At 59.8% G+C, this 114,215-nt stretch carries 104 protein-coding genes, 1 tRNA gene and 1 pseudogene (2 of these 106 only partly in view); 62 read left to right on the top strand and 44 right to left on the bottom strand.

The window, feature by feature from the left end; translation table 11 throughout:
- The 3 genes from H3L91_RS01670 to H3L91_RS01660 all read right to left on the bottom strand — a co-directional run.
- Nucleotides 1-263: the start of a ParA family protein gene (locus H3L91_RS01670; RefSeq protein ID WP_007341697.1), read on the bottom strand. It extends 514 nt beyond the left edge of the window; 263 of the gene's 777 nt are visible here — the first part of the coding sequence; the start codon lies at nt 261-263; its stop codon lies off the left edge, out of view.
- A 162-nt stretch (nt 264-425) separates the two neighbouring features.
- Complete coding sequence (locus H3L91_RS01665) at nt 426-833, bottom strand: bacteriohemerythrin (protein ID WP_040658579.1); 408 nt, start codon at nt 831-833, stop codon at nt 426-428.
- Between the two features lie 121 nt (nt 834-954).
- Nucleotides 955-1,848, bottom strand: coding sequence for an NAD(P)H-hydrate dehydratase (locus H3L91_RS01660; RefSeq protein ID WP_007341695.1), 894 nt, complete (start codon nt 1,846-1,848; stop codon nt 955-957).
- A 370-nt stretch (nt 1,849-2,218) separates the two neighbouring features.
- Here H3L91_RS01660 and H3L91_RS01655 point away from each other — a divergent pair, with 370 nt between their 5' ends.
- A complete protein-coding gene (locus H3L91_RS01655; RefSeq protein ID WP_040659296.1) occupies nt 2,219-3,154 on the top strand; it encodes a LysR family transcriptional regulator in 936 nt (311 codons plus the stop codon).
- Nucleotides 3,155-3,671: 517 nt separating this feature from the next.
- Here H3L91_RS01655 and H3L91_RS01650 read toward each other — a convergent pair.
- From H3L91_RS01650 to H3L91_RS01640, 3 genes are all read right to left on the bottom strand, one after another.
- Complete coding sequence (locus tag H3L91_RS01650; protein WP_007341691.1) at nt 3,672-4,286, bottom strand: thermonuclease family protein; 615 nt, start codon at nt 4,284-4,286, stop codon at nt 3,672-3,674.
- A gap of 172 nt (nt 4,287-4,458) precedes the next feature.
- Nucleotides 4,459-4,533, bottom strand: a tRNA-Arg gene (locus H3L91_RS01645).
- Between the two features lie 17 nt (nt 4,534-4,550).
- Nucleotides 4,551-5,525, bottom strand: a complete 975-nt coding sequence (locus H3L91_RS01640) for a polyprenyl synthetase family protein (RefSeq protein WP_007341690.1) — start codon at nt 5,523-5,525, stop codon at nt 4,551-4,553.
- A 211-nt stretch (nt 5,526-5,736) separates the two neighbouring features.
- Here H3L91_RS01640 and rplU point away from each other — a divergent pair, with 211 nt between their 5' ends.
- Nucleotides 5,737-6,045, top strand: coding sequence for a 50S ribosomal protein L21 (gene rplU, locus H3L91_RS01635; RefSeq protein ID WP_003763980.1), 309 nt, complete (start codon nt 5,737-5,739; stop codon nt 6,043-6,045).
- A 28-nt stretch (nt 6,046-6,073) separates the two neighbouring features.
- Nucleotides 6,074-6,346, top strand: coding sequence for a 50S ribosomal protein L27 (gene rpmA, locus H3L91_RS01630; RefSeq protein WP_007341687.1), 273 nt, complete (start codon nt 6,074-6,076; stop codon nt 6,344-6,346).
- A gap of 824 nt (nt 6,347-7,170) precedes the next feature.
- On the opposite strand, the gene tsf is transcribed toward rpmA, so the two are convergent.
- From tsf to H3L91_RS01615, 3 genes are all read right to left on the bottom strand, one after another.
- Nucleotides 7,171-8,025 (bottom strand): translation elongation factor Ts, encoded by an 855-nt coding sequence (gene tsf, locus H3L91_RS01625; protein ID WP_007341683.1) that lies wholly within the window; start codon nt 8,023-8,025, stop codon nt 7,171-7,173.
- Nucleotides 8,026-8,104: 79 nt separating this feature from the next.
- On the bottom strand, nt 8,105-8,851 hold the full coding sequence (gene rpsB / locus H3L91_RS01620) for a 30S ribosomal protein S2 (RefSeq protein ID WP_040658576.1): 747 nt from the start codon (nt 8,849-8,851) through the stop codon (nt 8,105-8,107).
- A gap of 148 nt (nt 8,852-8,999) precedes the next feature.
- A complete protein-coding gene (locus H3L91_RS01615; RefSeq protein ID WP_007341681.1) occupies nt 9,000-9,197 on the bottom strand; it encodes a hypothetical protein in 198 nt (65 codons plus the stop codon).
- 98 nt (nt 9,198-9,295) lie between these two features.
- On the opposite strand from H3L91_RS01615, the gene H3L91_RS01610 reads away from it, so the two are divergent.
- From H3L91_RS01610 to H3L91_RS01545, 14 genes are all read left to right on the top strand, one after another.
- Nucleotides 9,296-9,826, top strand: a complete 531-nt coding sequence (locus H3L91_RS01610) for an inorganic diphosphatase (RefSeq protein ID WP_007341680.1) — start codon at nt 9,296-9,298, stop codon at nt 9,824-9,826.
- A 96-nt stretch (nt 9,827-9,922) separates the two neighbouring features.
- Complete coding sequence (locus H3L91_RS01605; RefSeq protein WP_007341679.1) at nt 9,923-10,516, top strand: 5-formyltetrahydrofolate cyclo-ligase; 594 nt, start codon at nt 9,923-9,925, stop codon at nt 10,514-10,516.
- Nucleotides 10,517-10,571: 55 nt separating this feature from the next.
- The gene (gene dacB, locus H3L91_RS01600; protein WP_483406982.1) at nt 10,572-12,062 is read left to right on the top strand and encodes a D-alanyl-D-alanine carboxypeptidase/D-alanyl-D-alanine endopeptidase; all 1,491 of its coding nucleotides are present in this window, start codon (nt 10,572-10,574) and stop codon (nt 12,060-12,062) included.
- A 306-nt stretch (nt 12,063-12,368) separates the two neighbouring features.
- Nucleotides 12,369-14,495, top strand: a complete 2,127-nt coding sequence (dinG, locus tag H3L91_RS01595; protein ID WP_007341675.1) for an ATP-dependent DNA helicase DinG — start codon at nt 12,369-12,371, stop codon at nt 14,493-14,495.
- Between the two features lie 270 nt (nt 14,496-14,765).
- Entirely contained in the window at nt 14,766-15,650 is an 885-nt protein-coding gene (gene rsgA / locus H3L91_RS01590; RefSeq protein WP_007341673.1) for a ribosome small subunit-dependent GTPase A, read from the top strand.
- A 211-nt stretch (nt 15,651-15,861) separates the two neighbouring features.
- Nucleotides 15,862-17,685, top strand: coding sequence for a DNA recombination protein RmuC (locus H3L91_RS01585; protein WP_007341672.1), 1,824 nt, complete (start codon nt 15,862-15,864; stop codon nt 17,683-17,685).
- A gap of 270 nt (nt 17,686-17,955) precedes the next feature.
- Nucleotides 17,956-19,998 (top strand): M3 family metallopeptidase, encoded by a 2,043-nt coding sequence (locus tag H3L91_RS01580; RefSeq protein WP_040659294.1) that lies wholly within the window; start codon nt 17,956-17,958, stop codon nt 19,996-19,998.
- A 375-nt stretch (nt 19,999-20,373) separates the two neighbouring features.
- Nucleotides 20,374-21,123: a Nif3-like dinuclear metal center hexameric protein gene (locus H3L91_RS01575; RefSeq protein WP_007341670.1), complete on the top strand. Its 750-nt coding sequence runs from the start codon at nt 20,374-20,376 to the stop codon at nt 21,121-21,123.
- Nucleotides 21,124-21,244: 121 nt separating this feature from the next.
- The gene (petA, locus tag H3L91_RS01570) at nt 21,245-21,829 is read left to right on the top strand and encodes a ubiquinol-cytochrome c reductase iron-sulfur subunit (protein ID WP_040658574.1); all 585 of its coding nucleotides are present in this window, start codon (nt 21,245-21,247) and stop codon (nt 21,827-21,829) included.
- Between the two features lie 18 nt (nt 21,830-21,847).
- Entirely contained in the window at nt 21,848-23,197 is a 1,350-nt protein-coding gene (locus tag H3L91_RS01565) for a cytochrome b (protein ID WP_007341668.1), read from the top strand.
- Between the two features lie 13 nt (nt 23,198-23,210).
- The gene (locus tag H3L91_RS01560; RefSeq protein ID WP_040658573.1) at nt 23,211-23,996 is read left to right on the top strand and encodes a cytochrome c1; all 786 of its coding nucleotides are present in this window, start codon (nt 23,211-23,213) and stop codon (nt 23,994-23,996) included.
- 187 nt (nt 23,997-24,183) lie between these two features.
- On the top strand, nt 24,184-24,789 hold the full coding sequence (locus H3L91_RS01555) for a glutathione S-transferase N-terminal domain-containing protein (protein ID WP_007341666.1): 606 nt from the start codon (nt 24,184-24,186) through the stop codon (nt 24,787-24,789).
- A gap of 9 nt (nt 24,790-24,798) precedes the next feature.
- Entirely contained in the window at nt 24,799-25,248 is a 450-nt protein-coding gene (locus tag H3L91_RS01550; RefSeq protein WP_007341665.1) for a ClpXP protease specificity-enhancing factor, read from the top strand.
- A gap of 118 nt (nt 25,249-25,366) precedes the next feature.
- Nucleotides 25,367-26,344, top strand: coding sequence for a TerC family protein (locus tag H3L91_RS01545; protein ID WP_007341664.1), 978 nt, complete (start codon nt 25,367-25,369; stop codon nt 26,342-26,344).
- Nucleotides 26,345-26,408: 64 nt separating this feature from the next.
- On the opposite strand, the gene H3L91_RS01540 is transcribed toward H3L91_RS01545, so the two are convergent.
- Nucleotides 26,409-26,918: a protein disulfide oxidoreductase gene (locus H3L91_RS01540; protein WP_007341663.1), complete on the bottom strand. Its 510-nt coding sequence runs from the start codon at nt 26,916-26,918 to the stop codon at nt 26,409-26,411.
- Between the two features lie 137 nt (nt 26,919-27,055).
- Here H3L91_RS01540 and H3L91_RS12425 point away from each other — a divergent pair, with 137 nt between their 5' ends.
- Nucleotides 27,056-27,178 carry a hypothetical protein gene (locus H3L91_RS12425; RefSeq protein WP_256998573.1) on the top strand — a complete coding sequence of 41 codons (123 nt, stop codon included), beginning with the start codon at nt 27,056-27,058 and terminating at the stop codon, nt 27,176-27,178.
- A gap of 62 nt (nt 27,179-27,240) precedes the next feature.
- On the opposite strand, the gene H3L91_RS01535 is transcribed toward H3L91_RS12425, so the two are convergent.
- Both H3L91_RS01535 and H3L91_RS01530 read right to left on the bottom strand, forming a co-directional pair.
- Nucleotides 27,241-27,831 carry a DUF4189 domain-containing protein gene (locus H3L91_RS01535; protein WP_007341661.1) on the bottom strand — a complete coding sequence of 197 codons (591 nt, stop codon included), beginning with the start codon at nt 27,829-27,831 and terminating at the stop codon, nt 27,241-27,243.
- A gap of 94 nt (nt 27,832-27,925) precedes the next feature.
- Entirely contained in the window at nt 27,926-28,582 is a 657-nt protein-coding gene (locus H3L91_RS01530; RefSeq protein ID WP_007341660.1) for a DUF4189 domain-containing protein, read from the bottom strand.
- Nucleotides 28,583-28,758: 176 nt separating this feature from the next.
- Here H3L91_RS01530 and H3L91_RS01525 point away from each other — a divergent pair, with 176 nt between their 5' ends.
- Nucleotides 28,759-29,217: a hypothetical protein gene (locus H3L91_RS01525; protein ID WP_040658568.1), complete on the top strand. Its 459-nt coding sequence runs from the start codon at nt 28,759-28,761 to the stop codon at nt 29,215-29,217.
- Between the two features lie 487 nt (nt 29,218-29,704).
- Here the strand turns inward: H3L91_RS01525 and H3L91_RS01520 are convergent, their stop codons facing one another.
- The 6 genes from H3L91_RS01520 to H3L91_RS01495 all read right to left on the bottom strand — a co-directional run bounded on the left by H3L91_RS01520 (nt 29,705) and on the right by H3L91_RS01495 (nt 37,257).
- Complete coding sequence (locus H3L91_RS01520) at nt 29,705-30,697, bottom strand: virulence RhuM family protein (protein WP_007341657.1); 993 nt, start codon at nt 30,695-30,697, stop codon at nt 29,705-29,707.
- A 222-nt stretch (nt 30,698-30,919) separates the two neighbouring features.
- Nucleotides 30,920-31,714, bottom strand: coding sequence for an NYN domain-containing protein (locus H3L91_RS01515; RefSeq protein ID WP_007341656.1), 795 nt, complete (start codon nt 31,712-31,714; stop codon nt 30,920-30,922).
- A 106-nt stretch (nt 31,715-31,820) separates the two neighbouring features.
- Entirely contained in the window at nt 31,821-34,649 is a 2,829-nt protein-coding gene (locus H3L91_RS01510; protein WP_007341655.1) for a valine--tRNA ligase, read from the bottom strand.
- A gap of 139 nt (nt 34,650-34,788) precedes the next feature.
- Nucleotides 34,789-35,082, bottom strand: a complete 294-nt coding sequence (locus tag H3L91_RS01505) for a helix-turn-helix domain-containing protein (RefSeq protein ID WP_007341654.1) — start codon at nt 35,080-35,082, stop codon at nt 34,789-34,791.
- 437 nt (nt 35,083-35,519) lie between these two features.
- Nucleotides 35,520-36,296 carry a type I methionyl aminopeptidase gene (gene map / locus H3L91_RS01500; protein ID WP_040658565.1) on the bottom strand — a complete coding sequence of 259 codons (777 nt, stop codon included), beginning with the start codon at nt 36,294-36,296 and terminating at the stop codon, nt 35,520-35,522.
- Between the two features lie 157 nt (nt 36,297-36,453).
- Nucleotides 36,454-37,257 carry a GNAT family N-acetyltransferase gene (locus H3L91_RS01495; protein WP_007341652.1) on the bottom strand — a complete coding sequence of 268 codons (804 nt, stop codon included), beginning with the start codon at nt 37,255-37,257 and terminating at the stop codon, nt 36,454-36,456.
- Nucleotides 37,258-37,492: 235 nt separating this feature from the next.
- Here H3L91_RS01495 and H3L91_RS01490 point away from each other — a divergent pair, with 235 nt between their 5' ends.
- Complete coding sequence (locus H3L91_RS01490) at nt 37,493-37,660, top strand: hypothetical protein (protein WP_007341650.1); 168 nt, start codon at nt 37,493-37,495, stop codon at nt 37,658-37,660.
- Between the two features lie 52 nt (nt 37,661-37,712).
- On the opposite strand, the gene H3L91_RS01485 is transcribed toward H3L91_RS01490, so the two are convergent.
- Nucleotides 37,713-39,932: a FepA family TonB-dependent siderophore receptor gene (locus H3L91_RS01485; RefSeq protein ID WP_007341649.1), complete on the bottom strand. Its 2,220-nt coding sequence runs from the start codon at nt 39,930-39,932 to the stop codon at nt 37,713-37,715.
- 198 nt (nt 39,933-40,130) lie between these two features.
- Between H3L91_RS01485 and H3L91_RS01480 the strand changes: the two genes are divergently transcribed.
- Together H3L91_RS01480 and ribD are read left to right on the top strand one after the other, a co-directional pair.
- Nucleotides 40,131-40,748, top strand: a complete 618-nt coding sequence (locus H3L91_RS01480; protein ID WP_007341648.1) for a hypothetical protein — start codon at nt 40,131-40,133, stop codon at nt 40,746-40,748.
- 154 nt (nt 40,749-40,902) lie between these two features.
- Nucleotides 40,903-42,027, top strand: a complete 1,125-nt coding sequence (ribD, locus tag H3L91_RS01475) for a bifunctional diaminohydroxyphosphoribosylaminopyrimidine deaminase/5-amino-6-(5-phosphoribosylamino)uracil reductase RibD (RefSeq protein WP_007341647.1) — start codon at nt 40,903-40,905, stop codon at nt 42,025-42,027.
- A 250-nt stretch (nt 42,028-42,277) separates the two neighbouring features.
- On the opposite strand, the gene H3L91_RS01470 is transcribed toward ribD, so the two are convergent.
- On the bottom strand, nt 42,278-43,690 hold the full coding sequence (locus H3L91_RS01470) for an alanine/glycine:cation symporter family protein (protein ID WP_007341644.1): 1,413 nt from the start codon (nt 43,688-43,690) through the stop codon (nt 42,278-42,280).
- Nucleotides 43,691-44,045: 355 nt separating this feature from the next.
- On the opposite strand from H3L91_RS01470, the gene H3L91_RS01465 reads away from it, so the two are divergent.
- From H3L91_RS01465 to nadD, 6 genes are all read left to right on the top strand, one after another.
- Complete coding sequence (locus H3L91_RS01465; RefSeq protein ID WP_007341642.1) at nt 44,046-44,552, top strand: hypothetical protein; 507 nt, start codon at nt 44,046-44,048, stop codon at nt 44,550-44,552.
- 131 nt (nt 44,553-44,683) lie between these two features.
- Nucleotides 44,684-45,349 carry a histidine phosphatase family protein gene (locus H3L91_RS01460; RefSeq protein WP_007341641.1) on the top strand — a complete coding sequence of 222 codons (666 nt, stop codon included), beginning with the start codon at nt 44,684-44,686 and terminating at the stop codon, nt 45,347-45,349.
- 116 nt (nt 45,350-45,465) lie between these two features.
- Nucleotides 45,466-45,912 carry a homoprotocatechuate degradation operon regulator HpaR gene (gene hpaR / locus H3L91_RS01455; protein WP_040658561.1) on the top strand — a complete coding sequence of 149 codons (447 nt, stop codon included), beginning with the start codon at nt 45,466-45,468 and terminating at the stop codon, nt 45,910-45,912.
- A gap of 128 nt (nt 45,913-46,040) precedes the next feature.
- Nucleotides 46,041-46,538 (top strand): 4-hydroxyphenylacetate 3-monooxygenase, reductase component, encoded by a 498-nt coding sequence (hpaC, locus tag H3L91_RS01450; protein ID WP_007341639.1) that lies wholly within the window; start codon nt 46,041-46,043, stop codon nt 46,536-46,538.
- 92 nt (nt 46,539-46,630) lie between these two features.
- Nucleotides 46,631-47,212 (top strand): beta-class carbonic anhydrase, encoded by a 582-nt coding sequence (locus tag H3L91_RS01445; RefSeq protein ID WP_007341638.1) that lies wholly within the window; start codon nt 46,631-46,633, stop codon nt 47,210-47,212.
- On the top strand, nt 47,209-47,835 hold the full coding sequence (gene nadD / locus H3L91_RS01440) for a nicotinate-nucleotide adenylyltransferase (RefSeq protein ID WP_007341637.1): 627 nt from the start codon (nt 47,209-47,211) through the stop codon (nt 47,833-47,835). Before H3L91_RS01445 ends, nadD begins: the two co-directional genes overlap by 4 nt.
- Before the next feature lie 306 nt (nt 47,836-48,141).
- On the opposite strand, the gene H3L91_RS01435 is transcribed toward nadD, so the two are convergent.
- The 5 genes from H3L91_RS01435 to H3L91_RS01415 form a co-directional block, all read right to left on the bottom strand.
- Nucleotides 48,142-48,570 carry a hypothetical protein gene (locus H3L91_RS01435; RefSeq protein ID WP_007341635.1) on the bottom strand — a complete coding sequence of 143 codons (429 nt, stop codon included), beginning with the start codon at nt 48,568-48,570 and terminating at the stop codon, nt 48,142-48,144.
- A 12-nt stretch (nt 48,571-48,582) separates the two neighbouring features.
- Complete coding sequence (locus H3L91_RS01430) at nt 48,583-49,107, bottom strand: outer membrane protein assembly factor BamE (RefSeq protein ID WP_007341634.1); 525 nt, start codon at nt 49,105-49,107, stop codon at nt 48,583-48,585.
- A gap of 73 nt (nt 49,108-49,180) precedes the next feature.
- Nucleotides 49,181-58,207: an ESPR-type extended signal peptide-containing protein gene (locus H3L91_RS01425; RefSeq protein WP_182109855.1), complete on the bottom strand. Its 9,027-nt coding sequence runs from the start codon at nt 58,205-58,207 to the stop codon at nt 49,181-49,183.
- A gap of 492 nt (nt 58,208-58,699) precedes the next feature.
- The gene (locus H3L91_RS01420) at nt 58,700-59,935 is read right to left on the bottom strand and encodes a PilT/PilU family type 4a pilus ATPase (RefSeq protein ID WP_007341629.1); all 1,236 of its coding nucleotides are present in this window, start codon (nt 59,933-59,935) and stop codon (nt 58,700-58,702) included.
- 26 nt (nt 59,936-59,961) lie between these two features.
- Nucleotides 59,962-60,999 (bottom strand): type IV pilus twitching motility protein PilT, encoded by a 1,038-nt coding sequence (locus H3L91_RS01415; RefSeq protein WP_040659291.1) that lies wholly within the window; start codon nt 60,997-60,999, stop codon nt 59,962-59,964.
- A 128-nt stretch (nt 61,000-61,127) separates the two neighbouring features.
- On the opposite strand from H3L91_RS01415, the gene H3L91_RS01410 reads away from it, so the two are divergent.
- The 5 genes from H3L91_RS01410 (at nt 61,128) to H3L91_RS01390 (ending at nt 65,796) form a co-directional block, all read left to right on the top strand.
- Nucleotides 61,128-61,844, top strand: coding sequence for a YggS family pyridoxal phosphate-dependent enzyme (locus tag H3L91_RS01410; protein ID WP_007341627.1), 717 nt, complete (start codon nt 61,128-61,130; stop codon nt 61,842-61,844).
- 3 nt (nt 61,845-61,847) lie between these two features.
- Nucleotides 61,848-62,270, top strand: a complete 423-nt coding sequence (locus tag H3L91_RS01405; RefSeq protein WP_182109853.1) for a hypothetical protein — start codon at nt 61,848-61,850, stop codon at nt 62,268-62,270.
- On the top strand, nt 62,267-63,061 hold the full coding sequence (gene proC / locus H3L91_RS01400) for a pyrroline-5-carboxylate reductase (RefSeq protein ID WP_007341625.1): 795 nt from the start codon (nt 62,267-62,269) through the stop codon (nt 63,059-63,061). The genes H3L91_RS01405 and proC overlap by 4 nt, the downstream gene beginning before the upstream one ends.
- A gap of 190 nt (nt 63,062-63,251) precedes the next feature.
- Nucleotides 63,252-63,668: an RNA polymerase-binding protein DksA gene (gene dksA, locus H3L91_RS01395; protein ID WP_040658554.1), complete on the top strand. Its 417-nt coding sequence runs from the start codon at nt 63,252-63,254 to the stop codon at nt 63,666-63,668.
- A 292-nt stretch (nt 63,669-63,960) separates the two neighbouring features.
- On the top strand, nt 63,961-65,796 hold the full coding sequence (locus H3L91_RS01390) for a ribonuclease catalytic domain-containing protein (protein WP_040658552.1): 1,836 nt from the start codon (nt 63,961-63,963) through the stop codon (nt 65,794-65,796).
- A 363-nt stretch (nt 65,797-66,159) separates the two neighbouring features.
- On the opposite strand, the gene grxB is transcribed toward H3L91_RS01390, so the two are convergent.
- Nucleotides 66,160-66,804 carry a glutaredoxin 2 gene (grxB, locus tag H3L91_RS01385; protein ID WP_007341622.1) on the bottom strand — a complete coding sequence of 215 codons (645 nt, stop codon included), beginning with the start codon at nt 66,802-66,804 and terminating at the stop codon, nt 66,160-66,162.
- Between the two features lie 442 nt (nt 66,805-67,246).
- Here grxB and H3L91_RS01380 point away from each other — a divergent pair, with 442 nt between their 5' ends.
- The 6 genes and pseudogenes from H3L91_RS01380 to H3L91_RS01355 form a co-directional block, all read left to right on the top strand.
- Nucleotides 67,247-67,603, top strand: coding sequence for a hypothetical protein (locus H3L91_RS01380; RefSeq protein ID WP_007341620.1), 357 nt, complete (start codon nt 67,247-67,249; stop codon nt 67,601-67,603).
- Between the two features lie 194 nt (nt 67,604-67,797).
- On the top strand, nt 67,798-70,008 hold the full coding sequence (locus H3L91_RS01375) for a RelA/SpoT family protein (protein WP_007341619.1): 2,211 nt from the start codon (nt 67,798-67,800) through the stop codon (nt 70,006-70,008).
- Nucleotides 70,009-70,397: 389 nt separating this feature from the next.
- Entirely contained in the window at nt 70,398-71,810 is a 1,413-nt protein-coding gene (gene brnQ, locus H3L91_RS01370; RefSeq protein WP_007341617.1) for a branched-chain amino acid transport system II carrier protein, read from the top strand.
- Between the two features lie 449 nt (nt 71,811-72,259).
- Entirely contained in the window at nt 72,260-73,975 is a 1,716-nt protein-coding gene (locus H3L91_RS01365) for a proline--tRNA ligase (RefSeq protein WP_007341615.1), read from the top strand.
- Nucleotides 73,976-74,038: 63 nt separating this feature from the next.
- Nucleotides 74,039-74,701 carry a hypothetical protein gene (locus H3L91_RS01360; protein WP_007341614.1) on the top strand — a complete coding sequence of 221 codons (663 nt, stop codon included), beginning with the start codon at nt 74,039-74,041 and terminating at the stop codon, nt 74,699-74,701.
- A gap of 146 nt (nt 74,702-74,847) precedes the next feature.
- Nucleotides 74,848-75,006, top strand: a pseudogene (locus H3L91_RS01355) (His/Gly/Thr/Pro-type tRNA ligase C-terminal domain-containing protein); the annotation flags it as partial.
- A gap of 215 nt (nt 75,007-75,221) precedes the next feature.
- Here H3L91_RS01355 and H3L91_RS01350 read toward each other — a convergent pair.
- The 4 genes from H3L91_RS01350 to H3L91_RS01335 all read right to left on the bottom strand — a co-directional run bounded on the left by H3L91_RS01350 (nt 75,222) and on the right by H3L91_RS01335 (nt 81,685).
- The gene (locus H3L91_RS01350) at nt 75,222-76,433 is read right to left on the bottom strand and encodes an esterase-like activity of phytase family protein (protein ID WP_007341612.1); all 1,212 of its coding nucleotides are present in this window, start codon (nt 76,431-76,433) and stop codon (nt 75,222-75,224) included.
- Between the two features lie 314 nt (nt 76,434-76,747).
- On the bottom strand, nt 76,748-78,919 hold the full coding sequence (locus tag H3L91_RS01345; protein ID WP_007341611.1) for a TonB-dependent siderophore receptor: 2,172 nt from the start codon (nt 78,917-78,919) through the stop codon (nt 76,748-76,750).
- Between the two features lie 508 nt (nt 78,920-79,427).
- Entirely contained in the window at nt 79,428-79,727 is a 300-nt protein-coding gene (locus H3L91_RS01340; protein ID WP_007341608.1) for a DUF2818 family protein, read from the bottom strand.
- A gap of 170 nt (nt 79,728-79,897) precedes the next feature.
- Nucleotides 79,898-81,685 carry an extracellular solute-binding protein gene (locus H3L91_RS01335; RefSeq protein WP_007341606.1) on the bottom strand — a complete coding sequence of 596 codons (1,788 nt, stop codon included), beginning with the start codon at nt 81,683-81,685 and terminating at the stop codon, nt 79,898-79,900.
- A gap of 198 nt (nt 81,686-81,883) precedes the next feature.
- On the opposite strand from H3L91_RS01335, the gene fabI reads away from it, so the two are divergent.
- The 10 genes from fabI to H3L91_RS01285 all read left to right on the top strand — a co-directional run bounded on the left by fabI (nt 81,884) and on the right by H3L91_RS01285 (nt 90,668).
- Nucleotides 81,884-82,666 carry an enoyl-ACP reductase FabI gene (fabI, locus tag H3L91_RS01330; RefSeq protein ID WP_007341605.1) on the top strand — a complete coding sequence of 261 codons (783 nt, stop codon included), beginning with the start codon at nt 81,884-81,886 and terminating at the stop codon, nt 82,664-82,666.
- A 76-nt stretch (nt 82,667-82,742) separates the two neighbouring features.
- Nucleotides 82,743-83,585, top strand: coding sequence for a 3-deoxy-8-phosphooctulonate synthase (gene kdsA, locus H3L91_RS01325; RefSeq protein ID WP_007341604.1), 843 nt, complete (start codon nt 82,743-82,745; stop codon nt 83,583-83,585).
- 180 nt (nt 83,586-83,765) lie between these two features.
- On the top strand, nt 83,766-84,740 hold the full coding sequence (locus H3L91_RS01320) for a hypothetical protein (RefSeq protein ID WP_007341603.1): 975 nt from the start codon (nt 83,766-83,768) through the stop codon (nt 84,738-84,740).
- Nucleotides 84,737-86,194: a MafB family polymorphic toxin gene (locus H3L91_RS01315; RefSeq protein WP_007341602.1), complete on the top strand. Its 1,458-nt coding sequence runs from the start codon at nt 84,737-84,739 to the stop codon at nt 86,192-86,194. Before H3L91_RS01320 ends, H3L91_RS01315 begins: the two co-directional genes overlap by 4 nt.
- Nucleotides 86,191-86,595 (top strand): hypothetical protein, encoded by a 405-nt coding sequence (locus H3L91_RS01310; protein ID WP_182109851.1) that lies wholly within the window; start codon nt 86,191-86,193, stop codon nt 86,593-86,595. The genes H3L91_RS01315 and H3L91_RS01310 overlap by 4 nt, the downstream gene beginning before the upstream one ends.
- On the top strand, nt 86,592-87,272 hold the full coding sequence (locus H3L91_RS01305) for an IS1595 family transposase (RefSeq protein ID WP_007343968.1): 681 nt from the start codon (nt 86,592-86,594) through the stop codon (nt 87,270-87,272). The genes H3L91_RS01310 and H3L91_RS01305 overlap by 4 nt, the downstream gene beginning before the upstream one ends.
- A 3-nt stretch (nt 87,273-87,275) precedes the next feature.
- A complete protein-coding gene (locus tag H3L91_RS01300) occupies nt 87,276-87,737 on the top strand; it encodes an Imm53 family immunity protein (RefSeq protein WP_182109849.1) in 462 nt (153 codons plus the stop codon).
- A 183-nt stretch (nt 87,738-87,920) separates the two neighbouring features.
- On the top strand, nt 87,921-89,345 hold the full coding sequence (locus H3L91_RS01295; protein ID WP_007341599.1) for a tetratricopeptide repeat protein: 1,425 nt from the start codon (nt 87,921-87,923) through the stop codon (nt 89,343-89,345).
- 150 nt (nt 89,346-89,495) lie between these two features.
- Entirely contained in the window at nt 89,496-90,062 is a 567-nt protein-coding gene (locus tag H3L91_RS01290) for a hypothetical protein (RefSeq protein ID WP_007341598.1), read from the top strand.
- A gap of 90 nt (nt 90,063-90,152) precedes the next feature.
- The gene (locus H3L91_RS01285) at nt 90,153-90,668 is read left to right on the top strand and encodes a hypothetical protein (RefSeq protein WP_049256021.1); all 516 of its coding nucleotides are present in this window, start codon (nt 90,153-90,155) and stop codon (nt 90,666-90,668) included.
- A gap of 318 nt (nt 90,669-90,986) precedes the next feature.
- On the opposite strand, the gene rlmH is transcribed toward H3L91_RS01285, so the two are convergent.
- Both rlmH and rnhB read right to left on the bottom strand, forming a co-directional pair.
- On the bottom strand, nt 90,987-91,457 hold the full coding sequence (gene rlmH / locus H3L91_RS01280) for a 23S rRNA (pseudouridine(1915)-N(3))-methyltransferase RlmH (protein WP_007341596.1): 471 nt from the start codon (nt 91,455-91,457) through the stop codon (nt 90,987-90,989).
- 328 nt (nt 91,458-91,785) lie between these two features.
- Entirely contained in the window at nt 91,786-92,382 is a 597-nt protein-coding gene (rnhB, locus tag H3L91_RS01275; RefSeq protein ID WP_007341594.1) for a ribonuclease HII, read from the bottom strand.
- A 144-nt stretch (nt 92,383-92,526) separates the two neighbouring features.
- On the opposite strand from rnhB, the gene dusB reads away from it, so the two are divergent.
- The 3 genes from dusB (at nt 92,527) to H3L91_RS01260 (ending at nt 94,615) form a co-directional block, all read left to right on the top strand.
- Nucleotides 92,527-93,525, top strand: a complete 999-nt coding sequence (dusB, locus tag H3L91_RS01270) for a tRNA dihydrouridine synthase DusB (protein ID WP_007341593.1) — start codon at nt 92,527-92,529, stop codon at nt 93,523-93,525.
- 94 nt (nt 93,526-93,619) lie between these two features.
- Nucleotides 93,620-93,859, top strand: coding sequence for a Fis family transcriptional regulator (locus H3L91_RS01265; protein ID WP_007341592.1), 240 nt, complete (start codon nt 93,620-93,622; stop codon nt 93,857-93,859).
- A 267-nt stretch (nt 93,860-94,126) separates the two neighbouring features.
- Nucleotides 94,127-94,615 carry a hypothetical protein gene (locus tag H3L91_RS01260; RefSeq protein WP_040658540.1) on the top strand — a complete coding sequence of 163 codons (489 nt, stop codon included), beginning with the start codon at nt 94,127-94,129 and terminating at the stop codon, nt 94,613-94,615.
- 125 nt (nt 94,616-94,740) lie between these two features.
- Here the strand turns inward: H3L91_RS01260 and H3L91_RS01255 are convergent, their stop codons facing one another.
- The gene (locus H3L91_RS01255) at nt 94,741-94,965 is read right to left on the bottom strand and encodes a sulfurtransferase TusA family protein (RefSeq protein ID WP_007341590.1); all 225 of its coding nucleotides are present in this window, start codon (nt 94,963-94,965) and stop codon (nt 94,741-94,743) included.
- Between the two features lie 81 nt (nt 94,966-95,046).
- Between H3L91_RS01255 and H3L91_RS01250 the strand changes: the two genes are divergently transcribed.
- Both H3L91_RS01250 and rpiA read left to right on the top strand, forming a co-directional pair.
- The gene (locus H3L91_RS01250) at nt 95,047-95,652 is read left to right on the top strand and encodes a CNP1-like family protein (RefSeq protein WP_007341589.1); all 606 of its coding nucleotides are present in this window, start codon (nt 95,047-95,049) and stop codon (nt 95,650-95,652) included.
- A 380-nt stretch (nt 95,653-96,032) separates the two neighbouring features.
- The gene (gene rpiA / locus H3L91_RS01245; RefSeq protein WP_007341586.1) at nt 96,033-96,701 is read left to right on the top strand and encodes a ribose-5-phosphate isomerase RpiA; all 669 of its coding nucleotides are present in this window, start codon (nt 96,033-96,035) and stop codon (nt 96,699-96,701) included.
- A 340-nt stretch (nt 96,702-97,041) separates the two neighbouring features.
- On the opposite strand, the gene H3L91_RS01240 is transcribed toward rpiA, so the two are convergent.
- The 7 genes from H3L91_RS01240 to H3L91_RS01210 form a co-directional block, all read right to left on the bottom strand.
- Entirely contained in the window at nt 97,042-97,965 is a 924-nt protein-coding gene (locus H3L91_RS01240; RefSeq protein WP_007341584.1) for a bifunctional riboflavin kinase/FAD synthetase, read from the bottom strand.
- Nucleotides 97,966-98,120: 155 nt separating this feature from the next.
- Nucleotides 98,121-98,714, bottom strand: a complete 594-nt coding sequence (locus H3L91_RS01235; RefSeq protein ID WP_040658537.1) for a LolA family protein — start codon at nt 98,712-98,714, stop codon at nt 98,121-98,123.
- 152 nt (nt 98,715-98,866) lie between these two features.
- Complete coding sequence (locus H3L91_RS01230; RefSeq protein WP_007341582.1) at nt 98,867-99,307, bottom strand: acyl-CoA thioesterase; 441 nt, start codon at nt 99,305-99,307, stop codon at nt 98,867-98,869.
- Nucleotides 99,304-100,242: a lysophospholipid acyltransferase family protein gene (locus H3L91_RS01225; protein ID WP_040658533.1), complete on the bottom strand. Its 939-nt coding sequence runs from the start codon at nt 100,240-100,242 to the stop codon at nt 99,304-99,306. The genes H3L91_RS01230 and H3L91_RS01225 overlap by 4 nt, the downstream gene beginning before the upstream one ends.
- A 248-nt stretch (nt 100,243-100,490) precedes the next feature.
- Entirely contained in the window at nt 100,491-101,201 is a 711-nt protein-coding gene (locus H3L91_RS01220) for a glycosyltransferase family 2 protein (protein WP_007341580.1), read from the bottom strand.
- 17 nt (nt 101,202-101,218) lie between these two features.
- Nucleotides 101,219-102,307 carry a FlxJ family methyltransferase gene (locus H3L91_RS01215; protein WP_007341579.1) on the bottom strand — a complete coding sequence of 363 codons (1,089 nt, stop codon included), beginning with the start codon at nt 102,305-102,307 and terminating at the stop codon, nt 101,219-101,221.
- Nucleotides 102,308-102,496: 189 nt separating this feature from the next.
- Nucleotides 102,497-104,191, bottom strand: a complete 1,695-nt coding sequence (locus H3L91_RS01210) for an ApeI family dehydratase (RefSeq protein WP_007341577.1) — start codon at nt 104,189-104,191, stop codon at nt 102,497-102,499.
- 236 nt (nt 104,192-104,427) lie between these two features.
- On the opposite strand from H3L91_RS01210, the gene H3L91_RS12255 reads away from it, so the two are divergent.
- A complete protein-coding gene (locus H3L91_RS12255; RefSeq protein ID WP_244958474.1) occupies nt 104,428-104,949 on the top strand; it encodes a hypothetical protein in 522 nt (173 codons plus the stop codon).
- 185 nt (nt 104,950-105,134) lie between these two features.
- Nucleotides 105,135-105,758, top strand: coding sequence for a 4'-phosphopantetheinyl transferase family protein (locus tag H3L91_RS01200; protein ID WP_007341575.1), 624 nt, complete (start codon nt 105,135-105,137; stop codon nt 105,756-105,758).
- Nucleotides 105,759-105,820: 62 nt separating this feature from the next.
- Here the strand turns inward: H3L91_RS01200 and H3L91_RS01195 are convergent, their stop codons facing one another.
- From H3L91_RS01195 to H3L91_RS01180, 4 genes are all read right to left on the bottom strand, one after another.
- A complete protein-coding gene (locus H3L91_RS01195; protein WP_007341574.1) occupies nt 105,821-107,056 on the bottom strand; it encodes a beta-ketoacyl-ACP synthase in 1,236 nt (411 codons plus the stop codon).
- Nucleotides 107,056-107,784: a 3-oxoacyl-ACP reductase FabG gene (gene fabG, locus H3L91_RS01190; protein WP_040658531.1), complete on the bottom strand. Its 729-nt coding sequence runs from the start codon at nt 107,782-107,784 to the stop codon at nt 107,056-107,058. The genes H3L91_RS01195 and fabG overlap by 1 nt, the downstream gene beginning before the upstream one ends.
- Before the next feature lie 100 nt (nt 107,785-107,884).
- Complete coding sequence (locus H3L91_RS01185) at nt 107,885-108,640, bottom strand: DUF4145 domain-containing protein (protein WP_007341572.1); 756 nt, start codon at nt 108,638-108,640, stop codon at nt 107,885-107,887.
- A gap of 183 nt (nt 108,641-108,823) precedes the next feature.
- Nucleotides 108,824-109,309, bottom strand: coding sequence for a hotdog family protein (locus H3L91_RS01180; protein ID WP_007341570.1), 486 nt, complete (start codon nt 109,307-109,309; stop codon nt 108,824-108,826).
- Nucleotides 109,310-109,418: 109 nt separating this feature from the next.
- Between H3L91_RS01180 and H3L91_RS01175 the strand changes: the two genes are divergently transcribed.
- The 6 genes from H3L91_RS01175 to gap all read left to right on the top strand — a co-directional run.
- Complete coding sequence (locus H3L91_RS01175; RefSeq protein ID WP_007341569.1) at nt 109,419-110,159, top strand: beta-ketoacyl synthase chain length factor; 741 nt, start codon at nt 109,419-109,421, stop codon at nt 110,157-110,159.
- Complete coding sequence (locus H3L91_RS01170; protein WP_007341568.1) at nt 110,156-110,914, top strand: lysophospholipid acyltransferase family protein; 759 nt, start codon at nt 110,156-110,158, stop codon at nt 110,912-110,914. The genes H3L91_RS01175 and H3L91_RS01170 overlap by 4 nt, the downstream gene beginning before the upstream one ends.
- A complete protein-coding gene (locus H3L91_RS01165; protein ID WP_007341567.1) occupies nt 110,911-111,177 on the top strand; it encodes a phosphopantetheine-binding protein in 267 nt (88 codons plus the stop codon). The genes H3L91_RS01170 and H3L91_RS01165 overlap by 4 nt, the downstream gene beginning before the upstream one ends.
- Before the next feature lie 27 nt (nt 111,178-111,204).
- Entirely contained in the window at nt 111,205-111,471 is a 267-nt protein-coding gene (locus H3L91_RS01160) for an acyl carrier protein (protein WP_154647236.1), read from the top strand.
- A gap of 212 nt (nt 111,472-111,683) precedes the next feature.
- The gene (gene aspA, locus H3L91_RS01155; RefSeq protein ID WP_040658528.1) at nt 111,684-113,099 is read left to right on the top strand and encodes an aspartate ammonia-lyase; all 1,416 of its coding nucleotides are present in this window, start codon (nt 111,684-111,686) and stop codon (nt 113,097-113,099) included.
- Nucleotides 113,100-113,555: 456 nt separating this feature from the next.
- On the top strand, nt 113,556-114,215 hold the 5' portion of the coding sequence (gene gap / locus H3L91_RS01150; RefSeq protein ID WP_007341561.1) for a type I glyceraldehyde-3-phosphate dehydrogenase. Its footprint extends 372 nt past the window's final position; 660 of the gene's 1,032 nt are visible here — the first part of the coding sequence; the start codon lies at nt 113,556-113,558; its stop codon lies off the right edge, out of view.

Genomic DNA, 114,215 nt, shown 5'->3' with positions numbered 1-114,215 from the left:
GCGGCCAGCACGGCATAACCGCCGCTGCGGCTTTCGCACACCGCTTCGCGCACCGCCGCCTCGCCCAGCAAAACGTGGTAAACGCCTTTGGCGATGGCGGTTTTATCCACGCCGCTGCCGGTGGTGGCGTTGCCCTGCGGGTCGAGGTCGACTACCAGCACGCGTTGTTTTGCCGCCGCCAGCGAGGCGGCGAGGTTGACGGCGGTGGTGGTTTTGCCCACGCCGCCTTTTTGGTTGGCTACGGCTGCGATGTACGCGCTCATGACTGGTTTTCCGTTCGGTTCGTTTGGCGGGGCGCGGATTGTACCGTTATTCGCGGCGGTCTGAAAACGGCCTTGCGGCGCGGCCTTGCGGTATCCGGCATCGGCAGGGCAAAAGGCCGTCTGAAAACTTTTCAGACGGCCTTTTGCCTGTTTGGCGGCGGTTTACAGCCCGAGTTTGTCTTTCACATGGCGCACATAGCCGTGGTCGTTGCGGCGGATGTGCATAAAGAGCCAGGTTTCCAGAATGTCCAGCAGTTCCTGGCTGACGTCGTCGCCGTTGTCGAAGCGGCCTTTGTAGGTCTGCACTTTGTTGACGAAGTTTTCGTGCACGCGGTGGTGCGCGTCGAGCAGCGGGTATTCGGCCATTTTCAGCAGGTCTTCTTCGTCGGAGAAGTGCTGCACGGTGTATTCGATGAGATGGTCCAAGGCTTTGCCCACGGCTTCGCGGTCGCCTGCAACATGGGCGTCGTGCATTTCGTTGATGTATTGCACGAGGATTTTGTGCTGCTCGTCCACCTGCTCGATGCCGGTGTCCAAATCGGAAGTCCAATGCAAAAAGGGTTCTGACATTTTTATATTCCCCGGTTGGTGTTGATGAAAGGGCGGATTATAGGATGTTCGGTGTAAAGAAAAGATAACGGAGTCATATACCACCGCGTTATTTTTGCAGAACTTGATTTTTATCAAACAGTTATTTTAATTTGTTATCAATCATCATATTGCGCAGCCAGCGGGCGGCGGGGGCGATTTCGCCGGCCAGCAGTCCGGCCGGGCCGATGGCGGAGGCGGCGAGCACCTGCGCGGCCGCGCCGTGCAGCCACACGCCCGCGCAGGCGGCTGCAAAGGGGGCGCAGCCCTGCGCCAGCAGGCTGCCGATGATGCCGGAGAGCACGTCGCCGCTGCCGGCGGTGGCCAGTCCGGCGTTGCCGCTGTCGTTTTCGTACATTTCCCCGTCGGGGCGGCACACCAGCGTGCGGTGGCCTTTGAGCACCGTTACCGCGCCGAAGCGTTGCGCCAATTCCCGCGCCGCCGCCGCGCGGTTTTCCTGCACTTGGGCGGTGGTGCGGGAGAGCAGCCGCGCGGCTTCGGCGGGATGCGGCGTGATGACGGTGTGTGCGCACTTCGCCGCTGCGGCAGCCAGCGTTTCGTTTTGCGACAACAAGTTGAGCGCGTCGGCATCCAGCAGCAACGGCGTGTCGGAGGCCGTCTGAAACAGGGTGTCGAGCAGCGCGTGCGCCGCTTCGTCCGTGCCCAGCCCGCAGCCGGCCGCGCGGGCGGACACGTCGCCGCGCCGCGCCAGCGTGTCGGCCGTGGCCAGCATGATTTCGGGGAAACCGGCCACAAAGGGCAGCGGCAGGGCGGCCTGATTGAAACCCGCCCACACTTTGCCGCAGCCGGCCATCAGCGCGGCGGAGGCGGCCAGCACCACCGCGCCGCTCATCCCCGCCGCGCCGCCGAACACCGCCAGCGTGCCGAAGGTGCCCTTGTGGCTGTCTTCGGCACGCGGCGCGGCGAGAAAGGGAAACCGCCGCGCGGCTTCGGTAAGGGAAAGGTCTAAGGGCAGATAGTAGGCGGAATGCGCCATGGCGGTTTCCTTTTCATCACAGGTTTTCAGACGGCCTCTATTGTATGTATGCCAAAGGCCGTCTGAAAAGCACGGCGGGCGGACAGCTTTTTGTCCGCGATATGGCGGAGGCGGGTTGGGCTTTATTTCCCCGATATTTTGCCGGGCCGAAGCCCGGCCTGCGGCGGGTCATTTTGTTTGACTGCGCGGCAAACCGGCGCACTCCGGCCTGAAAACGCGTTTGGCGGACAAGCAAAACCGTTTGCGGCGGCTTTTTCAAACGGCCTCTGGTGTACATACATTAGAGGCCGTCTGAAAACGCGTTTGCGCCGCCCGTATGAATTATTTTAATATTGCCCGTCCGCCCAACCCCTGCCCGAAAGCCGAAAACATGGAATCCGTCATCGAACTGCGCCATCTTAAAACCCTGCTCGCGCTGGAAGAAACCGGCAGCGTGTCGCTGGCGGCGCAGCGCATCTTCCTCACCCAGTCCGCCCTGTCGCACCAAATCCGCACGCTGGAAAGCTATTACGACACGCCGCTGTTCGAGCGCAAGTCCGTCCCGCTGCGCTTCACCCACGCCGGCGCGCGGCTGCTGAAACTGGCGCACGAGCTGCTGCCCAAAATCGCCGCCGCCGAACGCGACATGGCGCAGATTATCGAAGGCGGGGCGGGCGAGTTACGGCTGGCGGTGGAATGCCACACCTGTTTCGACTGGCTGATGCCCGCGATGGGCGAGTTCCGCCCGCTGTGGCCGAAGGTGGAATTAGACATTGTGTCCGGTTTCCAAGCCGATCCCGTCGGCCTGCTGCTCAACCACCGCGCCGATTTGGCCATTGTATCCGAAGCCGTGCCGCAGGCGGGCATCGCCTACCGGCCGCTGTTCGCCTACGGCATGGTCGGCATCTGCGCCCCCGACCACCCGCTCGCGGCCAAAGACATCTGGCAGGCGGAAGACTTCGCCGACGAAACGCTGATCACCTACCCCGTGCCCGACGACATGATCGACCTGCTGCGCAAAGTGCTGCTGCCCAAAGGCATCAGCCCCGCCCGCCGCCACAGCGAGCTGACCATCGCCATCGTCCAGCTTGTCGCCAGCCGCCGGGGCATCGCCGCCCTGCCGCATTGGTCGGTGATGCCGTATCTGGAAAAAGGCTACGTCGTGTCGCGCCAAATCACCGACGCCGGCCTGCAAAGCGAGCTCTACGCCGCCATGCGCAGCGAAGACGAACACAACAGCTATCTGGCCGACTTCTGCCAAATCGTGCGCGACCAGGGCTTCAACACCCTAGGCGCGCTGAGCCTGCCGGAAGAACAGGCCGTCTGAAAAGCGGATAAGGGCAAACAGGCCATCTGAAAACGCGCAAACGGGTTTTTCAGACGGCCTCTTCATATAGTGAAACAAAATAGAAACTACCTATCGTAGGCTGGGCTTCAGCCCAGCTAAATCACTATTTTCCTGATATTTTGCTGGGCTGAAGCCCAGCCTACATTGGATACTTTGTTCTGTACCCACTATATTTGTTATCGTACGGCAACGCAAATGCGGGGCGTAAGGTAGGGTGTGTCGCCCCGAGGCGACGCACGCGGTCTTGGCCGCACAACGGTTGAGGCCGTCTAAAAACACAGTTTCGGCGCAGCCAAAACGGGTAGGTCGGTATTCATGCCCGACGCGCAAAACGGCAACGGAAGATGTCGGGCATAAATGCCCGACCTACGCATAAGAGGCCGTCTGAAAAGGCACAAACGCTTTTTCAGACGGCCTCTTTGCAAAACAACCAAGCGTTTGCGGCCGCAGCCGCGCTTTTTTCAGAAACGCCATCCCCGCGTGGGCGGGGACGGCCTCACTGCCCGCGTGTCTGATGGCGGAACTTCCACGGCGCGGTCGGGCTGCGTTCGCGCCACAGGCCGCTGCGGCTGCGGCGGGCTTGGCTTTCGGCTTCGGCATAGGCGGCGTAATCGGCTTTGTCCTGCTGCCTTTTGGCGATGGAAACATAGTGCCACGCCGCGCCGCTTTCGATTTGGCTGCGGTTCACGTCGAGGCCGTCTGAAACCAGATAGGCGACTTCGCGGCCGTATTGGTCGGTGTCGGTTACGCGCACCTGCACGGTTTTGCCGAGTATCAGGCCGCGCAGGCGGTCGCGGCTGGCGAGGCCGTAGGCCTGGTCGGTTTCGGGCGCGTCGATGTAGGCGAGGCGGATTTTGTGCCTGCGCCCGTCGGTGTCGGTGAGGCGGACGGTGTCGCCGTCGTGCACATCCGTTACGCGGCCTTCGTAGCGGCGGCCGGCCTGCGCTGCGGCGGCGTGTTTGGGTGCGCTGCGGCTGTGCGCGGTGCCGCCGGCATGGACGGCCTGTTTGTACATGCCGTGCAGCCAGCGTTGCGCGTCGGCGGCGCGGGGCAGGCCGAACACGCCCAGCACGGCGGCCAGCCACAGGGGCAGCATTTTCAGTCGGAACATGACGGGTTCTCCGTTGCAAAAGGCGGCATTCTAACGCATTGCCGCAGAGGCCGTCTGAAAGCGCAACGCCGCCGGATAAGGTTTGAGGCCGTCTGAACAGTTTTCAGACGGCCTCAATGTTGCCGCAGGCAGGGGAAACGGGCGCACCGTCGCGATGCGCCCGCTTGTCTGATGGCCCCGCCGACAGGAATCGAACCTGTATTTTACGCTTAGGAGGCATACGTTCTATCCGTTGAACTACGGCGAGGCTGGTAAAAAAGGGGATCATGACACCCGCGCCAGTGATTCTTCCGCGAGCTGGCGCATGGCAAGGGTTGTTTCGTTGGCGGGCAGTTTGTCCAAACAGGAAAGGGCGTTGTCCACCGCGATCCGCGCCTGCCGCGCGCAATAGGCCAGCGCGTCGGACGCGGTTACATGGGCGTGGATTTGCTCAAAACGGCTGCGGTCGGCGTGGTGCAGCGCGTCGCGCACGTCGCGCGCGGCTTCGGGCGTGCCTTGGTGCATCAGGTAGATGAGCGGCAGGGTGGGTTTGCCTTCGGCCAGGTCGTCGCCGACGTTTTTGCCGATTTCAGCGGGGTCGCCGCAGTAGTCTAAAATGTCGTCGACAATCTGGAAGGCGGTGCCGACGTACATGCCGTAGTCGCGCAGCGCGGCTTCCTGTTCGGCCGACGCGCCGGCCAGTATCGCGCCTACTTGGGCGGCAGCCTCGAAGAGTTTGGCGGTTTTGTATTGGATGACGCGCAGGTATTCGGTTTCGCTGATGTCGGTGTTGCCGATGTTCATCAGCTGCATCACTTCGCCTTCGGCGATGATGTTGGTGGCATCGGCCATCACTTCGAGGATTTTCATGCTGCCCGAGCCGACCATGAGCTGGAAGGCGCGGGTGTACAGGAAGTCGCCCACCAAAACGGCGGCGGCGTTGCCGAACAGGTTGTTGGCGGTTTCGCGCCCGCGCCGCATGTCGCTTTCGTCCACCACGTCATCGTGCAGCAGGGTGGAGGTGTGGATGAATTCCACCATTGCGGCAAGGGAGTAGAGCGGATCGCCGTCGTAGCCCAGCGATTTACCGGCCAAAATAGTGATGATCGGCCGCAGCCGTTTGCCGCCCGCACCGATGATATAACTGCCGATTTGCGAAATCAGGGCAACTTCCGACTGCACCGCCCGCCCGACCACTTGGTTGACGCGGCCCAGGTCGGTTGCGAGGTTTTTTTGGAAATAGGGCAGGTTTTCAAGCATAGGGCACTCAAAACGGCAGAAGCGGCAGGTTGGCGGGGCGGGTTTCGGAAAAGGGCGCGATTATAGCAACAAAGGCCGTCTGAAAAAAGACGCGGGCGGCGGCGGGGCGCGGTACGGTTTGACAAAACAGGCACTTGCCTATAGAATGCGCCGTTTCGCGCATGGTGCGCGGAATTTTTGTTTAACCGAAATCCCATTTATGGAGTTGAGTATGTACGCGGTCGTAAAAACCGGCGGCAAACAATACAAAGTTGCCGTTGGCGAAAAATTGAAAGTAGAACAGATACCTGCCGAACTCGACAGCCAAATCGAACTGACCGAAGTTTTGATGATTGCTGACGGCGAATCTGTAAAAGTAGGCGCACCCTTTATCGAAGGCGCGAAAGTAACGGCCAAAGTAGTGGCACACGGCCGCGGCGAGAAAGTCCGCATTTTCAAAATGCGCCGCCGCAAACACTACCAGAAGCGCCAGGGCCACCGCCAGAATTTCACCCAAATCGAAATCGTGGCCATCGCCTAATTTCTAATCCAAGTCAGGAGTATCCAACATGGCAAGTAAAAAAGCAGGCGGCAGTACCCGCAACGGCCGCGATTCCGAAGCCAAACGCTTGGGCGTGAAAGCCTACGGCAACGAGCTGATTCCCGCAGGTTCCATCATCGTGCGCCAGCGCGGCACCAAATTCCACGCAGGCGACAACGTCGGCATGGGCAAAGACCACACTCTGTTCGCCAAAGTGGACGGCTATGTGGAATTCGCCGTCAAAGGCCGTCTGAACCGCAAAACCGTGAGCGTGCGCCCCTACACCGGCGAAGAAGCGTAAACGGCAGCAGCTGAACACAAAACCCGCCTTGTCCGCACGGCGGGTTTTTTGGCATCCGATGCAGGCCGGGCTTTATAGCGCGGAAACATATTGAATTGGCCGGTCTGCAACCCGGACTGCGTTACTTTGTCCGCCATATTCCATATTCTTTAAGATGAAACTACGTAATATTTGTTTATTCCTTACGATAATATGTACCGCACTATCTGTCTTATATGCCACTCCTTCCGCATTGAATTTTAATCAGAAAGAAATAATATTCCCCAAAGCCGATATTTCAATTGTTTCGCCTCCCAGGGGAGAAAGGCGAATCAGGTTGGACGGAGAAGGAAGCCAATATTGGATATCCTGCTACGGATTTGACAATCTGTGCACAATGGAAAACATTAACCAAAAAATGAATATTGGGCAGGCAAAGATTATCGTGAATAACAATGATCGGTTTGCCACAAATGGTGTTTTATTTGAATTTTATAAAGACGGAACACATTATTTGAATAGGAAATTTTCCAAGGATAAAGATACGCTTATCTTTATCCTGCTTGACAGCTCCGTGTTCGCCTTAAAGGCCGCAGGTATATTTTTCTTACTCTATATATTATTTTCCATTAAAAAAATTTGAATTTGACCATAACGGCAGGCGGCACTGTTGATTATTCCGCCAATATCGCTGCGTCTGCCAAGTCATGGGATAGAAAAGCAAATCAAATCGCGGCTTGGGCGCAAGCCAAACCCTATTTTCAGACGGCCTCTTGCGTTCGGCGGCAGGCAAAACGAAACCCGCCCAAGCGGGCGGGTTTTGCTGCAACGGGCGGCCGTGCCGTTTACACCTTGGCGGCTGCGGCCACTTCGGCAGCGTAATCGACCACGGCTTTTTCGATGCCGTCGCCCACTTTGTAGCGCACGAAGCTGACCACTTCGCTGCCGTTGTCTTTCAGAAACTGGGCAACAGTCTGGTCGGGGTTCATCACAAACGCTTGGCCGTTGAGGGTAACTTCGGCGAGGAATTTTTTGATGCGGCCTTCGACCATTTTGGCGGCGATGTCGGCGGGTTTGCCGGAGGCTACGGCCTGCTCGGTGTAGATGTGGCGTTCTTTTTCCACGGTTTCGGCGTCCACTTCGGCTTCGGACACGCACTGCGGTTTGGCGGCAACGATGTGCATGCCGACTTTGCGGGCGGCGTCTTCGCTGCCTTTGAATTCGACCAACACGCCTTCGGTGGCCAGCGCGCCGTGGATGTAGGCAACCAGTTTGTTCGGGGTTTCGATCACTTTGAAACGGCGCACGGACATGTTTTCGCCCAGTTTGGCGATGATGGCTTTGCGCTCTTCTTCCACCAGCGCGCTGAGTTCTTCGACGGTGGCCGGTTTTTTGGCGGCGGCGGTTTTAGCCACCAGGTTGGCAAATTCGACGAAGCCCGCGTCTTTGGCGACGAAGTCGGTTTCGCAGTTCACTTCGACCAGCGCGCCGGTGCTGCCTTCGATGGCGTAGGCCAACACGCCTTCGGCGGCGGTGCGGCCGGCCAGTTTGCCGGCTTTCGCGCCGGATTTGATGCGCAGGATTTCTTCGGCTTTTTCAATGTTGCCTTCCGCTTCGACGAGGGCTTTTTTGCATTCCATCATGCCCAGGCCGGTGGCGGCGCGCAGGTCGGCAACCATTTTTGCAGTAATTTCTGCCATGTTGTGTCTCCAAATGATTTTAAGGTTACAGGCCGTCTGAAAAACGTTTTCAGACGGCCTCTCAATAAGCGGGTGCGGCTTATTCCGCAGCGGCGGCAGCTTCGGCTTCGGCGGCCTGCACGGCGGCCAGGGTTTCGGCTACGGCCTGGTTTTTGCCTTCCAGAACGGCGTCGGCAATGCCGCGGCAGTAAAGGCGGATGGCTTTGGCGGAGTCGTCGTTGCCGGGGATGACGTGTTTCACGCCGTCGGGGCTGTTGTTGGTATCCACCACGGCGATCACGGGGATGCCGAGTTTTTCGGCCTCGACCAGCGTGCCTTTCTGGTAGCCGGTGTCAATCACGAAAATCGCGTCGGGCAGGCCCTTCATGTTTTTGATGCCGCCGAGCGAGCGTTCCAGTTTTTCCACTTCGCGGGTCAGATCGAGCAGCTCTTTTTTGCTGTAACCGCTGGTGTCGGCATTGGCCAGCACCGCGCTTTTCTCTTCGAGGCGTTTGATCGACTGTTTGACGGTTTTGTAGTTGGTGAGCATGCCGCCGAGCCAGCGGTGATCGACGAAGGGCATACCGGCGCGGGTGGCTTCTTCGCGGATGATTTCGCGCGCCTGGCGTTTGGTGCCGACAAACAGCACGGTGCCTTTGGCGGCCACGAGGCGGCGGACGGCTTCCTGCGCCTCTTGGAACAGCGGCAGGGTTTTTTCCAGGTTGATGATGTGGATTTTGTTGCGCGCGCCGAAAATGTAGGGAGCCATTTTCGGGTTCCAGAAACGGGTTTGGTGGCCGAAGTGTACGCCGGCTTCGAGCATCTGGCGCATGGTGATTTGAGACATAAATATCCTTGAAAGGGTTAGTGCATACACCCTGCGCACAGAATTTCCTTGGCGGGAAACACCCTTTGGCGCGGGATGCGGGCTTTGGTTGGAAACAAAAAACGCTTTTTGAAACAAAAAGCGGCAGGATTATACGGGCGCGGGCGCGTCAGGGCAAGCGTTTGCCGTTTTCTTCTTCGCGCTTCATGCGCCGGTTGCGCAGGCGGATGTAGGCCGACCACAGCATGAAGGCGGTGGGCAGCACGGTGAAAAAGACGAAATAAATCAGCTTGCGCGCCAGGCCGGGCTGGGCGAGCGAGAACATCAGCGTAACGAAAACATAGCCGATTAAAACGATGTGCCACATGGCGGGAAGGCTCCGGACGGGTTTTCAGACGGCCTCCATTATATAGAGGCTGCTATAATCGCGCCTTTTCCCGTTTTGCAAACCGAAAGGACACCCTCATGGCAGACTTCAACCAAATCCTCGATGCGGGCGACGTGGACGGCGGCATCATCAACGTCGTTGTCGAAATCCCCGCCGGCTCGAACCACAAAATCGAATGGAACCGCAAACTGGCGGTGATGCAGCTTGACCGCGTCGAGCCGCTGGCCTTCGCCAAGCCGACCAACTACGGCTTCATCCCGCAGACGCTGGACGAAGACGGCGACGAATTGGACGCGCTCATCATCACCGACACCCCGCTGCCCACCGGCATCTTTCTTGAAGCGCGCGTTATCGGCGTGATGAAATTCGTGGACGACGGCGAAGTGGACGACAAAATCGTCTGCGTCCCCGCCGACGACCGCCACAACGGCAACGCCTACGCCTCGCTGGCCGACCTGCCGCAGCAGCTTATTAAGCAAATCGAATTCCACTTCAACCACTACAAAGACCTGAAAAAACCGGGCACCACCAAAGTGGAACACTGGGGCGGCATCGACGAAGCCAAAGCCGTCATCCGCGAATCGCAGGAACGCTGGAACAAACGCTGAACCAGCATACAGGCCGTCTGAAAACCGTTTTTGGCTACGCCGAAACTTCGTTTTCAGACGGCCTGCACACATCCGCCTCCCATAACCGAAACCGCCATGACCGACCCCGCCAAACAGCAAAAACGCGCCCTGCGCCGCCGCTTCCGCGCCGCGCGCAACGCCCTCTCCCGCAGCGAACGCCAGCGTGCCGAACGCGAAATCGTCCGCCGCCTCAAACCCCTCGTCAAACGCGGCAAAACCATCGCGCTGTATTTTGCAATGGGCAGCGAAGCCGACCTGAGCATGCTGCTGCGCACCGCCGCCCAACGCCGCGCCCGAATCCGCCTGCCCTACATCGAACCGGGCAGCAAACGCATGTGGTTCACCCCCTGCCGCGCCGGTGCGCAGGCCGAGCGCAAACGCGGCCGCGCCAAACTGAACGTGCCGCAGTTTGCCGGACACAGAATCCGCGCCGACCGCCTCGATGTGATGATTGTGCCCATAGTCGCCATTGACCGCAGCGGATACCGCCTCGGCCAGGCGGGCGGCTACTACGACGCCACGCTGGCCGCCTGCCGTTTCAGACGGCCTCTGGCCGTAGCTGCCGGTTTCGCCTGCCAGCTGGCCGACAGCCTGCCGCGCGAAGCGCACGACATCCCGCTGGACGGTTTCGTTTCCGAGCGGCACAGGCTGCGCTTCACCCGCCGCTGAAACCTGAAACAAGGCAATAGGCCGTCTGAAAATATCGCGCAAGGCGGCAAACGGCTTGCGGCCGCGCCGAAGCCGCGCTTTCAGACGGCCTATCCCTTATAATCCCGCCTTCCGCCAACGCCACCCGCCCTCCGCCATGCCCCGCCGCCTGCTCCCCCTCCTCTGCCTCCTCCTCGCCCTGCCCGCCGCCGCCGCGGATTTGGGGCAGATACGGCCGGACGAAGTGGCGTTTTTCGTGCAAGACCTGCGCAGCGGCAAAGTGCTGGCCGAACACCGCGCCGACGTGCCGCTCAACCCCGCCTCCACCATGAAACTGGTAACCGCCTACGCCGCCCTGCGCGCCCTCGGCGGGGATTTCCGCTGGCAGACCGAGTTCAAATCCGCCGCCCCGCTGCGTGGCAGCCTGCTCGACGGCGATTTGTATTGGACAGGCAGCGGCGACCCCGTGTTCGACATGCCCGAGCTGCTGGAAATGCAGGCGCAGCTGCGCGACAACGGCGTGCGCCACATCGGCGGGCATCTGGTGTTCGACCGCAGCGTCTGGCCGCACGCGGGCACCTCCGCAGGCTTCGCCGACGATGCCAAACGCGCCTTCACCACCGCGCCCGACCCGCAGATGCTCGCCTACAAGGTTGTCCGCCTCACCCCGCAGGTCGGCGCAAACGGCGCGCTCGTGCCGCACACCACCCCGCCGCTGCCGGAAATCCCGCTGCTCAACCGCGCCGCCTTCGCCGCCACGTCCGCGCCCTGCCCCAAAATTGCCCGCTTTCTGCGCGGCAAATACGAAAACGGCGTGCTGGTTTTGGAAGGCAGCGCGCCGAGTGCCTGTGCCGGAAAAGACGTGTACGTCAACATGTTCGACGCGCCCGAATTCGCCCGCCGCAGCTTTGCCAACTACTGGCGGCAGGGCGGCGGCATCCTTTCAGACGGCCTCATGCAGGGCGACACCCCCGCCGCCGCCCGCACCCTCGCCCGCGTGCAGTCGCCGCCGCTGCGCGAAGTGCTGGCCGAAATGAACAAACACTCCAACAACGTCATCGCCCGCACCGTCTTCCTCACCGTCGGCCGCCACGCCGCCGCCGACAAACGCCGCCAAAACCCCGCCGCCGCCGTCCGCGCCCAGCTCCTGCTCTCGGGCATCTCCACCGCCCCGCTGGTGCTGGAAAACGGCTCCGGCCTGTCGCGGCGCGAACGCCTCTCCGCCCGCATGATGGGCGAAATCCTCGCCGCCGCCTATAAAAGCCCGCTGCGCCGCGACTTCGTCGCCAGCCTGCCCGTGGCCGGACACGACGGCACGCTCAAATCGCGCTTCAAAAGCATCGGCGCGCCGCTGCGCCTGAAAACCGGCACGCTGGCCGACGTGCGCGCCCTCGCGGGCTATTACCTCAACGGCAATCAGGCTCTGTCGGTGGTGGTCATCATCAACAGCCCCCGCGCGGGCAGGCTTTTGGGCGAATTGGACAAGCTCACCGAACGCCTGATCTTCCCGCCGCCCGCGCCGCGTGCGGAAGGCACGGCCGCCGCGCCGCAAACGGCCAAACCGTAGGGGGTGCGGCGCAAACCGCGCACGCGGATACGGAATCTGCCGACACAAAAAAACGACGATGTCCGAATAGCCGCGCCGCGCCAAGTTTTCAGACGGCCTCAAACGCATCTGCCGCCGTAGAGGCCGTCTGAAAACGCAGCTTCAACCAAGTTATACGCCGTTTCGCCAAAAAAACGCATTGCGCCGCCCAAACAAACCCGCCGCCCGAACCGCATCCGCGTTTTTCAGACGGCCTCCGTCCGTTTTGCCGACGCAAAAGGCCGTCTGAAAAACATCCGCAGCACGCCCGCCACCCAGTAAAAAACCATGCTCACCGATTTGGAAAAAACCGCCATCCGCGACCACTACCGCGCCATCTCCGAAAACCTGCCGCAGTTCCGCCCCCGCGCGGCGCAGCGGCAGATGATTGCGGCCGTGGCCAACGCCTTCTCGCGCAGCAAAACCCGCGCCGAAGGCGAAGAGCCGCCCAAGCGCGAGGGCGAAAGCATCGCCGTCATCGAAGGCCCCACCGGCGTGGGCAAATCCCTCTCCTACCTGCTCGCGGGCGGCATCATGGCGCAGACGCGCGGCAAACGCCTCATCGTGTCCAGTGCCACCGTCGCCCTGCAAGAACAGCTCGTGCACCGCGACCTGCCCTTTCTGGTGGAAAAAAGCGGCCTGCAACTGAGCTTCGCCCTGGCCAAAGGGCGCGGCCGCTACCTCTGCCCCTACAAACTCTACCAGCTCACGCAAAACAACGCCCAGGGCACACTGGCCGGTTTCGAACGCCCCGTTCTGTGGGAAAGCAAACCCACCTCGTCCGACATCGACACCCTGCGCCAAATCGCCGACGCCTTCGCCGAACGCCGCTTCAACGGTGACCGCGACACCTGGCCGGAAAAAATCCCCGACCCGCTGTGGCAGCAAATCACCAACGACCGCCACGGCTGCCTCAAAGCCGCCTGCCCCAACAGAGCCGAATGCCCGTTCTACCTCGCCCGCGACACGCTGGAAACCGTGGACGTGGTCGTGGCCAACCACGACCTGCTGCTCTCCGACATCGCCATGGGCGGCGGCGTCATCCTGCCCGCGCCGGAAAACAGCTTCTACTGCATCGACGAAGCGCACCACCTGGCCAAAAAAGCCGTCAGCCGCTTCGCCGCCGAACACTCGCTCAACCAGGCCCTGTGGACGCTCGACAAACTGCCGCCGCTGCTGGACAAAATCAGCGGCCTCACCGGCAAGGGCGACATCGCCGCCCTCGCCGACGAAGCCGCCGGCTCCCTGCTCGACAGCCTCAACGAATGGCAGTTCCACCTCAACGGCGAACCCGCGCTCGATCTGCCCGAAGACGGCGGCGACCCCGTCTGGCTGTGGGAAGACGGACAAATCCCTGACGGCCTCGGCCTTTTGGTGTCCAACACCGCCGCCGCCGCCCGCGCCCTGCTGCACAACCTTTCCCGCCTCAACGACGCCCTCTCCGCCGCCCGCCGCGAAAAAGAACAAGACAGCACGCTCATCGACCACACCGCCGCCGACTTCGGCTTCTTCATCGCCCGCGCCGAACAAACCGCCGACGTGTGGGAACTCCTCGCCACCTGCCCGCCCGAAGGCAGCGAACCGCTGGCCAAATGGATAGAACGCCGCCCCAACGACAAAAACGACTACCTCTTCCACGCTAGCCCCATCTCCGGCGCGGCCATGCTGGCCAGCGGCCTGTGGCGGCGCGCGGCGGGCGCGGTGCTCACCTCCGCCACCCTGCGCTCGCTGGGCAGTTTCGACCTGCTGCTGCGCCAAACCGGCCTCGTCTGGCTGCCCGACACCGAAACCCTCGCGCTGGACAGCCCGTTCAACTTCGCCGAACAGGGCGAACTCTACATCCCGCCCCTGTCCGCCAGCCCCAAACAGCCCGCCGAACACACCGACGCCGTCATCGAATGGCTGCCCAAACTCATCTCCGCCACCGAACCCGTCGGCACACTCGTCCTCTTCACCTCGCGCAAACAAATGAACGAAACCGCCATGCGCCTCAACGCCGACTACCTGCCGCTGGTGCTGGTGCAGGGCGAAATCCCCAAAGCCGCCCTGCTCGAACGCCACCGCGACGCCCTCGCCGCCGGACGCGCCAGCATCATCTTCGGGCTGGACAGCTTCGCCGAAGGGCTGGATCTGCCCGGCGAAGCCTGCGTCCACGTCGTCATCGTCAAACTGCCGTTTTCCATGCCCGACAACCCCATCGAAAAAACGCAGAACCGCTGGATCGAAAAACGCGGCGGCAACCCCTTCATCGAAGTAACCGTGCCCGAAGCCGGCATCAAACTCATCCAGGCCGCCGGCCGCCTCATCCGCACCGAAAGCGACTACGGCCGCGTAACCATCCTCGACAACCGCGTCCTCACCCAACGCTACGGCCGCCAACTCCTCGCCTGCCTGCCCCCGTTCAAACGCATCTGAACAGGCCGTCTGAAAACCGAATCCGCCCGCCCCGAGGTAGGGTGTGCGGCGCAAGCCACGCACGCGCTCCCTGCCGCCCCAACCAAGGGCCGTCTGAAAACACAGCTTTGTAGGTCGGGCATTCATGCCCGACATTTTTGAAATTTCCCGCGCCTGTCGGGCATAAATGCCCGACCTACTGAAAGGCCGTCTGAAAAACGGCTCGGCACACCGAACCCGCTTTTCAGACGGCCTCTGCTAAAATCCGCCCTTTCCCCGAGCGCGAAACCCATGACCGACACCGCCCGCATCACCGCCAGTTACGGCCGCCGCTACACCGTGCGCACCGCCGACGGCCGCGCCTACGACGCCACCGCCCGCAAAAAGCGCGTCGGTTTCGCCTGCGGCGACTTCGTGCGCATCCAAATACAAAACGCCGAACAGGCCGTCATCACCGACTGCCTCCCCCGCCAAAGCCTGCTCTACCGCCAAGACGCATGGCGCGCCAAACTCATCGCCGCCAACGTAGACAGAATGTTCGCCGTAACCGCCGCCGTCCCCACCCCGGGCGAAAACCTGCTGCAACGCGCCCTGCTCGCCGCCGAAGCCGCCGGCATCGAAGCCTTCGTCGTCCTCAACAAAACCGACCTGCCCCAAAGCGCGGCCTGGCGCGAAAAACTCGCCTTCTACGCCCGCCTCGGCTACCCCCTTGTCGAAACCTGCGCCGCCGAAAACGCCGCCGCCCTGCTGCCCCATATGCAGGGGCACACCAACATCTTCCTCGGCCAGTCCGGCATGGGCAAATCCACCCTCACCAACGCCCTGCTCGGCCGCGCCGCCGCCCGCACCGGCGAAATCTCCGCCGCCCTCGACGCCGGCCGCCACACCACCACCCACGCGCAAATGTACGAGCTGGGCGACAACACGTTTTTAATCGACTCCCCCGGCTTGCAGGAATTCGGCCTCTGCCACCTCGACCCCGCCGAACTGCCCGCCTGCTTCCCCGACCTGCGCCGCTACCTCGGCCAATGCCGCTTCCACAACTGCACCCACCGCCAAGAACCCGGCTGCGCCGTCAAACAGGCCGCCGAACGCGGCGAAGTTTTCCCCCAGCGCGTCGCCCTTTTGCAGCGCATCACCGACGAGCTGGCTGCCGCCCGCAAACAGGCCGTCTGAAAACACGGCCGCAGGTCGGGCATTGATGCCCGACAGTAAAGCACGCAGCCTTTGTTACACAAACAACGGCAACGGCATTTTCCGACAAACAGCATTTCCCGTTTCCGACTGCGCCAAAACCGCCTTTGCAGAAACGTCATCCCCGCGTTTATGCTCCGCAGGAGTACTGGCGGGAACGACCTCCGACCCACCCCCAACCCGAACCGACACCATGCGCCTCGAAAGCCTCTTCATCATCCTCTCCGCCGCAGCCGCCCTGATTGCCGCCGTCCTTTCCGCCATCATCACCGCCCTCGTCTGCCGCAACCGCCACCAGGCCGACACAGCCGAACTCGCGCGGAGGCATCAGGCCGAACAGGCCGAAAGCGAAAGCCGCTGCGCCGCCCTCGAAGAAAACCGCGCCCATCTGGAAACACTCTGCAACCGCCTCACTGCCGAACAACGCCGCAGCGAAGAAGAGCTGTCGGCGCAAATCCGCCTTTCAGACGGCCTCAGAGGCCGTCTGAATGCCGCAGAAAACGAGCTGGCCGCCGCCAACGTCCACGCCCGCCGCCTGAGCGAGCTGCAAGACGAATTGGCCGCCGGGCGCAGCACCGCCAACGAACTGCACGGGCAAATCCGCGAACTCGACAGCCGCCGCGCCGCCCTCGAAACGCAAGTGCGCCACCTCGCCGTCCAAGCCGACGAATTAGGCCGTCTGAAAACCGAATCCGCCGCCCTGCAAAAAGAGTTGGCCGACGCACGCGTGCAAAACGAACGCCTCGCCACCCAGGCCGAAGAGTCGTCCGCCCTGAAAAACAGCTACGCCGCAGAATTAGGCCGTCTGAAAACCGACTGCGCCGCCCTGCAAAAAGAGCTGGCCGACGCGCGCGTGCAAAACCGGCACCTCGCCACCCGCATCGAACAGGAACAGCAGGCGCAGCAGGAAAAACTCGCCCTGCTCAACGAAGCCCGCGACGCCCTCGGCAGCCGCTTCCAAAACCTCGCCAACCAAATCCTCGAAGAAAAAAGCCGCCGTTTCAGCGAACAAAACCGCGAACAGCTCGGCATCCTGCTCAACCCCCTCAGCGAAAAACTCGGCGGCTTCTCCCAGCTCGTGCAGAACACCTACGAAAAAGAAGCCAAAGAACGCCTCACCCTCGAAAACGAACTCAAACGCCTGCAACAGCTCAACAGCCGCCTGCACGAAGACGCCGCCGCCCTCACCCGCGCCCTCACCGGCAGCCGCAACAAAACCCAGGGCAACTGGGGCGAAATGATCTTGGAGAGCGTGCTCGAACACTCCGGCCTGCAAAAAGGGCGCGAATACACCGTGCAGGCCGCCTCCGTGCAGACGCAGGACGACGGCAGCAAGCGCCGCCTGCAACCCGACGTCCTCGTCAACCTGCCCGACGGCAAACAAATCGTCATCGACAGCAAAGTCTCGCTCACCGACTACGTGCGCTACACCCAGGCGCAAAACGACGACGAAGCCCGCGCCCATCTGGCCGCCCACGTCCAATCCGTGCGCCGCCACATCGCCCAGCTGGCCGAAAAAAAATACAGCGACATCGACGGCCTCAAAACCCTTGATTTCGTCTTCATGTTCATCCCCGTCGAACCCGCCTACCTGCTCGCCCTGCAGCAGGACGAAAGCCTGTTCCAAGAATGCTTCGACAAACGCATCATGCCCGCCGGCCCCTCCACCCTCCTGGCCACCCTGCGCACCGTCGCCAACATCTGGCGCAACGAACAGCAAAACCGCAACGCCCTGGCCATCGCCGAAGAAGGCGGCAGACTCTACGACAAATTCGCCGGCTTCGTCGAAACTCTGCAAAGCGTCGGCAAAAACATCGAACAGGCGCAAACCGCCTACCACAAAGCCCTCGGCCAGCTCAAAGACGGACGCGGCAACCTCATCACCCGCGCCCAGAAACTGCACAAACTCGGCGTGAAAGCCGGCAAACAGATCGACCGCAACCTGCTGGAAGAAGCCGAAGAAAACGAAACCGCCGCCCTGATTGCGGCGGACAAAACGGAAGATACGCAGGAATAGGCAAAAGGCCGTCTGAAAGCGCGGCTTCGGCGCAGCCAAAACCGTTTTGCACATTTTCAGACGGCCTTTAAGCCAATACGGAGCGTGCCGCCGCAGCGGCGCACCCTGCGAAATTCCGTTCCGACCATCCGCCCCCCTGCGGGCTGTAATTTTGCCAACGAAGCCCCATTTGGCGAACTGCACGTTTTTTACTTCGCCGAAGTTTCGTTTTCAGACGGCCTCAGAGGCCGTCTGAAACCCTTTTCCCATTTACAAACAAGCGAGAACCCCATGACCGACAACCCCCTACTCCATCTGGGCGACACCCCCCGTTTCCCCGACATCCGCCCCGAACACATCCGCCCCGCGATGGAAGGCGCGATGGCCGAAGCCCGCGCCGAACTGGCGAAAATCAAGGCCGAGCCGAACCCGACGTGGCAGAACACCGTCGAGCCGCTCACCGACCTCACCGAGCGCGTCGGCCGCATCTGGGGCGTGGTCTCCCACCTCAATTCCGTCGCCGACACCCCCGAGCTGCGCGCCGAATACAACGCGCAGATGCCCGAGGCCACCGAATTTTTCACCGAAATCGGCCAGGACATCGAGCTTTACAACCGCTTCAAAGCCATCAAAGCCGCGCCCGAAGCCGCCGCCCTCAGCGAAGCACAAAAAACCAAGCTGGAACACGATTTGCGCGATTTCGTATTAAGCGGCGCGGAACTGCCGCCCGAAAAACAGGAAACCCTCGCCGCGCTGCAAACCGAAGCCGCCCAGCTCGGGGCGAAGTTTTCGCAAAACGTGCTTGATGCCACCGACGCTTTCGCCCTGTATTTCGACGACGAAGGCCGTCTGAAAGGACTCGATGCCGACGAAAAAGCCATGTTTGCCGCCGCCGCGCAGGCCGAAGGCAAAAGCGGCTGGAAAATCGGCCTGCAAATCCCGCACTATCTGGCCGTAATGAAACACGCCGACAACCGCGAACTGCGCCAAACCATGCACCGCGCCTACCTCACCCGCGCCAGCGAGCTCGACAACGACGGCAAATTCGACAACACCGCCACCATCACCCGCAGCCTCGAAATCGCCCTCGAACAAGCCCGCCTGCTCGGTTTTGCCAACTACGCCGAGCTCTCGCTGGCCACCAAAATGGCCGACTCGCCGCAGCAGGTGCTCGACTTCGTGCGCGACCTCGCCCGCCGCGCCAAACCGCACGGCGAAAAAGACTACGCCGAACTCAAAGCCTACGCCCGCGAACAACTCGGCCTCGACACCCTCGAAGCCTGGGACGTGGCCTACGCCTCGGAAAAACTGCGCGAAGCCAAATACGCCTTCTCCGAAAGCGAAGTCAAACGCTACTTCCCCGCCGGCAAAGTGCTCGCCGGCCTGTTCGGCCAAATCGGCCGCCTCTACGGCGTGCGCCTCAAAGAACGCGAAATACCCGCCTGGCATCCCGACGTGCGCTATTACGAATTGGAAAAAGACGGCCGCACCATCGGCGGCGTGTACATGGATTTGTACGCCCGCGAAGGCAAACGCGGCGGCGCGTGGATGAACGACTACAAAGGCCGCCGCCGCCTTGCAAACGGCGGCATCCAGCTTCCCGCCGCCTATCTCGTCTGCAACTTCACCCCGCCCGTCGGCGGCAAAGAAGCCCGATTAAGCCACGACGAAATCGTTACCCTCTTCCACGAAACCGGCCACTGTCTGCACCACCTGCTCACCGAAGTGGACGAACTGGGCGTGTCCGGCATCAACGGCGTGGAATGGGACGCGGTGGAGCTGCCCAGCCAGTTTATGGAAAACTTCGCCTGGGAATACCCCGTCCTCTGCGCCATGTCCGAACACGAAACAAGCGGCGCGCCCCTGCCCGAAGCGCTGTACCAAAAAATGCTCGCCGCCAAAAACTTCCAAGTCGGCCTCTTCCTCGCCCGCCAAACCGAATTCGCCCTGTTCGACATGCTGATATACAGCGAAAGCGACGCAGGCCGTCTGAAAAACTGGCCGCAGGTTTTGGAAAACGTTCGCGCCGAAGTGGTCGTCATCCCCCAGCCCGCCTACAACCGCTTCGCCAACAGCTTCGGCCACATCTTCGCCGGCGGCTACTCGGCAGGCTATTACAGCTACGCCTGGGCCGAAGTATTGAGCGCGGACGCGTACGCCGCCTTTGAAGAAAGCGGCGACCTCGCCGCCACCGGCGCGCGCTTCCTCGCCGAAATCCTCTCGCGCGGCGGCTCGCGCGGCGCGGCCGAATCCTTCCGCGCCTTCCGCGGCCGCGACGCCACCCCCGACGCCCTGCTGCGCCACCTCGGCCTCACCGGCGGCGAAGCCGCGTAACACAGCGCGTTCTGCAAAGCAAAAGGCCGTCTGAAAACTGCATTTGCGGTTTTCAGACGGCCTCCGCCATTTAGGCAGGGTGTGTGGCGCAGCCACGCACGCAGTTTGAGGTTGGGAAAACAATAAAATTGCCCATCGTAGGCTGGGCTTCAGCCCGGCTAACCCACCATTTCTCCGATATTTTGCCGGGCTGAAGCCCGGCCTACATCGGATACTTTTGATCTGTACCCACTAAAAAACAGGCCGTCTGAAAGCGCAGCTTCAACGAAGTTAAAACGGAGCTTCGGCGCAGCCAAAACCGCAAATGCAGTTTTCAGACGGCCTCCCCGTATTCCGCTACAATGCCGCGCCTTTTAAAACCGACAAGGAACACCCATGCCCGCCCTCCGCGACATCATTGCCTGGTGCGACGACACCCTGCAAACCCGCCTGTTCAAAGACTACGCCCCCAACGGCCTGCAAGTGGAAGGCACGGAACACGTCGGCAAAATCGCCGCCGCCGTAACCGCCAGCCTGGCCGCCATCGAATTTGCCGCCGCCGAGGGCGCACAGCTGCTGCTCGTCCACCACGGCCTCTTCTGGAAAAGCGAACCCGTAACCATCACCGGCTGGAAAAAAACCCGCATCGAAACCCTGCTGCGCCACGGCATCGGCATGGCCGGCTACCACCTGCCGCTGGACGCCCACCCCGAACTGGGCAACAACGCCCGGCTTGCCAAACTGATGGGTTGGCAGACCGAGCACACCTGCGGCGAACAAAACCTGCTGCACATCGGCCACCTGCAACAGCCGCAGACGGCGGCGCAAGTGGCCGCGCAAGTGGCGGCGAAACTCGGCCGCACGCCCACCCTGATCGCCCCGTCCGACACCCCCGCCAAGCGCATCGCCTGGTGCACCGGCGGCGCGCAGGGCTTTTTTCAGACGGCCATAGACGAAGGCGCGCAAATCTACCTCACCGGCGAAATCTCCGAAGCCCAATACCACCTCGCGCACGAAACCGGCACCGCCTTCATCGCCGCCGGCCACCACGCCACCGAGCGCGGCGGCATACGGGCACTGGCCGAAGCCGCCGGCTGCGAATTCGGCATCCCCGTCTGCTTTTTCGACGAACAAAACCCTGCTTAAAGTCAAAAAACACTTCAAAAATTTACCTTATTTTAAATAGTGCTTTAAGTAGGCTCGGCAATTCGGGTAAAATTGCGGAGTTTAATGGCTCGGTATTTTGAATCTCAGGATGACTGAAACAATGGAAAATCAAGAAATCAACCAAGGCCGCCGCCGCTTCCTCGTGCTGGCGACGGCCGGAGCGGGCGGCGTGGCGGCCGCAGGCGTGGCAACGCCCTTCGTCGCCAGCTGGTTCCCCTCGGAAAAAGCCAAGGCCGCCGGCGCGCCGGTGGAAATCGACGTCAGCAAAATCGAAGCGGGACAAATGCTTACCGCCGAATGGCGCGGCAAACCCATCTGGGTGGTCAACCGCACCGACCAGCAGGTCAAAGACCTCAAAAGCCTGGACGGCATGCTCGCCGACCCCAATTCCGACGTGGACCACCAGCCAGAAGACTGCAAGAACGAAACCCGCTCGATCAAACCCAACATTCTGGTCGCCATCGGCATCTGCACCCACTTGGGCTGCTCGCCGACCTACCGCCCCGACATCGCCCCCGCCGATTTGGGCGCGGACTGGAAAGGCGGCTTCTTCTGCCCCTGCCACGGTTCCAAATTCGACATCGCAGGCCGCGTCTATTCCGGCGTTCCCGCACCGACCAACCTGGTTGTCCCCCCGCACAAATATTTGAGCGACACCACCATCCTGGTCGGCGAAGAATCATAAAAAACAAGGGACTTCAACATGGCAAACCAAACCAATAGCAAAGCAAAGGCATTGTTGGACTGGGTGGACGCGCGCTTCCCCCTGTCTAAAATGTGGCGCGAACACCTCTCCGAATACTACGCGCCGAAAAACTTCAACTTCTGGTACTACTTCGGCTCGCTCGCACTCCTGGTGCTGGTGATCCAAATCGTCAGCGGCATCTTCCTCGTGATGAACTTCAAGCCCGACGGCAACCTGAACCAGTACAACCTGCCCGCCGCCTTCACAGCGGTGGAATACATCATGCGCGACGTCTCCGGCGGCTGGATCATCCGCTACATGCACTCCACCGGCGCGTCTTTCTTCTTCATCGTCGTTTATCTCCATATGTTCCGCGGCCTGATTTACGGCTCGTTCAAAAAACCGCGCGAACTGGTGTGGGTGTTCGGCTCGCTGATCTTCCTCGCCCTGATGGCCGAAGCCTTCATGGGCTACCTGCTGCCGTGGGGTCAGATGTCGTTCTGGGGCGCGCAGGTGATCATCAACCTGTTCTCCGCCATCCCCGTCATCGGCCCGGATTTGTCCACTTGGATACGCGGCGACTTCACCATCTCCGACGCCACGCTCAACCGCTTCTTCGCCCTGCACGTCATCGCCGTGCCGCTGGTGCTTTTGGGCTTGGTCGTCGCGCACATCATCGCCCTGCACGAAGTCGGCTCGAACAACCCCGACGGCGTGGAAATCAAAAAACTCAAAGACGAAAACGGCGTCCCGCTCGACGGCATCCCCTTCCACCCCTACTACACCGTCAAAGACATCCTCGGCGTGGTCGTGTTCCTGATCGTGTTCTGCGCGGTCATGTTCTTCGCCCCCGAAGGCGGCGGCTACTTCCTCGAAAGCCCCAACTTCGACCCCGCCGACCCGCTGAAAACCCCCGCGCACATCGCGCCGGTGTGGTACTTCACCCCGTTCTACGCCATCTTGCGCGCCATCCCGTCGTTTGCCGGCACGCAGGTGTGGGGTGTGATCGGCATGGGCGCGGCCGTGGTGCTGATCGGCCTCTTACCGTGGCTCGACCGCTCGCCCGTCAAATCCGTCCGCTACCGCGGCCCGGTTTTCAAAACCGCGCTGGTGCTGTTCGTCATCTCCTTCATCGGGCTGGGCATCCTCGGCGCGATGGTGGCCACCGACACCCGCACCATCGTCGCCCGCATCCTCTCCTGCATCTACTTCGCGTTCTTCCTGGGCATGCCGTTTTACAGCAAGCTGGACAAAACCAAGCCCGTACCCGAACGCGTAACCATGAGCACGGGCAGGCAGAAGGTCATGTTCTTCGTTTACGCCGCCATTACCCTGATCGGCGCGTATCTGTTTGCAACCAATATCTGACGAGGGCGGCAAAATGAAAAACACATTGAAAAAATGGATTGTTGCCTTCGCTTTGGCAACACCCTTCGGCATCGCCGGAGCCAGCGGCCACGCCGCATACGAAAAAGCGGACATCGATTTGGGTAACCAGGTCAGCCTGCAACGCGGCGCGCAGATTTTCACCAACTACTGCCTGTCGTGCCACTCGGCCAGCAATATGCGTTTCAACCGCCTGCGCGACATCGGCCTGACCGAAGACCAGATCAAAAACAACCTGATGTTCACCACCGACAAAGTGGGCGACGTGATGCACTCGGCCATGAGCCCCGCCGACGCCAAAAAATGGTTCGGCGCGGCACCGCCCGATCTGTCGCTGATCGCCCGCTCGCGCGGCGCGGACTACCTCTACGCCTACATGCGCGGCTTCTACAAAGACCCGACCCGCCCGACCGGCTGGAACAACACCGTGTTCGACAAAGTCGGCATGCCGCACCCGCTGTGGCAGCAGCAGGGCGTGCAGGCTGTGGAGCTCGATGCCAAAGGCCAGCCGGTGATGGTGAAAGACGCACACGGCAACTCCGTGCCCAAACTCTACTGGGAATCCACCGGCACCATGACCCGCAAAACGCCCGAAGGCAAAGTCATCGCCAAAGAGTATGACGAATACGCCAAAGACCTCGTCGCCTTCATGGTGTACATGGGCGAACCGGCGCAGGTCGAGCGCAAACAGATCGGCTACATCGTGATGATCTTCCTTCTGGCCGTCATGCTGCCGCTGGCCTATTTCCTGAAAAAAGAATACTGGAAAGACGTGCATTAAACAGCAACGGCAACGAGCAAAGGCGGAATCTGCGGATTCCGCTTTTTTGTTTTAATAAACAGCGCATTAGAGCCTTTTTCTGGATTTTTCAGACGGCATTCTGTATCATTCCCTTATTTTTCAAACACATCAGGCGCGTCCGCTTTACGGCGGCGGCCTGTTTCCAACCGCACAGGAGCAACACGACATGATGATTCTCTACTCCGGCATCACCTGCCCGTTCAGCCACCGCTGCCGCTTCGTCCTCTACGAAAAAGGCATGGATTTTGAAATCAAAGACGTGGACATCTTCAACAAACCCGAAGACCTCGCCATCATGAACCCCTACAACCAAGTCCCCGTTTTGGTTGAGCGCGACCTGATCCTGCACGAATCCAACATCATCAACGAATACATCGACGAACGCTTCCCCCATCCCCAGCTCATGCCCGGCGACCCCGTCCAGCGCGGCCGCGGCCGCCTCGTGCTCTACCGCCTCGAACGCGAGCTGTTCAGCCACGTCCAAATACTCGAAGCCCCCGAATCCACAAGCAAAGAACAAAGCAAAGCCCGTGAAGCCGTCGCCCAGGGGCTGACCATGCTCGCCCCCATGTTCTCGCGCACCAAATACATCATGGGCGACGACTTCTCCATGATCGACGTCGCCCTCGCCCCCCTCTTGTGGCGGCTCGACCACTATGGCATCAAACTCGGCCGCACCGCCGCCCCCCTGCTGAAATACGCCGAACGCATCTTCCAGCGCGAAGCCTTCATCGACGCGCTCACCCCCGCCGAAAAAGCCATGCGCCGCTGAGGAGCCGTCATGAACAGCAGCACCAAACCCTACCTGCTCCGCGCCCTCTACGAATGGTGCAACGACAACGGCCACACTGCCCACATCGCCGCGTGGGTCAACAGCCACACCCGCGTCCCCATGCAGTATGTGCGCGACAACGAAATCGTCCTCAACATCGGCCCCGCCGCCGCCCGCAACCTCACCATCGACAACGAATGGGTCAACTTCTCCGCCCGCTTCTCCGGCGTGGCGCACGACATCTGGATACCCGTCGGCCACATCTCCGGCATCTTCGCCCGCGAAACCGGCGAAGGCATGGGCTTTGAAGTCGAACCCTACGAACCCGGCGAAAACAGCGCGGCGGAACAAAAACAGCCCGAAAAAAGGCCGTCTGAAAACCGCAGCGGCGCAGACGAACCCGACAAAACGCCCCCCGAAAACGGCACACGCAAAAAAGTCCTCAAATTCGTCAAATAAACGCGGCATCCAAGGCAAAGGCCGTCTGAAAACGTTTTCCCGCCGCGAAAAACGTTTTCAGACGGCCTGATTGCCACCACACCAAACACAAACACACACCAAACAGAAAGAAAGCCCCATGAGCGCAGAACCCAACATCGGCTCCCCCCTCTTCTACGGCGTCTTCCTCACCGCCGTCCTCCTCATGATCGCCATCGACATGCTGACTCTCAAAAAAAACGGCAGCCACAAAGTCAGCACCAAAGAAGCCCTCGCCTGGACCGCCGTCTGGATTGCCGCCTCCTGCGCCTTCGCCGGCTGGCTCTACTGGGAAATCGCCACCAACCCCGCCTACGGCCACGAGCTGGCCAAAACCAAAGTCATGGAATACTTCACCGGCTACGTCCTCGAAAAATCGCTGGCCGTGGACAACCTCTTCGTCTTCCTGCTCATCTTCGGCTACTTCAAAATCCCCCCGCAATACCAGCACCGCATCCTGCTCTACGGCGTTTTCGGCGCGATTATCCTGCGCGCCGTCATGATCTTCGTCGGCGCGGTACTCGTCTCCCGCTTCGAATGGATACTCTACCTCTTCGGCGCATTCCTGCTCTACACCGGCATCAAAATGATCCGCCAAAGCGGCGACGAAGACGCAGACCTCTCGCAAAACCCCATCCTGCAATGGCTGCAAAAACACATCCGCGTCAGCCAAACCCTCGACGGCGAAAAATTCTTCACCCGCGAAAACGGCCGCCGCCTCGCCACCCCCCTACTGCTCGTCCTCGTCATGGTCGAATTAAGCGACGTCGTCTTCGCCGTAGACAGCATCCCCGCCGTCTTCGCCGTAACCACCGACCCCTTCATCGTCCTCACCTCCAACATCTTCGCCATCCTCGGCCTGCGCGCCATGTACTTCCTGCTCGCCGACATGGCCGACCGCTTCGTCTTCCTCAACTATGGCCTCGCCTTCGTACTGAGCTTCATCGGCGGCAAAATGCTCCTCCTCCACTGGATACACATCCCCGTCGCCGTCTCCCTCGCCGTCGTCTTCGGCGCACTGGGCGCATCCGTCCTCACCTCGCTGGCATACAGCCGCAAAATAGAAAAAAACAAATAAAGCCAAACACATCAGGCCGTCTGAAAACCGAATTTCCGGTTTTCAGACGGCCTCGAACCTTGCGTCAGCCCAACCGGTCGGCCAGCCACACCCGCGCCGCTAAGCCCCAATAGCTGGCGATGCCCGTGGTGCTGTGGACGATTCTGCCGTTTTTCACCAGCACAATGGTCGGCGTAACTCGCACGCCCCACCACCGCGCGATGTCGCCCTGCGGGTCGTCGGCCGTGGCGAAATCCAGCCCCTGCCGCCGCATATAGCCGCGCACTTCCGCCGCGCTGCCCGAGCGCAAGGCCACGCCGACTACGGGCGTGCCGTTTTCATGCAGCCGCTGCACGGCGGGCGAAGTGTGTTTGCAGATGCCGCACCAGCTTCCCCAAAAATACAGCACGGCGGTTCGCCCCGCGCTGATTTGCGCCAGCGTCGCCGTCTGCCCGTCGGCGGCGGGCACGGCCATCTGCGCCGCATCGGCGGGCACATCGGGACGGCGCAGCCAGTCCGCGCCGAAACCCACCGCCGAAACCACCAGCAGGATTTGCGCGGCTTGTTTGAGCAGCTTGAACAGTTTGGATTTCATCGTTGTTCCTTTAAAAGGCCGTCTGAAAACGCAGTTTCGGCACGGCGAAAATTCGTTTTTCAGACGGCCTCAATCCGAAATACCCGTTTACAACGCCCGTCCTCCTTTTCAGACGGCCTCCGACATTAAGGTAGGGTGTGTTGCCCCAAGGCGACGCACGCGTTCTCTGCCGCATCACCAAATCCGAGTCCTCCCCGAAAACCCTGAAACCGCGTGCGTGGCTGCGCCACACACCCTACATCACGGCAGAGGCCGTCTGAAAACGCCGTTCCGGCGCAGCCGAAACCGGTTTTCAGACGGCCTCCAATCCTTTCAAACCCGCCTAGCGGAAAAACGACGGTATCTTTTTAATTTTCATACCTTTTTCAGGGAAGATGATCCCCGGGTCTTCGTAGCGGCAGGATGTGTTGGTGATGACGTTGCAAGGGACGGCGCAGGAGGGAGTTGCCCCGACGGTGGGGTGGCAGCCCTGGCCGCCCTGGTTTTGGCAGTTGCCCGTTGCCGTTATTTTGGCAAACTCGTGGGTGGGGCCGTAGCCGATGGCGTCAAAGAGTTTGCCGTTGCGCCGTCCCTGCGCCAGAGTAAAGCACAGATTGCTGTAAAGGACGACGGTTTTGCAGTTTTTGCCGCCGGCCTGGCGGCATTGTTTGAGCGCGTCTGCCGAGGCGGCTTCGGGGGTGTCGAAGGCTTTGTCGGTTGTCCACAGCATTTTGATTTCGGGCGAACCGGCATATCCGCCCCATTTGCGCGGGTGCATTTTGCGCGTGGCCAGTTCCGCTTTGGAAGGCAAATCTTTCATTGCTTCCACAACCGGCATCATGGATTCGACTTCCTGCGCGGAAGTGGGGGCGTTGTTGCCCTTGGCAGCCTGCAACAGTTCGTAGGCAAGCGAGCCCTGGCAGCCTGCCAGCAAGGTGCTCAGCGCGGCGGCGGCCAGCAGTGAGACAGCATAATCATTCCTTATTTATGGTGGTTAAAAAATCGATGGGGTTAAAGGACAGGCCGCCTTATTTGCCCGGCTCCGGACGCGTCAGCAGCGCAGGCATTTTGTGCATTCGCTTGCCTTTGCTGGGCACGATATAGGCGGGGTCTTCGTAGCGGCAGGTTTTGTCGGTAACAAGGTTGCAGGGCACGGCGCAGGAGGCGGGCGCGCCGGGGACGGGTTCGCAGTTTTGCGCGCCCTGGTCGCGGCAGTTGGCCACGCCTACGCTTTTGGCGATCTTTTCGGTGGGGCCGTAGCCGAAGGCGGTAAAGGGTTTGCCGCTGCGCTGCCCCTGCGCCACGGCAAAGCACAGATTGCTGTAAATGTTGTAGATTTGGCAGTTGGGGCCGTCTTTGGCGCGGCATTCTTTCAGCGCGTCTGCCGAGGCGGCTTCGGGGGTGTCGTAGGGTTTGTCGGTTGCCCACAGCATTTTTCCATTGGGGTCGGCGGCGTATGCGCCCCATTTGCGCGGACGAATTTTGCGCTTGGCCAGTTCCGCTTTGGAGGGCAGCGCGCCCATTTCCCCGATAACCGGCATCATGGCTTCCACTTCATGCGCGGAAGTGGGCGCGTCGCTCGGCTTGGCAGCCTGAAACAGCTCGTAACCGAGGGTGTTTTGGCAGCCCGCCAGCAGCGTAGCCAGCGCGGCGGCGGCCAGCAGGTGTTTTTTGTGAGACAGCATAATTTTCCTTTATTCGCGGTGGTTAAAACAGATTGCTGTAATGTGGCGCGGATTATACCGTCCCGCCCATGCCGGGCGCATTACTTTGTGTCCCTGCCGCAGCGGCATATGTCATATAATGCACAGTCTGACGATACGGCTTGCCGGTTTTTCTGTTTTTTAGTTTGGAAGAGAAGATGTTTTCACCAAAATTGCGCCTGAAACCCGTTTTGCTGCTTTCTGCCGCCGTGCTGGCCTTGTCCGGCTGCGAAACCGTAGACAAAATCATGACCACCGATATTTCGCCCCACGCCATGATCAACGCCGCACGCAAAGGCGTGGCCGGGTCGCGCTTTCGCGGCAAACACATAGTCGCCGCCTATAAGGAATACGGCAACGCCGACAACATCGAGCACGGCATCATCCAGCAGGGTCGGATGAAAGGGCAGGAAGGCTATGTTTACACCTGGCAGGTGTACAGCGAAAACCGCGCCACGCCCTATTATGTCGGCAGCGGGTATAACAATTACGGCGACCGCACCGACTACTACAAGCAGGGCGTCACCAACTCCACCCGCTTCCGCTATCTGATTACCGACAACAACCACATCATCCGCGACTACCGCGAAAGCGACCATACTTCGTGGGTGCAGTAGTAGGTTTGCCATACTGCATTTGAGGCAGCCTGAAAACAAAGGCCGTCTGAAAAACAAGTTTTTCAGACGGCCTTTGTGCAGCTTGGCGTTCAAAACCGACGTATTGCAATTTTGTAGGTCGGATTCTTGAATCCGACGGCTGTTTGCAAAACAGCGGGGTTTTCCTTGTGGTGATCTGTCGGATTCAAGAATCCGACCTACGCCCTATTTTGGCAAAAGAGGCCGTCTGAAATGCAGCAAACACCGTCATTCCCGCGCAGGCGGGAATCCTGTTTGTTGTTCTGCTTTGTTGTTCGGCAATATTCTGATAAAACAAACCCTTGCTCAAACCCCGCCAAGATTCCCGCCTGCGCGGGAATGACGGCGGCAGGGCGGGTTTGGTTTTCAGGCTGCTTTGGAGGTTTGGCAAAGGTTCAGGCTGCCTTGTATGCAGGCAGCCTGAAAACAGAGAGGCCGTCTGAAAAACGGGTTTTCAGACGGCCTTACATCAGCGTTTTTCCAATGCTTTCTGCCAGCTTTCCAGTTCGCGCAAGTCTTCGGCTTCGTCGGCGGCCAGTTTGGCAGCTTCGCGTGCTTGGTTAAACAGCGCGTATTGTTCTTGGACGAACAGCTCCATTTGGCGGTGCGTGCAGCCGCCTTTGTCTTGCAATACGGGGAAACCGTTGAAACCAATCAGACTATCCACATTGCCGCGCCAGAAATCCAGCGTCAGGTCTTGGCGGTTTTTCACGCGCAGTTCCGCGCTTTCCAAGAAAATCATCACCAAACGGTTGAGCGTGTCCAACTCGTCGGCAGACAGATAGTTTTTCGCCACCACAATATCGCCTTTGCGCACCACTTTGCCTTTCCACGCCGTCAAACCCATATTCGGCAGCGCGGCATCGGCGCGGGTGCAGACCAGTTCAGCCGCCGTTTGGCGGGTAACGGCGAAAATCAGCTTGTTTTGCGTTTCGGCAAAAAACATCTGCGCCGCCTTGTCGGTTTTAGCGTAATCGCTCGATAAGGCGAACAAATCGCGCACCTTCTGATAAAACCGCGCTTCGCTGGCGCGGATTTCGCGGATTTCCGCCAGCAGTTCGTCAAAATGGTCGAAACGCCCCTGCGGATTTTTCAGCCGCTCTTTGTCCAGCACAAAACCCTTGTCCAAATAGGCGCGAAGCTGCGTATTCGCCCAGCGGCGGAACTGCACGCCGCGCGGGCTGCGGACGCGGAAACCGACGGCCAGAATCATATCCAGCGCGTAATGCTTGACCTGATACTGCTTGCCGTCTTGGGCAGTTATCAGGAAATACTTGATAACTGAATTTTCATCTAACTCTTTGTCTGACAATATATTATTTATGTGCTCGGATATATTTTGCACAGAGGTGGCAAAAAGTTCGGCAAGCTGGTTTTGCGTGAGCCAGGCTTCGCCGTCGGACACCAGCAGGGAAACATGGCTTTGGCCGTCGTCGGTGTTGTAGATGATTAGGTTGTCCATAGCAGAATTTCCGTTTGAGGCTACCTGAAAAGTCGGGGTGGTTTCAGGCTGCTCTGGGTTGCGAGATTGTTGGCAGTATTTTAGCCGTATCCCGACGGCAAGGCAGCCTGAAAACAGGGAGGCCGTCTGAAAAACAGGTTTTCAGACGGCCTTTTAGGTAGGTTGGGTTGCAAACCCAACATTTCTTGGGAATTCTAAGAAGCTGTTGGGTCTCGACCCAACCTACGCTTGCTTAAGTTTTACATACATATGTTCTTGGTTACTTTCTATATTTTTTCGTATTTCATATTCAAATATCTCGGGGTGTTTTTTAACCAAAGTTGTGAATTTGGCACAGCCATAATTGCGTGGGTCAAAATCTGCCTGCAACCGCCGCCATGTTGAACCAAATGCAGTCATGGCAACCCATTCGCTGTCAAACTGTTCAAAGATTTTTCTAATCGTATCTATGGGCAAAACCGCCGTTTGATGATTAGCTGTTGGTTGTTCCGTTTGTATTGCCGTATCAGTTTGGACGGAAACGCTGCTTTTGTTATCGTTTTTAATTTCTTCTGATATAAGGTTTTCCACATAGATAAACTGCGTACAGGCATTGATAAAAGCTTTGGGCGTTTGCTTTCTACCAAAGCCGTACACGGGCATTCCCTGTTCTTTCAAACGGATTGCCAAAGCCGTAAAATCGCTGTCGCTGGATACAATACAAAATCCGTCCAATCGGTCGCTGTACAATAAATCCATGGCATCAATAATCATAAAACCATCGGTTGCGTTTTTTCCTGTGGTAAAGGCAAACTGCTGCATCGGTTTGATAGCGTAATCATTGATAACTTGCTTCCATTGCCCATTATCACCGACAAAATTACCGTAAGTCCGCTTAACGGTAGCATCTCCGAATTTGGTAACCTCGTCCAAAATAGCCGCTATATCGCGAGCAGAAGCATTGTCTGCATCAATTAATACAGCCAAACGTACAGCCTTTTCTTCTACTACGTTAAAATTGGTTTTGGTTCTAGACATTTTTTTAGTTCTCCTATTTATCTATAAAATAATTTAGTAGAGAAAGGTAGCCTGAAAACCACTAACCATTTTCAGGCTGCCTTTTCCCACTTAATCAACCAAGCAATCAGTTTTTCAACTTCGCCAACTGCCCTTCCACTTTCCCCATCTTATCCTGCAACTCCGCCAAATCCGCCTTATCTTTCTCCACCAGATGCGCGGGGGCTTTGTCGGTGTAGCCGGGTTTGGTGAGTTTGGCGTTGAGTTTGTCCAACGCCTTTTGCAGTTTTTCGGCTTCTTTGGTCAAACGGGCGGTTTCGGCGGCTTTGTCGATTTCCACTTTGAGCATCAGGCGTGCGCCGTTGCAGACGGCGATGGGGGCGTCGTCGGCTTCGGGCAGTTTGTCCACCAGTTTGGCTTCGGTGAGCCGTGCGAGGGCGGGCAGGTATTTGAGCAGGTCGGCCAGTTCGCTGCCGCCTTCGACAAACAGCGGGGCTTTGACGTTTGGCGCAATGCCCATTTCGCCGCGCAGTTTGCGCACTTCGTCGGCCAAATCTTTCAGGCTGGCCATTTTGTCGAAGGCGGCGGGGACGATTTTGTCCTGGTCGGCCACGGGGTAGGCGGCGAGCATGATGCTGTCGGCGGTTTTGGCGTTGGCCAGCGGGGCGACGGTTTGCCACAGCTCTTCGGTGATGAAGGGCATGATGGGGTGCAAGAGGCGCAGGATGGCTTCGAGTACGCGCACGAGGGTGCGGCGGGTGGTGCGCCGGGTGGTGGGGCAGCCGGTTTGAATTTGCACTTTGGCCAGCTCGATATACCAGTCGCAGTATTCGTTCCACACAAATTCGTAGAGGGTTTGCGCGGCAAGGTCGAAGCGGTAGGTTTCAAAGGCTTCGGCGGCGGCGGCTTCGGTTTGTTGGAGTTTGCCGATAATCCATTGGTCGGCAAAGGTGTATGCCAGCGGCTGGGTTTCGTCTTGGCCGCAATCCTGCCCTTCGGTGTTCATCAGCACGAAGTTGGTGGCGTTCCACAGTTTGTTGCAGAAATTGCGGTAGCCTTCGGCACGCTTAAAATCAAAATTCACGCTGCGCCCTAGGCTGGCGTAGCTTGCCATGGTGAAACGGAGTGCGTCTGCGCCCATGGCAGGTATGCCTTCGGGGAACAGTTTTTCGGTGGCTTTTCTGACGGCGGGGGCGGTTTCGGGCTTGCGTAAGCCTGTGGTGCGTTTGACGAGCAGTTCGTCCAAGCCGATGCCATCGATAAGGTCAACGGGGTCGATGACGTTGCCTTCGGATTTGGACATTTTTTTGCCTTCGTGGTCGCGCACGATGCCGTGGATGTACACGTCTTTAAACGGCACTTTGCCGGTGAAATGCGTGGTCATCATAATCATGCGGGCCACCCAGAAGAAGATGATTTCGTAGCCGGTTACCAATACGTTGCTGGGCAGGAAGGCTTTGAGTTCGTCGGTTTCAGACGGCCAGCCGAGCGTGGAGAACGGCACGAGCGCGGAGGAGAACCATGTGTCCAATACGTCTTCTTCACGGGTCAATCCTGTTTTGTCGGCTTGTTTTTCGGCTTCCGCCTGATTGCGGGCAACGTACACATTGCCTGCTTCGTCGTACCACGCGGGGATTTGATGCCCCCACCAAAGTTGGCGCGAGATGCACCAGTCTTGGATGTTGTTCATCCATTGGTTGTAGGTATTGACCCAGTTTTCGGGGATAAAGCGCACCGCGCCGCTGTCCACCGCGCGTTTGGCTTTGTCGGCGAGGCTCAAGCCTTTGAATTCGGATTCGGGTTCGCCGCCGTTGGGCTTCGCGCTCATGGCGACAAACCATTGGCTGGTGAGCATAGGCTCAATCACGCTGCCGGTGCGGTCGCCTTTGGGGGTCATCAGCGTGTGGGCTTTGATTTCTTTCAGGTAGCCTTGTGCTTGCAGGTCGGCGACGATTTGTTTGCGCGCGGCAAAGCGGTCTAGCCCCGCGTAGGCTTCAGGCAGCCTGAAACCGGCTTGCGCTTCGCCTTTGTAGTTGAACACTTCGGCTTCGGGCAGCACTTTCGCCGTTAAATCAAACACGTTTACCAGCTTGGTGTCGTGGCGTTTGCCCACTTCGTAGTCGTTGAAATCGTGCGCGGGCGTGATTTTCACGCAGCCCGTGCCGAAATCTTTTTCCACGTATTCGTCGGCAATCACGGGAATGGTGCGGCCTGTCAGCGGCAGTACCAGCTCTTTGCCGATGAAGTGCGCGTAGCGTTCGTCTTCGGGATGCACGGCCACCGCCACGTCGCCCAGCATGGTTTCGGGGCGGGTAGTGGCGACGATGAGGCCGTCTGAACCGTCGGCCAGCGGATAGCGGATGTGCCACATCGAGCCTTGTTCTTCCACGCTTTCCACTTCCAAATCCGACACCGCCGTGCCCAGCACGGGATCCCAGTTCACCAGCCGTTTGCCACGGTAAATCAAACCCTGCTCAAACAGGCGCACGAACACTTCGGTAACGGTTTGCGCGCGCGCCTCGTCCATCGTGAAATACTCGCGCTGCCAATCGGCCGAGCAGCCGACGCGGCGCATTTGCTGCGTAATCGTGCCGCCGGAAATGTTTTTCCACGCCCATACTTTTTCCAAAAACGCTTCGCGCCCCAAATCGTGGCGCGACACGCCCTCGGCGGCCAATTGCCGCTCCACCACAATCTGCGTGGCGATGCCTGCGTGGTCGGTACCCGGAATCCAAGCGGTGTTGCAGCCTTTCATGCGGTAATAGCGCGTAAGGCCGTCCATAATCGTCTGGTTGAACGCGTGCCCCATGTGCAGCGTGCCGGTTACGTTGGGCGGCGGAAGCTGGATGGCAAACGAGGGTTTCGCCAAATCCATATCGGGAGCGAAATAGCCTTTGGCTTCCCAGTTTTGATAGTGTTTGGATTCGATTTCGGCGGGGTTGTATTTGTCGAGCATGATGGAGGCTTTATAGAGAGAACGAAAGCGGCGGATTATAGCAAAGGCCGTCTGAAAAAAGCCGCCCGCAAACGCGGGGATGCGTTCGCGGGCGGCGCGGGTTTACGGAAAACGCCGAAGCGGGGCGGTTGGGAATGGTTTAGGCGTTGTCGTTGGTATCAAGCTGTTTGAGCAGGCGGTGGTAGGTTTCCGCTTCCTGTTCTTTCAACAGTTTGAGCAGGCGATAGTCGCGCCCGTTGATTTTTTCCAAATCCATCCGCTCGATATGCACCAGCCGCAGCAGTTCGCGCACGGGCTTGGGCATATTGCGGCCGGACTCGTAGCGCGAGCCGCCGGATTGGGTTACGCCGATTTTGCTCCAAAACTCGCTTTGGTTCAGCCCCAGCTTTTTGCGTATTTCTCGTATGTTTGATAATTGTGGAAATGTGGACATTCTTAAATTCCTTAATAAAACAAATGAATTTTCTTGTGTTCGGGTGTTTCAGGCCGTCTGAAAAAAGCGGCAAGGGGGATTTACCCATTGCACATGTGGGAATTATAGAGACGGGATATTCAGATTAAAATACCTGTTTTCAACAGCTTACCTAAAATTTATTTTTTTTGGCAGCGGTAACCGAAACAGCGTTTTCGGTCTGCGCGAATCACAAAAATTAAATGCGGAAAACATATTTTTTCTCAAGCAAACCAAACTTGCTATGTAGTATAAAGTAACTATTGCAAAAACAAAAGGCTTTTTTTTACAACAGGCGGCACAAGCTGCGATTTTGTATAAATTAATAACGTCGGGTGATTTATCGGGGGTAAATTAACGTATTTTAGCGGCAGATGCTGTATTTTCGGCGAAGTTCGCGCCGCATCTGCCGCGTGCCTTTACGGTTTGCCGCTCGCGGGACTGACGGTGAGGATTTCGTAGCCGGTTTCGGTAACCAGTACTTCGTGTTCCCATTGGGCGGAGAGGCTGCGGTCTTTGGTAACCACCGTCCAGCCGTCGGCGAGGATGCGCAGGTGGCGTTTGCCCTGGTTGATCATCGGCTCTACGGTGAAAATCATGCCCGGCTGCAACACCAGCCCCTGCCCTTTGCGGCCGTAGTGCAGCACCTGCGGTTCGCAGTGGAAGGCGCGGCCGATGCCGTGGCCGCAGAATTCCTGCACCACGGAATAGCCCGCGTTTTCGGCAACCGTTTGGCAGGCGTGGCCGACGTCGCCCAGCGTCGCGCCGGGTTTGACTTCGCGGATGCCGGCCATCATTGCTTCGTGGGTTACGTCGATCAGGCGTTGGGCGACGGGGGAGATGCTGCCGACGGCGTACATGCGGCTGGAATCGCCGTGGAAGCCGTCTTTTTTGATGGTTACGTCGATGTTGACGATGTCGCCGTTTTTCAGAGGTTTGTCGTTGGGGATGCCGTGGCAGATGACGTTGTTGACGGAGGTGCAGCAGGATTTGGGATAGGGCGGGTTGCCGTAGTTGAGCGGCGCGGGGTAGCCGCCCTGCACGTTGACGTGGTAGTCGTAGATTTTTTGGTCGATTTCGTTGGTGGTAACACCGGGGCGGACGAATTGTCCGATGTAGTCGAGGGCTTCGGCGGCGAGGCGGCCGAGTTCGCGCATTTTTTCAATTTCTTCGGGGGTGTGGATGATGACTGCCATAGCGGTTGGCCGGTAAGTAATGAAAACGGCGGCGATTATAGCGCGTTTCGGCAAACGGCTGCTTTGAGGCCGTCTGAAAAGGGGGGTTGCGCTTTTTGGCTGCGCCGAAACTGCGTTTTCAGACGGCCTCAAAGCCTGGGGTCGGCAGCGGTGCGGTTTATGTGATCGGGCGGGCGAAATGCAGGGCGCGGGCGGTGAAGCCGTGGCGGAAAAACAACCTTTGCACTTGGGGGTCGGCATCGGCGGGCAAATCGGCGCAGAGGGCGGCGTGTTCGGCATCGGCCAGATCGGCTACGGCGTGCAGCAGCAGAGCAGCGCAGCCTTTGCGGCGCATCTGCGGCACGGTGGCGAGGTCTTCGATAAGGATGCGCCTAAGCGCGCCGAGGCCGGTGAGGGTGCGCAGGCCGCAGACGGCGGCAGCGTTGTTTTTGCCGCTTTCAAACACGCCGAACAGGCGGTAGTCGGCGGGGCGCAGTTCGGTGTCGACGTGTTCGGCGAAACGGTGCGCGTCGCCGAGGTCGGGATGCAGGACGGCGAGGGCGGCATGGGCGGCGGCGGTGTTGCCGGCGGTGATTTCACGCACGGTGAAACGGGCTTCTTCGGGCGGCGGCGCGGGTGCCGGTTCGGGGGCGGTTTGCGGTGGAGCGGCGGCGGGCGGCGCGGCTTCGAGGGCGGCGAGCGCGTCGGCATCGAGGACGCGCAGGTCGTTGTCAGCGGCGAAGTCCATCAGGAAGCGGAACATGGGCGGGTTGATGGTTTCGAGCTGGCGGCCGACGGCGACGCTGCGGATTTTGCCGACCAGAAGCGGGCGCACCCATTGGTGGTAGGCGAGGCGGTGGTCTTTGTCGAAGGAGGAGAGGATGCCGCACAGGCGTTCGGCCCAGTCGCTCGGGCGGAAGGTTTTGCCGCTGCTTGTTGTGCCGTAGATGACGATTTCTTCGGGGTGGGCGGGGGTGGTCATTTCTGCCTCTTTCCTTATGATTTGAAGTGGGAATTATAACGCAGGCGGGGGCGGGCTGCATTTGAGGCCGTCTGAAAAGGCGGTTTCGCTTTTTGGCTGCGCCGAAACTGCGTTTTCAGACGGCCGCTTGCGCGCAGGCGGGGGCGCACGGAGGGTAAGGCGCAGATTCGTCGGGCGGCAGGGAACGCGTGCATCGCCTTGGGGCGACACACCCTACCTTAGTATCGGAGGCCGTTTGAAAAAAGCCCGAATCACGTTTTCAGACGGCCTCAAAGGCAGCCTGAGCCCGGGTAGGGTGGGTCAAGACCCACCCTACGCACTGTTTCACCAAAACCAAAAAACCGCGTGCGTGGCAGAGCCACACCCCCTACTCGGCTTCGGCGGATGCAAAGAGGCCGTCTGAAAACCCGTAAAACAGGTTTTCAGACGGCCTCTTTTTTTAACGACCGCGCGGTTTAGAACGAGAGTTTCAGGCTGCCGTAGTAGGCGCGGCCGGGTTCGTTGTAGCTTTGCGCGCTGCTGTTGTTGGCACTGCGGTAGAGCTGTTTGTCGAACAGGTTGTTGATGCCGAGGCGGGCGTTGAGGTTTTTGTTGAAACGGTAGCCCGCGCTGATGCCGACCAGGCCGTAGGGGCTGACGGATTCTTTCGACAATCCGGTGTTGCGCTCGGCGTTGTTCAAAATCACGGTGCGCGCTTCCTGTTTGCCGTAGTAGGTAACGTTGAGCGCGGCATCGAGTTTCTCGTTGGGCTGCCAATTCAGGCTGCTGTTGATGGTGTATTTGGGAATCACCGACAGGGGGTTGCCGGTGTCCTTGTTCACCGATTTGCGCATATAGGTGAAGTTTGTCGTCCATTTGAGCGTGCGGTGCAGCGGCAGGGTGAGGTTGCCCTCGAAGCCTTCGACCAAGGCTTTATTGGCGTTAGTCCAGCGGTACAGATAGTTGCCCAGATTGCTCAGGGCGATGGCTTCGTCACCGGCAACGATTTTGTTGCGGTAGTCGTTGCGGAAGTAGGCCGCCGATGCCTGATAGCCGTTTTTGGCGAACTCGAAGCCGATTTCTTTGTTGATGCTGGTTTCGGGTTTGAGGTTTTCGTTGCCGATCAGGTAGCAACGGATGCCGTTGGCGGTGCCGACTTTGCAGCCCTGGCCGCGTGTGTATAGGATGTAGTTGGGGTTGCTCTGATACAGGTTGGGGGCTTTGTAGGCGCGGGCGATGCCGCCTTTGATGTTCCAGTTGTCGTTGATTTTCTGCACGAAATTCAGCGCGGGGCTCCAATTACCGCCGGATTTGCTGTTGTGGTCGAAGCGCAGGGCGGGAATCAGCTGGGTGCCTTGTCCGAAGCGGATGTGGTCTTCTACGTACACAGCGAAGTTGCGTTGGCTGGATTTGCTGCTGCGGCCGGTGGTGAGGCCGGCGAATACGTCGGTGCGGCCTTGGTCGGTGAAGCCCTGCGTCATCGAGCCTTGGTCGTCCAAGTGGTCGTTGGTGTATTCCGTGCCGACGGTTACGACGTGTTCCGCGCCGAGTGTGAACGGGATATTGGCTTCGGCGGCGAGGCGGCCAGTTTTCAGGGTGCTTTCTGTGAACTGCTTGGGCGACTGGTACTGGCCTTCCGGGCCGCCCATCAGACCTTCCACCAAGTGTTCGTTTTCGGTACGGTCGAACTGGGCGACGACTTTGGTGTCGCCCCAGCTCCACACGCCTTCGTGGGTGAGAGCGTTGCTGATGCGTTTGAGGCGGGCGGTTTCTTCGCCGTAGAGCGAGTTGGTGAAGGCATTGGGGTTGTTGTTTTGGTTGTCGCCCGCGTAGATGTTGCCCTGGCGGCTGTACATGGCGTCCCAAGTGAGCGTCTGCTCGGGGGTGATGCGCCAGGCGAGGCGGCTGGAAAAGTCACGGTTGCGCACGCCGTCGCGGCCTGCGCCCATGGTTTCGCTGCGTACCAAGCGGCCGCCACGGTTGACGTAGCTGACCACAGTCGGATTAATGTCGGCCGCATCCGCATCGGTTTTGTTCAAACTGCCGTAAATGCGGAAGCCGAGTTTGTCCTGCACAATGGGGCCGCTGAGGTTGAAGCCGATGCGCTTGGTTTTGCCCTCTTTGCTGTCCTGCGGCAGGTTGGCGAACAGGTTGAGCGAGCCGTGCAGCTCGCTGCTGACTTTTTTGGTAACAATGTTCACCACGCCGCCGGCCGCGCCCGAGCCGTAGCGGGCGGCGGCGGGGCCGCGCAGCACGGTGATGGATTCGATGTCTTCCGCCGGCACCCAGTTGCTGTCGCCGCGCGTGTTGCGCTCGCCGCGCCAGCTGTAACGTTCGGCGTTGCGCGAGGTAACGGGGCGGCCGTCGATCAGAATCAGCGTGTTTTCCGGCCCCATGCCGCGAATGTCGATCTGGCGTTTGTTGCCGCGCTCGCCGGAGGCGGTGTTGCCGGTGAGGTTCACGCCCGGCATGGTGCGCACGATGTCGGAAATGTCGTTCACCGCCGGACGGGTTTCCAAATCCTTGGCGGTGATTTTCGACACGCCCAGCGACTGTTGAAGCTGGCGTTGCGCGGTTACGTAAACGGTTTCAAGCTCGCCGCCTTCGCTGGCGGCTTCGTCGGCGGCCTGCGCGAACGCGCCCGCGAGGGCGAGCGGCAGCACGGCCAGGGGATAGAGGGATGTTTTGCGGGACATTGCAGTCTTTCCTTTGTAAAGATTTTTTTGCACAACAAGGGTGGAATATAAACCAATGTAAACGATTTGCCAAGCAAAACGGGAATAACGCGCATCCGCATGGCTTGCGCGCTTGTTTTCAGAACCGGTTTTCAGACGGCCTGTGCGTCATATTGCGGATAATTTGCTATACTGCCCGCCCCGAAAAACAACGTACAAATGGAAAACAACGCAATGAATATCCGCTTTGCCGCCCTCCTGTCCGCCGCCCTGCTCGCGCTGGCCGCCTGCGAAACCAAAGTGTCCAACCCGCAGGCCGAAGCCGCCGCATCTTCTGCCGCGCCCGCCGCCGAAGCCGCTTCTTCCGCAACCGAAGCCGCCGTGCCGCCCGCCGAGGCCGCGCCGCAAACCCTCACCAGCCGCGACAATGCCGTGAGCGTGTCCGTGTCGGGCAACTTCCAAGACCAAAGCGGCAACGCCGCGCTGCTGCCCGAAGGCGCGAATGCCGAAGAAGTTACCCTGCTGCAACGCGATGACGACGCGGACATCACCCTCTCCGTTACCAACCTGGGCAAGCCCGCCAAGCCCGCCAAAGACTACTACGCCGGCCTCAAATCCGCCCTCGAAGCCGGCGGCCTGGCCGATTTGAAAGTGGGCGCGGCCACCGAAAACCGCATGGATTATTCCTTCTCCTACCCCGACGGCGGCGGCGAAAACTGCATCGCCATCTACCATCCGGAAAACCTCTACACCGTCTGCGCCGCCTCCGCCACCGCCGCCGCCCCGCAGCTGGCCGACACGCTCAAAGACGTGAAACTGCTGAAAAAAGCGATGTAGACCACGTTTCCGATTCCCCGAAAATCCCCCGAAGCAAGAGGCCGTCTGAAAAACAGCTTCGGCGCAGTCAAAACCGTTTGGCCGCGCCGAAACCGCGTTTTCAGACGGCCTCTGCCGCCCAAGCGGCGCAAAACCCGAAAGGCCGTCTGAAAAAATGCCCCCCGCCCTGCCGAACTTCTCCGACACCGACCGCCGTCACATGCGCACCGCCCTCGCCCTCGCCCGCGAAGGCCGTTTCACCACCTCGCCCAACCCCCGCGTCGGCTGCGTCATCGCCCGTGGCGGACAGATTGTCGGACAAGGCTTCCACCTCCGCGCGGGCGAACCGCACGCCGAAGTGCACGCCCTGCGCCAGGCAGGTGAACTCGCGCGCGGCGCAACCGCCTACGTTACCCTCGAACCCTGCGCCCACCACGGCCGCACCCCGCCCTGCGCCCAAGCCCTGATTGCGGCGGGCGTCTCGCGCGTGGTCGCCGCCGTCTCCGACCCCAACCCGCAGGTGGCGGGCAAAGGACTGGCCATGCTCGCGGCGGCGGGCATCGCCGCCGAATGCGGCCTGTTTGAGGCCGAAGCCCGCGAACTCAACCACGGATTTCTGTCGCGCATCGAACGCGGCCGCCCCTTCCTGCGCCTCAAATGCGCCGCCTCGCTCGACGGCAAAACCGCCCTTTCAGACGGCCAGAGCCAATGGATCACCGACGAAGCCACCCGCGCCGACGTGCACATCCTGCGCGCCGAAAGCTGCGCCGTGCTCACCGGCATCGGCACCGTGCTCGCCGACGACCCACTGCTCACCGTGCGCGGCTTCCCCGTTGTCCGAGCACCCGCCCGCGTCGTCCTCGACAGCCGCCTGCGCCTGCCGCAAACCGCCAAACTCTTGGCCGACCCCTCCGCCCCCGTGCTGCTGCTCACCGGCGAGGCCGACCCCGCCAAACACGCCGCCTTCGCCCGCTTCGCGCATGTGTCCGTCCATACCGTGCCGCTTTCAGACGGCCTCATCAGCCTGCCCGCCGCCCTCGCCCTGTTGGCGCGGGAGGGCATAGGCGAAGTGCTGGCCGAAACCGGCGCGACACTCTCCGGCGCGCTGCTGCGGGCGGATTTGGTTGACGAAATCGTGCTGTACCAAGCCGCAAAAATCCTCGGCGCACCCGCACGCGGCCTGTTCGCCACACCCGAAAACCCCGCCGCCCTGCACGCCGCACCGCACTGGCAGACCCAATCCGTCGAAACGCTCGGCAGCGGCATCAAATGGGTGCTGCGGCGCACAGAGGCCGTCTGAAAACCGTTGAAACGGGATTTCAGACGGCCTTTGGGCGGCACAGACCGCGTGCGTCGCTGCGCCACACACCCTACCTTAGCGGCAGAGGCCGTCTGAAAAGCATGAAACCGGTTCAGCGCGTGTCCGCCGCATAGGAGGGTGTGTGGCGCAGCCACGCACGCGGTTTGGGGCGTTGGGAAAAAACGCCAAAGGCCGTCTGAAAACCGTAAAACAGGTTTTCAGACGGCCTCTGTGCCATACGGCGGGCGGTTTACCAAATGTCCGACTTAATCCGCCGTTTCAGGCTGGGGTGTTCGGAGAGTTTGAACTGCGGGTCGCGCCCCATGCGCAGCTTGGCGGTGTAGTCTTTCAAGAGCAGGAACACCAACGGCGAGAGCAGCAGGATGGCGATCAGGTTGATCAGTGCCATGATGCCCATGCTCAAATCGGCCATGTCCCACACCACCGGCACTTTGGCCACCGCGCCGAAATACACCATGCCCAGCACGGCCATGCGGAACAGCGAGATGGTGAGCCAGTGGCCGTTGATAAACTGGATGTTGGATTCGGCGTAGGCATAGTTGCCGATAATGGTGGAAAAGGCGAAGAGAAACAGCATGATGGTGAGGAAGTCCGCGCCCCACGCGCCCACATGGCCGACGATGGCCGCCTGCGTCAGCTCCACGCCGCTGAGGCCGGCGGGGGGGTCGGAGAGCAGCACGATAAAGGCGGTGCAGGAGCAGACAATCAGGGTGTCCACAAACACGCCGAGCATCTGGATCATGCCCTGCGACACGGGGTGTTTCACATCCGCCGCCGCCGCCGCGTTGGGCGCGGAGCCCTGGCCGGCCTCGTTGGAATACAGGCCGCGTTTGATGCCCTGCTCCATCGCAATCGAAATCAGGCCGCCGAGAAAGCCGCCGCCGGCCGCGTTCAGCGTGAAGGCGTTGCCGAAAATCAGGCCGAACACGCGCGGCACTTCACCCAGATTGGTGCCGACGATATACAAGGCCATCAGCAAATACAGCACGGCCATCACCGGCACCATCATTTCAGCCACACGCGAAACGCGGCGGATGCCGCCGAAAATAATCGGCGCGGTGAGGATCACCAAGGCCACGCCCACCGCGTTTTCGTTCCAGCCCCACGAGCTTTTGGCCGCCACCACCATGGTGTTGGACTGCACGGCGTTATAAACCAGCCCGAAGCAGAAAATCAGGCTCAGCGAAAAGGCCACGGCCATCCAGTTCTGTTTCAAACCCTGGCGGATGTAATAGGCCGGCCCGCCGCGAAAATGGCCGTTTTTATGGTCGCGGATTTTGAAAAGCTGCGCCAGCGACGACTCGGCAAAGGCCGAACTCATGCCGATCAGCGCGGTTACCCACATCCAAAACACTGCGCCCGGCCCGCCGTTGGCAATCGCAATCGCCACGCCGGCGATGTTGCCCACGCCCACGCGGCTGGCCAGCCCGGTTACAAACGCCTGAAAGGGCGTGATGCCGTGCGGATCTTCCGCCGCCCTGCGCCCGCCGAGCATCTCGCGCACGCTGCGGCCGAACAGGCGGAACTGCACAAAGCCCGTCGCCAGCGTGAAAAACAAACCCGTGCCCAAGAGCAGGAAAATCAGCCCGTTCCACAGCGGGGTGTTGACTTCCTGCACCCACCGGTGAATCAAATCAATCATATGAAACCTCGTTACTCAAACCGCTCCGCACCCGAAGGCAGGCGCGGAAAAGGCGGTATTGTAATGGATTGTCAGCGGATTGCAGACAATTTTATGCAGCCGGAGGCCGTCTGAAAATTTCCGCACACGGTTTTCAGGCGGCCTGCAGTTTTCCAACGCACCCCAAAACCGCCGCCCGCCGAAACCGCGTGCGTGGCTGCGCCACACACCCTACCTATGCGGCGGAGATGCGCGGCAAGGGAAAGGCCGTCTGAAAAACGCGCAACCCGTTTTTCAGACGGCCTCTGTCTGCCGCCGGCTGAAATCCTCACGCCGTTTCTGCTAAACTGCCCGCCGTTTTTTTTCGGGAGAGGGCATGATGCGTTTTGTTTTCGCGCTGCCGGTGTGGCTGATGCTGGCCGATATGGTCTGCACGTTTGTGCTCAATGTGATGCAGTTTTTCGCGGCGGGGCGCGGGGCGGCGCGGCCTGCGGACGGGCTGCCGGTGTCGCCGGAGACGGCTTTTAACGGTTTGCAGGTGTTGGCCAACGGGGGGATGGTGCTGGTAATCGGCTTCGGCCTCTTGGTGCTGCTGCGGCTGAACCGCACGGTGCCGCGCGGCGAGGCGGTGCCGCTGGGGGTGTTTTCGGTGCTGGGGCTGCTGGCGGTGCTGGCGTTTTCGCTGGTGTCGGTGTGGGAATGGGGCTGGGCTTTGGCACGGCTGGCGGGGGGCGAGCCGGTGGTGTCGGCGGCCAATCCGCGTTATCTGGCGGCCGCGCTGTGCCAGCCGCCGATTGCCTTTTTGTGCCTGTGGCGGCTGGCGGGCTGGTATCGGCTTGCGCGGCGGCAGGAGGCGGCGGATTTTTACGACGGGGCGCAGTAGGCGGCGCACGGCTTATTTGAGTGATACAGGCCGTCTGAAAACGCGGTTTCTGTGCCGCCGACAGCGGATTTCGGCGGCGGAATCTGTTTTCAGACGGCCTGCGGGCTTTTTTTTCGTTTCAGGAGGACGCGATGACTTTGGAACTCTGGCTGGTGCGCCACGGCAAGACGGTGTTCAACACGCTGGGGCGTTTGCAGGGGTGGAGCGATTCGCCGCTTACGCCCGAGGGCTGCGCGGCGGCGGCGGATTTGGGCATGCGGCTGGCGGCCTCGGGCACGCGTTTTGACGCGGCCTTCGCCAGCACCGCGCCGCGCGCGGTGAAAACCGCCCGTCTGCTGCTGAGCCACGCGGGGCAGGAGGATGTGCCGCTGCGTTTTTCAGACGGCCTGCGCGAATGCTGTTTCGGCGGCTTTGAAGGGGAATATGTGCAGACGCTGTACGCGCTTTTGGCCGAGCGGCAGGGCTATGCGGACGCGCAGGCTTTTCAGACGGCCATACGCGGCGCAGACCGTTTTCTGTTTCTCGACGCGGCCGCGCAGGCCGATCCGCTGGCTCTGGCCGAAGACCACGAGCGTTTCGCCGCGCGCACCGCCGCCGCGCTGGAAGAGCTGCGCCGCGCCGCGCGGGGCTGCCGCCGCGTGCTGGCGGTGGCGCACGGCATGACGATTACCGCCATTTTGAAAAACATCGACCCCGCCGCCACGGAATACCGCAGCGTGCCCAATCTTTCCGTATCGCGCCTGCGCTCGGACGAAAACGGCGTCTGGCGCGTGGAAAGCGTCGGCCAAACGCTGTAAGAAGCCGTTTCAAACCTGCGTCGCGCCCGCCTTATGCAATGTGGATTTTGTGGCGGCAATCAGTTAAAATAAACATTATTCACTTAATAACGGACAATTCCGCAAAGGACACGGTTATGGGCAGTTACAAACGCAATTCCATCAATATCACCATGTTGCAGGCACGCGACGTGCTGCTGTCGTACTTCCGCCCGATATTCAACGGCGCGGGCATCACCGACCAGCAGTGGCGCATCATCCGCCTGCTGGCCGAAAACGGTACCATGGATTTCCAAGACCTCGCCGCGCAGGCGTGCATCCTGCGCCCCAGCCTCACCGGCATCCTCAACCGCCTCGAACAAAGCGGCCTGCTCATCCGCATGAAGCCCTCCAACGACCAACGCCGCGTGTTCCTCAAACTCACCGGCAGCGGCGTGCGCATTTTTGAAAACATCCGCGTGCAGGTGGACAAATGCTACGAAGACATCGAACGGCGCATGACCAGCGAAAAAATGCACAGCCTGCACACACTGCTCGAAGAAATGGCCGCCCTCAAACCGCAAGAGTCCGCCCCGAAAGCCTGATTGCGTTTTGCCGTGCGGCAGTGTCGGGTACAATCCCGCCTGCCGCGTTTTCGCGTTCCGCTGCGGCGCAACCGCCCCGAAAAGGCCGTCTGAAAAATTAAAAACACCGCTTCCGGCACACTTACCCCATGCCCCACCCCCTGCAACAACCCTTCCGCAACGCCATGTCCGCCTGCGCCGGCGGCGTGCACGTCATCACCACCGACGGCGAAGCCGGACGCTACGGCATCACCATGACCGCCGTCGCCCCCGTAACCGACGAGCCCCCCACCCTCATGCTCTGTATCAACAAACAGGCCGGCATCGTCCCCGTCCTGCTGCAAAACCGCGCCCTGTGCGCCAACGTCCTCGCCGCCGGCCAGCAGGACGTTGCCGAACACTTCGCCGGCCTCACCGCCCTCTCCCACGAAGAACGCTTCGCCTACCACATCTGGCACAGAGGCCGCCTCGGCCAGCTCCAAGTGGAAGGCGCGCTCGCCCACCTGCACGGACGCATCGCCGCCCAAAACGAAGTCGGCACCCACTGGGTGTTTATGGCCGAAATCGACGAAATCGCCCTCCCGCCCCACACCGCCGACACCCCCCCCCTCGTCTACTTCCGCCGCCGCTTCGCTACCCTCGCCTGAACCTTTCACACGGCCTCCAAATCCCCGCAGGCCGTCTGAAAACACCGCTTCGATGCAACCCGAACCTTCCCGCACACAAAAAGGAACACACCATGAGCGACACCCTCAAAGAAATCCTCGAATTCAACAACAACTTCGTCGAATCCGGCGAATACGCCCAATTTTTCAGCGGCAAATACCCCGAACGCGGCCTCGCCATCCTCTCCTGCATGGACACCCGCCTCTCCGAACTCCTCCCCCGCGCCCTCGGCCTCAAAAACGGCGACGCCAAACTCATCAAAAACGCCGGCGCAGTCGTCTCCCACCCCTGGGGCTCCGTCATGCGCAGCCTGCTCGTCGCCGTGTACGAGCTGCGCGTAAGCGAAATCATGGTCATCGCCCACCACGACTGCGGCATGCGCGGCATGAACCCCGCCGAATTCCTCGCCCACACCGAAGCCTTCGGCATCCCCGCCGACCGCATCGACACCCTGCGCAACGCCGGCATCAACCTCGACAACTGGCTCACCGGCTTCACCAACGTCGAAGACAGCGTCCGCCACACCGTCCAAACCATCCGCCGCCACCCCCTCATGCCCGCCAACATCGCCATCCACGGCCTCGTCATCCACCCCACCACCGGCAAACTCACCCCCGTAACCGACGACCCCGGCCACGGAGCGCAAAACCCATGAACCGCCGCATCGGCCTTTTCGGCGGCACCTTCGACCCCCCCCACCTCGGCCACACCCGCATCGCCCGCGCCTTCGCCGACCAACTCGCCCTCGACACCGTCATCTTTCTCCCCGCCGGCGACCCCTACCACAAAACCGCCCCCCGCGCCCCCGCCGCCGACCGCCTCGCCATGACCCGGGCCGCCGCAGCCGCCGACCCCCGCTTCGCCGTCTCCGACCTCGACATCGTCCGCAGCGGCGCAACCTACACCGCCGACACCGTCCGCATCTTCCGCCAGCACTACCCCGCCGCCGCCCTCTGGTGGCTCGTCGGCGCAGACAGCCTCGCCGCCCTGCACACCTGGAAAGACTGGCAGACCCTCGTGCGCCAAACCGGCATCGCCGCCGCCCCCCGCAACGGCTTCACCCCCACCGCCCTGCCCCAGCCGCTGCACCACTGGGCGGCGCAGGCACTCGCCGACGGCAGCCTGCACCTCCTGTCCGCCCCGCCCGACAACATCAGCTCCACCGACATCAGAGGCCGTCTGAAAACCGGGAAAAGCACCGCCGGCCTGCTCGACCCCGCCGTTGCCGCCTACATCCGCCGCCACGGCCTGTACACCGATGACACCGACACGCCGTGAAAACATTTGCGGCCGTCTGAAAAACGTTTTACGGATTTTCAGACGGCCTCCCCGTTGACGTAGGGTGTGTCTCCCCAAGGCAACGCACGCGTTTTCTGCCGCATCACAGATTGCGTCCCTCCGCCGCACAGCCTGAAACCGCGTGCGTGGCTTGCGCCACACACCCTACCTGCGGGACAAGGCCGTCTGAAAAACACCTGCCGGTGTTTTTCAGACGGCCTCTTTCCATACTGCCCGCCCGCCGCCGGGTTTCGCTCCGGCGGCCGCGCAGACGCAAAAAAAAACGGGGCTTGCGCCCCGCTTTGGTCAGATAACTTCCAATACGAAATACTGTTTAAGCTGTTCGTACACGTCGTCGCTGACGTTGATGCAGCCGTTGGTCATGATGCGGTCGGCGGCCAGCGGCGATTTGATGCGTTCCAAACGGCGTTCCGAAGGTTTGAGCGTCCACACGCGGTGCAGGGCGAAGAGGAAGTCTTTTTCCTGCTTGAAACCGATGATGTCGCCGCCGTAGCCGCGCTTGTCGGTTTTGTAGATTTTCATGTCAAACCGGCCTTTCGGCGTGGTTTTGCCCACCAGAACGGGATGGCATTGTCCGCTGTCGGCGAAGCAGAGTTCGGCATTGGCGGTATCGACCACCACTTTTCTGCTCTGTTTGAAATCATCGATGCTGCCGGAGGCGGAAGCGGTAAGGCCCGCGCCCAGCAGCATCAGTGCCCATAAGGTTCTCAACATCGCGCTGCGGTCTTACTGGCGGATTTTTTTCGCCGGGGCGGCTTCGACTTCGCGGATGATGACCTGCGGCTCGGCTTTGGGCGGCTCGGGCTGCGGCGGCGGGCAGACCGCGCCTTGCGGGAATACGGGATTCCAGTGGAAGCTGCGGGCGAATTTGTGTTTGTCGAAAATCACTTTGTACTGGCAGGTGGTGATGCCGTCCACGCCGGAGGTGTTGTCGGGATCGACGCCGACACCGGGGGTGTAGAAGTGGAAGAGGTAGTCCCATTCGCGCACGCCGTACATGCCTTCGTCGTAGTGCGGGCGGCCGAGGATTTTGTAGATGTCGTCTTTGGTCAGACCGGGGCGCATTTTGTCCAGCTCGTCATAGGTGGGGAAGGTGCCCCGGTCTTTGTTGAAGGTGAGGGAATAGGGTTTGGGGAACACGGGGTTGTCGGTCGTGCCCTCGGCGGTAATTTTGCTTTTGGTGGCGCAGGCAGCCAGGAGGCAGGCGGCGGCCAGTGCCGCGCCCGTTTTCAGAAATTGTGTATTTTTCATGTTTCAAATCCTTTAAGTTTGGTTTTCAGACGGCCTCTATTATAAAAGAGGCCGTCTGAAAACGTTTACGACATTACCACTGGTAGCCTACGGCAGCGGTGCCGCCGACATGGCCGCGCGAGTTGCCGGTTACGGTGCCTTTGATGATCCAGTTTCCGCCGTCGGAAATGCTGGAGTAGCCGATGGCGTAACCGCTTGCGCCGCGGTACACGCTGCCGCCGACGGCCATCATGCTCTTACCGGGCAGGTAGGCTTGAGGCAGACCGGCCACTGCCATCGCCGCAGCCGTTCCGGCTTTGGAGTCGGCCGCCACATCGTCAATTTTCTGGTTCAACTGGTTGCCCATGTTGACCACTTGGTTGTTGATGTTTTGGTTGATGGCCTGGTTGGTGTAGTACAGCTGGCTGCCGTTGATGGCGTCGGTGCTGGTGGCGGAAATCACGCCTGCGGCCACGCCTTGTACCTGGCGGGTTTCGCTTGCGTTGCCGACGCTGACGATGCCGACTGTGTCGCTTACGCCCGCAACATTGGCGTCGTTCGCACCCAGGTAGGTGTAGTTGCTGCTGCCGGATACGGCTTTATGTACGCCGGTGGTTGCGTCGGTGGTCGAGCCGGTTTGCGAGAAGCTGCCCGACTTGTTGCCCAAGAACGCGGAGTTGGCTTTGGTGGCGGTAACGTTGTTGCCCAAGACAAAGGTGTTGTCTGTGGCGACGGTGTTGTTGTTACCGACGCTGTAGCTGTTGGCTCCGTCCATAATGGTCGGGTCGCCGAACGCGCCGGAATTCGCTCCCGATACCTTGTTGCCTGTACCGATGGAGATGGAATTCTTGCCGGTTGCCTGCGCGCCTTTGCCGATGGCGATGCCGTTCTGGCCGGAAGCCACAGACTGGCTGCCCATCGCTACGGCATCCACACCGTTGCCTTTGGCCTGGTAGCCGATAGCAACGGCGTATCTGCCGGACGCGCTGGAATCCTCGGTGTTGGTGGCCTGGTCGATCTGGGTTTGTCCGTCGTTCACATGGAAGAACTTGATGCCTTGTTCGTTCATGTTTTTGATGGCGGAAATGACCGAGTTGTTGACGTACTCTTTTTGTCCGGAAACGTTGTAGGTTTTTAGGGCAACTTTGCCGGCGGGGGTCAGCTTGCCGGTGTTGTCGACATACTGGTTGTTGTCGCCGCCGAGGGTTTTGCTGTAATTGTTGGAAATATTGGTTACGTTGTTTTCAACCTGGGTCAAGTCGCCAACGGTCGCCGCATTGTTCCATTCTGCCGCCTTGCTGCCTTCGGCTTTGATCTGGGCGACGGTTCTGCCGTTCAAACCGCTGGCAACATTGGTAATCTGCTTGCCGCCGTTGCTCAGACCGTTTGCGGTCAGGTTCACGGTGTTGTTCGGATTACCGGTGGTCGGCGATTTGATGGTAACGCCGCCGTTGTTCACGGTGGTGTTGCCGGCGGTAACGCTGTCCACGTTCAGATCGCGTTTGAGGGCGACATTCACACCCGAAGCGTCGGCTTTGGTGGTGATGTTGCTGTCGCCGGTTACGGCTACCTGGCTGCCCAGTTTTTTCACGCCGGTTGTGCCGGTGTCGCCGGTGAAGGTCAGGCCTTTGGTGTCCAGCGCGTCTTTCGCGGCCGCACCTTTGGCGATGTCGGCTTTGGTTTTGGCCGACAGATCCACGGCGTAGTCGGTTACGTTGTTGGCGTTTTTCCTGCCTTTGGTAACGGTGAGGGCGGTAGAGCCGGCCGAAACGCTCGCCCCGTCGGCATTCACGGTGTAAATGCTTTGGCCGTTGCTGCCTTTGGTTTCCACAACGCTAGCAATATTGGTGCCGGCTTTGACTTCGGTTTTCGCCGCTTTCACCTGGCCGACGTTGGCTGCGTCGGTGTTGTTCACACCGGCGGCAACGTTGGTGATGGCTTTGTTGCCAGCGTTGATGCCTTTGGCAGAAAGCGATACGCCGCCCGCAGTGAAGCTGTTGGCTTTCAGATCGTTGGCGGTGGCCACTTTGTAAGTGGTGCTGCCGTCTTTGTTCTGAGTCGGGGTAACGACAATGTTGCTGCCCGCTTCAACTTTGTTGGCCGCTTTCGCTGCCGCCTGGTTCAACTGGGAAACGTTGACTGCATCGGTATCGGCTGTGCCCGGCGCAACATTGGTGATTCTGTTGCCGCCGTTGTTGAGGCCGTTTGAAGTCAGGCTCACCGGTTTCTTGCCCGCAGCTTTCGGCGTGATGGTAACGCCGTTGCCGCCAACTTTGGTCACGTTGCCCGCAGCGTCTTTGAACTCGGCGCTGGTCAGGTCTTTGAGCTCTTTGGCCAGTTTGACGTTCAACCCGTCTGTGCCGTTGGCTACTACGCCGATGTTGTTGTCGCTCAGTTTGGCCGCGTCAGTTACGCCGCCTTTGACGTTCACGGTGCTGCCCAGTTTGCGTTCAACGTTCGTGCCGCTGTCGCCTGCGAAGGTCAGCGGGTTGTTGGCAACGGCGTACAGCTGGCTGCCGTTTACGGCATCGGTGCTGGTGTTGCTCAGTGTGCCGGCTGCGACGTTTTTAACCTGTACGGGTTTGCCGCTGTCTTTGCCGACGAGGCTGACGGTGTTGGTCGGATCGGTGCTGGCTCTGCCGGTGTTGTCAACGTACTGCATCGGGGTGTCGAAGCTGACTTTGGTTACGCCGTCTTTGCTTTCGACTTTGGCGACTGTGCCTTGGCCGTTGGCGAAGTTGACGGTGTCGCCGTGGGTTACGAAGTCTTTCGCTACGCCGTTGCCTTGGACGGTGAAGCCTGCGTTGAGTACGTCGTTGACGGTCGCCGCATTGCTGCCGCCTTTGCCTTTGGTCAGGTCGGCACGGCTGCCGCCTGCCAGTGTGCTGACCGCTTTGCCGTTGGCTGCGTCTTTGAGGTTGTCTTTGACGTTGGCAAGGGTCATCGGGGCGGTGGTGCTGCCCGCGGCGTTGTTCATGGAGGCGATGACGTCGGCGGGTTGGATTTCGTTGCCGCCGGTTTGCGCGTCGTAGAATTTGTTGCCGCGTTTGTAGGCTTTGCTGCCGTCGGCTTTGGTGTAGACGACGGGCTGGGCAATGCTGTCGGCAATGCTGGCGCTGTCTACGCCGACGGTTACGGTGTGTTTGCCGTTGACGGTTTTGGCGGAGACGTTGGCCGCGCCTGTGCCGACAAATTCGACTTCGCCTGCGTTTTTAACCTGGCCGCTGAATGCCTGGCTTTCGTTACCAGTGGTTTTGTCGGAGCTGACTACCCAGCCCATGTTGGCCAGATCGCCTGCGGTGGCCGCGCTGGCTTTCTGGTCGGCACTCAGGTTGGAGAGGTCGAGCAGTCCGGCTGTTTTGGGTGTACCGGCAGGGTAGAGGTTCAGTGCGGAACCTACGCCGGTAACGGTGTTGCCGCCGTTGTTGAGGCCGTTTGAAGTCAGGCTCACCGGTTTCTTGCCCGCAGCTTTCGGCGTGATGGTAACGCCGTTGCCGCCAACTTTGGTCACGTTGCCCGCAGCGTCTTTGAACTCGGCGCTGGTCAGGTCTTTGAGCTCTTTGGCCAGTTTGACGTTCAACCCGTCTGTGCCGTTGGCTACTACGCCGATGTTGTTGTCGCTCAGTTTGGCCGCGTCGGTTACGCCGCCTTTGACGTTCACGGTGCTGCCCAGTTTGCGTTCAACGTTCGTGCCGCTGTCGCCTGCGAAGGTCAGCGGGTTGTTGGCAACGGCGTACAGCTGGCTGCCGTTTACGGCATCGGTGCTGGTGTTGCTCAGTGTGCCGGCTGCGACGTTTTTAACCTGTACGGGTTTGCCGCTGTCTTTGCCGACGAGGCTGACGGTGTTGGTCGGATCGGTGCTGGCTCTGCCGGTGTTGTCAACGTACTGCATCGGGGTGTCGAAGCTGACTTTGGTTACGCCGTCTTTGCTTTCGACTTTGGCGACTGTGCCTTGGCCGTTGGCGAAGTTGACGGTGTCGCCGTGGGTTACGAAGTCTTTCGCTACGCCGTTGCCTTGGACGGTGAAGCCTGCGTTGAGTACGTCGTTGACGGTCGCCGCATTGCTGCCGCCTTTGCCTTTGGTCAGGTCGGCACGGCTGCCGCCTGCCAGTGTGCTGACCGCTTTGCCGTTGGCTGCGTCTTTGAGGTTGTCTTTGACGTTGGCAAGGGTCATCGGGGCGGTGGTGCTGCCCGCGGCGTTGTTCATGGAGGCGATGACGTCGGCGGGTTGGATTTCGTTGCCGCCGGTTTGCGCGTCGTAGAATTTGTTGCCGCGTTTGTAGGCTTTGCTGCCGTCGGCTTTGGTGTAGACGACGGGCTGGGCAATGCTGTCGGCAATGCTGGCGCTGTCTACGCCGACGGTTACGGTGTGTTTGCCGTTGACGGTTTTGGCGGAGACGTTGGCCGCGCCTGTGCCGACAAATTCGACTTCGCCTGCGTTTTTAACCTGGCCGCTGAATGCCTGGCTTTCGTTACCAGTGGTTTTGTCGGAGCTGACTACCCAGCCCATGTTGGCCAGATCGCCTGCGGTGGCCGCGCTGGCTTTCTGGTCGGCACTCAGGTTGGAGAGGTCGAGCAGTCCGGCTGTTTTGGGTGTACCGGCAGGGTAGAGGTTCAGTGCGGAACCTACGCCGGTAACGGTGTTGCCGCCGTTGTTGAGGCCGTTTGAAGTCAGGCTCACCGGTTTCTTGCCCGCAGCTTTCGGCGTGATGGTAACGCCGTTGCCGCCAACTTTGGTCACGTTGCCCGCAGCGTCTTTGAACTCGGCGCTGGTCAGGTCTTTGAGCTCTTTGGCCAGTTTGACGTTCAACCCGTCTGTGCCGTTGGCTACTACGCCGATGTTGTTGTCGCTCAGTTTGGCCGCGTCGGTTACGCCGCCTTTGACGTTCACGGTGCTGCCCAGTTTGCGTTCAACGTTCGTGCCGCTGTCGCCTGCGAAGGTCAGCGGGTTGTTGGCAACGGCGTACAGCTGGCTGCCGTTTACGGCATCGCGACTCGTTGCACTGACCGATCCTGCTGCAACATTGGTGATTTTTTTGCTGCCCGCATTGATGCCGTTATTCTGGTCAATGCTGACACCACCGACAGTTACGGTATTAAACTGAACCGCGTCTTTGGTCGAGTAGGTTACTTTTCCGTCGGCAGACTGTTTCACTTTCAGGTTTTTGCCGGCAATCATTTCCACGGCATCGCCGGGGTTGACGATTTCATCGGTGGTTGATGCGGCATCTTTTTCACCCTCGCCACTGACTGCGGAAGTTTTCAGCGTGAAGCCGCTGCCGTTGATGGCTTTGGCAACTTCGCCGGCGGTAACCAGTTTGCCTGAGTCGGTCGCATTCGGCGCATTAACCGTACCGGTTGCCGAGTTGGTCAATGCAACGGTGCTTACGCCGACTTTGTACGGATCGGCGGCCGTACCTGTACCGCCCACGGTAATCGGGTTGTTGGTTGCCGCTTCAACTACGCTGGGCGTACCGGAAGCACCGCCGGCGATATTGCTGATGGTGAACTCACCCTTGTTTTGTTCGATTTTAATGCCGTTGCCCGCAGTAAATTTCACGATATCACCGGGGTTTACAAGCTCTTCGCTCGTACCGCTCACCTGACCCGTTCCGCTCTTGCCGGAAGTGGCGATGAAGCCGGAATTATTAATGGCTTTGGCGATTTCGCCGGCGGTAACCAGCTTGCCTGCGTCGGTTGCAGCCGGCGTGTTGACCACGCCGCGTGCAGTATGGGTCAGCGCGACAGTGCTTACACCGACTTTATAAGGATCGGTGGCTGTGCCTGTGCCGCCCACGGTAATCGGGCTGTTTGTTGCGGCTTCGACTTTGCTTGCGCCTGAGCCTGTGGCATTGATAGTGATTTTTTTGCCGGTTTGGCTGATGCTGACATTGTCGCCGGCTTCAAAAGTCAGGGTTTCGCCGTTGCCTACGTTCTCTCCGGCAGTCTGTGTACCGCCTTTGCTCGGAACGGTGGCGACTTTGAAGTTCTGCATCGCCGTATCGGCTTTGTTCAGGCTGGTTTTGGCATCTGCGGACAGATCCAATTCATAATCGGGCGCGGTGGCCGTGCCTTTGTTGTTAACTGTGATTTTGCTGCCTGTTGCCGGGGCGACTTTGGTCGGCGTGGTGTTTTTCACCAGATTGGCGACGGATTTCAACTGCGCCACGTTTACCGCATCGGAGTCTTCCGTACCGGCGGCCACGTTGATGATTTGGCGGGTATCCTGCTGCGTACCGACGGAAACCGCGCCGGACGCGCCTTTAACCGTAGCGGCGATGTTGTTTTTATCGGTATTGCTGGCCGCATCCAAAGCATAAACCTGGTTCTGCGCCACAGCGGCAGTGGACGTAGCTTTGACGGCAGTCGCATTGATGGCGTCGCGGGTTGCCTGCGAGCCGTGACCCAAGGCTACCGAGCCGTTGGATGATGTGGAGCTGTTGCTGCCGATGGCGATGCTGTTGTCGGCTGCGGTATTGGAGCTGCTGCCGATGGAAATGGCATTTTGTTTCGAGGATACCGCGTTTTGACCGATGGCGACGGTGTATTCGGCGGTGGAGCGGGCATTCGAGCCTACGGCAATGGAATCCTTCTGCTCGGCGCGTGCCTGTCCCATGGCAATCGCATGTGTGCCGGCGGCATAGGAAGTATCGCCGATGGCAATCGCACCTTCGGATTCGGTTTTGGCTGTCCCCGCGCCGTTGGCAGTGGATTCCTTTTCAACGGTTGCATTACCGATGGCAATCGAGCTTGCGCCCTTGGCTTTGGCATTGATGCCTGCGGCCATCGCCTTCGCGCCGGTCGCGCCGTCGTTGTTGTAGTTGTTGTCGGTAGATGCGCCGTTTACATGATAGAAATGTACATTGCCGCCGGAAGAAGAGATGTTGGCAATCTGCGTTTGCAGGCCGCTGGCCACGCTGTAAAGCTGGCTGCCGTTGATGGCATCGGTGCTGGTGGAGGAGATTTCGCCCGGGGCAACGTGTTTGAGCTGGCGTTCGGCATCTTTCGCGCCGACGGAGACTTGGTAGCCGGTGGCGTTTACTTTGCCGACAAAGCCGCCGTAAGTGGTCGAGCCGACAGTGGCCGTGCTGATTTGTTTGGCTTCGGTGGCCGTGCTTGCGCCTGCACCCAAAGCGACGGCTTTGTCTTTGTTTGCCGTAGCGTCCGTACCCAATGCAACGGCATCGCTGACGGTGAGCTTGGCCGCATCCGTGCCTTTCAAGGCGTTTTTGCCGATGGCAACGTTGTTGTCGCCGGTTACGTATGAACCTGCGTTTACTTGACCGAAGAAGTTGTTGTTGCCGGTTGCGCCCAATCCGGCCTGGGTTGCCAAGGCAACGTTGGTACTGCCGTTTGCACCCGACAACGCGCGCGCACCCAAACCGATATTGTTGCTGCTGGACTGGTTGGCTTTGCCTAAATCTTTACCGGCTTCCCAGCCGATCAACACGGAATCGTTAATATCGCGTGCGCTATGACCTGCACTGACACCGATCATAACGGCGCGGGTGTTGGTGTTTTTGGTGGTTTCGTCGGAAGTCAGACCTGCGCTTGCGCCAATGGCAACCGCAGCGACAGCTTTCGCTTTGGCATTGTTGCCGACCGCGATGCCGTTAGAGGCGGATGCGGCGGCGGTATTGCCGATTGCCACGGCATTTTCACCTTGTCCGGCGGCGGTATTGCCGACGGCCACGGCATTGTTTCCCGCACCGTTGGCACTGTCGCCGATGGCTACGCTTTTCTCGCCAGTGGCTTTGGCCAGATGGCCGTAAGCAGACGCACCGTAACGCGCTTCGGACGAATTGCCGACAGCCGTACCCCAGCCGGCCGCTGTGGAAACAGCACCGTCGCCGACGGCAACGGACGACTGACCCAATGCCTGTGTCGCCTGACCCAGCGCGGTTGCATTTGCACCCGAAGCCTTACTGGTCGTACCAACGGCGACGGAGTTGGTAGTGGTTGCCTGGCTGTTCGAGCCGATGGCCACGGCACTCAGACCTTCGGCCTTGGTTTCCGTGCCGATGGCTACGGCATGTTCGATTGCCTTGGTTTTCGCACCGACGGCAACGGCTGCCAAACCTTCGGCATACGAAGTCTGGCCGATGGCGATGGATGCGTCGGAAACGCCTTTGGTGTTTTGAGTGGTTGTCGGCGCGGTCTGGCTGACTTTCGCATTGCTGCCGATGGCGATGGAATGCTCTGCCAACGCATTGCTGTCCACGCCGACGGCAGTTGCGCCGGTTTTTGACGCTTGCGCATTAGTTCCTGCCGCAAACGAATTGGTCTCGGAAGCCACTGCTTTCAGGCCGATGGCCGTTGCATGGTCTTTTTTAGCCTGCGCACCGACACCGACCGCCACTGCGGCCGCGCCTGTGGCCTGCGACACCATGCCTGCGGCAATTGCACCGTCGGCTTCCGCGTGGGAATCCGCACCGATTGCAACGGAGGCTTTGCCGGTGGACTGCCCCATATGACCCAAAGCAATCGAACCGCGTCCGCTTGCCGTGGTACTGGTAAAGCCGATTGCGGGGTCGGAAGCGTCTTTGGTGGTAACGCCTTCCACAGTAATCGGCTGACCGGCGTAATTGCGCCATGCATCTGCCCCGGTATATTTTCCGGCGGACGTTTTACTGTCGTTATTACCCAAATCGTCGCCACCGATGGCAATCGAAGCCTGTCCGGTCGCATAGGTTTGCGCACCCAGCGCGACGGATTGGCTGTTGGCGACGCTTGCCTCACCGATGGCAACCTGCTGACCCATTGTATTTGCCGCAGTGCTGGCGTTTACATCCGCTATTGCCTTGGCATCGTTACCAATGATAACGGCAGCTTCGCCGTTGGTTTCGTTTTTCGCTCTCGCTCCCAATGTGATTGTGTACTTGCTTTTGGCCGTGCTGTTCACGCCCATGGCGATGGATTCGTCGCCTTCTGCGGTCGCACCGTTTCCCCATTTAAGCCCTTCTGCCTGCACGGCGGCAGAGGAAAGCAGTGCACCGGCCACGGCAACACTCGCTATGGCGGTTTTACTGGATTTGGACTTCCCTTTCGCCTTGGCAATTTCGGCCACGGCCGTCCATGTGTTGGTCGTTTCATTGTAAACAGTACGATAGATTTTGTTCATTTTGACTTCCTTTTTGTTAAAACTTTTCTGCCGCCGGCACCTGCCGTGTTTTGCCACGGCGGCAGCGGCTGCATCGCAACCAAACTTTGCTGCAAATTTCGTGCCATCGCACTTTTCCTGCCCGCCTCCGTTTGAAAATTTCTTTCGGCTCATGCCCAAAGGGTTTTCAGACGGCTTTTTTTTCTTGTTCGCCCCGTTTGCGGAGGTTTAGCACGATATGACGTTTTCCGGCCGGATTTCGCAGATTTTCGGATTTGTTCCCGCCTGTGTTTCACGGATACAGCAAACGGGCTGGCCGAGCTTATATGCATATTCCAAACCTTTTGCAACCTTTTATGATAAAAAGGCGTAGCAATGTTACTAACGGTGGTGAGTTTGTTGTTTTTCCGCCCGTATCGGTTAAGAGGCCGTCTGAAAGCAGGTTTTCAGACGGCCTCTGTTTACACAAAAAAGACGGCCTGCGCGGGGCAGGCCATCTGAAAAACATCCGTGTCAGATGAGGTTGAGGTCGCTGACGCGGTCGAAGATGTGGTCGGGCTTGTTGCCTTCTTCGTAGAGCTGGATGCGCAGGCGCAGGTCGTTGGCGGAGTCGGCCTGGCGGATGGCTTCGTCGTAGTCTATGGTGCCGGCGACATAGAGGTCGAAGAGGTGTTGGTCGAAGGTTTGCATGCCGTCGCCCTGGCCGCGCGTCATGAGGTCTTTGATGCCCAACAGGTCGCCTTTGAATACCAAATCCTGCACGGCGGGGGTGTTGATCATCAAATCGACGATGGCGGTGCGGCCTTTGCCGCCTTTTTTGACGACGAGACGCTGGCCGATGATGCCGACGAGGTTCATGGCCAGGTCGATCAGAACCTGTTTGTGCCGCTCTTCGGGGTACAGGTTCATAATGCGTTCGATGGTTTGGTTGGCGGTGGTGGCGTGGATGGTGAAGATGCAGAGGTGGCCGGTTTGGGCAAGTTGGAGGGCGTATTCCATGCTTTCCACGGAACGCACCTCGCCGACGCAGACGACGTCGGGGGCTTGGCGCATCGCGCTTTGCACGGCGATTTCCCAGCTTTCGGTGTCGATGCCGATTTCGCGCTGGGTGATGATCGAGCGGCGGGGGACGTGCAGATACTCGATGGGGTCTTCGATGGTGATGATGTGGCCGGGAAGGTTGCGGTTGCGGTGGTCGAGCATGGCGGCCATGGAGGTGGATTTACCGGAGCCGGTCGCGCCCGCCAGGATGAGCAGGCCGCGTTTCTGCATGACGAGTTCTTTGAGTTTGAGGGGCAGGGCGAGATCTTCCACGGAGGGGATTTCGGTGTTGATGCGGCGCATGACGAGGCCGCAGCGACCTTGTTCGTGGTAGGAGTTGACGCGGTAGCGCACGTTGCCTTTGGACTGCACGGAATAGTTGATTTCGTGGGCGCGGACGTATTCTTCGCGCTGGGCGGCGTTCATGGTGGAGGCGACAATCTGCTCGGTTTCGGCGGGGGTGAGGGCGGGCAGGGGCACGGGGATGAGGTTGCCGTCGATTTTTACCGAGGGGGGAAAGCCGGAGCTGATGAAGATGTCGGACGCGCCGCGTTTTTCGGCTTCTTCGCACATGCGCGCCAGGATGGGGTGCAGGTGCTGGCCGATGGCGGCGGGGCTTTCGTTGGCGAGGTGGGGGTTATTGTCGGACGAGTAGTCGGACACGATTTCGTTCAACAGGCCGTTGAGGTCTTGCGGGATTGAGCTCATGGTGGTTCTCCGTGATCCGTTGCGGGTTACATGTAGTCGGCGTTTTGTGCTTTGGCGCGGGCGGTTTCCTGGGAAATCACGCCGGTGCGCACGAGGTTTTGCAGCGACTGGTCGAGGGTCTGCATGCCGTACTGCTGGCCGGTTTGCAGGGCGGAGCCGATTTGGGCGATTTTGTTTTCGCGGATGAGGTTGCGCACGGCGGCGGTGGAAATCAGGATTTCGTGGGCGGCGACGCGGCCTTGTCCGTCGCGGGTTTTCAGCAGGGTTTGCGAAATAACGGCACGCAGGGATTCGGACAGCATGGAGCGCACCATTTCTTTTTCGCCGGCGGGGAATACGTCCACGATACGGTCGACGGTTTTGGCCGCGCCGGTGGTGTGCAGGGTGCCGAACACCAGGTGGCCGGTTTCGGCGGCGGTGAGGGCGAGGCCGATGGTTTCGGGGTCGCGCATCTCGCCCACGAGGATAACATCCGGGTCTTCACGCAGGGCGGAGCGCAGGGCGTTGGCGAAGCTGTGGGTGTGTTCGTGCAGCTCGCGCTGGTTGATGAGGCATTTTTTGCTCTCGTGGACAAACTCGATCGGGTCTTCGATGGTGAGGATGTGGGAGGACTGGGTTTCGTTGACGTAGTTGATCATGGCCGCCAGCGTGGTGGATTTGCCCGAGCCGGTAGGGCCGGTAACCAGCACGAGGCCGCGCGGGTTGTCGGAGATTTTCTGGAAGATGCGCGGGGCTTTGAGGTCGTCGAGCGTCAGCACTTTGCTGGGAATGGTACGGAACACGGCGGCGGGGCCGCGGTTGGTGTTGAAGGCGTTGACACGGAAGCGGGCGACGTTGGGCAGCTCAAAGGAGAAGTCGGTTTCCAGGTTTTGCTGGTAGTTTTTGCGCTGCAAGTCGTTCATCACCGACGTTACCATGTGGCCGACTTCTTCGGCGTTCATTTCCGGCAGGTTGATGCGGCGGATGTCGCCGTGAACGCGGATCATCGGCGGCAGGCCGGAGGAGAGGTGTAAGTCGGACGCTTTGTTTTTCACGCCGAATGCGAGCAAGTCGGTAATTTGCATAATGTGGCCCTTGTCTTTTTCAGTTACAATTTCTTGCAAAAAATAACGCCCATTTTAATTAAGAACGCCGTTTTATTCCATGCAAATCTGCACAAATCGGTAAATTCCAGTCCAATCAGGCAATTATCATGGTAACCCTGCAACACAATTATCAGAATCTGGTGCAAAAGCTGGCGGCGGCGGCGCAAAAGGCGGGCAGGCCGTCTGAAAGCGTGCGCCTGGTGGCGGTGTCGAAAACCTTTCCGGCGGACGACATCCGCGCGGTGTATGCCGCCGGAGCGCGCGATTTCGGCGAAAACTATATACAGGAATGGCTGGCCAAAGCCGACGATCTGGCCGATCTGCCCGATATTGTGTGGCACATTATCGGCGACGTGCAGTCGAACAAAACCAAAGCCGTGGCCGAGCGCGCCCATTGGGTGCACACCATAGGCCGTCTGAAAACCGCGCAGCGGCTGAGTGCGCAGCGGCCGTCTGAAATGCCGCCTTTGCAGGTGTGCGTCGAAGTGAACATTGCGGGTGAGGCGGCTAAACACGGCGTGCCGCCCGCAGAGGCCGTCGCGCTGGCTTGCGAGGTTGCCAAACTGCCCAATCTGCGCGTGCGCGGGCTGATGTGCGTGGCCGAAGCGGGAGCGGACGGGGCGGCGTTGGCCGAACAGTTCGGCACAATGCAAAAGCTGCTGGCGGATTTGAACGCGGTGGGCGTGGCGGCGGACGTGCTGTCGATGGGCATGTCGGGCGACTGGGAAACGGCGGTTGCCTGCGGCGCGACGCATGTGCGCATCGGCAGCGCGGTATTCGGGCGGCGCGACTACGGGGCGGCCGCAAGGCAAAAGTCCGTCTGAAAAATGCAAACGGCCGACCAAACCCTTGCCGCGCTGTGCGCCGAAGCGCAGACCCTGCCGACCGTTCTCGATTTTGCCGACGAGCTGCGCTTCATCCGCACCCTGTTGCGGCTTGCGCCGCACAAACTGCGCTGCAACGGAAACCTCCTTGCGCTGCTGGAACACATCGCCGAATCCCACCGCCATAACGGCATTTTCGCCGCCGCGCCCGAACACGCCGCAGAGCTTTGCGCCTACACCGAATGGCTGAGACGCGGCGCGCAGGTTTGGCAAACCGATACCACCCCTACGCCGACGGTTTGGACACGGATTTCTACGGCAAACCTTTGGCAAAGGCCGTCTGAAAAAACTGTTTTTCAGACGGCCTCAACCATGCAAAACCGATTTCTATATATATATATAATATATATAAGGAGCGAAACATGAACATCTATTTCCTCGGCGGCGGCAATATGGCCTCCGCCATTGCGGGCGGTTTGGTGAAACAGGGCGGCTACAAGGTGCACCTTGCCGACCGCAGCGCAGCCACACGCGAACGCTTGGTGAAAGAACTCGGCGTGTCCGTGTCCGAAACCCTGCCCGAATTGGGCGCGGACGACGTGCTGGTACTGGCCGTCAAACCGCAGGACATGCAGGCCGCCTGCGCGGGCGTGAAAACCGGCGGCGCGCTGGTGCTCTCCGTGGCCGCCGGTTTGAGCATTGCCACCCTTTCCGCTTATCTCGGCGGCACGCGCCGCATTGTGCGCGTGATGCCCAACACCCCCGCCAAAATCGGCATGGGCGTCTCCGGCCTGTTTTCAGACGGCCTCTCCGATGCCGACAAGGCCGTGGCCGAGCGCATCATGCAAAGCGTCGGCCAAACCGTCTGGCTCGAGAGCGAAGACAAAATGCACAACATCACCGGCATCAGCGGCAGCGGCCCGGCCTATGTCTTCTACCTGCTCGAAGCCCTGCAAACCGCCGCCGAACAACAAGGATTCAGCCGCGAAGACGCACGCAAACTCAGCCTCGCCACCTTCCGAGGCGCGGTCGAACTGGCCGCGCAAACCGGCGAAGACTTCACAGTATTGCGCCAAAACGTTACCTCCAAAGGCGGCACCACCCACGAGGCCGTCGAAACCTTCAAAGCCGAACACGTCGCCGAAGCCATTGCCAAAGGCGCGGCAGCCTGCGTGGCGCGTTCGCGGGAAATGGAACAACAGTTTCAGGCCGTCTGAAAAACGCGGCTGCGGCACGCCGCATGCCCTGCCGATTAAGAAATGTAAGCGGATTGCAAAACAAAAGTTAAAAGGATAATCCGTGCTATCATGCGCGCCACCCGTCGGAGCACGGGTGGTTTTTTTCGGTGCGATGCGCCACATCATATTGATTAAAAAAGTTTTATCACAAACCGATAGAGAGGCAACCATGGCCAAACTGACCGAACAGGACATCATCGACTGGAACGGCCCGGAAGACGAATACATGAACGAAGACCAGCTTGCATTCTTCCGCGAGCTGCTGCTCAAACAACAGGAAGAACTGATTGCCAACGCAACCGACACCGCCGCCGAGTTGAAAAAACACGAAACCGCCCCCGACCCCGCCGACCGCGCCACGCAGGAAGAAGAATACGCGCTGGAATTGCGCACCCGCGACCGCGAACGCAAACTGCTGAACAAAATCCAAGACACCATCCGCCTCATCGACCAGGGCGAATACGGCTACTGCCGCGACACCGGCGAACCCATCGGCCTCAAACGCCTGCTCGCCCGCCCCACCGCCACCCTGTCCGTCGAAGCGCAGGAGCGGCGCGAACGCATGAAAAAACAGTTCGCCGACTAAAAACCCGTATTCACCGTCCCGGCGCACCGCCCATACCGAAAAGGCCGTCTGAAAAAATGTTTTTCAGACGGCCTCTGTTGTAGCCGGGGTCTGTTGACATTCGACTTTTGCAGCGGATTTTGCGTCATAAAACGGCAGATGCAAGGCGCAAACCGCAGCAAGGTTGGACACCTTGCGGGGATTTGCAACGCGGCAGATGCCGTTTAGGGCGTAAAAGCCGCCGAAACGTTGATTGTCAACAGACCCTAATCTGTATAATCCCGCCGTTTACACCAGCCCGCCCAAAGCCGTCATGAACATCTTTTACGAAGAATCCGGACAATTCAAAACCGCCCGCATCGTCCAAAAAACCGAAGCCGCCTACCAGGCCGACACCCTCAGCGGCAAACGCGCCAAAATCAAAGCCGCCAACGTCTTCACCGAATTCGACGGCGACCCCGCCGCCTTCCTCGCCGCCGCGCAGGCCGAAGCCGCGCAGATCGATACCGGCCTGCTGTGGGAAACCGGCGGCGCGGAAGAATTCACCGCCGCCGAAGCCGCCGCCGAATACTACGGCCGCGCCCCGTCCAAAACCGAGCTGGCCGCCACCCTCATCGCCCTCTACGCCGCCCCGATGTACTTCTACAAAAAGGGCAAAGGCATCTTCAAAGCCGCCCCCGAAGACACCCTCAAACAAGCCCTGGCCGCCATCGAGCGCAAAAAACAGCAGGACGCGCAAATCGAAGACTGGACAGGCCGTCTGAAAAACGGCGAACTGCCCGCCGAAATCGCCGTCGAACTCAAAACCATCCTCCACGCCCCCGACAAACAAAGCCCCGCCTACAAAGCCTTCGCCAAAGCCGCCGACGCGCTCAAACTCAGCCACTACGAACTGGCGCGACACACCGGCGGCATCCCCTCCCTGCCCCAATACCTGCGCGAAGGCTTCGAGCTGCGCCAATACCCCCAAGGCGTGCAGCCCCCCGCCACCCCCCTGCCCGAACTGCCCGAGCTGCCCCTTGCCGAAAACGTGCGCGCCTTCTCTATCGACGACGAATCCACCACCGAAGTGGACGACGCCCTCTCCGTACAAGACCTGCCCGACGGAAAAAAACGCGTCGGCATCCACATCGCCGCCCCCGCCCTTTCCGAAGCCATCGAAGCCACCGTCTTCCAACGCCAAAGCACCGCCTACTTCCCCGGCGGCAAAATCACCATGCTGCCCGACAACTGGATCGCCGCATTCAGCCTCGACGCCGGACGCACTCCGCCCGCCCTCAGCCTCTATTTCGACGTAGACGCCGACTTCCAAATCACCAACCCCGTCTGCAAAACCGAACGCGTCGCCATCGCCCACAACCTGCGCATCCAACACATCGAACCCCACTTCAACCGCGAAACCGGCACACAGGGCGGCAACGCCTTCCCCCATCACAACGACCTCGCCTGGCTTTACCGCCTCGCCATAGAACGGCAAAAACAGCGCGGCAGATACGAACCCGACCGCCCCGTGCAATACGACTGCGGCATCGAACTGCTCCCCGACGGCCGCGTCGCCGTAACCCGACGCGAGCGCAACTCCCCCATCGACACCCTCGTCAGCGAAATGATGATCCTCGCCAACAGCACCTGGGCGCAAATGCTCGACGAAGCCGGCCTGCCCGGCCTCTTCCGCGTCCAACCCGCCCCCGGCAAAGTGCGCATGAGCACCCGCGCCGAAGCCCACATCGGCATGGGCGTTGCCCACTACGGCTGGTTCACCTCCCCCCTGCGCCGCGCCGCCGACTGGGTCAACCAGCGGCAGCTCATCGCCCTGACCGGCGGCAGCGAACCCCGTTTTGAAAAAAACGACCCCGCCCTCTTCGCCCAACTGCGCGACTTTGAAACCGCCTACACCGCCTGCCAGGACTTCCAGCGCGAACTCGAACACTATTGGAGCCTCGTCTGGCTGCAACAGAACAACGCCGCCGAAACCGAAGCCGCCGTCCTCAAAGACGACCTCGTCCGCCTCACCGGCCTGCCCCTCACCGTCCGCGCCACCGGCCTCCCCGTCGAACTGCCCCCGCGCACCACCGTCAAACTGCGCATCACCGGCCTCGACCCCGAAAACCGCTTCATCGCCCTGAACTACCTCAACGCCGTGGCATAAGGCCGCCCGCCCGTTAAAAAGGCCGTCTGAAAATCTGTTTTTCAGACGGCCTTTTGCCGCTTTGTAGGGTGTGTGGCGCAGCCACGCACGCGGTTTGGGCTGTGGAAACGCGCAAATTTGTCGGGCGGCAGAAAACGCGTGCGCCGCCTCAGGGCGACACACCCTACCCCGCTGCATCAGACGGTAGTAGGTTGGGTCTTGACCCAACACTTCCCGATCGTCCGATGATGTCGGGTCGGAACCCAACCTACCTGATTGAACCTACTCCAAGTTCTGTAGGTCGGGCATTTATGCCCGACCTACACGAAAGGCCGTCTGAAAGCTGCGTTTTCAGACGGCCTCTGCGCTTGGGCGGCAATCTTTTCAGACTGCCTTATCCGTCAAAAGCGGCACGCCGCTCATGGCCGACACCGCCGCAACGTAGGCCGCCGTTTTCGGCGGCAGCACCAGGCCGCGCACGATGGTGAGGTTGCGCAGGAGCGGGAACAGCAGGATGTCTTCCATCCCCGCCGCTTCGGCCGATGCGGGCGTGGCAATCAGGGGTTCCAGCTCCGCCAGGTCGGCATCGAGCTGCGCCAGATAGCGGCCGGTCGCTTCCAGATTTTCGGCGAAATCCCCGATCAGCTTTTGTTTGCGTTCGGTGAAATAGGCAACCGCCGAGGGCGTGGCGAATTCGGGGAAACCGGCCAGCACGTCGCGCGGCTGGATGAGTTTGTTGGCGTATTGGCCGACTTTGTCCAACCATGCCTGAATTTCGGGGCGCACGGCCTCTTTCAGACGGCCTTTGCCCGCAGTTTCATCGATATGGCGCACGATGTCGAGGCTCTCGCCCATAAACGTGCCGTCGTCTTTTTCCAGAATCGGAAGCTGTTTCGCCCCGATCATGCGGATGGGGGTGGCTTCATCATCGTTTTGCAAAAAAATCTGCTGCACCGCCACGCCGCGCAGGCCGAAAATCATGCGGGCGCGCACGCAGAAGGGGCAGTGGTCGTAGATGTAGAATTTCATTTTTTTGTCTCCTTGCTGGGGCGGCAAAACGGGGAAACAGGCCGCCGCCGAAGGCCGCGCGAATCATACCGCCAAACCGGCAGGTTGCCAAAGCGTTGTTTCAAATAAACAATTAACTATTTTTTACAAAATATGTGCTGAAAATTTAATCAAATGTTTATTGTTGTTTTTTATGGGGTATTTTTTCAAAAATAAACAAACGGCAGGAAAACCCGACTAATGGCAGGCTATGTTGCCTGAAATTTAAGCAGCGCGGCGGTTTACTTAATTAAACCGCAGGCATATACTGCGCCCAACTTTACCGCCGCCCCTCCGGCCGGTAACCGTTGCCGGGCGGTCCGGCATAAAAACCACATCACATTATCGAAACGGCGGAAACCGTCGGCTTGGTTCAGCAGCAGTCCGGTTTCCCTTACTAACTTGTTATCCTTTGGAGTGTATTATGAATTACGATAAAGCAGTATCGGAAATGTTGAACGTGGACGGCGCACTGGCTGCGGCCGTTGTCGATTTTGAAAGCGGCATGATGCTGGCCGGCGGCGGCTCGCCCTCCATCGACCTCGAAATCGCCGCTGCAGGCAACACCGAAGTGGTCAGCGCGAAGATGAAAACCATGAAAATGCTCGGCCTCAACGATGTGATCGAAGACATCCTGATTACCTTGGGCAAACAATACCACCTCATCCGCCCTCTGAAAAAACACGAAGGCCTGTTCCTCTACTCCGTATTGGACAAATCCAAATCCAACCTGGCTCTTGCCCGCCGCTCTTTGGTCGACGTGGAACGCAACCTCAGCTAATCCGATTTTCCGCCCGAAGGCATCCGGTTTTTCCGGATGCTTTTTTGTTTTCAGAAACGGCATCCCCGCGTCGGCGGAGACGGCCTGCATAGAAGGCGCAAAGGCCGCCTGCAAACGCCCGCCGGCTTAGCGCAGCGGCGGCCTTTGGGCTACAATGCCCCGTCTTTTTTCCGCATTCGGATTCGGAGTGTTTTATGGTTGGCACGGTTTCGCCCAACGGCAAAGAGGATTTTCAGACGGCCTCTTCATGGTTTGCGCAATATGCCGCCGCGCAGGATGCGGCGCAGCAGACGATGCTGGAACAGGCACTGGCTCTGGCGCAGGCCGCCTACCCCGCCGATGCCGCCACGCCGATGGGCGAGCCGCTGCTGGCGCACCTTTTGGAAACGGCGCGGACGGTGGCGCAGATCGATCTGCTGCCCGAAGCCGCCGCCGCCGCCGTGCTGGCCGACGTATCGTCCTACCGCGAAGGCTGGTATGAAGAGGTGGCGGAGAAATGCGGCAAAACCGTGGCCGATCTGGTGCGCGGCATCGACGAGGTGCAAAAGCTCACCCATTTCGCCCGCATGGACAGCCTCGCCACGCCCGAAGAACGCGCGGCGCAGGCGGAAACCATGCGCAAGATGCTGCTGGCGATGGTGTCCGACATCCGCGTGGTCATCATCAAACTGGCGATGCGCACGCAAACCCTGCATTTTCTCGGCGGCGTGCCCGACAGCCCCGAAAAACGCGCCATCGCCAAGGAAACGCTCGACATTTTCGCGCCGCTGGCCAACCGTTTGGGCGTGTGGCAGCTCAAATGGCAGCTCGAAGACTTGGGCTTCCGCCATCAAAATCCTGAAGAATACCGCCGCATCGCCCGCCTTTTGGACGAAAAGCGCACCGAGCGGCTCGAATACATCGACCATTTCCTCGACACACTGCGCACCGAGCTGGCGCGGCACGGCGTGCGCCATTACGACCTGGCCGGCCGCCCCAAGCACATCTATTCCATCTATAAAAAGATGGTCAAGAAAAAGCTGGATTTCGACGGCCTGTACGACATCCGCGCCGTGCGCATTCTGGTGGACAGCGTGGCCGAGTGCTACACCACGCTGGGCATCGTCCACAGCCTGTGGCAGCCGATTCCCGGCGAGTTTGACGACTACATCGCCAACCCCAAAGGCAACGGCTACCAGTCGCTGCACACCGTGATTGTCGGCCCCGAAGACAAAGGCGTGGAAGTGCAGATCCGCACCTTTGAAATGCACCAGTTCAACGAATTCGGCGTGGCCGCCCACTGGCGTTACAAAGAAGGCGGCAAGGGCGACGCGGCCTACGAACAGAAAATCGCCTGGCTGCGCCAACTGCTCGACTGGCGCGAAAACATGGCCGAAAGCGGCAAAGAAGACCTCGCCGCCGCCTTCAAAACCGAACTCTTCAACGACACCATTTATGTGTTAACGCCGCACGGCAAAGTGTTGTCGCTGCCCACCGGCGCAACACCCATCGATTTTGCCTATGCCCTGCACAGCAGCATCGGCGACCGCTGTCGCGGCGCGAAAGTCGAAGGCCAGATCGTGCCGCTGTCCACCCCGCTGGAAAACGGCCAGCGCGTCGAAATCATCACCGCCAAAGAGGGCGAGCCGTCGGTCAACTGGCTCTACGAAGGCTGGGTGAAATCCAACAAAGCGATTGCAAAAATCCGCGCCTACATCCGCCGCCAAAACGCCGATGCCGTGCGCGAAAACGGCCGCGCCCAACTCGACCGCCTGCTCGCCAAAATCCACCCCAAACCCAATCTGCAAGACCTGGCCGAAAACCTCGGCTTCAAAAAAACCGACGAGCTCTACACCGCCGTCGGACAAGGCGAAATCTCCGCCCGCGCCGTGCAGAAAGCCTGCGGCGCACTGGCCGAACCGCAGCCCGAAGCCGTCAGCGAAGAAAACATCGTGCGGCAGTCGAAAATCCAAAAAAGCAGCCGCAACGGCATTCTGGTGGACGGCGAAGACGGCCTGCTGACCACGCTGGCCAAATGCTGCAAACCCGCGCCGCCCGACGACATCGTCGGCTTCGTTACCCGCACCAAAGGCATTTCCGTCCACCGCGCAAGCTGCCCGTCGCTGCAAAAGCTGGCCGCCCAATCGCCGGAAAAAGTGCTGCCCGCCGCATGGAGCGGGGCGGACGGCAGCCAGGTGTTCGCCGTGGACATCGAAATCCGCGCCCAAGACCGCAGCGGCCTCTTGCGCGACGTGTCCGACAATCTGGCGCGGCACAAAATCAACGTAACCGGCGTGCAAACCCAGTCGCGCGATTTGGAAGCCAGCATGCGTTTCACCTTGGAAATCAGGCAGGTAAACGACCTGTCGCGCGTGCTGGCCGACCTTGGCGGCATACGCGGCGTGCTGTCGGTTACGCGGCTGTAAACGGTTTGGAGGCCGTCTGAAAACCGGTTTTAGCTACGCCGAAACTGTGTTTTCAGACGGCCTTTGATATTGGACTGGGACTTGTCGCCCCAGCGGCGCGCGCAGTCTCTGCCGCCAACCAAATTCGCGCTCTCCTCCCAAACCCAAACCGCGTGCGTGGCTTACGCCACACACCCTACCCCAACAATATAGGCCGTCTGAAAAATCAAAATACGCTTTTGGCTGCGCCGAAGCTGCGCTTTCAGACGGCTTCTGCCCCATCCCGCCCCTTTAGTAACACAAACTCACATAACTTGATAAAAACCCTCACTTTGCAGGCGGAATCTGCTATATTGCCCCGCACACACCGCCCGAGGGCGGCCTTCTTGTTTCAAACAGGTATCTGAATCATGACCTCAAACACCAAAAAATCGGCCTTTCTGGCCACCGGCCTGATGCTGTTCGCGCTGTTTTTCGGCTCGGGCAACCTGATTTACCCGCCCACGATGGGGCAGAACGCCGGTTCGGCCATCCTGCCCGCCACGCTGGGCTTTCTGATTACCGGCGTGGGGCTGCCGCTGATGGGCGTGCTGGCGATTGCCTACTCCAATTCGCACGACGTGCAGGACCTGGCCGGACGCGTGGCCAAGTGGTACGGCATTGTGTTTGCCGTGGTGCTGTATCTGGCCATCGGCCCCCTGTTTGTGTCGCCGCGCAATGCCACGGTTGCCTTCGACATCGCCATCCAGCCCTTTTTGGGCGACGATGCGCAACTGAAAGCGCGTTCGACCAACATTCTGTTTTCGTTGGGGAAATATCAGATTTCCGAATTGCAGGCATGGCTGGCGGGCTTTGCCACACTGTTTTTCGCCGTGAGCTACTGGCTGTCGGTGTCGCCCGGCAAGCTGGTGGACCGCGTGGGCAAGGTGCTCACCCCCGCGCTGCTGCTGTCCATCGCCGTTTTGGTGGTGTACGCCGCGATTTTCCCGATGGCTCCCTTGCAGCCGCCCTCGGCCGAATACGCCGCAACCCCGATGGTGAAGGGGCTGATTGCGGGCTACGGCACGATGGACGCGCTCGCCTCGCTGGTGTTCGCCATCATCGTGATTGACGCGGTGCGCGGCATGGGCTACGAGAAAAAAGAAGAGGTGCTCTACCTCACCTCCCGCGCCGGCATCGTCGCCATCACCTTCCTCGCGCTGGTGTACGCCTTTGTCGCCTACATGGGCGCGAGCAGCGTCGGCCAAATCGGCATGCAGGAAAACGGCGCGGTGGTGCTGGCCAAAGCGGCGAATTTCTATTTCGGCGCGCCGGGCAACATCCTCTTGGCGGTGATTGTGCTGCTGGCCTGCCTCTCCACCTCCGTCGGCCTGATTACCTCCTGCGGCGAATACTTCGCCCGCCTGATTCCGCAGGTGTCCTACCGCAACTGGATCATCATCTTCACCCTGGTTTCGCTGGCCTTTGCCAATGTCGGCCTCACCGGCATCGTGAAATTCTCCGTGCCCGCGCTGATGCTGCTGTACCCGCTGACGATGGTGCTGATTATCCTGGCCTTTTTGGATAAATTCTTCGGCTCTCGGCGCATCGTGTACGCCGCCACCATGCTCGGCACCGCCCCCGTCGCCATCATCGACGGCTGGCGCACTCTGCACGGCATGTTGGAGCAGTCCAAAGACGACTGGATTATGCAGGCCGACGCCTACCTCACCGGCGCGCTGCCGCTCTACCCGCAGGGCTTGGGCTGGATGCTGCCCGCCGCCGCCGGTTTCCTCATCGGGCTGGTGCTGGCGAAAATCTTTGTGAAGAAACAGGCCGTCTGAACAGGCGCAGAGGCCGTCTGAAAGCGCAGCTTCGGCGTTTTCAGACGGCCTCTTTCCATTGCGCCGCGCTTACCCACAAAATCTGTGGATAAGTCTGTGGGCAAACTATGGGCAAGCGGCAAAAACCCTTTGCCCGCAACCGCCCGAGCCGCCCTGCCCAAAAAACATACAAACTATAAAACATTTAAAATCAAACAGATAAAGCAAAACCCGCATCAGAGGCCGTCTGAAAAAAGCAAATTGCCAAGCAAAACAAAGCGGTGGAAAAATGTGCATAAAACCCGCTTGACAGACCCGTTTCCCGCCCGCGCCGCCGCCGCAAAAACGCGGCAGAAAATTTTCAGACGGCCGCAAATAAGGGTGGAAAACGCCCGCCAAAATCCGCCGTTTCACGCTACAATCTGCCATCATTTCTTAACAAATCCCACAACAAAAGAGAGACCGCCACTATGAAAGCCTCCCGATTCTTCATCTCCACCCTCAAAGAAGCTCCCGCCGAAGCCGCGCTGGCCAGCCACAAGCTGATGATCCGCGCGGGTCTCATCAAAGCCAACGCCTCCGGCCTCTACACCTGGATGCCGATGGGCTTGCGCGTGTTGCGCAAAGTCGAGCGCGTGGTGCGCGAAGAGATGGAACGCGCGGGCAGCGTCGAGCTGCTGATGCCCGTCGTCCAGCCCGCCGAATTGTGGCAGGAATCCGGCCGCTGGGAGTTTTACGGCAAGGAACTCTTGCGCCTGAAAGACCGCCACGAGCGCGATTTCTGCATGGGGCCGACCTGCGAAGAAGTCATTACCGACATCGTGCGCAAAGAAATCACCAGCTACAAGCAGCTTCCCAAAAACTTCTACCACATCCAAACCAAATTCCGCGACGAAGTGCGCCCGCGTTTCGGCGTGATGCGCGCGCGCGAATTTGTGATGAAAGACGCCTACTCCTTCCACGCCGACTACGAATCGCTGGTGCGCGACGGCTACCAGCCCATGTACGACGCCTACTGCCGCATCTTCGACCGACTCGGCCTGAACTACCGCCCCGTGGCCGCCGACACCGGCAGCATCGGCGGCACGGGTTCGCACGAGTTCCAAGTGCTGGCCGAGAGCGGCGAAGACGTCATCGCATACAGCGACGCATCCGACTACGCCGCCAATATCGAGCTGGCGCAGACCCTGCGCTTGCAGGGCGAGAGGAGGCCGTCTGAAAAAGCGTTGGAAAAAGTGTCCACCCCGAATGTGAAAACCATCGAATCGCTGGTGCGGTTTTTGAACATTCCCGTCGAGCAGACGCTGAAATCCATCGTGGTCGAGGGCGAAAACGAGGGCGAAATCGTGCTGCTGCTGCTGCGCGGCGACCACGAGTTCAACGACATCAAAGCCGAAAAGCTCGCGGGCGTAAAAGCCCCGCTCACCTTCGCCGCGCCCGAACTTATCCGCGCCCAATTCGGCGCGGACGGCGGCTCGCTCGGCCCGGTCGGCTTTAAAGGCAAGGTTTACGCCGATTTCGCCGTCGAAAAAGGCGCGGACTGGGTGATCGGTGCCAACGACAACGGCTGGCACTACACCGGTTTCAACTTCGGCCGCGACGCCGCCGAGCCCGAATTTGCCGATTTGCGCAACGTGGTTGAGGGCGACCCCAGCCCGTGCGGCAAAGGCAGCCTGAAACTGGCGCGCGGCATCGAAGTCGGCCACGTGTTCCAACTGCGCGACAAATACTCCGCCGCCATGAACGCCGCGTTTTTGGACAGCAACGGCAAGTCGCAAATCATGGAAATGGGCTGCTACGGCATCGGCATCACCCGCATCGTCGCCGCCGCCATCGAGCAGAACAACGACGGGCGCGGCATCATCTGGACCGACGCGATGGCACCCTTCCAAGCCGTCATCGTGCCGATGAACTACAAAAAATCCGACGCCGTGCGCGAAGCCGCCGACAAAATTTACGCCGAACTCTGCGCTGCCGGCGCGGACGTGCTGCTGGACGACCGCGACGAACGCGCCGGCGTGCTGCTGGCCGACTCCGAACTGCTCGGCATCCCGCACCGCATTGTGATCGGCGACCGCGGCCTGAAAGAGGGCAAAGTCGAATACGCCCGCCGCACCGACAGCGAGGCGCAAAGCGTGGCGGTGGAAGAAGCGGCAGCGAAAGTATTGGCGGCTTTGCGGGCGTAAAACAAACAGGCCGTCTGAAAAACACGTTTTTCAGACGGCCTAAACATAACAGGCGTTCCGTTGATGACCGAACCCACGCCGGAATCGCAACCGAAGCTGCTACGCAGCCATCCCCCGCCCGATCCCGCCGAAGTGCGCGAATGGGCGTTCTCCGACCACATCCCGATATGGTTTTATATCTGCATGCTGGTTTGCATGCTCTGCCTGTCAAGATTCCTTATTGACATTACGTTCTTTGTCAAATATCCCGACTCCCGCATCGTGTTCAGCGGCGGCGGGGGCAGCGATTTGAACATTGTTTCGACACTGGTACTGCTCGTTTTCACCTTTTCCTGCGGCGGCCTGTCGCTGCTGATCCTGTATTTCGATCCCGTCTGGCAATACACCCGAAAACGGCGCGAATTCATCCGCCTCGAAGACGACGGCATCCGCTTCGACACCCTGACCAGCGGCAAGCGTTTTTTACGCTGGGAACACATCTGCAATGCAAAAGTACTTTGTTATAGGAGCGGCGAGGGATCACTGCTGGAACTTTTCCTGTATATCGAACACGACGCGCGCCGCTACGGCTCCAACCGCATCATCACCGCCGAAACCTGCCTGGATCTGCTGCTCATTACCCCGAGCTATCCCTTCACCCGCCAATGCGACACCGCCTACGCGCTGGCCAAAGTCATCCGCAGCCGCGCCACCCACCCCGCCGCCAAACACGATGAGGCCGTCTGAAAAACGGCAAAACGGTTTTTGGCTGCGCCGAAACTGCGTTTTAACTTTGTTGAAGCTCCGCTTTCAGACGGCCTCTGCCGCTGTGTAGGGTGTATGCGCAAGCCGCGCACGCGGTTGCGGGGGCACGGGCATTTGGCGCGGACATGCTGCCGGCCGATTCCGAGCTGCTCGGCATCCCGCACCACATCGTGATTGGCGACCGCAGCCTGAAAGAGGGCAAAGTCGAATACGCCCGCCGCACCGACAGCCAAGCGCAAAGCGTGGCGGTGGAAGAGGCGGCGGCGAAAGTGCCGGCGGCGTTATAGTCGAACAAAATAAAAGATACCCATCGTAGGCCGGGCTTCAGCCCGGCTAACTCACTATTTATCCGATATTTTGCCGGGCTGAAGCCCGGCCTACATCAGATACTTTTGATCTGTATCCGCTATATAAAGTCTAGTCAAAGCAAAAGCAGCCTGAAAACCGAAATGCCGGTTTTCAGGCTGCTTTGTTCCGCCGGTACGGTGTACCCTGCACGTCCTTATTTGATGTTCAGCGGAATGCGGTACAGGCGTGTGGCGTCGGTTTGGCCGTTGGGCAGGCGTTTGGGAACGATGGTGTGGTCGTCTTTGGAATCGATGCCGAAATCGTCATCGTTGATGATCCACAGCGTTTTGCCGCCGTCGGCAACCCACATGCCTTCAAATTTGGACGACTGGAAGTCCACGTCTTTTTTCACGTCGCTCACCAGCGTTTTGCGCACGGGTTTGATGCCTGCGGCGGCGAGTTCTTCCCATGAATTTTCTTCGATGGCTTTGCCGTTTACTTTCAAGCCGGTTGCGCTGTCGGCGGGGTCGGACACGTCGGTTGCGCCGTTCAAATCAATCAGGTAAACGTGTTTCACGTCTTTGCCGTTGTGTTCGTCCACCAAAAAGCGGTGCTCGTCGATGGCGCGGATTTCGGAGTTTTTCCAAAAATCGCCGCCTTGCTGATACAGATATTGTTTGGTTTTGCCCGTTGCCAGGTCAAACATCAAAATGCGCGTTACCGATTTATTTACCACCGCCTGCTTGCTCGGGTTGTACAGCGCGGACTGCATGATGCCCACCAGCACGCGGTTGCTCGGCGTGGTGGTGATGCCTTCCATGCCGCGATTGGGGCGCAGATGCCCGAGCATCGCAGGCAGGCGGCGGCCGGTGGTGTGCACGCCGCGCGGGCTCATGCGTTCCAGCTCGATGCCGTTGCGGTCAAAATGTACGATGTGCGGGCCGTATTCGTCGGACACCCAGAATGTGCCGTCGCGCATCACCGCCAGCCCTTCGCTGTCGATGCCGGTTTTGTCGCGCTGCAAAAGCTGGTGGTTTGCATCCACTACGGTTTCTTTGGATGTGCCGTAGCCTGCGGGGTTGGGCAGGCCGGTGAGCGGTTTGCCGTGGGCGTCTCTCAGCGGGATGTCGCGCAGTTTTTTAATTTTGCCATTGGCTTGGATTTCAAAATGCCCGATGCTGGGCGTGAAATGCGGCAGCAGGAAGATTTTGACATCTTCACCGCCGTCGGCATTGGGGCCGCGGTCGGTTAAGCCGTAGAAACGGTTGGGGTTTTGCGGGTCGGCATCAATGGATGAGCCGTAGCCTTTGTAAAACGGCACGCCCTGCACCTCGCCCAGCTTTTCTACAGGCATGGGCAGGGTTTCGGCAAGGGCTTGGTGGGCGAGGAGCAGGCTGGCAAGGGCAGCCAGAATTGTTTGTTTCATGATTTTCCTTTGTTAATTTGAAACAAGATTTGCTAAGGGGGTGATATTTTAATTCATTTTTCATTAAGGGAGAAAGGGGCAAAGCTAGACAGACTGAAATCGGGCGTGCTTTAAACGGGAAAAGCCGCGCATGCGGTTGCGGGTTGGCGGGATACGCGGGCATTTGGTGCGGAACAGGGAACGCGTGCGCCGCCTCGGGGCAGCACACCCTGCGTATGGTTCGGGCATTGCCTGGGGCGCGGCTCATGCCGGAGGCCGTCTGAAAACCGATATTCCGGTTTTCAGACGGCCTTTTTTGTTTTCAAACCGTGGGTTTAAAAGGTATGCCGCAGCGAGAGGGTGTAGCTGCGCGGGGTGCCGTAGACGTGGATGTCGGGCATGGTTTTGTAGTATTTGTTGCCGATGTTTTCGGCGTAGAGCGATACGGTGGTGCTTTTGCCGACGCGGTATTTGGCCATCAGATCGACGGTGGCGTAGGCGCGCTGGGTGAGGGCGGCTATGGCGTCGGGTTCGCTTACTTCGGGGCGGTTGAGGGCGTCGGTGATCGCACTCTGCCAGTTGAGGTTGCCGCCGAGGGTGAGGCGGTCGCTTAGGTCGTAGCTGGTGAAGAGTTTGAACAGGTGCACGGGGTAGGAGGCTTTGATTTGCCTGCCCTGGCTGTCTTTGGTTTTGGAGCGGGCGTAGGAGGTGTTGATCAGCCAGCGGTCGGTGAGGCGGCCGCTGAGGGAGATTTCGCCGCCGGTGTTTTTGGTGTGGTCGGTGGCGCGGTAGTAGCTTTCGCCGTTGCGCAGGCGTCCGGCATAGATGCCGAGGTTGTCGCGGCGGTTTTGGTAGACCGAGAGGGCGGCGTTCAGACGGCCTTCAAACCACGCGCCTTTGAGGCCGGCCTCGTAGGTTTTGCCTTCGAGGGGGTCGAGCGCGTCGCCCGAGGCGGAGAGGTAGCGCACCTGCGGACGGAACACGGTGGTGTAGCTGGCGTAGGCGGTGAGGTTGGGGGTGAAGTCGTAGGTTGCGGCGAGGTAGGGCACGAAGATGGTTTTGCCGCGTTTGGTATCGACGAAGCGGCTGCGGCTGGTGATGTAGCGGTATTTCCAGTCGGTCCAGCGGCCGCCCGCAATCAGCGACCATTTGCCGGTGAGTTTGAAGCGGGTGGAGGCGAAAACGGAAAGGTTGCGGCTGTGTTCGAGGCCGTCGCGGCGGTAGGCAATGTCGGGTTTGGCGACATTGCCGTCAAACAGGCGCAGATCGGGCACGGGCACTTCGGGCTCGGTGTAATACGAGGGGGTGTCTTTGCTGTTGAGATAGCTGATGCCGCCTGCAAAGTCGTGGTTGCGGCCGAACAGCGGGTATTGGCCGTCGAGTTTGAGCGAGAAATTGTGTTCTTTCAGACGGCCTTTGTCGAAATCGGCGCTGACGACGCTGGAAAAGTCGGAGGCGATTTCGTAGGTGCCGGCGATGCCGGAGAGCATTTCGCTTTTGTTGCGGATGTAGCTGTAATCGCCTTTGAGCGTCCAGCCGTTGCCGAATTCGTGGCGCAGCGAGGCGAACAGTTCGGCGGAGTTTTCGCGGCCGTATGCCCAGCGGGCGGAGGAGTTTTTGCGCGGGTCGGCGTTAAAGGGTTTGAAGCCGTCGTATTCGTCGCCGGCGATGGTGAGGAAGCCGAAACGCGAGCTGCCCCTGTTGCGGTCGGTGTGGATTTCCGCGCCCGCGCTGATTTGGGTGTTCGGGGCGGGGTCGTAGGCGAGGATGCCGTAGAGCGTGTGGTTGTGGCGCGAGGTGTGGGGCAGGTAGTCGCCGCCGTGGTCGCCGACAAACACGGCGCGGCCGCGCAGGGTTTTGGCGGCGTTCAGGGGCGCGTTGGCATCGAGCATCAGGCGGTAGTGTTTCCACGAGCCAATGTCGGCTTCAATGGTGGTTTCGGCTTTGGCGTGCGGCTTTTTGCGGGTGAGCGCGATCGTGCCGGAGGGTTCGCCCCAGCCGCCGTTGGCGAGGCCGCTTGCGCCGCGTATCACGGCCACTTCTTCGTATAACGCGCTGTCGAGATTGTTGGTGGCGCGGCGGATGGCTTTGCTTTCATAGAGGAATTTGGATTTGCCGTCTACCGTGATGCTGTCGATTGCGCCGCCGCGCGCAGCAAACTGGCTGTCGCCGGTGGCGTTGTTGCCCATTTTGCTGTGATACACGCCCGGCACTTGTTTGAGCACCTCCTGCAAGGTTTCCAGGCTTTGGTCGGCTATCTGTTTTTCGGTGATGACGGAGAGGGACTGCGGTGTTTCGCGCTGGGTGAGCTTCATGCCGGTGGCGGCGGAAGAGGCGGGCACGGTGTAGTTGCGCGTGTGCTGCTTGGCGGTTTCGCGCACATAAACGTCGGCCACTTCGCCGCTTTCAACGGGGGCGGCGGGGGTTTCGGCGGCGGCGAGGGCGGGCAGCAGGAGCAGTGCGGCGGATACGGCCTGCGCAAGGTGGGACGGGCGGTTTGCGGGCATGACAGTTCCTTAAAGATTTTGCGTGATAATGTAAAAACGGAAAAATTTTATCAAAAGAACGCAAACTGTCAAGGCGTATAACGTAACAGGAAACAGGCGGCAAAACTGCGTGGTGTGGAGGCGTTGCGTCGCCAAACACAAAAAAGCGCCGTCATTCCCGTGCAGGCGGGAATGACGGCGTTTGGAAGTGTCCGAGGTTTTGCAAGGATTGCAGGCGGCCGCTTGGCAGAAAACAGAGACCGCGTGCGTGGCTTGCGCCATACAGCCTACACAGTGGCAAGAGGCCGTCTGAAAAACGGGTTTTGTTTTTGGCTGCGCCGAAACCCTGTTTTAACTTCGTTGAAGCTGCGCTTTCAGACGGCCTTTTTGCAATAAACAGCCGTATCCGCGTGCGTGGCTTGCGCCACACACCCTACGCAGCGGCAAGAGGCCGTCTGAAAGGCTGTGCGTTTTGGCTGCGCCGAAGCTCCGCTTTTCAGACGGCCTCTTGCCGTATGGCGTGGCGGGTTTACTGTTTGTCGCGGTCTTTCCAGAAGTAACGCCAAACGAAGCCGGGGAAGGCAGCGACGGCGAAGAGGCAGACGGTTACGGCGTAAAACTCCCAGCCCTGCGGGTGGACGGGGCCGGTGCGGCTTTCGAGCAGATAGGCCAGGGCGGCGGTGAGGGCGTAGGCGGCGGCCAGTTCGAGCAGGTGGTGGCCGGCGTGTTTGCGCGGCAGGAGTTTGAGGCCGAACAGGCGGGGGGTGAGGAAGGGGAGGTTGGCCAGCAGGAAGGCAAGGGCGAGCAGGGTGTACATGGGGGCGGTCATGGGGTGTCCGTGTGTGTTTCGGGTATGTGTGTTGCGGCTGCGCCGAGGCCGCGTTTTACGGCGGATGAGGATAAAACAAGCATTTGCGCGGGCAGGGGAAACGCGTTTTCAGACGGCCTTTTTGATTGTGCAGGCCGTCTGAAAAACAGCATTCGGCCTTTTCAGACGGCCTATTTTACCTTTGCCCACCAGGTCTGCAACGCCCAGGCGGCGGGGGTGTAATACTTGGGCGGGCGGGCGGGAACGCCGAGGGCGGCGCGGCGGATGACGCGGTGGCGGTCGGTGTACCAGTTGGGGACGATGATGTACTGGTGGCGCAGCACGCGGTCGAGGGCGCGGGCGGCGGTGGTGAGTTCGGCGCGGTCGGCGGTGCGGCCGAAGCGGGGGAGCAGGGCTTCCACGGCAGGATGGCACAGGCCGGCGAGGTTGCGGCTGCCGGGGGTTTTGGCGGCGGCGCAGGAGAAATAACCGGCCTGTTCGTTGCCGGGGCTTTGGCTTTGGCCGTACACGGCGGTGGTGAGGTCGAAATCGAAGTTGTCGAGGCGTTTTTGGTACACGGAGGCATCGACGGTGCGGGCGTTGAGGGTGATGCCGATTTTGGCGAGGTCGCGCTGCCATTTGGCGATGACGCGCTCGAAGAGTTTGTTGCCGATGAGGAATTCCAACACCAGCGGCTCGCCTTTGGCGTTGGTAAGCACGCCGTTGCGGTAGCGGTAGCCCGCTTGCAGCAGCAGGGCGCGGGCGGCGATCAGGTTGGGGCGGATGCCGAGGACGGGGTCGCTTTTGGGCGGAACGGGGGCGGGTTGGGTGAACACTGCTTCGGGCAGGTGTTGTTTCAGCGGGGCGAGCAGGGCGGTTTCGGCGGCGTCGGGCAGGCCGGCGGCGGCCATCGGGCTGTTGGTGAAGAAGCTGGGGCTGCGGCGGTAGGCGTTGTACATCATGCGGCTGTTGACGTTTTCAAAGTCGAAGCTGAGGATGAGGGCGCGGCGCACGCGGATGTCGGCGAGGGCGGCGCGGCGTTGGTTCATCACGAAGCCCTGCATGCCGGCGGTGTTGCTGTGGGGCAGCTCGGCTTTGGCCAGGCCGCGTTTTTGCAGGGCGGCCTCGGGGTAGGCGCGCGCCCAGGCGCGGGCGGAGGTTTCCTGCGAGAAGTCGTAGCGGCCGGCCTTCACGCCTTCGGCCAGCACGGCATTGTCGCGCACATAGTGCAGGCGCACGGTGTCGAAGTTGTACATGCCGCGCCGCGCGGGCAGGTTTTGCGCCCAGTAGTTTTTGTCGCGCGAGAACACGGCGAGGCGGCCGGATTCGGTTTTGGCCAAACGATAGGGGCCCGAGCCGATCGGGGCTTGGCCGCCGCCTTTTTCCAGCCCCTGCGGGTAGCTTTTGCGCGAGAACACGGGGAGCTGGCCGAGGATGAGGGGCAGTTCGGCGTTTTTGCGTTTGAAACGGAAAACCAGGGTGCGCGGCGCGGGGGTTTCCACGGCAGCCACATCCGCCCAATACAGTTTCCACATCGGGGAGGCGGCGGCGTCGCGGGTGAGCAGGCGGAAGGATTCGGCGGCATCGGCGGCCAGCACGGGGTCGCCGTTGTGGAAGCGGGCGGCGGGGTTGAGAGTGAAGGTTACGGAAAGACCGTCGGGGGCGACGGCGGCGTCGCGGGCAATCAGGCCGTACATGGCGAAGGGGTCGTCGCCGCCTTCGGCCATCAGCGTGTCGAGCGTGAGCAGGGAAACGCCGGATTCGGGCGTGCCTTTGAGCGTGAACGGGTTGAGCGTGTCGAAGCTGCCGGGCAGCGGCATGGCAAAGGTGCCGCCCTTGGGCGCGGCGGGGTCGGCGTAGGCGAAATGGGTGAAACCGGCGGGATACAGCGGCTTCTGCCCCAAGCCCAGCGCGTAATCGGCGCAGGCGGGCGCGGCGGCAAACAAAAGGGCGGCGGCAAAGGCAGGCAGGGCGTTCATGGCGGGTTTTCAGACGGCCTCATGGGTTTTCAGACGGCCTCATTAAAAAGAAGGCGGCATTTTAACCGCTTTTGCCGCCCGTCTTTTGAGGCCGTCTGAAAATAAGGCCGTCTGAAAACCGCCGACGCGCCCGTGCAAACTCGGCTATAATCGCGCCCGTTTTATCCGGCCAACCAAACGCATATAAAGGACAAGCAAATGGGCTTTCTGCAAGGCAAAAAAATCCTCATCACCGGCATGATTTCCGAACGCTCCATCGCCTACGGCATCGCCCGCGCCTGCCGCGAACAGGGCGCGGAGCTGGCCTTCACCTATGTGGTGGACAAACTCGAAGAGCGCGTGCGCAAAATGGCCGCCGAACTCGGCTCGGATTTGGTATTCCGCTGCGACGTGCAAAGCGACGGCGAAATCGACGCGCTGTTTGCCGACCTCGGCAAATCCTGGGACGGCCTCGACGGCCTCGTCCACGCCATCGCCTTCGCCCCCAAAGAAGCCCTCGCGGGCGACTTTCTCGACAGCATCAGCCGCGAAGCCTTCCAAACCGCTCACGACGTGTCGGCCTACAGCCTGCCCGCGCTGGTGAAGGCCGCCCGCCCGATGATGAAAGGCCGCAATGCCGCCGTCGTCGCCCTCACCTACCTGGGCGCGGTGCGCGCCGTGCCCAACTACAACGTGATGGGTCTGGCCAAAGCCAGCCTCGAAGCCGCCATACGCTTCACCGCCGCCTCCGTCGGCCGCGACGGCATCCGCTGCAACGGCATCTCCGCCGGTCCCATCAAAACCCTCGCCGCCTCCGGCATCGCCGACTTCGGCAAACTGCTCAAACACGTCGCCGACCAAAACCCCCTCGGCCGCAACGTAACCATCGAAGAAGTGGGCAACGCCGCCGCCTTCCTGCTCTCCGACCTCGCCTCCGGCATCACCGGCGAAATCACCTACGTCGACGGCGGATACAGCATCAACGCCCTCTCCGTGGTGTAACCCGCCCAAACAGCGGCGCAGGCAACGTCCCGCGCCGTTTTTTTTCACCTTAGAACCTGTATTCAAGGAAACCGCCATGACCGTCAGCATCAGCGGCATCACCGTCGCCAACAACGCCCCCTTCGTCCTCTTCGGCGGCATCAACGTCATCGAAGACCTCGACTCCACCCTCGCCGCCTGCGAAAAATACGTCGCAACCACCCGCAAACTCGGCATCCCCTACGTCTTTAAAGCCTCCTTCGACAAAGCCAACCGCTCCTCCGTCCACTCTTATCGCGGCGTCGGCCTCGAAAAAGGCATGGAAATCCTCGCCGCCGTCAAACGCGAATTCGGCGTGCCCGTCATCACCGACGTGCACGAACCCCACCAGTGCGCCCCCGCCGCCCAAGTGTGCGACGTCCTGCAACTGCCCGCCTTCCTCGCCCGCCAAACCGACCTCGTGCAGGCCATGGCCGCCACCGGCCGCGTCATCAACGTCAAAAAACCCCAGTTCCTCAGCCCCTCGCAGATGAAAAACATCGTCGAAAAATTCAAAGAAGCGGGCAACGGACAAATCATCCTGTGCGAGCGCGGCAGCAGCTTCGGCTACGACAACCTCGTCGTCGACATGCTCGGCTTCGGCGTCATGAAAAAAGACAACCCCGGCACCCCTGTCATCTTCGACGTAACCCACGCCCTGCAAACCCGCACCGCCGGCTCCGCCGCCTCCGGCGGCCGCCGCGCCCAAGCCCTCGAACTCGCCCTTTCCGGCATGGCCGCCGGCCTCGCCGGCCTCTTCCTCGAAGCCCACCCCGACCCCGACCGCGCCAAATGCGACGGCCCCAGCGCACTGCCCCTGGACAAACTCGAACCCTTCCTCACCCGCGTCAAAGCCGTGGACGACCTGGTCAAATCCTTCCCCCCGCTCGAAATCGCATAAACACGAGGCAAAAACCACGCAAAAGGCCGTCTGAAAACCGGTAAAACTGGTTTTCAGACGGCCTCTCTTATTATTTGTCAACCCATCGGTCATAAGATAAAATTCGCCGCCCTGAAAGGGAAAACAATTTTTAACCAATAATCAACCAAATAAAACAAAAAAAATATACGCTTTAATTTCTTGTTTGCAGCCGCCCTCGCCCTGCTACTTTCTGCCTGCGGCACGCTTACCGGCATTCCCGCCCACGGCGGCGGCAAACGGTTTGCCGTCGAGCAGGAACTCGTCGCCGCCTCCGCACGTGCGGCAGTGAAAAACATGGATCTGTCCGCCTTGCAGGGACGCAAAGCCGCCATCTATATTTCCGTCATGGGCGATCAGGGTTCGGGCACAATCAGCGGCGGACGCTATTCCCTCAGTGCGCTGATACGCGGAGAATACACCGCCGCTCCCGAAAACATCAGCGACTACGCCTACCCCACCGTCCGCACTTCCACCACCACCGCATCTTCCGGCCTCACCGGGCAGACGGATGCCGTCTCCGTCCTCAACGCTCCCGCAAGCTCGCGCAGCCAAACACGCGGCATCGGCAACAGCCGTTCGGCAGGCATTGCCGTCAACGGCCTCGGCGAATACCGCAACGAAACCCTCACCGCCAACCCGCGCGATACCGCCTTTCTCGACAACCTGATCCAAACCGTCTTCTATCTGCGCGGCGTGGAAATTGTTCCGAGTGCCTACGCCGATACCGACGTATTCGTTACCGTCGATGTCTTCGGCACCATCCGCAGCCGCACCGAACTGCACCTCTACAACGCCGAAAGCCTCAAAGCGCAAACCAAACTCGAATATTTCGCCGTTGACCGCAACAGCAGAAAACTGCTGATTGCCCCGACAACCAGCTCCTACGAAAGCGAATACCGCGAAAACTACGCCCTGTGGACAGGTCCGTTCAAAACCGTCAAAACCGTTAAACCTGCCGACGGCCTGATGATCGGTTTTGCCGGCATCCGCCCTTACGGCGGCGAAATACAAAGGCCGTCTGAAAAAGAATACGGCGGCTTTGAACGCGGCAAAAATGCACAAGAAGAAAACGAAACGCCCGTCGGCAACGACATCATCAACCGGCGCAGAAACGCACAGGGGAATAAAAAATGAAACAAGTCCTGTACAAACTGCAAACACTGCTGATTGCCGCCACCCTTTTTCTCGGTATCCTGCCCGGTGCCTTAGCCGATCCGCTGGCAGACATGATGCGGCTGCAACAGGACATCAAAGCCCGCGACTTTGAGCCGGGCGGCAAATACCATCTGTTCGGCAGTGCGCGCGGCAGCGTCAAAAACCGCCTCAACACATTAACCCCCGCATACCATTCGGCCTTAAATGTTGGCAGAGCCCAGTATGAAGGCGTCGTCCATTACGAAACCCGGTTTTCCAACCACGGATATGAAGAACACGCGCCTTTTCACCAGCACGACAGCCGCAGCAAATTCCAAGATGCGCCCGACCTCAGCGACGGCTTCGGCGTTTACCGCATCGAATGGACAGGCTCGGAAGTCCACCCCGCCGACGGCTACGACGGCCCGCAGGGCGGCGGCTATCCCAAGCCCAAAGGCGCGCGCGATATTTACAGCTACCATGTGAAAGGCTCGATTACCCGCATCAGGCCGCCCGCCATCGACGAACGCCCGTTCTCCGAACGCTGGCAGGAAGCCAACCGCAGCGCAACAGACAATTACATGCGCAGAATGCGGGAAAACCACGAACTGATGGTGCCGGTCAATCCCAAGCTGAATATGGCGGGTAATGCAGGAGAGCTTGTGCGCGGCATGATCGGGGCGGGCATTACCAACTTCTTCGCCACCGGATTTGAAGGATTGGGGCTTCCCGCCTTTGTCGGCAAAGGCAAAGAAATCGCCGCAGGCGCAGCCGACCAGTATATCAATGAAGGGCTTTCCCGCCTGCCGCGCGAATCCGCCCTGCATGCCGTTGAAAATTATGCCGATGCCGCCTTTGCCGCCCAAAGCGGCTATGCGAAGGCGCGGCAGCTGGCACGGGAATATCCGAATATTGCCGAAGTATTTGACGCGGCCGCCGAAAGTTTCGCCCTGCGCAACGCGGCCAAATACGGATTCAGTACGAAAAAACCGGCAAGTAGTGATTTTGCTGATGCGGCAAAGGGGAGATGGGAACAAGAAAATAATGATAGATACAAACAAACAGGAGGAGGTAGTAACTCCTCATCTGCCGATGAGTTATATGAAGAAATTAGAAACAATACAAAAGATATCTATGACATTGCAAAAAACACGGGATATAAAGTGCAAAACATTCAAAAAATAAAGGATCATGTATTTTATAATGAGCATTTATTGGATAAATATGTAGACTATGGAATCCCTCCTATTAGAGCAAGATTTGATAGTGATATTAATCAAGCACAAGCCTGGAAGAGATTGGAACAAGGTAACTTTACTAAAGAAGATACTACTTGGATGAAACATGAAATTGCGGAGAGATGGTATGAGAAAAAACATGACTCTGGATATTCTGCTGCACATGAAGCAGCAGAAAAAAAATGGACGGGTAATCCATGGGAAGGAAAAAAATGATTTTTTTACATGATGGTATTAAGTATATCGCCATAAGAAACACTGGAAATTCAGATAATTATTTAGCATTGGCTTTATCTGATAAACCGTGCGAGATAGAATTCCTACCTTTGGATTTAAATAGCACCAATCCTTCCATTACTAAAAATAATATTAAAAAACAGGTATATGAAGGAGTTATTCATATGCAAAAAAATACAAGAAAAAAAGTAAATATAAAAAAAATATATTATTTACAATCTGATAGCTATACAGATTCAATATATAAATTAATGATAATTGAACTCCTTAGCAGGATCATTAATCATGAACGTTTTATAGAGATTAATTCAGATCCTTATATAAAAATAAGGGGTTTAGGAAGCAAAATCACCAAAAACAGTGATAAGCTTCTGAAATGAAATTAAAAAACAAGTATCAAAAGTTCAGCAAAATTTCCGAACCGCAATTTCGTCAAATCCTGCGGCTGTTTGCTTTGGATTTGACCGCCTCCGATACTGCCGGGCTAACCGGTATCAGCGTCCGAAGCATCAACACGCCCTTTCTGAAATTGCGCCGGCGTTTGGCTGTCGAAAGCGAGCGGCAAACCCCTTTTGACGGCGTTGTGGAACTTGACGGATCTTACTTTGGCGCAAAGCGCATCCGTGGTAAACGCGGGCGCGGTGCCGGTGGCAAAACCATCGTTTCCGGCGTACTCAAACGGGGCGGCAAGGTCTATACGGAAATCGTTCCTGATGCGTCCAAAGCCACACTGCAAAAGGTAATACGCGGGCACATTTCTGTTGGGAGTGTCATCAATACTGATGGCCGGCGTGGTTATCACGGCTTGGTTGATATGGGTTTTGCAAAGCATTTCAGGGTGCGTCACGGGCAGAATGAATTTGCCCGCGGAGCGCGGCATATCAACGGTATCGAGTCGTTTTGGAGTGATGCAAAACACCGTCTGATACAATTTCACGGCGTAGCACGACATACGTTTTACCTGCACTTGAAAGAAACCGAATTCCGCTTTAATCACAGGCATGATGATTTGTACAAAGTGCTGCTGAAAATGTTGCGAAAAGATCCTTTGAAATGATTTTTGCTTCCTAAGCTCCTTTTTTATTCGGCCTGCGGGATAGGCGGAAACAATCTGTTTTGCCTATTGCACGCGGCTGCGGGGTGGCTCGGGCTGTCCGTAAAGAAACAGGGCGGATTTGATTATCTCGGCGCAATGAACAAATGGTATGTCAGGCAATGCGATGGATGTTGGGAACATGGAAACGGCATAAGTTTTTCAACCATCAAAATTCCCGGCTGGAAACTTTCGATTGATGATGAAGATGCCTTCGGGAAAAGTAATCGGGCAGATTTTATCCTTACCCGCAACTGCTCTGATCAAGACTGGTATGCCGTAAAAACGGAACACGAACCGCTCCGTCCCGAAGCCACCAGGCTGTTTGCCGCATGCAGCGGCAGCAGTTTTTCTAAAGTCCTAGATATTTCATATAACTGGATTACAAAGGGAAAATACATCAGAGATGAAGGTGCCGCCATTGATTAAACACTGAGTAGAATTTTTCGTCACGCGACAGATACAGTTCAAGGCGGCATTCGGGTTTTTTCAGACGGCCTTTTGCATATGCCGAACGGTTTATTGATGGCACAAACGGCGTTTATCCGTTAAAATCCGCCACTTGACCGTGCCCGACAAGCACAAGTCCGATAACGACAAAAACCGCCGCCCATGACGACCGAAAACGCCGAAACACTCTTCCAACAGGCACGCCAGCACCTCACCGCCATGCCGCCCGACTACGCCGCCGCCCTCCCCCTCTTAGAGGCCGCCGCCGAAGCCGGCCACGCCGAAGCCGCATTCCAGCTCGGCGGCTGCATGCAGTACGGCATGGGCACCGACCCCAACCGCGTCCAAGCCACCTACTGGCTGCGCAAAGCCGCCGAAGCCGGCCACACCACCGCCCGCTACAACCTCGCCCTCCTGCGCGAAGACAACGGCGTCGGCATCGAAACCGTCCTCCCCGCCTACCTCGCCCTCGCCGAAGAAGGCCACACCGAAGCCCAAGTGCGCGTCATGCACTACTACGCCGAAAAAAACGACGACCGCGCCGTCTACTGGGCCCGCCAGGCCGCCGCCAAACACCACCCCCAGGCGCAAATCTGCCTCGCCCGCCACTACCAGCACAGCACCGCCCCCAACCTCCCCGCCGCCCACGCCCTCTACCAGCAGGCCGCCGCCCAAGGCATCGTCTCCGCCCACTGGCAGCTCGCCAACCAATTCCTCTACGGCCAGGGCGTGCCCAAAAACCACACCCAGGCACTCTACCACCTGCGCATCGCCGCCCAAGCCGACATCCCCGCCGCCCAAGCCGAGCTCGGCAAACTCCTGCTCGAAGGCAAACACCTCCCCGCCGACCCCGCCGAAGGCATCAAATGGCTCAACAAAGCCGTCCGCCAAGAAGACGACAACGCCTGCGCCTTCCTCGCCAAACAATACCTCACCGGCGAGCACCTCGTGCGCGACTACAAAAAAGCCGCCCTCTTCGCCGCCAAAGCCGCCCGCCACAACCACCCCGAAGCCCTCTGCCTTTTGGGCGACATCCGCCAATACGGCCTCGGCATCCAGGCCGACATCGAAAAAGCCCGCCAATACTACGAACACGCCGTCAAATACGGCAGCCTCGTCGCCATGCAGCGGCTGCTGATGCTCGACTCCCGCAGCCACGCCGACAACCCCGCCTACAACCGCGAAACCCTCGAATTCCAACAAAGCCTCGAACGCAACTACCAATCCGGCTTCGCCCTGCACTACGGCATCGGCGTCGCCCAAGACTTTGAAAGCGCGTTCGCCTACTACTCCATGGCTGCCCGCAACGGCCACCCCAAAGCCCAAACCAACCTCGGCATGATGTACTACAACGGCGAAGGCGTCGAAGCCGACCCCAAACAAGCCGCCCGCTGGTTCACCCAGGCCGCCATGCAGGGCGACACCACCGCCCAATACAACCTCGCCTGCCTCAGCTACACCGGCACCGGCGTCCCCCAAGACACCCAAGTCGCCTGCAAATGGCTGCAAACCGCCATCGACAACGGCCACGACCACCCCGAAGAATTGCGCAAAATGCTCGAACAATGGCAGGCGCAAACCAACTGACGCCCCTTTTTCAGACGGCCTCCCGCCCGCACCGCACAACAGGCCGTCTGAAAACCCAGCTTCCGCGCAGCCAAAACACCGCCCCAGCGCAGCCACCGACGCAGCCAACCCATACCCGCCTGAACAACCCAATCCGCAAACGGCGCCAACATGGAAAAAAATCCCCTCGACTACCTCGACCGCCCCTGCCGCGTCCTCAACACCCGCAATCCTGCCCTGATACTCGAAGTTGCCGAACTCACCACCGGCAAAACACAGCGCAAACTCCTGCGCCGCGCCCTCACCCTGCCCGACTGCCGCCGCGCACACTACCTTGCCGGTTATGCCCACTACCTCCTCTACGGCCAAACCCGCAAACACAAACACCTCAAAAAAGCCCTGCGCCGTTTCAAAAAAGCCCACGCCCTGCACCCGACCGACCCCTACGCCGCCGCCCATCTCACCTATGCCGCCTTTGAAGCGGGCAAATACCGCCTCAGCCTCCAAACCGCAAAAACCCTCCCATACGGACAATTTGCCGCACAAAACCAACACTGGCGCGACCTCAACCTCGAACAAATCAAAATCTGCTGCCGCATCCGCCTAGGCAAAACCCGCCGCCTCGAAAAACACCTCAACCGCCACCTCGCCAACATCGCACGCAGCCGGAAAACCGACCTCCCCTTCCCCTCCGAACTCGCACAAACACTGCGCGCATTAGCATTAAAGGCCGTCTGAAAACAAAACTTCGGCACGGCCGAAACACAACAAAAAACCGAACCCCAAAACACCGGCAGCCCCCGCCCGGCCACAACAACAAGGAACACAATGGGAAAAACCAAAGACCGCGCCGCCCAAGCCGCCGCCGCCGGACAAACCCGCGCCGCCCCCGGCAGCCCCGAAGCCGCCCGCGCCGCCGCACACCTCACCCCCCTCTTGCGGCGCAACGAACAAGCCACCGTCCTTGCCGCCGCCCTCACCGCCCTCGGACAACTGTTCGCAAACGGCACACTGAACGAAACAGACTTCGCCGCCCTCGAAGCCCGCCTCGCCCCCTGCCTCTTCGACACCCGCCCCCGCGTTACCGCCGCCCTCACCCAAGCCGCCGCCCACCTCCCCCCGCGCCCCCACATCGAACGCCACCTGCTCGCCACCCTCGCCCAAGACAAGCGCGCCAACGCCGCCCGCGCCCTCATCTCCCTGCGCCGCCGCTACCCCGCCGGCCCCGCCCTCACCGCCGCCCTGCACACCCGCCTCGAACGCGAACCGCCCCGCAGCCCCCTCGCCCGCCAAATCCGCGCCTGCCTGCACACCCTTACAAACGGCCGCCAAACCCCGCCATAAACAAAACCCGCGCACCGTAGGGCAAAAGGCCGTCTGAAAATCGGATTTTGTTTTTTCAGACGGCCTCCGCCGTTAAGTTAGGGTGTGTGGCGCAAGCCACGCACACGGTTTCGGTTTTACGGGCAACGCAGAATTGGTTGCAGGCCATAAAACGCGTGCGTCGCCTCGGGGCGACACACCCTACCTTCGGTTCGGTATTGCGAGAGATAGAAAACAGGCCGTCTGAAAACGGGTTTTGGCTACGCCGAAGCCACGCTTTCAGAAACGTCATCCCCGCGTTTATGCTCCGCAGGAGTACTGGCGGAAACGGCCTCTTGCCTATTCGCGGTGGTAGGGGTGGCCGCTGAGGATGGCGGCGGCGCGGTAGAGCTGTTCGGTGAGCAGCACGCGCACCATGCCGTGCGGCAGGGTGAGGCTGGACAGGCGCATCAGCAGATTGGCGCGGCGTTTGAGCGCGTCGGTCATGCCGTCCGCGCCGCCGATGAGGAAGCAGACGTGGCGGCCGTCGCGCTGCCATTGTTCCAGATGCTGCGCGAGCTGCTGCGAGGTGGGCGACGTGCCGCGCTCGTCTAAGGCGATGAGGAAGACATCGTCGGGCAGGGCTTCGAGGATGCGTTTTTCTTCGGCGGCCATGCCCTGCGCCGCGTTCACGCCCGCGCCGCGTTTTTCGGGTTTGATTTCTTTGAGGACGTAGCGGATGTCGCGGCCGAAGCGTTTGGCGTATTCGCCCACCGCTTCGTCCACCCAGCGCGGCATTTTCGTGCCGACGGCGAGGACGGTGATGTTCACGGGTGTTCCTTTCGGGACGGGTTGGAGAGCGCGGCCGCCCGCACAGAGATGGCGTTCCGAACGCACGTTTGCGGCTTGGCAGAAACTCGGGATTCGTTGGGCAGCAGGGAACGCGTGCGCCGCTGGGGCGACACACCCTACCTTATGTCGGAGGCCGTCTGAAAAACGTAAAACACGCTTTCAGACGGCCTGTTGCTTCATCTCTGCAAAACAGCAACGGGGCGGCACACCCTGCCTTTGAGGCCGTCTGAAAAACCTGTTCTGCGTGTTTGGGCTGCGCCGAAGCTGCGCTTTCAGAAACGTCATCCCCGCGTAGGCGGGGACGGCCTCAAAGCTCCCCGAACAGCCGCCCCTGCGCCAGTATTTCGCGCACGGGGGCGAAGCCGCGCCGGTGTTCGGGCAGCGCGCCGTGGCGGCGCAGGGCGGCGAGGTGTTCGGGCGTGCCGTAGCCTTTGTGCCGTTCGAAGCCGTATTGCGGGTGGCGCGCGGCCAGGGCGTACATTTGCGCGTCGCGGGCGGTTTTGGCCAGGATGGAGGCGGCGGAAATTGCGGGGATTTTGGCGTCGCCTTTGACGATGGCTTCGGCGGGGGCGGGCAGGCCGTCGGGGATGCGGTTGCCGTCGATGAGGATGCGCTGCGGCGGCACGGCCAGATTTTCGACGGCGCGGCGCATGGCCAGCATGGCGGCGTGCAGGATGTTGAGGCGGGCGATTTCGTCCACGCCGGCTTCGGCCACGCTCCACGCCACGGCCTGCGCTTTGATTTGCGCAGCCAGCGCGTCGCGTTTTTTCTCGCTGAGTTTTTTCGAGTCGGCCAGGCCGGGCAGATCGTAATGCTCGGGCAGGATGACGGCGGCGGCGAACACGCTGCCGGCCAGCGGGCCGCGCCCCGCTTCGTCCACGCCCGCGCACAAAAGCGTTTCCATGTTGCGCCTCCGTTTGTAAAAACGCGCAAGGATAACGCGCGGCGCGGCGGTGTCAAGACAAGAGGCCGTCTGAAAAGATGTCGGCCGCGTTTTCAGACGGCCTCTGCGCTATAATCGCGCCCCGTTTTTTACCGCCGCGCCGCCATGTTCGCCATTGCAGACCATATTATCGACACCCCCGTCGCCCTCGCGCCGATGGCGGGGATTACCGACAAGCCCTTCCGCGCCCTGGCGCGGCAGTTTGGCGCGGGCTATGCGGTCAGCGAGATGCTCAACAGCGACCCCGCGCTGCGGCAGACGAAAAAAAGCCTGCACCGCAGCGATTTTGCCGGCGAAGCGGGCATACGCGCGGTGCAGATTGCGGGCAGCGACCCGCAGAAAATGGCCGAAGCGGCGCGTTACAACGTGGAACAGGGCGCGCAAATCATCGACATCAATATGGGCTGCCCCGTGAAGAAGGTGTGCAATGTGCTGGCGGGCAGTGCCTTGTTGCAAAACGAAAAACTGGTGGGCGACATCCTGCGCGCCGTGGTGGCGGCAGCCGGCGTGCCGGTTACCCTGAAAACCCGCCTCGGCTACTGCGAAGGCAGCAAAAACATCCTCGCCATCGCCAAAACCGCCGAGCAGGCGGGCATCGCCGCCATCGCCGTGCACGGCCGCACCCGCGAGCAGATGTACAAAGGCAGCGCGTCTTACGACCTGATTGCAGAGGTAAAACAAAGCGTTGCCATCCCTGTGTGGGCAAACGGCGACATCACGAGTCCGCAGAAGGCCGCCGAGGTGCTGCGCCAAACTGGCGCGGACGGCGTGATGGTCGGCCGCGCCGCGCAGGGTCGGCCGTGGCTGTTCGCGCAAATCCGCCACTTTTTGCGCCACGGCACGCCGCCCGCGCCCCTGCCCTTCCAAACCGCCGCCGACACCATGCTGCGCCACCTCGAAGCGATGTACGCCTTCTACGGCGAAGCCGCCGGCGCGCGCATCGCCCGCAAACACATCGGCTGGTATGTCGCCCCGCTCGCAGGCGGCGAAGCCTTCCGCAAACATGCCAACACCCTCGATAGCGCGGCGGCGCAGTACGACGCGGCCGCCGCCTTCCTCGAAAACCTCGCCTGCGAAACGCCGTACTGGCCTAACGAAAATTAAACGACGCTTACAAAGCGCGCCGTTTTTGCTTACAATGCGCCCTGCATGACGGCTGCCCCGTCCGCGCCCGAAACCCCACGCGAGTACCCGCACCATGCCGAACCGAACCTACGACATCGCCTACTGCATCGAACAAAACCTCGTCCTCTACTTCCGCACCCTCGACGGCCAGCCCGCCGCCAACGTGTACGGCATGGTGCTGCGCCAGGTGGAAAAACCCATGCTCGAAGTGGTGATGGCGCAATGCGGCGGCAACCAGTCCAAAGCCGCCGACATGCTCGGCATCAACCGCAACACCCTGCGCAAAAAACTCACCGAACACGGGCTGCTGTAACCCGCGCCCGCGCAAAATCAGAGAGGCCGTCTGAAAACCTGTTTTACAGATTTTCAGACGGCCTCTGCCGTTCAGGTAGGGTGTGTGGCGCAGCCGCGCACGCAGTTTGGGCTTTGGGGAAAACCGGATTTGTTGTGCGGCAGGGAACGCGTGCGTCGCCTTGGGCGACACACAAACCCGTCTGCGGGATGACACTTGATTGGCGAGCGCAGGCAGACAGATAATAACAGGCGCGGCAATTTTGCCGTTTTGACCGGAATGACAAACATGAAAAAACTGATGCTGACAAGCGCGCTGGCCTTGTGCGCCCCCGCCGCCTTTGCCGCGCCTGCGGCGGGCAAAGTGTCCTGCACGCCCGAACAAACCGGCGTGGGCGGCATGGTGAACACCACTGTTTGCGAAGTGAAAGGCGCAAGTCTGGACGAAGCCTACCGCGCGCTGTACCACACAAAAAACAAACACATAAAAAGCTATCTGCACGACCTGAAACTGCCCGCCAAACTGCCTGCGAAAAGCACCAAACTGCTGGTGCCCTCGGGTGGAACACGGGATTGCGGCAGCAAAACGAAAGTAGACGGAAAATGGGTGGACGACGTCGCCGACCCGAAAATGGAACTGAATATTACACGCCGCCCCGACCAAGTGCGCATTCTGGCGCAGGAGGTGGACAACTGCGTGGAAGTGGAGAATTTTGTGATTACGTTCAAACGCGTAGGCAAAAACGTGAAAATGGTTTACGAATGGCATCACGCCTGATGCGCCGCGAATGATGAGGCCGTCTGAAAACAGCGTTTCAGACGGCCTCACCAATTATCTATCCGCCGGCCGGAGCAGAATCGCAGGCCGGGCATTTATGCCCGACCTGCACGCCACAGACGGCCTCACTTGTGCCGCAACACCAGCCGGAACACCCCGTCCGCCTCCTCCGACAACACAAGCACATGCCCCGTCTGGCGGCAGAAGGCCGCGAAATCGTCAGGCGCGCCCGCGTCCGTCGCCAGCACCTCCAACTCCTCCCCGCCTTCCAAAGCCGCCAAAGCCTTCTTCGCCCGCAAAATCGGCAGCGGGCATTTGAGCCCCTTCACGTCCAACACATGCAGAGCCATGCCATACCCTCCTGAAAAAGCGGCGGATTATACGCTCCAATGCTACAATCCGCCGCATTTTCCACCCCGACAGGAACCCGCATGAACACCCGCGCCCTCGCCGCCGCCCTCATCCTCGCCGCCGCAGCAGCCCACGCCTTCGACGACGAAAAACCCTTCAACAACTACAAAGAAACCGCCGCCGACCGCGCCCGCGCCACCTTCACCGAAAGCGAAGAAGCCCTACCGCCCTACCCCGCCGCAAGCGAAAAATGGTTCGACATCTACCTCGGCCCCACCGAAAAAACCAAACTCCTCATCGCCCCGTCCAGCGTCCGCCCCGCCGCCGACGGCACCGTGCGCTACATCGCCAACGTCCGCTCAGCGCAAGGCTTCGACAACATCAGCGCGGAAGCCCTCTACTGCGCCCCCGGCTCCTTCCCCAACAGCAAAAGCAAGAAAACCGCCTACAAAACCTACGCCTACGGCGACCCCGTCAACCGCCGCTGGATACCCGCCCGCAACGCCCTCTGGCAGGACTTGGGCGGCAGCCCCACCGGCGGCGCGGCACTGCGCGGCGCGCTCTACCGCATCTGGTGCATCGACGGCACCCCCGACACCGCCCCCGCCCTCGTCCAACGCCTGAACGAACGCGGCGGCCTGCGCGACGCCTCCGGCAAACAAAGCAGCCGCGACAGCGAAATTTAAGCCCCGCAGACACAGAGGCCGTCTGAAAACGCAGTTTCGGCGAAGCCAAAAAGTGTTTTCACGTTTTTCAGACGGCCTCCGTGTAGGCGTGTGGCGCAGCCGCGCACGCGGTTGCGGAATCCCCGCACGGCAAAGACCATGTGCGCCGTCTTGGGACGGCACACCCTACCTATCCCATATATTCGGTCGGGATGCGGGCTAATTATCGGAGGCCGTCTGAAAACTGCAAAACGGTTTTTCAGACGGCCTCTGCCCGCACCTTTGCGCCCCGTCAAACACCCGCGCCGTTTTCCCGCCACCGCTTTGTCCAAACCGCCCGTTTCGGTTTATGATTCGCCCGCAGATTTTTTCCAAACACAACAGGCAAACAAGGAGCAGACATGACAGCGCAAGACGATCTCAAACGCATGGCCGGCGCGAAAGCCGTCGAATTCGTTCCCGAAGACGAATACATCGGCATCGGCACCGGCTCCACCGTCAACTACTTCATTCAGGCACTGGCCGCCTCCGGCAAAACCGTCAAAGGCGCGGTGAGCAGCTCGAACGCCACCTCCGCCATGCTCGAAAAATACGGCATCCCCGAAGTAACCCTCTCCGACGTCGTGCGCGTCGCCGCCTATTTCGACGGCGCAGACGAAGTCAACCACTCGCTGCAAATGATCAAAGGCGGCGGCGGCGCGCTCCTGCGCGAAAAAATCGTCGCCAGCACGGCCGACCTGTTCGTCTGCATCGCCGACGAAAGCAAATACGTCGCCCGCCTCGGCAAATTCCCCCTGCCCGTCGAAGTCATCCCCCACGCCCGCTCCCTCGTCGCCCGCCAGCTGCTCAAACTCGGCGGCGAGCCGCAGCTGCGCGTCGGCTTCACCACCGACAGCGGCAACGAAATCCTCGACGTATCCGGCCTGGACATTTCCCGCCCGCTCACGCTGGAAGACGAAATCAACCAAATCCCCGGCGTGGTGGAAAACGGCCTCTTCGCCCGCTACACCGCCGACATCCTCATCCTCGCCCGCCCCGGCGGCGCGGAAGTGATCAAAATCGGCGTGTAAACACTTCGCGCAAACAAACAGGCCGTCTGAAAACCGCACCAAACGGTTTTCAGACGGCCTTTTGCCGTTCAAGTATCCAAATGCAGGCAGAAACCTTTGCAAAACCCCAGATACCGCTAAACGACGTCATTCCCGCGCAGGCGGGAATCTTGGTGAAATTTAAGTAATATTTTGTTTATAAATAAATTTTTTAATATCAAACAAGATTCCCGCCTGTGCGGGAATGATGATAGTTGAGAAGGATTGGAAGGTTTCAGACCATCTGAAACCGCATGCGTGGCTACGCCGCACCCCGCATCTGCGTCGGCCGCCAACACACCGATTGCCGCCAGCCTCCTTTTCAGACGGCCTGCCAGTTGCGCGCCGCCGCGATGTCCTCGTGTATCCGCGCGCGCAGCTCGTCCAAACCCGAGAATTTCTCCTCGTCGCGCAGCTTGTGCAGAAAGCGCACGGTGAGCCGTTCGCCGTACAAATTGCCGGAAAAACCGATCAGGTGCACTTCCAGCTTTTGCACCGCGCCGCCGTCCACCGTCGGATTGAAGCCGAAGCTTGCCGCGCCGCGCCGCGTGCCGAAGCGGCCTTCGGCTTCAACCGCAAACACCCCCGAGAGCGCGTAGCGGTGCGGCGGCAGATGGATGTTGGCCGTGGGGCAGCCCAGCGTGCGGCCGAGTTTTTTACCGTGGACAACGCGGCCGGACAGCGTGTAATCGTGCCCCGACACGCGCCGCGCCTCGTCCAGCCGCCCCGCCTGCAACAGGCCGCGCACGGCGGTGCTGCTGGCGCGTTCGCCCGCAATCAGGATGCTCGGCGTCTGCTCGGTAACGAAATCCGCCTGCGCCGCCAGCAGGCCGAAATCGCCGGCGCGCCCCTGCCCGAAACGGAAATCGTCGCCCACCAAAAGATAGCGCGTGTGCAAATCGCGGCGCAAAACCGTATCGATAAAACCTTCGGCGGACATCTGCGAAAAGGCGCGGTTGAAGCGCAAAACGCGCACCGCATCGACGCAGCCGCTCTCGCGCAGCAGCCGCAGCTTGTCGCGCAGCGGCGTGAGGCGCGGCGGCGGCTCGCGCCCCGAGACGCGGGCGAAAAATTCCGCCGGCTGCGGCTCGAACACCACGGCGGCGGCGGCCAAGCCCCGCGCGTCCGCCTCGGCCCTGAGCCGTTGCAGAATGTGCAGATGCCCCAAATGCACGCCGTCGAAATTGCCGATGGTAACGGCGGCGGGCGTGGCGGGCGGCGGCGTGTCTCCGGGAAAAATCTTCATAACAAACGGCTCATGCGTGGGAAAACGTTTATTGTAAACGGATTGGCGCGGGGCTTTGTGAAAACCTGCAAAACGGGTTGCGGCCGCGCCGATGCCGCGCGTTCAGAAACGTCATCCCCGCGTAGGCGGGGACGGCCTCTTGGCTTTGCGCCGGTTCAGAGGGCTTGTTTGGCGAAGGTGTCCAGGGGTTTGCCGGTTTGCACCTGCTCGAAGCGCATGACGGTGCGGTCGCCCTGTTTTTCGTCGAGTTCGATTTTGCGCACCACGCTGTCGCCGCTGATGTCGATGCGGTTGAAAATCTGGCGGGTAACGGCGGTTTTGGGGGTGAGATGCAGCGTCCATTGTTTTTCCGTGCCGGCGAGTGAGAGCTCGAACTGTTTTTCCAAGCCCTGCGTGTCGCCGCCGAGCAGGTCCAAAAACAGTTTGATTTGGCGGGTTTGGCCGATTTTGCCGGCGTTGGGGTTGCTCCATGTTTTGCCGTTCCACTGCATGATGCCGTCGGCGCGCACGCGCAGGGTGGTTTCAAACGGCTTCTGCATCTGCCAGAGCAGCCCTTTTTTCGGCACGAGGGTGAATCTGCCGCCGGTGGTCATGGGTTTGGTGAGGGATTTGAGGTAACGCTGCTGGGTAAACGCGCCCTGCACGTTGGCGGGTTTTTGCAGGGTTTGCGCCAGCTCGGCGGTGGAAAACGCCCACGCGGCGGGGGCGGCGGCAAGGGCGAGAATGGCGGCGGCGAGGTTTTTTTTCATGGGGTTTCCTTTCGGGTTGGTTTTTTTTTCAGACGGCCTTTGTGCCGGCGGGCGGGGAACGCGTGCGTCGCTGGGGCGACACACCCTACCTTAGCGGCAGAGGCCGTCTGAAAGCGCAGCTTCGGTGCAGCCAAAAACGGGTTTTGTGTTTTTCAGACGGCCTCTTTGAATGTCGGATGGCGTTTGACGGCTTCGAGCCAGCTTGCAGGGGTTTGGAACTGCATTTCGCCCGTGGCGACGGACACGGCGGCCTGGGTGGTGGTGGCGCGGGTGAGTTTTTCGCCGCTGGCTGCATCGCGGATGGTGTAGGCGATGCGCAGGCAGCTTTCGATTTCGACGATTTCCATGTCGATGCGGATTTTCTGGCCGAAGCGGGCGGGGCGGATGTATTTGAGGTCGATTTTGACGATGGGCCAGCCGCAGCCCTGCCGCGCCATTTCGGTGTAGTCGTAGCCGATGCTGCTTAAAAACGCGCAGCGGGCGGTTTCGAGGTATTTGACGTAGTTGCCGTGCCAGACGATGTTCATGGGGTCGACGTCGAAAAAGGGGATTTCGAGCTCGTGGCTGTGGCGGCAGTAGATGTGTTTGTTCACGGTGTGTCCCCGTCTTTCCAAAAATCGAAGAAGTTGAACCATTGCAGCGGGTGGGCGGCGCAGACGGTTTCCATTTCGCGGGCGTAGCGTTGGGCGGCTTCGCGCACGGCTTGGGCGCGTCCGGCGCGCGTCCAGCGGGCGGCGTCGGCGAAGCGGCGCACGCGCAGGCGGTAGCGGCCGTTTTCGCGCAGGCAGAAGAGGGTGTTGGTTTGGGCTTTGAGCAGGGCGGCCAAAAGCCACGCGCCCTGGGGCAGGTCGGCATCCGCGCCGAGGAAGCGGACGGGGACGGTTTTGCCGCCGCGCAGGGGTTCGCGGTCGGCGGCGACGGCGATCCATTCGCCGGCTTCGAGTTTTTGGTGCAGCAGGAGCATGGTGCCGGCGTCGAGTTCGGTTACTTGGATGAGGCTGATTTCGTCCGCGCCGAGTTTGCGCAGCGCGCCGTTGAGGACGGCGGCGTGGCGGCTGTGGATGAGGACGTTGAGTTTGAAGCGGGGGTGGTGCGGGGCGAGGGCACGGCAGATTTCGGCGTTGCCGATGTGGGAGCAGACGAGTATCTGGCCGCGCCGGCCGGGGGTGTCGATTTGGCCGGAGATGTCGTCGGGGTCGTCGACAATTAGGTCTTCGTAGCGGATTTTGCCCTGCCACACGGCGAGGCGGTCGCAGACGAGTTCGCCGAAGCCGACAAACTGGCGCAAAACGGGGAAGCGCGCGGGCAGAGGGGCGTCGGGGCAGGCGGTTTTCAGACGGCCTTGGTAGCGGGCGATGTTGCGCCGCTGTTTGGGGGCGGTGAGGTAGAAGTAGAAGACGATGGCGCGGGTGCAGAAGGCCATCAGCAGGGGCGGCAGGTGGCGCACCATCAGGGTGGCGATGGTGAGGACGAAGGGGGTGCCGCGCTCTTTGTCGCGCGTCCAGTGGGCGGGGTGGTTGGCGGTCATGGGGCGGGGATTCTCGGAAGCCTTTTCAGACGGCCTCTTGTCCGGCTGCGCCGTCTTGGCGGGGAATAATAGCAAAAAAAGCGTGTTTGGCGGTTTGGGCGGAATAAAAGGCCGTCTGAAATTTTTATACGCGCCGAATTTCAAGCCTTGCCATGTTTTCTGCCGACGGATTCTGAAACCGCGTGCGTGGCTGCGCCACACACCCTGCGCGGGGCAAATGACGCAATGGAGGCCGTCTGAAACAGGGTTTAGCGGCCAAGCAGCCTGCGCCGTATTTGTTCGACGCACAGGCGGCAGTGCATTTTGGCGATGCGGATGTTGTCGTGCCAGCGGTGGAAATGGGAAACGCCGCACGCGCCGTATCGGACGGGGGTGGGTATCCACACGGGTTTCACGCCGCGCCAGTAGAGGCGGATGAGGATTTCGGTGTCGAAGTCCATACGGTCGCCCACGGTTTCTTCGCGCACTACGGCCAGCGCGGCGGGAAGCGGGTAGAGGCGGAAGCCGCACATGCCGTCTTTGATGTCGCGCGAGCCGGTGTGCAGCATGTTCCAAAAATCAGTGATTTTGCGCCCGTAAAGCCGCGCTTTGGGCGCATCGCTGCCGTATTGCGGCCAGCCGCAGATTACGGCTTCGGGATGCCCGGCGGCGGCTTCGAGCAGCTTGGGCGTGTCGGCGAGGTTGTGCTGGCCGTCTGCATCGACCTGCAAAACGTGGGTGTAGCCGTGTTCTTCGGCGTATTTCAAACCGGTTTTCACCGCCGCGCCTTTGCCGCCGTTGGCGGGGCGGAATATGACGCGGATGCCGTCTGAAACCAAATCTTGCAGCACGGCGCGGCTGTCGGGGCTCGAGCCGTCGTCCACAATCAGCACGTCCAAATCAAAACCGCGCAGGGCATGGGCGACGCGCCCGACGGTGTCGGGGTGGTTGTAGTGGGGAATCAGGGCGAGGGTTTTCATGTTTCAGACGGCCTTTTTCAAGCGGCTTTCACGCAGTGCAGGATGCTGTGTCCCAAGCCGAGGCCGTCTGAAATCTGCTCGATTTGCAAACCGGCGTTGCGGGCGCAGCGCATCATGTCTTCGGAGTGGTAGATTTTGCTGTTGCCGTTGGCCATCGCGGTGAAGTAGAGGCTGGTCATGGTGAGGCAATAGGCGGCGGTTTCGTAGCGTTGTCTGTCCCAAAACGGCTCCATGATGTAAAGGCGGGTGTGCCCGCTCATCGAGCGGGCGGCGCGCGCAAGGATGCCGGTTGCCTCGGCTTCGGAGAAGCAGTCGAGAAACTGGCTCATCCAAATCGCGTCAAAGCCGGTGGGAAACGGCACGTTCGGGTCGAGCAGGTCGGCGGGGTGGCCGTGGATGCGCTGTGCGCCCGTTTGGCCGCGCACGGCTTCGCGCATCAGGCCGATTTGCTGGGGCAAGTCCATAATGGTTACTTCGACTTCGGGATTGAACGTGACACACTGCAAGGCCCAGCGGCCGGTGTTGCCGCCGACATCAAGCAGTTTTTTTACGGGGCGGGCGAACACGGTTTGCAGGGCTTCGGCAAAGGCGTTGTCGGAATAATAATGGTCAAAGCCGAACCACGCGGTTTGCGCCTCATGCGGCAGCGAGGACAAACCCTCGTAAATGGTCGGCCAGCCGCCGAACACTTTGAGCCCCTCGGGTTTGCCCGTTTGCAGCGTTTTTTCCAAATCAAACAAGCCCCGATAGCAGATTTCCTGCACAAAATCCATGTTGACGCGGGTCATTTTGTCTTTGAGCAGAAACCAGCCCGCTTTGCTGAGGAAAAAGCGGTGGTCGCGGGTGTGAACCGTGCCGATGGAGAGCGAGGCTTCGAGCAGTACCTGCGCGGCGTATGCGCCCAACCCTGTTTTTTCGACGATTTCATCCTGCGTGAGGCCGTCTGGATGGTCGTTCAACAGCGCGAACACGCCGTGTTTCACCATCAGGCGCGATACCTGAAACACCACCGGCGCGAAGGCGATTTCCTGCGCCAGCCGCTGCGCCTCGCCTGCGGTTTGATGCTCCTGCGAATAGCGTTGTTCCAATGCGGGAAAAAGTTTCATCGGATTTTCTCCTTTGTTTTCAATGCTGGTGTGGTTTCAGACGGCCTTTGCGGCTACAAGCCCAAAATGGTTACGCCCTTTGCGCCGTGTTCATGTAGGGTGGGTCTTGACCCACCGATTAAGGTTTTTTCTTCAAATGCAGCCAATAAGGCCGTCTGAAAATGGCAGGTCGAGACCCACCCTGCTTTTTCAGACGGCCTCAAACACAATCCGCCCCGAGGCGCAGGGTTGGTCTTCGGCGGCGATTTTAAACGCGAGCTTGTTTTTTTCCGCATCGTATTGCAGCCCGATGCGGATTTCGTCGTGCGGGCGGACAAACTGCTGGTATTTCAGGTTTTCCACGCGCACGACGCGCTGATTTCCCCACGGATAACGCGCCGCCAAATCGCGCACCCATTGCAGCTCGACCACGCCCGGCACCAGCGGGAACGAGGCGAAATGCCCGCCGAAATACGCCAAATCGAGCGGCACGCGGCCGGCAAACGCGGCATGGCCGTCTGAAAGCGTTTCGGCATCCGCCCACAGCGGCGCGGTTTGCGGCACGGTAAAGGCCGTCTGAAAATCGGCAGTGGCAATTTTAGCTTGGGCGTTGCGCGGCAGCGTGTCGGCAAAACGCCAGTAGCGCGGCAGGGCGGTTTTGTCGAGCGAGGCGGCCAGATGGCGTTTGAGCGCGTCGGCCACAGCCGCCCGCCCCTTATCGCGCAGCGCGGCGATGCCCGTATCGTTTAAGGCCGCCCACACGGCGATGCGGCCGTGCTGCGGATGCAGGGCGCAATGCGCGTCGGCAATCCATTCGTGGCGCAGCAGGCTGTGTTCGATCTGCGTGAGCGAAACGCGCTTGTCTTCCAGCTTGATGATGCGGTCTTTGCGCCCCAATAGCACAAAGCCTTTGTCGCGCGGTTCGACCAAATCCGCCGTTTGCACGCGCGTTGCCCACGGCGAATCTGCCCACAACGCGCCATCCGCATCCTGCCCGAACGACACGCCGTCAAACGCCTGCCACACTTCGCCGCCGCGCCGCGAGGCAATCACGCCCGTTTCGGTGCTGCCGTAAATTTCAAAAGGCCGCACGGCGCATTCTGCCAACGCCGCCGCCGTCGCTTCGGGCAGTGCGCCGCCCGCCGACACGATGCCCGCCACCCGCTGCAACACGCGCCGGTCGCGGTTTTCTCCCATGCGGTTGAGCACGGCGGGGCTGGCAATCCACACGGCTTGGTTGTGCGCCGCTGTGGCCGCGAGCAGGTTTTCGGGATACACCGCCTGCGTCCGCGCCATCGTCCAACCCGTTGTCAGAGCCAGCGCGAAGCGGAAAGTGAAGCCGTACATATGCTGCGGCGACACGCTGCCGACCACGGTTTGGCCGTCAAAAGGCAGCGCGGCGGCCAGCGTTAAGGCTTCGGCCTGCATCTGCGCGGCGGTTTTGACGATGATTTGCGCGTTGCCGCTCGAGCCGGAGGTTTTCAAATGCGCCTCGGCGGTGTCGGCAATGCGCCAGTCTTTGCAAGGGTTTGCCTGACGGCTTTCAGACGACCTCATGATCTCGGGCAGATGCCATATGTGAAGCGGTTTGCCGGTGTCGTCTGAAAACGACTCTTGCGCGTCAGTCAGCAAAACATCCGCCGTGCCGCCCCATTCGAGATTCTCCCGCGCCGTGTTCGGCAGCAGCAACGCCCGCGCCCCCGAATGCCACACCGCCAGCACCGCGCAGGCAAACAGCGCGGCATCGTCAAACCACAGCGCGGCCGAGCGGATGCCCGCTGTTTTCAGACGGCCTGAAAGCGCGAATACCGCGCCGTTAAAATCCGCGCGGGTCAGATTCGGCGCGGCGGCGGTCAGGTCGGTTTGCGGCAGGGTTGGGGAGAGGATTTCGGTGAGCGGGTACATGGCGTTTTCTTATTCTTGGAAAACGGCGATTTTATAGTGAAATAAAAGAAGAAAGATACAAGGCAGCAAGCCGCAGACAGTATGCGTAATACGGCAAGGCGCAGCAACGCCGTAGATTTCTTCTTTTATTTCACTAGAATATTTTTCCCACGGCAGTTGGAACGCCTTGCACCTTTGTTCACAGCGGCGCGGGGGCGGGGTAGAATCGCCGCTTTCAAACACCTGTGGAGAACGAAATGCCCAAAAAAACCGCCCGCCTTTTCCTCTTCTGCGCCCCGCTGCTTTTGGCCGCCTGCGCCAACAACGGCGGCAGCGCGCCCGACACCGCCGCCCGCCCCGCCCCCGAACACCGCGCCGCCCCGGCCAAACCCGCTGCGGGAGCCACCTGCCGCAGCACCGGCCCGGTAGCAGGCAGGGGCAAAAACGACGCCTATATGTGCAAAGCCTCCGCCGCGCTCAATTCCGCCGAAGCGCGCGAAGTGCTCGACCCCGCCGTCCGCGTCTCCTACGGCAGCGCGGGCGGCAACACCGACGTGTCGCGCCAAACCGCCAACGCCACCGGCAAATCCCCCGACGAAACCTGCCAACGCGCCTTTTTGAACGCGGTGAAACGCTTCCAGTCCACCGCGCACCGCAAAAACAAAAACGCCGTGCGGCTGGTGAGCTATTTCGACAAAAAAACCATCGGCGGCAGCGAATACGAATGCCACATCGGCACCTGGAACAGCCGCGTGGTGCTCAAAGGCAGCTATCACTGAAACCCGCGCCCGACTGCCTGTTTGCAACGGCGCAAAGCGTAAAGAGGCCGTCTGAAAAAACGTTCCGGCCGTATCGAAACCGTTTTCAGACGGCCTCTCCTGATAATCCGACGGTTTGCGCCCTTGTATTGCGCCAACCTAAACCGCCGTATCGCGGCGGTTTTTTATCGCATTTCGGAAAGCGCATGACCCCCGCCCCCACCGTTTTACACTGCCTGCTCGGCGCACCGGATTTGTCCGCCGCCTACCGCAGAGCCGGTTTGGATGCAGACGACCTCTGCCGCGTGCGCCGCGCCCCCGTTTTGGAAAAGCGCGCCGACTGGCGGGTCAGCCGCGCCTTGAAGCGGCAGGCAGACGCGCCCGTTTTGTCGCTGTCGCACAGCGGCGGTTTTGCCGCGCTTTTGTGCGCCGACACGCCCGTGCAATCGGGCGTGGATTTGGAGCGGCTGCGGCCGCGCGATTTTCAGGCTTTGGCGCAATGGGTGTGCACCGGAGAAGAGCGGGCGTTTTTACGCCGCCGCAGTTGGAGCGCGGCAGATTTCTACCGCCTGTGGTGCGTCAAAGAGGCTTTGCTCAAAGCGGCGGATTTGTCGTTTCCGGCCGACATGGCATCGGTAGGCTATTGTTTTGACGGCGGTTTGCCGACAGGTTTGCACGCCGTCGGACAACGCGGCTGGCACGGCATCAGCGCACTGCTGCCGCAGGGATACGCGCTCTCATGCGTGTGGTTCGGCGGCGGCATATCGCTTGAAACGTCGTTTTACGGCAGCTGGGGCAAGGCGGTTTTGGAACATATCGAGGCCGTCTGAAAGCGCGGCTTCGGCGCAGCCAAAAACGGTTTTCAGACGGCCTGAGACCTTTGTCTGCCAAACTACGCCCCCCGCCATCTTTTCAACACCAGCGAAGTATTCACCCCGCCAAACGCGAAATTATTGCTGACCACATAATTCGTTTCAATCTCGCGCCCGCCGCTTTTGATGTAGTCCACCCTGCCGCAGCGCGGGTCGATGTTGTCCAGATTCACGGTTGGCGCGAACCAGCCGCCATTCATCATTTCAACGGCGAACCAGGCTTCCAGCGCGCCGCACGCGCCCAGCGTGTGTCCCAAATAGCTTTTTTGCGAACTCATGGGCACAAAGCCGAACACGGCTTCGGTGGCAAGCGTTTCGGCGATGTCGCCTTTTTCGGTGGCCGTGCCGTGCCCGCTCACATAGCCGACCTGTTCGGCGCGGATGCCTGCGTCTTTGAGGGCGAGTTCCATGCATTTTTGCATGGTGTCTTTTTGCGGCTGGGTAACGTGGCTGCCGTCGCTGTTTGCGCCGTAGCCGATGATTTCGGCGTAGATTTTGGCACTGCGCGCCCTCGCGTGTTCCAGTGATTCCAATACCATCATGCCTGCGCCTTCGCCAATCACTAAGCCGTCGCGCCCTGCGTCATAGGGGCGCGGGGTGCGCTCGGGTTCGCCGTTGCGGCGGCTGGCGGCGTAGAGCGAGTCAAACACATACACTTCCGAGGGGCAGAACTCTTCGCCGCCGCCCGCGAGCATGGTGTCAATCAGCCCGTATTTGATGGCTTCGTAGGCGTAGCCGATGGCTTGGCTGCCCGATGAACACGCGCTGGACGTAGGGATAATCCGCCCCGTCAGCCCGAAAAAGATGCCGACATTGGCGGCGGTGGTGTGCGGCATCATGCGCACATAGGTGTTGGCGTTGAAATTGCGCGACGTGCCGGTGAGCAGCAGTTCGCCCAAGTCGCCGATGTCTTTGGTGCTGCCCGTTGACGAGCCGCACGCCACGCCCATTTTGCCGTTTTTAATCGTTTCGTCGCCGAGTAAACCCGCGTTTTGCAGGGCTTGTTCCGCCGCGTCCACACAAAGCTGCGATACGCGCCCCATGCTGCGAAGCTGCTTGCGCGTCCAATGCGCGGGCGGGGTGTAGTCGGGCAGCGGTGCGCCGAGCTGCGCTTCCAATTCGGGGAAACGCTCGCGCCAGTCCATATACCGCACGGCGTTTTTTTCGGCGCGAAAGGCAGCCTGAATACTCTGCCAGTCGCGCCCGAACGCGGTAATGCCGCCGATGCCGGTAATCACAACGCGCTTGGTTTCCATTAACACAATCCCCCGTTCACCGCAATCACTTGGCGCGTGATATACGCCGCTTTTTCGTCCATCAGAAAACGCACCGCGTGGGCGACTTCTTCGGGTGTGCCCATGCGCGCGGCGGGCACGGCTTTCAAAATCTCGTCCACAGGCACGTTTTCATCGACGATTTCCGTGTCAATCAAGCCGGGGGCAACGCAGTTCACCGTGATTTTGCGCTTTGCCAATTCCACCGCCAACGCCTTTGCCGCACCGATGATACCCGCTTTGGACGCGCTGTAATTCACCTGCCCGCGGTTGCCCGTGATGCCCGACACCGAAGCCATGCACACAATCCGCCCGTCTTGGCGGCGGCGTATCATCGGCATGATAACGGGGTGCAGCACGTTGTAAAAACCGTCGAGATTGGTGCGCAACACGCTGTCCCAATCGTCGTCTGAAAACGCGGGAAAAGCGGCATCGCGCGTCAAACCTGCGTTTAACACCACGCCGTAATACGCGCCGTTTGCTTCCACATCGGCGGTTAATATGTCGCGGCAGGCGGCGCGGTCGGACACGTCAAACTGTAACACCCGCGCCTGCCTGCTCAGCGCACGGATTTGCGCGGCAACCGCTTCGGCTTCGTCGCGGCGGCTGCGACAGTGCACGGCGATGTCGTAGCCGTCGGCGGCAAGGGCAAGCGCGACGGCTTTGCCGATGCCTCGGTTTGAGCCTGTGATTAGGATGGTTTTGTTCATGGGGGTTCCTGTGGTTTTTTGGGGTTTCAGGCTGCCTGAAATCTTGCTTAATGGGTTGCAAATCTTGCTTATCAATAAAATATCTTTTTAAATGACGACATTACCTTTTGTGTTTACCTTGCTTAGCATCATCGGAATCTTGCTTAATTTCATTAAATTGCTTTGTATGAATATATAGTGTTCGTAGCAGAGACTCTAAGACACCAAAAGCCAATTTTAAGTGTTCAATATTTTGTCTCTTAGCTTCATGAGCAGAACTGTTTCCCATGTCTTTTATACTATGAAGAATATCTTTTGACCCTTTCGGTAGCAGTCCTTGTTCAAGTATTTTCCCAATTTTTTGAAATAAATGATCTCTTTTCCCAAAAATTATATTTCCGCATTGCTGTTCATATTCGCAGATAGCCTCCATTAAAGCTCTTAACCCAATAGCAACTAATAATACATGTTGATTAGCAAGGGCAGATTCTATTTCAAGATAAAGATGTCGGCACGTATCTGGTAAATGGAACAACTCGCCATCTTGAAAACGGCTACCGCTAATATAGTTAGGAAAAAATTTCTCCGTTACGCTACATCGCACATTTGTAGAACCATCTTCTTCTGTGTAATGCTCATAATCTTCACTATTCCAAGATTCTTCTCTAAAACTAATAAATTCACAGCCATTACATTGGATAATTTGATAGTTAGTGTGTCCATCAAATGAAAAGAATGGTGTATCTATCTGATGATAATCTTCCTCGTAGCTTGCGTGTATGGTATGCAAAGTTTTCCTATTGCACTGTTTACAATGAACTTTAATAGGATTTTGAATCTGTGTTTTTAACTCTCGCTCAAACCATTCTTTTTTCATCTAATTATTCCTAATTACAGTAGGTCGGGCATTCAAGCCCGACGTTTTTTCAATTTGCGGGTGCTTGTCGGGCATCAATGCCCGACCTACTTTTCAGACGGCATCCATGTTTCAATATCCTGTTTTCAGGCTGCCTCTGATGCCGTCTGAACATCCATAAAGAGGCAGCCTGAAACCGAAAAATCAAACCGTGCGCGCTTCTTTCGGGCTATAAACATTCAACGCCGCCTGAGCCAGCAGTCCGTCTTGCGGCAGCGTGTCGCGCACACCATCGGGCGCGTCGAGCCAGCGCAGTTCGCAGTCAAACACGCCCATGCCGCTGGGGTCTTGGGTGGATAGGTGGGCGGTGGCGGCAAGCGTGGTGCCGACGGGGATAGCATCGGCAAACAGATTCAGTTTGCGCGTGCCCAGCAAAAAGCCGAGTTTCACTTCTTCACCTGCGCTGATGGTCTGTATGCCGGCAAACGCGCCGATTGCCTGCGCCATGATTTCCATGCCCATGGTGGTCGGCAATACGCCGTTTTGCAACAGAATATGCTTGCTGCCGACATAGGCTTCTACGCGCACAAAATCGGCGCGGTGTTCGGTTACGCGGTCAATCAAAACCATGTGTCCGCTGTGCGGCAGCAGAAAAGCGGGATGTTCAATGGGGCAGATAAGGCGGTGCATAGCGGCTTGATGTGGTTTGAAAAAATGGGATTATACCAATGCGCCCGCGGTTTCATAAGGTGTTAATTTCAGTTAAAATGCACGCCTTTTCCCGCCGCAGAGCCACACCATGACAACCACCGCCTGCACTTTTTCATTCAACATCGCCGCATGGCACGCCGCTTCCAACCGCCTTGCCAGCACAGAACAATGGCGCGAGTGGGCGCAAGGTCGTCTGAACGCCGACAGCCTGCCCGAACACAAGCCCGCGCTCTCGTTTCTGCCTGCCATGCAGCGGCGGCGTTTGGGCGCGGCGGCGCGGTTGGTGTGCGAAGCGGCTTGGGATTTGGCGGAGCGGTTTTCAGGCTGCCCTTTGGTTTACGCTTCGCACGACGGCGAGATTAACCGCAGCTTTGAATTGTGGCCCGAGCTGTTGAAAACGCACACCGTGTCGCCCACTTCGTTCGGTTTGTCGGTGCACAACGCGCTGGCGGGGCAGTGGGCAATCCAGCGCGGCGAAATGCAGGAAAATACCGCGCTGGCAACGGGCGCGGACGGCTTGGAAACGGCCTTGGCGGAAGCCGTGTCGCTGTTTTCAGACGGCATCGAGCGCGTGTTGCTGGTGGTGGCGGACGATCCGTTGAAAACTGAATACGCCGTTGCCGCCGAGCGCGCGCCGTTTGCCTACGCGCTGGCGATGGTCATCGAACGCGGCGACGCTTTCAGCCTGACGTTGGAAACGGACGACAGCGCAAGGCAGCCTGAAAGTTACTTCGGCGCGCTGGACTGGATACGCTTTCTGCTTTCAGGCAGCCTGAAACACACGCGGCAATATCCAAACCGCCGCTGGCTGTGGGAAAAACGCGCATGAGCCGTTTGGATTACTGCCGCCGTTTTTTCGCCACCATGCTGGGCTTCATCCTGTTCGGCGTGGCGGGCGTGCTGTTCAAAATCGCCCTGTTGCCCTACACGCTCAAATCCACCCGTGGCGACGTGCCGCGCCAGCTTGCCGCCCGCCGCATGATTGGGCGCGTGTGGCGGTTTTTTGTCGGCTATCTGCAATGGTCGGGCGTGTTGTCGGTAACCTTCCACGGCGCAGAAAAACTCGGGCGCGGCGGGCAGTTGATTCTTGCCAATCACCCGTCTTTATTAGATGTGGTGCTGCTGGTGAGCCACGCGCCTGACCCAAACGTGCTGGTGAAAAAAGACTTGGTGCGCAACCCCAGCATGAGCAGCCAAATCCGCGCCGCAGGCTATATCCCCAACGACGAAAGCATGGAAATGCTGGAAGAAATCGAAGCCGTGTTCCAAAGCGGACAAAGCCTGCTGATTTTCCCCGAAGGCACGCGCACGGGCTGGGACGGGCAGGTCAAAATGCACCGTGGCGCGGTATCCATCGGCTTGCGCAGCGCCAAAGTGATTACGCCCGTGGTCATCAAAATGAACCCGCCCAACTTCAAAAAAGGGCAGCCGTGGTACAAAATCCCGCCGCGCAAAATCCATTACGAAATCACCGTCGGCGACGACATCAACCCGCAAGACTGGCTCGCCGAAAAACCCTTACCCATCGCCGCCAGACGGCTCAACGAATACCTGCAAGACTATTTCACAAGGAAAACCACATGAACGACTTAGAACACCAAATCAAACAACTCATCATCGACAGCCTCGCGCTGGAAGACATTACCCCCGCCGACATCGGCAGCGAAGACGCGCTGTTCGGCGACGACGGCTTGGGGCTGGATTCCGTGGACGCGCTGGAACTCGGTTTGGCGGTGCAAAAAGCCTTCGGCTTCCAGCTTGACGGCGAAAAAGACAACCTGCGCGACAACTTCGCCAACGTCAAAACGCTGGCGGAATTTGTCAAAAGCCGTCAGGCACAGGCATAAGGAGCAGCGATGAGCGAACACAAAATCCTGAGCGAAGCCGAAATCCGCGCCCTGCTCGCCAACACGCTGGTTCATTTGTTTGAGATTGAGCCCGAGCGTATCCAGCCCGAAACCAATCTTTACGAAGACTTGGAAATTGACAGCATCGACGCGATTGATTTGATTGACCGCATCAAACGCGAAACGGGGCGCAAACTCAACGCCGAAGACTTCCGCAACGTGCGCACCGTAGATGATGTGGTGCAGGCGGTGTTGAAAGTTCAGGCTGCTGATGGCGGCGCACAGGCGCAGTAAAGGTTTCAGACGACCTGCCGAACATTGCTTAAAGGCCGTCTGAAAAAACCAAATCCGCTTCCCGCCTGTGCCGAAACCGTGTTTTCAAACGGCCTCCCGCCCTGAGGCAAAGCCGCCGAAACAGTTGGAATCGCCTTGCGAATCGGGCAAAATAACCGCCGCACCGCACGGCGGTTATGCTTATTTTTTGCAACCACTTTGGAGAAACAAACATGTCCACCCGCACCGAATCCGACCTTCTCGGCGAACGTCAAATCCCCGCCGACGCCTACTGGGGCATCCACACCCTGCGCGCCGTAGAAAACTTCAACATTTCCAATCAAACCATTTCCGACATCCCCGAATTCGTGCGCGGCATGGTAATGGTGAAACAGGCCGCCGCCCGCGCCAACCGCGAGCTGGGCGTACTCTCCGCCGAAGTGGCGCAGGCCATCGACCAGGCCTGCGAAGAAGTGCTGCGCAAAGGCCGCTGCCTCGACCAGTTTCCCTCCGACGTATACCAGGGAGGCGCGGGCACTTCCGTCAACATGAACACCAACGAAGTCATCGCCAACCTCGCCCTCGAAATTCTCGGCCACCCCAAAGGCAGCTACGGCGTCATCGACCCGATGGACCACGTCAACGCCAGCCAGTCCACCAACGACGCCTACCCCACCGGCTTCCGTCTGGCCGTGTACAACAGCATCGCCGTCCTGCTGGAAAAAACAGGCCGTCTGAAAAACGCCTTCGAGCGCAAAGCCGCAGAATTCAAAGACGTGCTCAAAATGGGACGCACCCAGTTGCAGGACGCCGTACCCATGTCGCTCGGCCAGGAATTCGCCGCCTTTGCCGTGCTGCTGGAAGAAGAAAACGCCAACCTGCAACGCAACGCCGCCCTGCTTTTGGAAGTCAACCTCGGCGCCACCGCCATCGGCACCGGCGTGAACACCCCGGCCGGCTACGCCCCGCTGGCGGTGAAAAAACTGGCCGAAATCAGCGGCCTGCCCTGCACGCCCTCGGCCAACCTCATCGAAGCCACCTCCGACTGCGGCGCATACATCAGCATGCACGCCGCCCTCAAACGCCTTGCCGTCAAACTCTCCAAAATCTGCAACGACCTGCGCCTGCTCTCCTCCGGCCCCCGCGCCGGCCTGAACGAAATCAACCTGCCCGAAATGCAGGCCGGCTCGTCCATCATGCCCGCCAAAGTCAACCCCGTGATACCCGAAGTGGTCAACCAGGTCTGCTTCAAAGTCATCGGCAACGACACCGCCGTTACCTTTGCCGCCGAAGCCGGACAATTGCAGCTCAACGTGATGGAACCCGTCATCGGCCAGGCCCTGTTCGAGAGCATCGCCATCCTCGGCAACGCCTGCACCAACCTTGCCGACAAATGCATAGACGGCATCACCGCCAACCGCGAAACCTGCGCCGGCTACGTCCTCAACTCCATCGGCATCGTAACCTACCTCAACCCCTTCATCGGCCACCACAACGGCGACAAAGTCGGCAGAATCTGCGCCCAAACCGGCAAAAGCGTGCGCGAAGTGGTTTTGGAACTCGGCCTGCTCGACGCCAAACAGCTCGACGACATCCTCTCGCCGGAAAACCTGATGAACCCGCAATACAAAGCGGCGAAAATCGCCTAAGCGCGATGCCGCACCGGCAAAAGGCCGTCTGAAAACGCAGCTTTAATAAAGTGAAAACCCGTTTTCAGACGGCCTTTTGCGCATACGGCGGCAGCGTGTAGCCGCCTGTTGCTTCTAATTTTGCCGTTTATCATGAAAAAAAGCCGTTTATCTGTATTATGCCAACAGCCGCCCGCCAGCCCGCTATCATGCACCCCGTCTGATATATTTGCTTTTCCTAGCAAGTAAGTGAGTAAGACGTTTTCCCCGTAATGTGTTTGGCCGCCTGCTTGTCAGGCGGCATTTTTTTTGCCCGCGCACTCCCTCTTTTCAGACGGCCTTCCGGGGCGTGTTGACATACGACTTTTGCAGCCGCCAAAACGTTGAACGTCAACACGCCCTAACTACCCCCGACTACACTTTGCTATAATTCGCACCTTTGAATTCCCGCAACCCGAACACACAAAGGACACCGACATGGGCATCAAAGTTGCCATCAACGGCTACGGCCGCATCGGCCGCCAGGCATTGCGCGCCATCTACGACTACAACCTGCATGACCAACTCGAAATCGTCGCCGTCAACGCCAGCGGCGGCATCGAAACCAACGCCCACCTCACCAAATTCGACACCATCCACGGCCGCTTCGCCGCCGAAGTCTCCCACGACGACAAACACCTGATTATCAACGGCAAAAAAATCCCCTTCTTCTCCACCCGCAACCCCGCCGAGCTGCCCTGGCGCGAATTGGGCGTCGATTTAGTGCTCGAATGCACCGGCGCATTTACCAGCAAAGCCAAAGCCCAAGTCCACCTCGACAGCGGCGCGAAAAAAGTGCTGGTTTCCGCCCCCGGCGGCGACGACGTTGACGCCACCGTCGTTTACGGCGTGAACGACGAAGTGCTCACCCCCGCCATGACCGTCGTTTCCAACGCCTCCTGCACCACCAACTGCCTCGCCCCCGTTGCCAAAATCCTCAGCGAAAACATCGGCATCGTCAAAGGTGCGATGACCACCATCCACGCCCTCACCAACGACCAAACCGTAACCGACGTGCGCCATAAAGACCTGCGCCGCGCCCGCAGCGGCGTGGAAAACATGATTCCCACCAAAACCGGCGCGGCCAAAGCCGTCGGC

The sequence above is a fragment of the Neisseria bacilliformis genome, from assembly GCF_014055025.1.
GTDB lineage: Bacteria > Pseudomonadota > Gammaproteobacteria > Burkholderiales > Neisseriaceae > Neisseria > Neisseria bacilliformis.
The sequence above is the reverse complement of the archived record's forward strand: the minus strand, read 5'-3'. Positions and strand labels throughout refer to the sequence as shown.

Excerpts from the sequence above, each read along its gene's own strand:
- ribD (WP_007341647.1), top strand. The coding sequence starts at position 40,903 with ATGCCCCCCGCCCTGCCGAACTTCTCCGACACCGACCGCCGTCACATG.
- H3L91_RS01550 (WP_007341665.1), top strand. The coding sequence starts at position 24,799 with ATGAACAGCAGCACCAAACCCTACCTGCTCCGCGCCCTCTACGAATGG.
- H3L91_RS01580 (WP_040659294.1), top strand. The coding sequence starts at position 17,956 with ATGACCGACAACCCCCTACTCCATCTGGGCGACACCCCCCGTTTCCCC.
- H3L91_RS01615 (WP_007341681.1), bottom strand. The coding sequence starts at position 9,197 with ATGTGGCACATCGTTTTAATCGGCTATGTTTTCGTTACGCTGATGTTC.
- H3L91_RS01480 (WP_007341648.1), top strand. The coding sequence starts at position 40,131 with ATGGAAAACAACGCAATGAATATCCGCTTTGCCGCCCTCCTGTCCGCC.
- H3L91_RS01405 (WP_182109853.1), top strand. The coding sequence starts at position 61,848 with ATGCAAACGGCCGACCAAACCCTTGCCGCGCTGTGCGCCGAAGCGCAG.
- H3L91_RS01360 (WP_007341614.1), top strand. The coding sequence starts at position 74,039 with ATGACCGAACCCACGCCGGAATCGCAACCGAAGCTGCTACGCAGCCAT.
- H3L91_RS01180 (WP_007341570.1), bottom strand. The coding sequence starts at position 109,309 with ATGCACCGCCTTATCTGCCCCATTGAACATCCCGCTTTTCTGCTGCCG.
- rpsB (WP_040658576.1), bottom strand. The coding sequence starts at position 8,851 with ATGTCTCAAATCACCATGCGCCAGATGCTCGAAGCCGGCGTACACTTC.
- dusB (WP_007341593.1), top strand. The coding sequence starts at position 92,527 with ATGTTCGCCATTGCAGACCATATTATCGACACCCCCGTCGCCCTCGCG.
- proC (WP_007341625.1), top strand. The coding sequence starts at position 62,267 with ATGAACATCTATTTCCTCGGCGGCGGCAATATGGCCTCCGCCATTGCG.
- H3L91_RS12255 (WP_244958474.1), top strand. The coding sequence starts at position 104,428 with ATGCCCAAAAAAACCGCCCGCCTTTTCCTCTTCTGCGCCCCGCTGCTT.
- H3L91_RS01445 (WP_007341638.1), top strand. The coding sequence starts at position 46,631 with ATGAGCGACACCCTCAAAGAAATCCTCGAATTCAACAACAACTTCGTC.
- H3L91_RS01185 (WP_007341572.1), bottom strand. The coding sequence starts at position 108,640 with ATGAAAAAAGAATGGTTTGAGCGAGAGTTAAAAACACAGATTCAAAAT.
- H3L91_RS01530 (WP_007341660.1), bottom strand. The coding sequence starts at position 28,582 with ATGCTGTCTCACAAAAAACACCTGCTGGCCGCCGCCGCGCTGGCTACG.
- H3L91_RS01425 (WP_182109855.1), bottom strand. The coding sequence starts at position 58,207 with ATGAACAAAATCTATCGTACTGTTTACAATGAAACGACCAACACATGG.
- H3L91_RS01565 (WP_007341668.1), top strand. The coding sequence starts at position 21,848 with ATGGCAAACCAAACCAATAGCAAAGCAAAGGCATTGTTGGACTGGGTG.
- H3L91_RS01540 (WP_007341663.1), bottom strand. The coding sequence starts at position 26,918 with ATGAAATCCAAACTGTTCAAGCTGCTCAAACAAGCCGCGCAAATCCTG.
- H3L91_RS01655 (WP_040659296.1), top strand. The coding sequence starts at position 2,219 with ATGGAATCCGTCATCGAACTGCGCCATCTTAAAACCCTGCTCGCGCTG.
- H3L91_RS01285 (WP_049256021.1), top strand. The coding sequence starts at position 90,153 with ATGGGAAAAACCAAAGACCGCGCCGCCCAAGCCGCCGCCGCCGGACAA.
- H3L91_RS01460 (WP_007341641.1), top strand. The coding sequence starts at position 44,684 with ATGACTTTGGAACTCTGGCTGGTGCGCCACGGCAAGACGGTGTTCAAC.
- rpiA (WP_007341586.1), top strand. The coding sequence starts at position 96,033 with ATGACAGCGCAAGACGATCTCAAACGCATGGCCGGCGCGAAAGCCGTC.
- H3L91_RS01520 (WP_007341657.1), bottom strand. The coding sequence starts at position 30,697 with ATGGACAACCTAATCATCTACAACACCGACGACGGCCAAAGCCATGTT.
- H3L91_RS01305 (WP_007343968.1), top strand. The coding sequence starts at position 86,592 with ATGAAATTAAAAAACAAGTATCAAAAGTTCAGCAAAATTTCCGAACCG.
- H3L91_RS01430 (WP_007341634.1), bottom strand. The coding sequence starts at position 49,107 with ATGAAAAATACACAATTTCTGAAAACGGGCGCGGCACTGGCCGCCGCC.
- fabG (WP_040658531.1), bottom strand. The coding sequence starts at position 107,784 with ATGAACAAAACCATCCTAATCACAGGCTCAAACCGAGGCATCGGCAAA.
- rpmA (WP_007341687.1), top strand. The coding sequence starts at position 6,074 with ATGGCAAGTAAAAAAGCAGGCGGCAGTACCCGCAACGGCCGCGATTCC.
- H3L91_RS01420 (WP_007341629.1), bottom strand. The coding sequence starts at position 59,935 with ATGAGCTCAATCCCGCAAGACCTCAACGGCCTGTTGAACGAAATCGTG.
- hpaR (WP_040658561.1), top strand. The coding sequence starts at position 45,466 with ATGGGCAGTTACAAACGCAATTCCATCAATATCACCATGTTGCAGGCA.
- H3L91_RS01485 (WP_007341649.1), bottom strand. The coding sequence starts at position 39,932 with ATGTCCCGCAAAACATCCCTCTATCCCCTGGCCGTGCTGCCGCTCGCC.
- H3L91_RS01515 (WP_007341656.1), bottom strand. The coding sequence starts at position 31,714 with ATGTCTAGAACCAAAACCAATTTTAACGTAGTAGAAGAAAAGGCTGTA.
- tsf (WP_007341683.1), bottom strand. The coding sequence starts at position 8,025 with ATGGCAGAAATTACTGCAAAAATGGTTGCCGACCTGCGCGCCGCCACC.
- H3L91_RS01390 (WP_040658552.1), top strand. The coding sequence starts at position 63,961 with ATGAACATCTTTTACGAAGAATCCGGACAATTCAAAACCGCCCGCATC.
- H3L91_RS01295 (WP_007341599.1), top strand. The coding sequence starts at position 87,921 with ATGACGACCGAAAACGCCGAAACACTCTTCCAACAGGCACGCCAGCAC.
- H3L91_RS01165 (WP_007341567.1), top strand. The coding sequence starts at position 110,911 with ATGAACGACTTAGAACACCAAATCAAACAACTCATCATCGACAGCCTC.
- hpaC (WP_007341639.1), top strand. The coding sequence starts at position 46,041 with ATGCCCCACCCCCTGCAACAACCCTTCCGCAACGCCATGTCCGCCTGC.
- H3L91_RS01525 (WP_040658568.1), top strand. The coding sequence starts at position 28,759 with ATGTTTTCACCAAAATTGCGCCTGAAACCCGTTTTGCTGCTTTCTGCC.
- map (WP_040658565.1), bottom strand. The coding sequence starts at position 36,296 with ATGGCAGTCATCATCCACACCCCCGAAGAAATTGAAAAAATGCGCGAA.
- H3L91_RS01610 (WP_007341680.1), top strand. The coding sequence starts at position 9,296 with ATGGCAGACTTCAACCAAATCCTCGATGCGGGCGACGTGGACGGCGGC.
- petA (WP_040658574.1), top strand. The coding sequence starts at position 21,245 with ATGGAAAATCAAGAAATCAACCAAGGCCGCCGCCGCTTCCTCGTGCTG.
- H3L91_RS01255 (WP_007341590.1), bottom strand. The coding sequence starts at position 94,965 with ATGGCTCTGCATGTGTTGGACGTGAAGGGGCTCAAATGCCCGCTGCCG.
- H3L91_RS01220 (WP_007341580.1), bottom strand. The coding sequence starts at position 101,201 with ATGAAAACCCTCGCCCTGATTCCCCACTACAACCACCCCGACACCGTC.
- aspA (WP_040658528.1), top strand. The coding sequence starts at position 111,684 with ATGTCCACCCGCACCGAATCCGACCTTCTCGGCGAACGTCAAATCCCC.
- H3L91_RS01310 (WP_182109851.1), top strand. The coding sequence starts at position 86,191 with ATGATTTTTTTACATGATGGTATTAAGTATATCGCCATAAGAAACACT.
- H3L91_RS01650 (WP_007341691.1), bottom strand. The coding sequence starts at position 4,286 with ATGTTCCGACTGAAAATGCTGCCCCTGTGGCTGGCCGCCGTGCTGGGC.
- H3L91_RS01575 (WP_007341670.1), top strand. The coding sequence starts at position 20,374 with ATGCCCGCCCTCCGCGACATCATTGCCTGGTGCGACGACACCCTGCAA.
- H3L91_RS01265 (WP_007341592.1), top strand. The coding sequence starts at position 93,620 with ATGCCGAACCGAACCTACGACATCGCCTACTGCATCGAACAAAACCTC.
- H3L91_RS01260 (WP_040658540.1), top strand. The coding sequence starts at position 94,127 with ATGAAAAAACTGATGCTGACAAGCGCGCTGGCCTTGTGCGCCCCCGCC.
- fabI (WP_007341605.1), top strand. The coding sequence starts at position 81,884 with ATGGGCTTTCTGCAAGGCAAAAAAATCCTCATCACCGGCATGATTTCC.
- H3L91_RS01365 (WP_007341615.1), top strand. The coding sequence starts at position 72,260 with ATGAAAGCCTCCCGATTCTTCATCTCCACCCTCAAAGAAGCTCCCGCC.
- H3L91_RS01545 (WP_007341664.1), top strand. The coding sequence starts at position 25,367 with ATGAGCGCAGAACCCAACATCGGCTCCCCCCTCTTCTACGGCGTCTTC.
- rplU (WP_003763980.1), top strand. The coding sequence starts at position 5,737 with ATGTACGCGGTCGTAAAAACCGGCGGCAAACAATACAAAGTTGCCGTT.
- rsgA (WP_007341673.1), top strand. The coding sequence starts at position 14,766 with ATGACCGACACCGCCCGCATCACCGCCAGTTACGGCCGCCGCTACACC.
- H3L91_RS01470 (WP_007341644.1), bottom strand. The coding sequence starts at position 43,690 with ATGATTGATTTGATTCACCGGTGGGTGCAGGAAGTCAACACCCCGCTG.
- H3L91_RS01235 (WP_040658537.1), bottom strand. The coding sequence starts at position 98,714 with ATGAAAAAAAACCTCGCCGCCGCCATTCTCGCCCTTGCCGCCGCCCCC.
- H3L91_RS01560 (WP_040658573.1), top strand. The coding sequence starts at position 23,211 with ATGAAAAACACATTGAAAAAATGGATTGTTGCCTTCGCTTTGGCAACA.
- brnQ (WP_007341617.1), top strand. The coding sequence starts at position 70,398 with ATGACCTCAAACACCAAAAAATCGGCCTTTCTGGCCACCGGCCTGATG.
- H3L91_RS01240 (WP_007341584.1), bottom strand. The coding sequence starts at position 97,965 with ATGAAGATTTTTCCCGGAGACACGCCGCCGCCCGCCACGCCCGCCGCC.
- dinG (WP_007341675.1), top strand. The coding sequence starts at position 12,369 with ATGCTCACCGATTTGGAAAAAACCGCCATCCGCGACCACTACCGCGCC.
- H3L91_RS01410 (WP_007341627.1), top strand. The coding sequence starts at position 61,128 with ATGGTAACCCTGCAACACAATTATCAGAATCTGGTGCAAAAGCTGGCG.
- H3L91_RS01315 (WP_007341602.1), top strand. The coding sequence starts at position 84,737 with ATGAAACAAGTCCTGTACAAACTGCAAACACTGCTGATTGCCGCCACC.
- H3L91_RS01375 (WP_007341619.1), top strand. The coding sequence starts at position 67,798 with ATGGTTGGCACGGTTTCGCCCAACGGCAAAGAGGATTTTCAGACGGCC.
- H3L91_RS01585 (WP_007341672.1), top strand. The coding sequence starts at position 15,862 with ATGCGCCTCGAAAGCCTCTTCATCATCCTCTCCGCCGCAGCCGCCCTG.
- H3L91_RS01225 (WP_040658533.1), bottom strand. The coding sequence starts at position 100,242 with ATGACCGCCAACCACCCCGCCCACTGGACGCGCGACAAAGAGCGCGGC.
- kdsA (WP_007341604.1), top strand. The coding sequence starts at position 82,743 with ATGACCGTCAGCATCAGCGGCATCACCGTCGCCAACAACGCCCCCTTC.
- grxB (WP_007341622.1), bottom strand. The coding sequence starts at position 66,804 with ATGAAATTCTACATCTACGACCACTGCCCCTTCTGCGTGCGCGCCCGC.
- H3L91_RS01200 (WP_007341575.1), top strand. The coding sequence starts at position 105,135 with ATGACCCCCGCCCCCACCGTTTTACACTGCCTGCTCGGCGCACCGGAT.
- H3L91_RS01510 (WP_007341655.1), bottom strand. The coding sequence starts at position 34,649 with ATGCTCGACAAATACAACCCCGCCGAAATCGAATCCAAACACTATCAA.
- H3L91_RS01415 (WP_040659291.1), bottom strand. The coding sequence starts at position 60,999 with ATGCAAATTACCGACTTGCTCGCATTCGGCGTGAAAAACAAAGCGTCC.
- H3L91_RS01605 (WP_007341679.1), top strand. The coding sequence starts at position 9,923 with ATGACCGACCCCGCCAAACAGCAAAAACGCGCCCTGCGCCGCCGCTTC.
- H3L91_RS01215 (WP_007341579.1), bottom strand. The coding sequence starts at position 102,307 with ATGAAACTTTTTCCCGCATTGGAACAACGCTATTCGCAGGAGCATCAA.
- dksA (WP_040658554.1), top strand. The coding sequence starts at position 63,252 with ATGGCCAAACTGACCGAACAGGACATCATCGACTGGAACGGCCCGGAA.
- H3L91_RS01640 (WP_007341690.1), bottom strand. The coding sequence starts at position 5,525 with ATGCTTGAAAACCTGCCCTATTTCCAAAAAAACCTCGCAACCGACCTG.
- H3L91_RS01555 (WP_007341666.1), top strand. The coding sequence starts at position 24,184 with ATGATGATTCTCTACTCCGGCATCACCTGCCCGTTCAGCCACCGCTGC.
- nadD (WP_007341637.1), top strand. The coding sequence starts at position 47,209 with ATGAACCGCCGCATCGGCCTTTTCGGCGGCACCTTCGACCCCCCCCAC.
- H3L91_RS01465 (WP_007341642.1), top strand. The coding sequence starts at position 44,046 with ATGATGCGTTTTGTTTTCGCGCTGCCGGTGTGGCTGATGCTGGCCGAT.
- rnhB (WP_007341594.1), bottom strand. The coding sequence starts at position 92,382 with ATGGAAACGCTTTTGTGCGCGGGCGTGGACGAAGCGGGGCGCGGCCCG.
- H3L91_RS01170 (WP_007341568.1), top strand. The coding sequence starts at position 110,156 with ATGAGCCGTTTGGATTACTGCCGCCGTTTTTTCGCCACCATGCTGGGC.
- H3L91_RS01435 (WP_007341635.1), bottom strand. The coding sequence starts at position 48,570 with ATGTTGAGAACCTTATGGGCACTGATGCTGCTGGGCGCGGGCCTTACC.
- H3L91_RS01380 (WP_007341620.1), top strand. The coding sequence starts at position 67,247 with ATGAATTACGATAAAGCAGTATCGGAAATGTTGAACGTGGACGGCGCA.
- H3L91_RS01345 (WP_007341611.1), bottom strand. The coding sequence starts at position 78,919 with ATGCCCGCAAACCGCCCGTCCCACCTTGCGCAGGCCGTATCCGCCGCA.
- H3L91_RS01350 (WP_007341612.1), bottom strand. The coding sequence starts at position 76,433 with ATGAAACAAACAATTCTGGCTGCCCTTGCCAGCCTGCTCCTCGCCCAC.
- H3L91_RS01665 (WP_040658579.1), bottom strand. The coding sequence starts at position 833 with ATGTCAGAACCCTTTTTGCATTGGACTTCCGATTTGGACACCGGCATC.
- H3L91_RS01195 (WP_007341574.1), bottom strand. The coding sequence starts at position 107,056 with ATGGAAACCAAGCGCGTTGTGATTACCGGCATCGGCGGCATTACCGCG.
- H3L91_RS01335 (WP_007341606.1), bottom strand. The coding sequence starts at position 81,685 with ATGAACGCCCTGCCTGCCTTTGCCGCCGCCCTTTTGTTTGCCGCCGCG.
- H3L91_RS01175 (WP_007341569.1), top strand. The coding sequence starts at position 109,419 with ATGACAACCACCGCCTGCACTTTTTCATTCAACATCGCCGCATGGCAC.
- H3L91_RS01660 (WP_007341695.1), bottom strand. The coding sequence starts at position 1,848 with ATGGCGCATTCCGCCTACTATCTGCCCTTAGACCTTTCCCTTACCGAA.
- H3L91_RS01210 (WP_007341577.1), bottom strand. The coding sequence starts at position 104,191 with ATGTACCCGCTCACCGAAATCCTCTCCCCAACCCTGCCGCAAACCGAC.
- H3L91_RS01290 (WP_007341598.1), top strand. The coding sequence starts at position 89,496 with ATGGAAAAAAATCCCCTCGACTACCTCGACCGCCCCTGCCGCGTCCTC.
- H3L91_RS01250 (WP_007341589.1), top strand. The coding sequence starts at position 95,047 with ATGAACACCCGCGCCCTCGCCGCCGCCCTCATCCTCGCCGCCGCAGCA.
- H3L91_RS01340 (WP_007341608.1), bottom strand. The coding sequence starts at position 79,727 with ATGACCGCCCCCATGTACACCCTGCTCGCCCTTGCCTTCCTGCTGGCC.
- H3L91_RS01505 (WP_007341654.1), bottom strand. The coding sequence starts at position 35,082 with ATGTCCACATTTCCACAATTATCAAACATACGAGAAATACGCAAAAAG.
- H3L91_RS01495 (WP_007341652.1), bottom strand. The coding sequence starts at position 37,257 with ATGACCACCCCCGCCCACCCCGAAGAAATCGTCATCTACGGCACAACA.